101 protein-coding genes, 2 pseudogenes and 2 riboswitches (2 of these 105 running past the window's edge) are annotated in these 115,343 nt (G+C 72.2%); of the genes and pseudogenes, 31 read left to right on the top strand and 72 right to left on the bottom strand.

The window, feature by feature from the left end; all coding sequences use genetic code 11:
• The 4 genes in view from TU30_RS36435 to hisD are tightly spaced (at most 5 nt apart) and all read right to left on the bottom strand, a layout consistent with a single transcriptional unit that may run on beyond the window.
• Positions 1-126, bottom strand: partial view of a hypothetical protein gene (locus TU30_RS36435; RefSeq protein ID WP_042166022.1) — the 5' portion only. Its footprint begins 33 nt before the window's first position; the window shows 126 of its 159 coding nt (coding positions 1-126); it begins with the start codon at positions 124-126; its stop codon lies beyond the left edge, outside the window.
• A 2-nt stretch (positions 127-128) separates the two neighbouring features.
• Positions 129-722, bottom strand: coding sequence for an imidazoleglycerol-phosphate dehydratase HisB (gene hisB / locus TU30_RS07135; protein ID WP_042166021.1), 594 nt, complete (start codon positions 720-722; stop codon positions 129-131).
• Positions 719-1,876, bottom strand: a complete 1,158-nt coding sequence (locus TU30_RS07130; RefSeq protein WP_042166594.1) for a histidinol-phosphate transaminase — start codon at positions 1,874-1,876, stop codon at positions 719-721. The genes hisB and TU30_RS07130 overlap by 4 nt, the downstream gene beginning before the upstream one ends.
• Positions 1,877-1,881: 5 nt before the next feature.
• Positions 1,882-3,261 (bottom strand): histidinol dehydrogenase, encoded by a 1,380-nt coding sequence (hisD, locus tag TU30_RS07125; RefSeq protein ID WP_234307803.1) that lies wholly within the window; start codon positions 3,259-3,261, stop codon positions 1,882-1,884.
• 208 nt (positions 3,262-3,469) lie between these two features.
• Here hisD and TU30_RS07120 point away from each other — a divergent pair, with 208 nt between their 5' ends.
• From TU30_RS07120 to ybaK, 4 genes are all read left to right on the top strand, one after another.
• Positions 3,470-5,047, top strand: a complete 1,578-nt coding sequence (locus tag TU30_RS07120) for a hypothetical protein (RefSeq protein WP_042166019.1) — start codon at positions 3,470-3,472, stop codon at positions 5,045-5,047.
• Positions 5,048-5,363: 316 nt separating this feature from the next.
• The gene (locus tag TU30_RS07115; RefSeq protein WP_042166016.1) at positions 5,364-6,425 is read left to right on the top strand and encodes a hypothetical protein; all 1,062 of its coding nucleotides are present in this window, start codon (positions 5,364-5,366) and stop codon (positions 6,423-6,425) included.
• An 11-nt stretch (positions 6,426-6,436) separates the two neighbouring features.
• Positions 6,437-7,177 (top strand): LON peptidase substrate-binding domain-containing protein, encoded by a 741-nt coding sequence (locus TU30_RS07110; RefSeq protein ID WP_042166013.1) that lies wholly within the window; start codon positions 6,437-6,439, stop codon positions 7,175-7,177.
• A gap of 81 nt (positions 7,178-7,258) precedes the next feature.
• Entirely contained in the window at positions 7,259-7,762 is a 504-nt protein-coding gene (ybaK, locus tag TU30_RS07105; protein WP_042166011.1) for a Cys-tRNA(Pro) deacylase, read from the top strand.
• Positions 7,763-8,353: 591 nt separating this feature from the next.
• Here ybaK and TU30_RS07100 read toward each other — a convergent pair.
• The 4 genes from TU30_RS07100 to TU30_RS07085 all read right to left on the bottom strand — a co-directional run bounded on the left by TU30_RS07100 (position 8,354) and on the right by TU30_RS07085 (position 12,446).
• A complete protein-coding gene (locus TU30_RS07100) occupies positions 8,354-9,106 on the bottom strand; it encodes a hypothetical protein (RefSeq protein ID WP_042166009.1) in 753 nt (250 codons plus the stop codon).
• 69 nt (positions 9,107-9,175) lie between these two features.
• Positions 9,176-9,997, bottom strand: coding sequence for an ABC transporter permease (locus tag TU30_RS07095; protein WP_042166591.1), 822 nt, complete (start codon positions 9,995-9,997; stop codon positions 9,176-9,178).
• Positions 9,998-10,098: 101 nt separating this feature from the next.
• Positions 10,099-11,073 (bottom strand): ABC transporter ATP-binding protein, encoded by a 975-nt coding sequence (locus tag TU30_RS07090; RefSeq protein WP_042166007.1) that lies wholly within the window; start codon positions 11,071-11,073, stop codon positions 10,099-10,101.
• Between the two features lie 158 nt (positions 11,074-11,231).
• A complete protein-coding gene (locus tag TU30_RS07085; RefSeq protein WP_042166588.1) occupies positions 11,232-12,446 on the bottom strand; it encodes an NYN domain-containing protein in 1,215 nt (404 codons plus the stop codon).
• A 221-nt stretch (positions 12,447-12,667) separates the two neighbouring features.
• On the opposite strand from TU30_RS07085, the gene TU30_RS36430 reads away from it, so the two are divergent.
• Complete coding sequence (locus TU30_RS36430; protein WP_176726220.1) at positions 12,668-12,832, top strand: hypothetical protein; 165 nt, start codon at positions 12,668-12,670, stop codon at positions 12,830-12,832.
• Positions 12,833-12,954: 122 nt separating this feature from the next.
• On the opposite strand, the gene dnaE is transcribed toward TU30_RS36430, so the two are convergent.
• The gene (gene dnaE, locus TU30_RS07080; protein WP_042166005.1) at positions 12,955-16,494 is read right to left on the bottom strand and encodes a DNA polymerase III subunit alpha; all 3,540 of its coding nucleotides are present in this window, start codon (positions 16,492-16,494) and stop codon (positions 12,955-12,957) included.
• A gap of 216 nt (positions 16,495-16,710) precedes the next feature.
• On the opposite strand from dnaE, the gene TU30_RS07075 reads away from it, so the two are divergent.
• From TU30_RS07075 to TU30_RS07060, 4 genes are all read left to right on the top strand, one after another.
• A complete protein-coding gene (locus TU30_RS07075) occupies positions 16,711-18,060 on the top strand; it encodes a DUF2252 domain-containing protein (protein ID WP_042166003.1) in 1,350 nt (449 codons plus the stop codon).
• Between the two features lie 113 nt (positions 18,061-18,173).
• Positions 18,174-18,875 carry a hypothetical protein gene (locus tag TU30_RS07070; RefSeq protein WP_042166000.1) on the top strand — a complete coding sequence of 234 codons (702 nt, stop codon included), beginning with the start codon at positions 18,174-18,176 and terminating at the stop codon, positions 18,873-18,875.
• 116 nt (positions 18,876-18,991) lie between these two features.
• A complete protein-coding gene (locus tag TU30_RS07065; RefSeq protein ID WP_042165997.1) occupies positions 18,992-19,804 on the top strand; it encodes a thioredoxin domain-containing protein in 813 nt (270 codons plus the stop codon).
• A gap of 123 nt (positions 19,805-19,927) precedes the next feature.
• The gene (locus TU30_RS07060) at positions 19,928-21,640 is read left to right on the top strand and encodes an alkaline phosphatase (protein ID WP_042165995.1); all 1,713 of its coding nucleotides are present in this window, start codon (positions 19,928-19,930) and stop codon (positions 21,638-21,640) included.
• 19 nt (positions 21,641-21,659) lie between these two features.
• Here TU30_RS07060 and TU30_RS07055 read toward each other — a convergent pair whose 3' ends face one another.
• Positions 21,660-22,238 (bottom strand): dienelactone hydrolase family protein, encoded by a 579-nt coding sequence (locus TU30_RS07055; protein ID WP_042166585.1) that lies wholly within the window; start codon positions 22,236-22,238, stop codon positions 21,660-21,662.
• Positions 22,239-22,367: 129 nt separating this feature from the next.
• Here TU30_RS07055 and TU30_RS07050 point away from each other — a divergent pair, with 129 nt between their 5' ends.
• Positions 22,368-23,543 carry a mechanosensitive ion channel family protein gene (locus tag TU30_RS07050; protein WP_078878156.1) on the top strand — a complete coding sequence of 392 codons (1,176 nt, stop codon included), beginning with the start codon at positions 22,368-22,370 and terminating at the stop codon, positions 23,541-23,543.
• Between the two features lie 7 nt (positions 23,544-23,550).
• Here TU30_RS07050 and TU30_RS07045 read toward each other — a convergent pair whose 3' ends face one another.
• From TU30_RS07045 to TU30_RS33765, 5 genes are all read right to left on the bottom strand, one after another.
• Positions 23,551-24,297: an SDR family NAD(P)-dependent oxidoreductase gene (locus TU30_RS07045; protein WP_042165992.1), complete on the bottom strand. Its 747-nt coding sequence runs from the start codon at positions 24,295-24,297 to the stop codon at positions 23,551-23,553.
• 91 nt (positions 24,298-24,388) lie between these two features.
• Positions 24,389-24,856, bottom strand: a complete 468-nt coding sequence (locus tag TU30_RS07040; protein ID WP_042165989.1) for a GNAT family N-acetyltransferase — start codon at positions 24,854-24,856, stop codon at positions 24,389-24,391.
• Positions 24,853-25,797, bottom strand: coding sequence for an RluA family pseudouridine synthase (locus TU30_RS07035; RefSeq protein WP_042165986.1), 945 nt, complete (start codon positions 25,795-25,797; stop codon positions 24,853-24,855). Before TU30_RS07035 ends, TU30_RS07040 begins: the two co-directional genes overlap by 4 nt.
• Positions 25,798-25,852: 55 nt before the next feature.
• The gene (gene lspA / locus TU30_RS07030) at positions 25,853-26,485 is read right to left on the bottom strand and encodes a signal peptidase II (protein ID WP_042165983.1); all 633 of its coding nucleotides are present in this window, start codon (positions 26,483-26,485) and stop codon (positions 25,853-25,855) included.
• Between the two features lie 88 nt (positions 26,486-26,573).
• Complete coding sequence (locus TU30_RS33765) at positions 26,574-27,527, bottom strand: TraR/DksA family transcriptional regulator (protein ID WP_078878155.1); 954 nt, start codon at positions 27,525-27,527, stop codon at positions 26,574-26,576.
• Positions 27,528-28,177: 650 nt separating this feature from the next.
• Between TU30_RS33765 and ileS the strand changes: the two genes are divergently transcribed.
• Positions 28,178-31,369, top strand: a complete 3,192-nt coding sequence (gene ileS / locus TU30_RS07015; RefSeq protein WP_042165977.1) for an isoleucine--tRNA ligase — start codon at positions 28,178-28,180, stop codon at positions 31,367-31,369.
• A gap of 270 nt (positions 31,370-31,639) precedes the next feature.
• Here the strand turns inward: ileS and TU30_RS07010 are convergent, their stop codons facing one another.
• The 16 genes from TU30_RS07010 to rsmH form a co-directional block, all read right to left on the bottom strand.
• Positions 31,640-32,875 (bottom strand): DivIVA domain-containing protein, encoded by a 1,236-nt coding sequence (locus TU30_RS07010; RefSeq protein WP_042165975.1) that lies wholly within the window; start codon positions 32,873-32,875, stop codon positions 31,640-31,642.
• A 52-nt stretch (positions 32,876-32,927) separates the two neighbouring features.
• Positions 32,928-33,218, bottom strand: a complete 291-nt coding sequence (locus TU30_RS07005; RefSeq protein WP_042165973.1) for a YggT family protein — start codon at positions 33,216-33,218, stop codon at positions 32,928-32,930.
• 50 nt (positions 33,219-33,268) lie between these two features.
• Complete coding sequence (locus TU30_RS07000; protein ID WP_042166580.1) at positions 33,269-33,919, bottom strand: cell division protein SepF; 651 nt, start codon at positions 33,917-33,919, stop codon at positions 33,269-33,271.
• Positions 33,920-34,047: 128 nt separating this feature from the next.
• Entirely contained in the window at positions 34,048-34,779 is a 732-nt protein-coding gene (locus tag TU30_RS06995) for a YggS family pyridoxal phosphate-dependent enzyme (RefSeq protein ID WP_042165971.1), read from the bottom strand.
• A 6-nt stretch (positions 34,780-34,785) separates the two neighbouring features.
• Positions 34,786-35,514 (bottom strand): peptidoglycan editing factor PgeF, encoded by a 729-nt coding sequence (gene pgeF, locus TU30_RS06990; protein ID WP_042165969.1) that lies wholly within the window; start codon positions 35,512-35,514, stop codon positions 34,786-34,788.
• On the bottom strand, positions 35,511-36,704 hold the full coding sequence (ftsZ, locus tag TU30_RS06985; RefSeq protein WP_042165966.1) for a cell division protein FtsZ: 1,194 nt from the start codon (positions 36,702-36,704) through the stop codon (positions 35,511-35,513). The genes pgeF and ftsZ overlap by 4 nt, the downstream gene beginning before the upstream one ends.
• Positions 36,705-36,983: 279 nt before the next feature.
• A complete protein-coding gene (locus TU30_RS06980) occupies positions 36,984-37,781 on the bottom strand; it encodes a cell division protein FtsQ/DivIB (RefSeq protein WP_042165962.1) in 798 nt (265 codons plus the stop codon).
• Positions 37,782-37,836: 55 nt separating this feature from the next.
• On the bottom strand, positions 37,837-38,931 hold the full coding sequence (gene murG, locus TU30_RS06975; protein ID WP_042165959.1) for an undecaprenyldiphospho-muramoylpentapeptide beta-N-acetylglucosaminyltransferase: 1,095 nt from the start codon (positions 38,929-38,931) through the stop codon (positions 37,837-37,839).
• 6 nt (positions 38,932-38,937) lie between these two features.
• Positions 38,938-40,290: a putative lipid II flippase FtsW gene (gene ftsW, locus TU30_RS06970; protein ID WP_042165956.1), complete on the bottom strand. Its 1,353-nt coding sequence runs from the start codon at positions 40,288-40,290 to the stop codon at positions 38,938-38,940.
• Positions 40,291-40,370: 80 nt separating this feature from the next.
• Positions 40,371-41,837 (bottom strand): UDP-N-acetylmuramoyl-L-alanine--D-glutamate ligase, encoded by a 1,467-nt coding sequence (murD, locus tag TU30_RS06965; RefSeq protein WP_042165953.1) that lies wholly within the window; start codon positions 41,835-41,837, stop codon positions 40,371-40,373.
• The gene (mraY, locus tag TU30_RS06960) at positions 41,819-42,910 is read right to left on the bottom strand and encodes a phospho-N-acetylmuramoyl-pentapeptide-transferase (protein ID WP_042165950.1); all 1,092 of its coding nucleotides are present in this window, start codon (positions 42,908-42,910) and stop codon (positions 41,819-41,821) included. Before mraY ends, murD begins: the two co-directional genes overlap by 19 nt.
• Positions 42,910-44,316, bottom strand: coding sequence for a UDP-N-acetylmuramoyl-tripeptide--D-alanyl-D-alanine ligase (murF, locus tag TU30_RS06955; RefSeq protein ID WP_042165948.1), 1,407 nt, complete (start codon positions 44,314-44,316; stop codon positions 42,910-42,912). The genes mraY and murF overlap by 1 nt, the downstream gene beginning before the upstream one ends.
• Before the next feature lie 4 nt (positions 44,317-44,320).
• Positions 44,321-45,841, bottom strand: coding sequence for a UDP-N-acetylmuramoyl-L-alanyl-D-glutamate--2,6-diaminopimelate ligase (locus TU30_RS06950; RefSeq protein ID WP_042165945.1), 1,521 nt, complete (start codon positions 45,839-45,841; stop codon positions 44,321-44,323).
• Between the two features lie 254 nt (positions 45,842-46,095).
• Positions 46,096-48,072 (bottom strand): penicillin-binding protein 2, encoded by a 1,977-nt coding sequence (locus TU30_RS06945; protein WP_304951804.1) that lies wholly within the window; start codon positions 48,070-48,072, stop codon positions 46,096-46,098.
• Between the two features lie 5 nt (positions 48,073-48,077).
• A complete protein-coding gene (locus TU30_RS06940) occupies positions 48,078-48,566 on the bottom strand; it encodes a membrane protein (RefSeq protein WP_042165942.1) in 489 nt (162 codons plus the stop codon).
• A gap of 56 nt (positions 48,567-48,622) precedes the next feature.
• Entirely contained in the window at positions 48,623-49,606 is a 984-nt protein-coding gene (gene rsmH / locus TU30_RS06935) for a 16S rRNA (cytosine(1402)-N(4))-methyltransferase RsmH (RefSeq protein WP_042165939.1), read from the bottom strand.
• 435 nt (positions 49,607-50,041) lie between these two features.
• On the opposite strand from rsmH, the gene TU30_RS06930 reads away from it, so the two are divergent.
• The 4 genes from TU30_RS06930 to TU30_RS06915 all read left to right on the top strand — a co-directional run bounded on the left by TU30_RS06930 (position 50,042) and on the right by TU30_RS06915 (position 55,729).
• Positions 50,042-50,590, top strand: coding sequence for a carbonic anhydrase (locus tag TU30_RS06930; protein WP_042165936.1), 549 nt, complete (start codon positions 50,042-50,044; stop codon positions 50,588-50,590).
• Positions 50,591-50,928: 338 nt separating this feature from the next.
• The gene (locus TU30_RS06925; protein ID WP_042165933.1) at positions 50,929-51,966 is read left to right on the top strand and encodes a MoxR family ATPase; all 1,038 of its coding nucleotides are present in this window, start codon (positions 50,929-50,931) and stop codon (positions 51,964-51,966) included.
• Positions 51,966-53,330, top strand: coding sequence for a DUF58 domain-containing protein (locus TU30_RS06920; RefSeq protein WP_042165929.1), 1,365 nt, complete (start codon positions 51,966-51,968; stop codon positions 53,328-53,330). Before TU30_RS06925 ends, TU30_RS06920 begins: the two co-directional genes overlap by 1 nt.
• Complete coding sequence (locus TU30_RS06915) at positions 53,327-55,729, top strand: DUF3488 and transglutaminase-like domain-containing protein (protein ID WP_042165926.1); 2,403 nt, start codon at positions 53,327-53,329, stop codon at positions 55,727-55,729. Before TU30_RS06920 ends, TU30_RS06915 begins: the two co-directional genes overlap by 4 nt.
• 298 nt (positions 55,730-56,027) lie before the next feature.
• On the opposite strand, the gene TU30_RS06910 is transcribed toward TU30_RS06915, so the two are convergent.
• From TU30_RS06910 to TU30_RS06900, 3 genes are all read right to left on the bottom strand, one after another.
• Entirely contained in the window at positions 56,028-56,453 is a 426-nt protein-coding gene (locus TU30_RS06910; RefSeq protein WP_042165923.1) for a DUF3040 domain-containing protein, read from the bottom strand.
• Positions 56,454-56,744: 291 nt separating this feature from the next.
• Positions 56,745-57,515, bottom strand: coding sequence for a methyltransferase (locus tag TU30_RS06905; protein ID WP_042165921.1), 771 nt, complete (start codon positions 57,513-57,515; stop codon positions 56,745-56,747).
• Positions 57,516-57,728: 213 nt separating this feature from the next.
• A complete protein-coding gene (locus tag TU30_RS06900; protein ID WP_042165918.1) occupies positions 57,729-58,349 on the bottom strand; it encodes an SAV_6107 family HEPN domain-containing protein in 621 nt (206 codons plus the stop codon).
• A gap of 192 nt (positions 58,350-58,541) precedes the next feature.
• Here TU30_RS06900 and TU30_RS06895 point away from each other — a divergent pair, with 192 nt between their 5' ends.
• Both TU30_RS06895 and TU30_RS06885 read left to right on the top strand, forming a co-directional pair.
• Positions 58,542-59,171 (top strand): TetR/AcrR family transcriptional regulator, encoded by a 630-nt coding sequence (locus TU30_RS06895; protein ID WP_042165915.1) that lies wholly within the window; start codon positions 58,542-58,544, stop codon positions 59,169-59,171.
• 604 nt (positions 59,172-59,775) lie between these two features.
• Positions 59,776-61,323: an NAD(P)/FAD-dependent oxidoreductase gene (locus TU30_RS06885; RefSeq protein ID WP_042165911.1), complete on the top strand. Its 1,548-nt coding sequence runs from the start codon at positions 59,776-59,778 to the stop codon at positions 61,321-61,323.
• Between the two features lie 24 nt (positions 61,324-61,347).
• Here TU30_RS06885 and TU30_RS06880 read toward each other — a convergent pair whose 3' ends face one another.
• From TU30_RS06880 to TU30_RS06855, 6 genes are all read right to left on the bottom strand, one after another.
• Positions 61,348-62,379, bottom strand: a complete 1,032-nt coding sequence (locus TU30_RS06880) for a membrane protein (protein ID WP_042165909.1) — start codon at positions 62,377-62,379, stop codon at positions 61,348-61,350.
• Between the two features lie 56 nt (positions 62,380-62,435).
• The gene (gene metF, locus TU30_RS06875; RefSeq protein ID WP_042165908.1) at positions 62,436-63,359 is read right to left on the bottom strand and encodes a methylenetetrahydrofolate reductase [NAD(P)H]; all 924 of its coding nucleotides are present in this window, start codon (positions 63,357-63,359) and stop codon (positions 62,436-62,438) included.
• 92 nt (positions 63,360-63,451) lie between these two features.
• Positions 63,452-64,132: a thiamine phosphate synthase gene (thiE, locus tag TU30_RS06870; protein ID WP_042165906.1), complete on the bottom strand. Its 681-nt coding sequence runs from the start codon at positions 64,130-64,132 to the stop codon at positions 63,452-63,454.
• A 338-nt stretch (positions 64,133-64,470) separates the two neighbouring features.
• On the bottom strand, positions 64,471-64,836 hold the full coding sequence (locus TU30_RS06865; protein ID WP_042165905.1) for an Rv2175c family DNA-binding protein: 366 nt from the start codon (positions 64,834-64,836) through the stop codon (positions 64,471-64,473).
• A gap of 118 nt (positions 64,837-64,954) precedes the next feature.
• Complete coding sequence (locus TU30_RS06860) at positions 64,955-66,199, bottom strand: NAD(P)/FAD-dependent oxidoreductase (RefSeq protein ID WP_199816828.1); 1,245 nt, start codon at positions 66,197-66,199, stop codon at positions 64,955-64,957.
• Between the two features lie 32 nt (positions 66,200-66,231).
• On the bottom strand, positions 66,232-66,582 hold the full coding sequence (locus TU30_RS06855) for a hypothetical protein (protein WP_042165902.1): 351 nt from the start codon (positions 66,580-66,582) through the stop codon (positions 66,232-66,234).
• A gap of 59 nt (positions 66,583-66,641) precedes the next feature.
• Positions 66,642-66,753, top strand: a riboswitch (TPP riboswitch).
• Here TU30_RS06855 and thiO point away from each other — a divergent pair.
• The 5 genes from thiO (at position 66,751) to TU30_RS06830 (ending at position 72,076) form a co-directional block, all read left to right on the top strand.
• Positions 66,751-67,965 carry a glycine oxidase ThiO gene (gene thiO / locus TU30_RS06850; RefSeq protein ID WP_042165900.1) on the top strand — a complete coding sequence of 405 codons (1,215 nt, stop codon included), beginning with the start codon at positions 66,751-66,753 and terminating at the stop codon, positions 67,963-67,965. It overlaps the preceding riboswitch by 3 nt.
• On the top strand, positions 67,962-68,216 hold the full coding sequence (gene thiS / locus TU30_RS06845) for a sulfur carrier protein ThiS (protein WP_042165898.1): 255 nt from the start codon (positions 67,962-67,964) through the stop codon (positions 68,214-68,216). Before thiO ends, thiS begins: the two co-directional genes overlap by 4 nt.
• 2 nt (positions 68,217-68,218) lie before the next feature.
• Positions 68,219-69,013, top strand: a complete 795-nt coding sequence (locus TU30_RS06840; RefSeq protein ID WP_042165895.1) for a thiazole synthase — start codon at positions 68,219-68,221, stop codon at positions 69,011-69,013.
• Positions 69,014-69,233: 220 nt separating this feature from the next.
• The gene (gene pknB / locus TU30_RS06835) at positions 69,234-71,147 is read left to right on the top strand and encodes a Stk1 family PASTA domain-containing Ser/Thr kinase (RefSeq protein WP_042165893.1); all 1,914 of its coding nucleotides are present in this window, start codon (positions 69,234-69,236) and stop codon (positions 71,145-71,147) included.
• 50 nt (positions 71,148-71,197) lie between these two features.
• Positions 71,198-72,076 carry a deoxyribonuclease IV gene (locus TU30_RS06830; protein ID WP_042165891.1) on the top strand — a complete coding sequence of 293 codons (879 nt, stop codon included), beginning with the start codon at positions 71,198-71,200 and terminating at the stop codon, positions 72,074-72,076.
• A 58-nt stretch (positions 72,077-72,134) separates the two neighbouring features.
• On the opposite strand, the gene TU30_RS06825 is transcribed toward TU30_RS06830, so the two are convergent.
• Positions 72,135-72,782 carry a sulfite oxidase-like oxidoreductase gene (locus TU30_RS06825; protein ID WP_042165889.1) on the bottom strand — a complete coding sequence of 216 codons (648 nt, stop codon included), beginning with the start codon at positions 72,780-72,782 and terminating at the stop codon, positions 72,135-72,137.
• Between the two features lie 184 nt (positions 72,783-72,966).
• Between TU30_RS06825 and bfr the strand changes: the two genes are divergently transcribed.
• Positions 72,967-73,485: a bacterioferritin gene (gene bfr / locus TU30_RS06820; RefSeq protein ID WP_042165887.1), complete on the top strand. Its 519-nt coding sequence runs from the start codon at positions 72,967-72,969 to the stop codon at positions 73,483-73,485.
• Between the two features lie 18 nt (positions 73,486-73,503).
• On the opposite strand, the gene TU30_RS06815 is transcribed toward bfr, so the two are convergent.
• Together TU30_RS06815 and TU30_RS06810 are read right to left on the bottom strand one after the other, a co-directional pair.
• Positions 73,504-73,731, bottom strand: coding sequence for a bacterioferritin-associated ferredoxin (locus tag TU30_RS06815; protein ID WP_042165885.1), 228 nt, complete (start codon positions 73,729-73,731; stop codon positions 73,504-73,506).
• Positions 73,732-73,891: 160 nt separating this feature from the next.
• On the bottom strand, positions 73,892-75,244 hold the full coding sequence (locus TU30_RS06810) for a class II 3-deoxy-7-phosphoheptulonate synthase (RefSeq protein WP_042165882.1): 1,353 nt from the start codon (positions 75,242-75,244) through the stop codon (positions 73,892-73,894).
• 328 nt (positions 75,245-75,572) lie between these two features.
• On the opposite strand from TU30_RS06810, the gene TU30_RS06805 reads away from it, so the two are divergent.
• A complete protein-coding gene (locus tag TU30_RS06805) occupies positions 75,573-77,504 on the top strand; it encodes an anthranilate synthase family protein (RefSeq protein ID WP_370626571.1) in 1,932 nt (643 codons plus the stop codon).
• Here TU30_RS06805 and TU30_RS06800 read toward each other — a convergent pair.
• The 4 genes from TU30_RS06800 to TU30_RS06785 all read right to left on the bottom strand — a co-directional run bounded on the left by TU30_RS06800 (position 77,456) and on the right by TU30_RS06785 (position 81,440).
• Positions 77,456-78,451 (bottom strand): 2-hydroxyacid dehydrogenase, encoded by a 996-nt coding sequence (locus TU30_RS06800; protein ID WP_042165879.1) that lies wholly within the window; start codon positions 78,449-78,451, stop codon positions 77,456-77,458. The two genes, TU30_RS06805 and TU30_RS06800, sit on opposite strands and share 49 nt — an antisense overlap.
• A gap of 183 nt (positions 78,452-78,634) precedes the next feature.
• Complete coding sequence (locus TU30_RS06795; RefSeq protein ID WP_078878153.1) at positions 78,635-79,354, bottom strand: response regulator transcription factor; 720 nt, start codon at positions 79,352-79,354, stop codon at positions 78,635-78,637.
• The gene (gene macS, locus TU30_RS06790) at positions 79,351-80,601 is read right to left on the bottom strand and encodes a MacS family sensor histidine kinase (RefSeq protein ID WP_042165874.1); all 1,251 of its coding nucleotides are present in this window, start codon (positions 80,599-80,601) and stop codon (positions 79,351-79,353) included. Before macS ends, TU30_RS06795 begins: the two co-directional genes overlap by 4 nt.
• A 44-nt stretch (positions 80,602-80,645) precedes the next feature.
• On the bottom strand, positions 80,646-81,440 hold the full coding sequence (locus TU30_RS06785) for a 1-acyl-sn-glycerol-3-phosphate acyltransferase (protein WP_042165872.1): 795 nt from the start codon (positions 81,438-81,440) through the stop codon (positions 80,646-80,648).
• Positions 81,441-81,645: 205 nt separating this feature from the next.
• On the opposite strand from TU30_RS06785, the gene TU30_RS06780 reads away from it, so the two are divergent.
• Both TU30_RS06780 and TU30_RS06775 read left to right on the top strand, forming a co-directional pair.
• On the top strand, positions 81,646-82,443 hold the full coding sequence (locus tag TU30_RS06780) for a carboxylesterase (protein ID WP_042165870.1): 798 nt from the start codon (positions 81,646-81,648) through the stop codon (positions 82,441-82,443).
• A complete protein-coding gene (locus TU30_RS06775; RefSeq protein ID WP_042165869.1) occupies positions 82,436-83,113 on the top strand; it encodes a hypothetical protein in 678 nt (225 codons plus the stop codon). Before TU30_RS06780 ends, TU30_RS06775 begins: the two co-directional genes overlap by 8 nt.
• Positions 83,114-83,137: 24 nt before the next feature.
• On the opposite strand, the gene TU30_RS06770 is transcribed toward TU30_RS06775, so the two are convergent.
• The 6 genes from TU30_RS06770 to TU30_RS06745 all read right to left on the bottom strand — a co-directional run bounded on the left by TU30_RS06770 (position 83,138) and on the right by TU30_RS06745 (position 88,540).
• Positions 83,138-83,893 carry an endonuclease/exonuclease/phosphatase family protein gene (locus TU30_RS06770; protein ID WP_042166577.1) on the bottom strand — a complete coding sequence of 252 codons (756 nt, stop codon included), beginning with the start codon at positions 83,891-83,893 and terminating at the stop codon, positions 83,138-83,140.
• Between the two features lie 268 nt (positions 83,894-84,161).
• Positions 84,162-85,115, bottom strand: a complete 954-nt coding sequence (locus TU30_RS06765) for an ROK family glucokinase (protein WP_042165866.1) — start codon at positions 85,113-85,115, stop codon at positions 84,162-84,164.
• An 81-nt stretch (positions 85,116-85,196) separates the two neighbouring features.
• The gene (locus tag TU30_RS06760; RefSeq protein ID WP_042165864.1) at positions 85,197-85,847 is read right to left on the bottom strand and encodes a DUF5304 domain-containing protein; all 651 of its coding nucleotides are present in this window, start codon (positions 85,845-85,847) and stop codon (positions 85,197-85,199) included.
• Positions 85,848-85,904: 57 nt separating this feature from the next.
• Complete coding sequence (locus TU30_RS06755) at positions 85,905-87,101, bottom strand: ArsA family ATPase (protein WP_042165862.1); 1,197 nt, start codon at positions 87,099-87,101, stop codon at positions 85,905-85,907.
• Positions 87,102-87,165: 64 nt separating this feature from the next.
• The gene (locus tag TU30_RS06750; protein ID WP_042165859.1) at positions 87,166-87,621 is read right to left on the bottom strand and encodes an SRPBCC family protein; all 456 of its coding nucleotides are present in this window, start codon (positions 87,619-87,621) and stop codon (positions 87,166-87,168) included.
• A gap of 121 nt (positions 87,622-87,742) precedes the next feature.
• Positions 87,743-88,540: a metallophosphoesterase gene (locus tag TU30_RS06745; RefSeq protein ID WP_078878152.1), complete on the bottom strand. Its 798-nt coding sequence runs from the start codon at positions 88,538-88,540 to the stop codon at positions 87,743-87,745.
• A 311-nt stretch (positions 88,541-88,851) separates the two neighbouring features.
• Between TU30_RS06745 and TU30_RS06740 the strand changes: the two genes are divergently transcribed.
• Positions 88,852-90,672, top strand: coding sequence for a long-chain fatty acid--CoA ligase (locus tag TU30_RS06740; RefSeq protein ID WP_042165853.1), 1,821 nt, complete (start codon positions 88,852-88,854; stop codon positions 90,670-90,672).
• A gap of 98 nt (positions 90,673-90,770) precedes the next feature.
• Here the strand turns inward: TU30_RS06740 and TU30_RS06735 are convergent, their stop codons facing one another.
• A complete protein-coding gene (locus tag TU30_RS06735) occupies positions 90,771-91,940 on the bottom strand; it encodes a glycosyltransferase family 4 protein (RefSeq protein ID WP_042165851.1) in 1,170 nt (389 codons plus the stop codon).
• 142 nt (positions 91,941-92,082) lie between these two features.
• Here TU30_RS06735 and TU30_RS06730 point away from each other — a divergent pair, with 142 nt between their 5' ends.
• Entirely contained in the window at positions 92,083-93,354 is a 1,272-nt protein-coding gene (locus TU30_RS06730) for a glycosyltransferase family 87 protein (protein ID WP_042165850.1), read from the top strand.
• Between the two features lie 16 nt (positions 93,355-93,370).
• Here TU30_RS06730 and TU30_RS06725 read toward each other — a convergent pair whose 3' ends face one another.
• From TU30_RS06725 to TU30_RS06705, 5 genes are all read right to left on the bottom strand, one after another.
• On the bottom strand, positions 93,371-94,573 hold the full coding sequence (locus tag TU30_RS06725) for a lipoprotein (protein WP_042165849.1): 1,203 nt from the start codon (positions 94,571-94,573) through the stop codon (positions 93,371-93,373).
• A gap of 64 nt (positions 94,574-94,637) precedes the next feature.
• Positions 94,638-95,651 carry an NlpC/P60 family protein gene (locus tag TU30_RS06720; RefSeq protein ID WP_042165848.1) on the bottom strand — a complete coding sequence of 338 codons (1,014 nt, stop codon included), beginning with the start codon at positions 95,649-95,651 and terminating at the stop codon, positions 94,638-94,640.
• Positions 95,652-95,837: 186 nt separating this feature from the next.
• Positions 95,838-96,905 carry a C40 family peptidase gene (locus tag TU30_RS06715; protein ID WP_042166573.1) on the bottom strand — a complete coding sequence of 356 codons (1,068 nt, stop codon included), beginning with the start codon at positions 96,903-96,905 and terminating at the stop codon, positions 95,838-95,840.
• A 306-nt stretch (positions 96,906-97,211) separates the two neighbouring features.
• Complete coding sequence (locus TU30_RS06710; protein ID WP_042165847.1) at positions 97,212-98,561, bottom strand: NYN domain-containing protein; 1,350 nt, start codon at positions 98,559-98,561, stop codon at positions 97,212-97,214.
• Between the two features lie 65 nt (positions 98,562-98,626).
• Positions 98,627-98,866 (bottom strand): hypothetical protein, encoded by a 240-nt coding sequence (locus tag TU30_RS06705; protein WP_042165845.1) that lies wholly within the window; start codon positions 98,864-98,866, stop codon positions 98,627-98,629.
• A gap of 156 nt (positions 98,867-99,022) precedes the next feature.
• Here TU30_RS06705 and TU30_RS06700 point away from each other — a divergent pair, with 156 nt between their 5' ends.
• Together TU30_RS06700 and TU30_RS06695 are read left to right on the top strand one after the other, a co-directional pair.
• Positions 99,023-99,757, top strand: a complete 735-nt coding sequence (locus tag TU30_RS06700) for a rhomboid family intramembrane serine protease (RefSeq protein ID WP_042165843.1) — start codon at positions 99,023-99,025, stop codon at positions 99,755-99,757.
• Complete coding sequence (locus TU30_RS06695) at positions 99,754-100,035, top strand: Lrp/AsnC family transcriptional regulator (RefSeq protein WP_042165842.1); 282 nt, start codon at positions 99,754-99,756, stop codon at positions 100,033-100,035. The genes TU30_RS06700 and TU30_RS06695 overlap by 4 nt, the downstream gene beginning before the upstream one ends.
• 85 nt (positions 100,036-100,120) lie before the next feature.
• On the opposite strand, the gene TU30_RS06690 is transcribed toward TU30_RS06695, so the two are convergent.
• The 6 genes from TU30_RS06690 to TU30_RS06665 form a co-directional block, all read right to left on the bottom strand.
• The gene (locus TU30_RS06690) at positions 100,121-101,536 is read right to left on the bottom strand and encodes an aminotransferase class V-fold PLP-dependent enzyme (RefSeq protein ID WP_078878151.1); all 1,416 of its coding nucleotides are present in this window, start codon (positions 101,534-101,536) and stop codon (positions 100,121-100,123) included.
• Between the two features lie 203 nt (positions 101,537-101,739).
• Positions 101,740-101,856, bottom strand: a riboswitch (SAM riboswitch).
• A gap of 109 nt (positions 101,857-101,965) precedes the next feature.
• Positions 101,966-103,030 (bottom strand): anthranilate phosphoribosyltransferase, encoded by a 1,065-nt coding sequence (gene trpD, locus TU30_RS06685; protein WP_042165839.1) that lies wholly within the window; start codon positions 103,028-103,030, stop codon positions 101,966-101,968.
• 197 nt (positions 103,031-103,227) lie between these two features.
• A complete protein-coding gene (locus TU30_RS06680; protein ID WP_042165838.1) occupies positions 103,228-104,889 on the bottom strand; it encodes a ubiquinol-cytochrome c reductase cytochrome b subunit in 1,662 nt (553 codons plus the stop codon).
• Positions 104,886-105,944 carry a ubiquinol-cytochrome c reductase iron-sulfur subunit gene (locus TU30_RS06675; RefSeq protein ID WP_042165836.1) on the bottom strand — a complete coding sequence of 353 codons (1,059 nt, stop codon included), beginning with the start codon at positions 105,942-105,944 and terminating at the stop codon, positions 104,886-104,888. The genes TU30_RS06680 and TU30_RS06675 overlap by 4 nt, the downstream gene beginning before the upstream one ends.
• Positions 105,941-106,753 (bottom strand): c-type cytochrome, encoded by an 813-nt coding sequence (locus TU30_RS06670; RefSeq protein WP_042165833.1) that lies wholly within the window; start codon positions 106,751-106,753, stop codon positions 105,941-105,943. Before TU30_RS06670 ends, TU30_RS06675 begins: the two co-directional genes overlap by 4 nt.
• Before the next feature lie 79 nt (positions 106,754-106,832).
• The gene (locus tag TU30_RS06665; RefSeq protein WP_042165830.1) at positions 106,833-107,444 is read right to left on the bottom strand and encodes a heme-copper oxidase subunit III; all 612 of its coding nucleotides are present in this window, start codon (positions 107,442-107,444) and stop codon (positions 106,833-106,835) included.
• A 201-nt stretch (positions 107,445-107,645) separates the two neighbouring features.
• Between TU30_RS06665 and TU30_RS06660 the strand changes: the two genes are divergently transcribed.
• Complete coding sequence (locus TU30_RS06660; protein ID WP_042165827.1) at positions 107,646-108,047, top strand: hypothetical protein; 402 nt, start codon at positions 107,646-107,648, stop codon at positions 108,045-108,047.
• 29 nt (positions 108,048-108,076) lie between these two features.
• Here TU30_RS06660 and TU30_RS06655 read toward each other — a convergent pair whose 3' ends face one another.
• From TU30_RS06655 to TU30_RS06625, 7 genes and pseudogenes are all read right to left on the bottom strand, one after another.
• Complete coding sequence (locus TU30_RS06655) at positions 108,077-109,336, bottom strand: Ig-like domain-containing protein (RefSeq protein ID WP_042165825.1); 1,260 nt, start codon at positions 109,334-109,336, stop codon at positions 108,077-108,079.
• A gap of 173 nt (positions 109,337-109,509) precedes the next feature.
• Positions 109,510-109,908 (bottom strand): cytochrome c oxidase subunit 4, encoded by a 399-nt coding sequence (locus tag TU30_RS06650; protein WP_042165821.1) that lies wholly within the window; start codon positions 109,906-109,908, stop codon positions 109,510-109,512.
• On the bottom strand, positions 109,905-111,635 hold the full coding sequence (gene ctaD / locus TU30_RS06645) for a cytochrome c oxidase subunit I (protein WP_042165819.1): 1,731 nt from the start codon (positions 111,633-111,635) through the stop codon (positions 109,905-109,907). The genes TU30_RS06650 and ctaD overlap by 4 nt, the downstream gene beginning before the upstream one ends.
• Positions 111,636-111,885: 250 nt before the next feature.
• Positions 111,886-112,206, bottom strand: a pseudogene (locus TU30_RS33755) (hypothetical protein); the annotation flags it as partial.
• Between the two features lie 77 nt (positions 112,207-112,283).
• Complete coding sequence (locus tag TU30_RS06635; protein ID WP_042165815.1) at positions 112,284-114,185, bottom strand: DUF2264 domain-containing protein; 1,902 nt, start codon at positions 114,183-114,185, stop codon at positions 112,284-112,286.
• Positions 114,182-114,485 (bottom strand): annotated as a pseudogene (locus TU30_RS33750) (NAD(P)-dependent oxidoreductase); the annotation flags it as partial. The gene TU30_RS06635 and the pseudogene TU30_RS33750, both read right to left, overlap by 4 nt.
• Positions 114,486-114,623: 138 nt before the next feature.
• On the bottom strand, positions 114,624-115,343 hold the 3' portion of the coding sequence (locus TU30_RS06625) for a hypothetical protein (protein ID WP_042165811.1). Its footprint extends 99 nt past the window's final position; the window shows 720 of its 819 coding nt (coding positions 100-819); the start codon falls outside the window, past its right edge — the gene reads right to left on this strand; its stop codon occupies positions 114,624-114,626.

Here is a 115,343-nt window from a genome sequence, read left to right as displayed (position 1 = left end):
ACACAGCACGGCGCCGGCGGCGAGCACCGCGGTCACCCCCTTGGGCATCTTCTGCTTGGTGAACGAGACGACGCCGCCGACGAAGAACAGGCCGACGACGATCAGTGCGGTGGACAGGCCGTTCATGCCTACAGGGCGCCCTTCGTGGAGGGCAGGATGCCCGCCGCGCGCGGGTCGCGCTCGGACGCGTACCGCAGGGCTCGGGCGAGGGCCTTGAACTGGCACTCGACGATGTGGTGCGCGTTGCGCCCGTACGGCACGTGCACGTGCAGGGCGACCTGGGCCTGGGCGACGAAGGACTCCAGGATGTGCCGGGTCATCGTGGTGTCGTACTCGCCGATCATCGGCGCCATCTTCTCGGGCTCGGTGTGCACGAGATAGGGGCGGCCGGACAGGTCGACGGTGACCTGGGCGAGGGACTCGTCCAGCGGGACCGTGCAGTTGCCGAAGCGGTAGATGCCCACCTTGTCGCCGAGGGCCTGCTTGAAGGCGGCGCCGAGGGCCAGGGCGGTGTCCTCGATGGTGTGGTGCGAGTCGATGTGCAGGTCGCCCTCGGTCTTCACGGTCAGGTCGAACAGACCGTGCCGGCCGAGCTGGTCGAGCATGTGGTCGTAGAAGCCGACCCCGGTGGAGATCTCCGTCTTGCCCGTGCCGTCGAGATCGATCTCGACGAGGACCGACGTCTCCTTCGTGGTCCGCTGGACGCGTCCTACGCGGCTCATGCGCTCTGCTCCTTCGGGGGTGTGGGGGCGGCCCCCACGTAGCTGACCAGTTCACCGACCGCGTCGAGGAACGCGTCGTTCTCGGCCGGGGTGCCCGCGGAGACCCGCAGCCGTCCCGGCACGCCGTTGTCCCGGACCAGGACGCCCCGGTCGAGGATCTTCTGCCAGACCACGTGGGCGTCCGCGAACGTGCCGAACTGGACGAAGTTCGCGTCGGACTCGGTCACGTCGAAGCCGAGGGCGCGCAGTTCGGTGACCAGGCGGTCCCGCTCCCGCTTCAGCTGTTCGACGTACTTCAGCAGCGTGTCCGTGTGTTCCAGGGCGGCCAGCGCGGTCGCCTGGGTGACGGCGGACAGGTGGTAGGGCAGACGGACGAGCTGTACGGCCTCCACGACGGCGGGGTGCGCGGCGAGGTAGCCGAGGCGCAGGCCCGCCGCGCCGAACGCCTTCGACATGGTGCGGGAGACGACGAGGTTCGGGCGGCCCTCGAGCAGCGGCAGCAGCGAGTCGCCGTGGCTGAACTCGATGTACGCCTCGTCCACGACCACCATCGACGGCCTCGCCGCCTGCGCGGCCTCGTACAGGGCGCGGACGGTCCCGGCGGGGACCGCGGTGCCGGTGGGGTTGTTGGGGGTGGTGACGAAGACGACGTCCGGGCGGTGCTCGGCGATCGCCTTCTCGGCGGCGGGCAGGTCGATGGTGAAGTCCTCGCCCCGGGGGCCGGAGATCCAGCCGGTGCCGGTGCCCCGTGCGATGAGTCCGTGCATCGAGTACGAGGGCTCGAAGCCGATCGCGGTGCGGCCGGGGCCGCCGAAGGCCTGCAGCAGCTGCTGGATGACCTCGTTGGAGCCGTTGGCGGCCCAGACGTTCTCCACTGCGACGGGATGTCCGCCGGTCTTCGTCAGGTAGGCGGCCAGTCCGGTGCGCAGCTCGACCGCGTCCCGGTCGGGGTAGCGGTTGAGGTGGCGGGCGGCCTCCCGGACCCGCTCGGCGATCCGCTCGACCAGCGGTTCGGGCAGCGGGTAGGGGTTCTCGTTGGTGTTCAGCCGTACGGGGACGTCGAGCTGGGGCGCGCCGTAGGGGGACTTGCCGCGCAGTTCGTCGCGTACGGGGAGGTCGTCGACGGTGACGCCCGTGGGGTCGGTGGCGTTGATGGCGTTCACTTGCTCTCGGGTGCCTTCCAGCCGCGGTACTCGCCCTGTTCGCCTCCGGCGCGGTACTCGCCCTGTTCGCCTCCGGCGAAACGGACCTTGATCGCCGTGCCGTGCGCGGGCAGGTCCTCCGCCTCGGCGAGCGTGACCACGTGGTGCGCGACGTCGGCCAGCGCGTCCTCGGTGTAGTCGACGATGTGGATGCCGCGCAGGAAGGACTGGACGGACAGACCCGAGGAGTGGCAGGCGCAGCCGCCGGTGGGCAGGACGTGGTTGGAGCCGGCCGCGTAGTCGCCCAGGGAGACCGGGGACCAGGGGCCGACGAAGATCGCGCCGGCGTTGCGGACCCGGTCGGCGAGCGCGGCGGCGTCGGCGGTCTGGATCTCGAGGTGCTCGGCACCGTAGGCATCGACCACGCGCAGGCCCTCGTCGAGGCCGTCGACCAGGACGATCGCGGACTGGCGGCCGGCGAGGGCGGGGGCGATCCGGTCCTCGACGTGCCGGGCGGCGGCGACCTGGAGGGTCAGTTCCTTCTCCACGGCGTCCGCGAGATCGGCGGAGTCGGTGACGAGGACGGCGGCGGCCAGCGGGTCGTGCTCGGCCTGGCTGATCAGGTCGGAGGCGACGTGCACCGGGTCGGCCGTGTCGTCGGCGAGGATCGCGATCTCGGTCGGCCCCGCCTCGGCGTCGATGCCGATGCGGCCCGTGAAGTAGCGCTTCGCGGCGGCGACCCAGATGTTGCCGGGGCCGGTGACCATGGTGGCGGGCGGGCAGGACGCGGTGCCGTACGCGAACATGGCGACGGCGGTGGCGCCGCCCGCGGCGTACACCTCGTCGACGCCGAGCAGGGCGCACGCGGCGAGGATCGTCGGGTGCGGCAGTCCGCCGAACTCCTTCTGCGCCGGGGAGGCCAGGGCGATCGACTCGACGCCGGCCTCCTGGGCCGGGACCGCGTTCATGATCACGGAGGACGGGTAGACGGAGCGCCCGCCGGGCGCGTACAGGCCGACCCGGTCGACCGGCACCCATTTCTCGGTGACGGTGCCTCCGGGTACGACCTGGGTGGTGTGGGACTCACGGCGCTGCGCGCGGTGCACGAGCCGGGCGCGGCGGATGGACTCCTCCAGCGCCGCGCGGACGGCCGGGTCCAGTCGCTCCAGCGCGTCGGTGAACGCCTGGGCGGGGACCCGGACGGATTCCAGACGCACGCCGTCGAACCGCTCGGCGAAGTCGATCAGCGCAGCGTCGCCCCGATGGTGCACGTCCTCGCAGATGGGCCGCACCTTCTCGAGGGCGGCCGCGACGTCGAAGTCGGCTCGGGGCAGCAGGTCGCGCAGGGCGGGGCCCTCGGGGAGGGCGTCGCCGCGCAGATCGATTCGGGAGATCACGTGCTCAATTCTCTCAGACCCGCGCCGGGCACCGTGCGGGCGTTCCAATGGCTGATACGCACCCCCCTTGGTAACCCATTGTGCATACCGAAGAGATCCTTCTTACGTTCTGTGTTCGAAGGGTCACCCAGTGGGCATGAACCGTTGTACGCGTACGAGTTGTACGAAATGACGAACCCACGAGTACCTGGGGAGGGAGGGGAGGACCGTGACCGAAGAGGAGGGACGACGCGCCGGCGAGGTCCCGGACGACCTGACGGCGGCGGAGGCCGGCATGTGGCAGGCCTTCCGCAACGGCAGCGTGTACGACCTGAGCACCGGGGACGCCGCCGTCGACGATCCGCATGGAGGGCATCCGTGGGGGCCCGAGCGGACGGTCCGGGCCCGCATCGTGTGCTGGCTCCTGCTGGACGGCCCGCCGGCCCTGGCCGGCCGGGTCTCCTCGCTGAAGCTGGTCGGGGTGCTGATCAGCGGTGCGCTGGACCTCGCGGGCGGCACGGTGGCGCCGTACGTGGAGCTGCGCGACTGCCGTTTCGAACGGGACGTGCTGCTGCCGGAGGCCCGCTTCACGACGGTGCGGATGGTGGACTGCTCGGTGCCGCGGCTGGAGGCGGCCCGGCTGCAGACCGAGGGCGATCTGCATCTGCCCCGCTGCCGGTTCCTGGGAGGCATACGGCTGACCGACGCCCGGATCGGTACGGACCTGCTGCTCAACCAGGCGGTCGTGCACCGCGACCGCAACGGCCGGTCGATCGCCGCGGACGGTATGACCGTCGGCCAGGACCTCCAGGCGGAACTGCTGGAGTCGCACGGTGAGCTGAGCCTGCGCAGCGCGACGGTGGGCGTCTCGGTGAATCTGCGCGGGGCCCGGCTGCTGAACCCGTCCGCCCGGCTCGCGCTGAACGCACCGCAGCTGACCGTCGAGCGGTCGCTGTACCTGACGCCGGCCGGGGTCGGCGCGCAGGCGCGCAGCGGGATGACACCGGCGCGCGGGACGCGGATCCAGCGGTTCGAGTGCAAGGGCGGGGTGCGGCTGGACGACGGGCGGTTCGGGGACGCGGTCGACTTCGAGCGGGCCCGGTTCACCCTGACCGACGACCAGGAGCTGTCGCTGCGCCGGGTGCAGACACCGGAACTGCGGTTCCTCGGGGAGCGGCCGGCCCGCGGAAGAGTGACGCTGTCGGGGGCGCGGGTGGTCAACCTGATCGACCGGGCGGACAGCTGGCCGGGCCCCGGCCGGCTGCACATGGGCGGCTTCGTCTACGAGAACCTCGTGCCGCGCGGGCCGTTCCCGCTGGCCCGGCGGCTGGAGTGGGTGGCCGCGGCGAGCGCCGAGTACACCCCGGAGCCGTACGAGCGGCTGGCCGCGGTACTGCGGGCGGGCGGCGAGGAGGAGGAGGCCCGCGAGGTGCTGCTCGCCAAGCAGCGCCACCGCCGCGAGAGCCTGCCCCTGGCGGCCAAGCTGTGGGGTTACGCGCAGGACTTGACGGTCGCCTACGGCTACCGGCCGGGGCGGGCCGCGGTGTGGATGGCGGTGCTGTGGGCGGGCGGTTCGCTGGCGTTCGCGCACGCGCACCATCCACAGGTCAAGAGCGACGGGCATCCTGTGTGGAACCCGCCCCTCTTCGCCCTTGACCTGCTGCTGCCGGTGATCGACCTGGGCCAGGCGGGGTTCTGGCAGCTGCGCGGCGGCTGGCAGTGGCTCGCGGCCGCTCTGATCCTGCTCGGCTGGGTCCTCGCCACGACGGTGGCGGCGGGGGCGACCCGGACCCTGCGCCGCGGCTGACGGACCCACCGGGCCCCGTCCGGCCTCACGGACCCCGGCAGGCGACACGGCCGGACCCGGCCGGTCCCCACCCCGGCACACCACCGGGCCCGCCCCCGGCCGGATCCCGAAGCGGGCCTCCGCCGCCCCCGGCCCGTGCCCCGGCCGGCCTCTGCCCGGCCTCTGCCCGGCATGCGACCAGCCGTTCGGCCTGCTGCGACCGCCCCCGGCCCCCTGGAGGACCCTCCCCCTTTTTTACCCGGCCTTGACCGGATGGCGTACAACTTTCCGTCACTTCCGTGAAGGGTCTGGCGTCGCTGTGACCTGCGGTCTTTCAATGGTTGACACCATGGCTCTGCTGCAGGCGTTCACCCGCGCGTCCCGGGTGCGAGAGAAGACGGGCACCGCCCTTCCCGTCGCTCTCGTGCTGTCCCCGGACACCGAGGTACTGCTCGACGCCCCCGACGAGGTGCTGGGACCGGTCCTGGTCGGGGCCGCGGGCGGCGACCCCGCGCCCGCCGTCGGCCTGCTCGCCGCCACCCGGCACCGCGGGGCGTGGGAGCTCCGCGACCGGTACGTGCGGAAGCTGGCCGTCTTCGCCCGCTCGCGCCCCGAATGGCTGGACACCTGGCGCGCCCTCGACCCGGACAGCCCCGACGGACTGCTCGTGGAGGCCCAGCGGGCGGTGCACCGCGCCTGGGACTCACCGGTGCGCGTCGAACTGCTGCGCGAGGTGAGCCCGTTGATCACGGCCGCCGCGCGGGCCGACCACCGCGACCCGGTGCCGTGGCGGCTCGCTCTGGACCACGCCCGCGGTGCCCGTGCCGGGCACCGGTACTTCCAGGAGCTGTGGGAGGCCGCGGTCCGCCGGGCCCCGCACCACCACGGCTGTCATGTGGCGGCGCTGCGCTATCTGTCGTCCTCCTGGCAGGGCGCACACCTCGTGTGCTTCGACTTCGCCGACCGGGCCGCGCAGGACGCGCCGGACGGCTCGCTCACGCAGGCCCTGCCGCTGCGGGCGGCCTTCGGGTACCTCACCGACGGCGGCGGCCCCGCGGTGCCGCGCGAACGGCTCGACGCGGCGGCCGACCGCGCTCTGGCCCTGTCCGCCCGGCTTCCGGCAGCCCACCCCCGGCCGGCCGGCCTGCGCAACCTGCTGGCATACGTCCTGCTGCGTCTGGAGCGCGGGCCGGACGCCCTGGAGCAGCTGCGGCTCACCGGCCCGTACGCCACCTCCACCCCCTGGGACCGGGAAGCGGAGGATCCCCTCGGCCGGTTCCTGGAGGTGCGCCGGAGCCTGTCCGAGGCGATGGCCGCCGGCCCCGCCGGGGCCTCTTCGGCGGGCTCCTGGCATCCACGGAGTGAACGGGGCCGCCGGGTCCGGTTCGGCGACCATTAGGCTTTTGCGTCGTGACCACCGCCCGGCTCCCGCTCTTCCCCCTGAACTCGGTGCTGTTCCCCGGGCTCGTGCTTCCGCTGAACATCTTCGAGGAGCGTTATCGCGCCATGATGCGCGAGCTTCTGAAGAAACCGGAGGACGGGCCGCGCCGGTTCGCCGTCGTGACGATCCGCGACGGCCACGAGGTCGCCCCGAGCGCCCCCGGCCTGCCGGACCCCACGGCGGTGCCCGAGCGGGGTCCCGCGGCGGGTTTCGGCACCGACCCGCTCCGGTCCTTCCACAAGGTGGGCTGCGTGGCCGACGCGGCGACGATCCGGGAGCGGGCCGACGGCACCTTCGAGGTACTGGCGACCGGGACGACGCGGGCACGGCTGCTGTCGGTCGACGCCTCCGGGCCGTTCCTGACGGCCGAGCTGGAGCCGGTGCTCGAGGCTCCCGGCGAAGAGGCGGGGGCGCTCGCCGAAGGGGTGCTGCGGGCCTTCCGCCAGTACCAGAAGCGGCTGGCGGGGGCGCGGGAGCGGTCGCTGGCGACCGGCGCGGAACTGCCGGACGAACCGGGGGTGCTGTCCTACCTGGTCGCCGCCGCGATGATGCTCGACACGCCGACGAAGCAACGTCTGCTCCAGGCACCGGACACGGCCTCCCGGCTCCGCGACGAGCTGAAACTCCTTCGCACGGAGACGGCCGTCATCCGTAACCTGCCGTCGCTGCCGGCGGTGGAGCTGACCCGCGGGCCGACGTACCTGAACTGACGTACGGCCGTACGGCTTTCCGGAACGGGACGAAAGCCGGACGGAAAGAGGACCGAGCGAAGAGGCGGGAACAGGGCCGGGATGGCGAAGAAGCCGAGGAAACAGCAGCAGTCGGGCGGCACGCCCGCGACGGTGGCACTCACCGCGGCCGGGGTGCCGTTCACGGTCCACTCCTACGACCACGACCCCTCCCACCCGTCGTACGGCGAGGAGGCGGCCGAGGCGATGGGGGTCTCCCCCGAGCGGGTCTTCAAGACACTGGTGGCGGACGTCGACGGCGCGCTGACGGTGGCGGTGGTCCCGGTGGCGGGCCAGCTGGACCTGAAGGGCCTGGCGGCGGCGGTCGGCGGCAAACGGGCCGCGATCGCCGACCCCGCCCTCGCGGAACGCACCACGGGCTATGTCCGGGGCGGCATCTCACCCCTCGGCCAGCGCAGGAAGCTGCGTACGGTGCTGGACGACTCGGCCGGCCTGCACGAGACGATCTGCGTGTCGGCCGGCCGCCGCGGCCTGGAGGTCGAGCTCTCCCCCACCGATCTGGCCGGACTGACCTCAGCGGTCCTCGCCCCCATCGGGCGTACCTGACCGTTCCTCCGGACCGGGCAGGAAGGGATCCGCTCAGCCGCACGCCCCGAACGGCCCCGGACGCTCCCCCACCGCCCCCGGGGCGTGGGGAGGTGCCCCACAGGCCCCCGGCGTACTCGGCCCCGGGGTGGCGGCGCCACGCATCCTGTGCGCGGTCCGGGCCAGGGTGGCCGGCTGCCTGCGCGACCCGGCCACGTGAGTACGGCCGGAGGTGACGGAGAGGCCCTGAACCACTGCTCCGGTGGAGCAGGGGCCCGCTCGCCGACGTCCTGCCCGGGGGTCCCGGACCACACGGTCACGTTGACCCGGACGGCCCACGACGCCGCACGTCCGGGGGCCCGCAAGCCCGGAAGCCGGCCCTCGCACGATCGAGTTCGACCGACCTCGTGCACGCTCCCCGGCAGCGGCTGACGGCCCCTGGACGGGCCCCGCTTCTCCGGTGGACCGGATGAGGCGTACCGCAGGGAACACGCGAACGCAGGTGGCGCACCAGGAAGGGGCCGCGCGCACCACGGCAGACGCCCGGCCCGACACCGCGACCGGGCCGTAGGCCCTGTCCGCCGGGCAGGCGGGCAGGCGGGCAGGCGGGCCCTACGCCTTCGGGAATCCGTCGTGCGGCGGCTGCGGGACGTGTGGGTCGGCCGGTGGGCAGGGGGCGGGGTCGCGGGGGCCGAACAGCGCGATCAGGCCCAGATGGACGACCAGCCCGGCGAACGGCCAGGCCAGCAGCGCCCCCTTGGCGCTCAGCTTCAGCGGGGCGTCGAACGTCACGCCCTTGCCCACGTCCCTCGCGTGGGCGACGACGTCCTGCGCAGGCCCGAGCCACACTCCGAGCCGCCACGCGAGCAGCGACCCGAGCAGCCCGCCGACCCCGAGCGCCACCACCAGCGGCACTCCCCCGCTCCGGCGCACGAGGAACACGGCGAGCGCGCTCACCGCGCCGAAGGCCAGCGCGAGCAGTGTGAACGTCCCGTCCACGCCGATGGCCTGCTCGCCCTCGGTGTCCTTGAGGTAGACGACCCAGTTGTCGCCCGCGAGGTCGCCCACCAGCGGGACGCGCGGCGCCAGCCACCACCACAGCACCCCGAACAGCACCCCGCAGAGCGCCAACGCCACCATGACGACGGCGGCCTCGGTCAGCTCCCTCTTCATGCCGGGGCCGTCCTGCGCGTACCAGCCGTACCGCCCTGCCCGCCCCCCGTGCCCGACGGGCCCGGCGACCGTGTCGTCCGGGACGGCCCCGTCCGCGGAGGCGGCGGCCACCTGCCCGGCGGACGGCGGCTGCCACCCGCCGTGCGGGGAGTGTTCGTGCGGAGGCGGTGGTGGGGTCAGGGGTGCGCTCACCCTGACATCGTGCCAGGCCCGGCTGTGCGGCGTGGCACCGGACAGGAGACCGGAGGATCTCCCGGCGGGTCAGCGGACGGCGGCCCTGCGGTACGCCCAGGTCGCCACGGCCAGCGAGAGCACGCCGACCGCCCCGCACACCGCGAGATCGCCGAGGACCAGCGCCCAGTCGGGGTGCGGGGCGAAGGTCCGCGCGAGGGCCTCGACACCGTACGTCGACGGCAGCAGGTCCCGGACCACACGCACCGCCTCCGGCAGCCGCTCCGCCGGCAGCACGCCCAGCAGCAGCGCCGCCGACATGCCCAGCTGGCCGAGCAGCGTGGCGAACTCGGGCCGCGGCGCGAGCAGTCCCAGGGCGGCCCCCAGCCCGGCGAGCGCGGCACCCGAGAGCGGGATCACCGCGACCAGCACCCACAGATGCGCCATCGGCAGCCCGAACAGCACGCACCCGAAGGCCGCCGTCACCACGGTCCCCGGCACGGTGAACGAGGCGTAGGCACCGGCAGCGCCCAGCACCACCGCGGCCGGCGGCACCGGCAGCGTCGCGTAGTGGTCGAGTCCGCCGCCGGCCCGCAGCTGCCCGAAGTACTGCGCGAGGAGGTTGAGCGCGACGAAGGCGACGACCAGGACGGCCGACCCGGCCACCACCGCCCGCGCCTCGGCGCCGCCGTCCACGACCCCCCGCATCAGGATCATGATCCCGACGGACTGGAAGGTCGCCACGAACAGCAGCGGAATCCGTGCCACCCGCGCCCGGGAGAGCTGCGCCCGGTACACGGCCGCCAGCGACGGCCACAGCCGCGCCCGGGGCCCGAGCACGGCCGGTTCCGGCGCGGTCTCCTCCCCGGCCAGGACGGCGCCCGGCAGGACATCGGCGGGTACGACACTCACGTCGCGCTGCTCCCCTTCGCTCGGAGGTTCGCCCGGATCCACTCCGGCGGTCGTCCTGTTCCGTACGGATGCGGCGCCCGGTGTGCTCGGGGGCCCGTCACTCACGCCTTCACCAGCCCCTGCAGCACGGCACCGCCCAGCGCCAGGTACACGTCCTCCAGACTGGGCGTGGTGAGCGTGAAGTCGTCCAGGGCGGCGAAGGCGGCGCCGCCGGTGACGGTGGCGACGACGGCACGGGCCTCCTCCGGTCCGAGCCGCAGCGTCCAGCGGCGGCCGGACTCGACGGCCCGGTCCTGGAGCGCGGCGACCTCCGGCACGTGCAGCGGGGCCGCCTCGCGCCACACCAGGTCGACCCGGACCTCGCCCGCGACCCGCTCCTTCAGCCCGGACGGGCTGTCGCAGGCGATCACCCGGCCCCGGTCGAGGACGGCGACCCGGTCGAGGACGGTCTCGGCCTCGATGACGTTGTGGGTGACCAGCAGTACGGTGCTGCCCTGCTCGGCCCGGCGCCGGTCGACGGCGGCCCATACGGCGCGCCGCGCCACCGGGTCCATGCCGGCGGTGGGTTCGTCGAGCACCAGCAGGGGCCGCTCGCCGACCAGCGAGGTGGCGAAGCAGGCCAGTCGGCGCTGGCCGCCGGACAGCTTCTTGAGAGGGCGCGCGGCGATCGGGGTGAGCCCGAGTTCGTCGAGGACGTCGTCGCGCTCCACGCACGCCCGTTTCCCGTCGAGGCCGCGCAGCCGCGCGGTGGTCTCGACGGCGAGGGACACGGTCAGCTCGTCGAGGGCGGTGGACTCCTGCCCGAGGTAGGCGAGGATCCTCGCGGCCCGCTCGGGGTGGCGCACGATGTCGTGGCCGAGGATCCGGACGCTGCCGCGGTCGGGCCGCATCAGCCCGGTGATCTGGCGGACGAGGGTGGACTTGCCGGCACCGTTCGGCCCGAGCAGTCCGAAGATCTCGCCGCGCCGGACGTCGAGGGCGACGTCGTCGGTGGCCCGGACCTCGGGGGTCGCCGGCACGCCGCGGCGTCCGCGGGCCGCCGGATAGGTCTTGGTCAGCCCGCGCACCGCGCACACGATGTCACCATCGTGCCGGAATGCCTGTACCGCGCGCGTACTCACAAGGGACGAGCCTACGGGGTCCGCGCCCCCGCTTCGCTCCCGGGTCGACCGGCCGCCCCGCGTCCCCCGGCAGGACGACGAACCCGCCGCACGGCACCTGTCCGGGTGCCGGGTCACTCCCCGGCCGGGGCGCGTTCCGTCCCCGTGCGTACGTCCAGCTCGCGCCAGAAGCCCGCACGGATGGCGTACCGGTCGCGTTCGTCGATCTGGTCGTCCTTGTGGGCGAGCAGGCCGAAGCGGGCGGCGTAGCGCAGCAGCTCGCCGTCGACGCGGTGCGGGATGCGGGGGTACATGCCGGAGAGCTTCTGGACGCCGCCCGCCTCCCCCAGCCGCTCCACCCAGCGGCGGGCGAAGACCTGCCCCACCTCGAAGGGGTCTCCGCCGACCGTGGTGATGTCCTCCTCGCGGTCGGCCCACCGCTGCTCCGCCGTGGTCAGCTGGGCGAGCGTCGGCATCGAGGCGGCCTCGGGGGGCTCGGCGACGGACCGCTCGACCCAGCCCTTGTCGGAGGACCAGCGCAGGGTGGCGGAGGGCGGCGGGTGGGGCTGGGTGTGCGCGGCACCGGGGCCGCGCAGGGCCGCCAGGTCCTTGGGGGTGGGTACGCCCTTGGCGGCGGGGGCCCGGTCACCGGTGCCGTTGTGCCCGGTACCGGCCGGGTGCGGCGGCTCGTGCGCGTCCGGCTCCTCCTGCGGGGCGTGCGCGGATTCCGGCAGGGGGGCGGAGAGGATGGCGGCGATCTCGGGACGGGCCGTGGGAGGCGGGGCGCACGCCCCGGAGTAGTCCTTGGCCCGCACCGCCTGGGTGATCCAGGCACGGTCCAGCACCCGGCGTTCGTCGGCCTCGGCGACCAGGTCCTCGGACTGGTTGTAGTCGCCGTCGGCGGCCTGGACGGCCCACAGGTGGACGGCGACGCCGTGCTCCTTCGCCGCCATCATGCCGGGCAGCAGATCACCGTCGCCGGTGACCAGGACGATGTCGGAGCAGGCGCGGTTGCGGGCCAGCTCGGTCAACTCGGCGTGCATGGCGGCGTCGACGCCCTTCTGCGCCCAGCGCCCGTCACTGCGGGTCAGAGCACCCAGCCGGACGGTGACCCTGGGCATCACCCGCAGCCGGCGGTGTTCGGGCTGCGGCACCCGGTCGGGGGCGCCGTCGAACCAGTAGATGCGCAGCAGGGGCCGGCTCGTGTCGGACTCGGCGCGTTCGCGCAGCCCTTGGACGAGGGCGGCGTGATCGACGGTGATCCGGGACCGCGAGGGCTCCCCGGCGAGGAGACTGGCGGCGGCCCCCAGCAGATACCCGGCGTCCACCAGGACGATGCAGCGGTCCACGCGTTCCACCCTCTTTCCGGGAGGTTTGCTTCGGGCTTGCTTCGAGTCTGCCCGACCGCGCCGGGGTTAACGGCCCGAACTCGATCTTCGGCGTGGCGTTTCCACACTTCCTTCGCCGACCCACCTTGTCACACAGGGTAATTGTCCGACATGCGGAGGATGTTCCGCCATGTGAGTCTGATCCCGGTCCTGGCACCTAGCTCCCCTCAGGAGGCATCACCATGGCCAAGAACAAGAACCGCGAACGGAAGCAGCCGCAGACCGCACGCGCCCAGCAGACGGTGCGGCATCCCTCCGCCGAGCCGCAGGCCGAGCAGCACGGCCCGCAGATCACTCCCGGAGACGTCGCCCGCAAGGGCAGGGAAAAGCGTTTCGGCCACAACTGACGCCCACGCGGCGGGCTCTTGAGTCACCACACACGGCATATGCGCAGGGGTGTGCCCGTCACCGGGCACACCCCTCTTGGCCGTCGGTTCCGTCCGCACCGGCCGGCCGGGCCGGACGGGCCCTAGCCCGCCAGGCAGGACGGGCCGAGGAGGACCTTGAGGTCGCCGAACAGGGCGGGGTCCGGCTTCACCCGGTGCCGGTCCAGACGCAGCACCGTCGTCTTCGTGGGCCCCTGGAGCCTGATGCGGACCTCGCTGTCGCCCTTGTGGTGGCCGAGGATCTCGCCGAGGCGGCTGACCATCGGCGGGGTGACCCTGGTCGCCGGGATGGTGAGCACGACGGGCGCGTTGGTGCCCGCGTTGGACAGGTCGGGCACCTGGAGTTCCATGGCGACCAGGCGCGGCACGTCCTCACGCTTGTCGAGCCGCCCCTTGACGAAGACCACGGCGTCCTCGACGAGTTGGGTCGAGACGAGTTGGTAGGTCGCGGGGAAGAACATGCACTCGAGGGAACCGGCCAGGTCCTCCACAGTGGCGATCGCCCAGGCGTTGCCCTGCTTGGTCATCTTGCGCTGGAGGCCGGAGATGATGCCACCGATGGTGACGACCGCGCCGTCGCCGAAGTCGCCGCCGGTGAGCTGGGAGATGCCCGCGTCGGCCTTGTCCGACAGGACGTGCTCCAGCCCGAACAGCGGGTGGTCGGAGACGTAGAGCCCGAGCATCTCCCGTTCCTGCGCGAGCAAATAGGTCTTGTCCCACTCGTCGTCGGCGAAGGTGACGTCGAGGCCGAAGCCGGGCTCGGCGGTCTCCTGCTCGCCCATGCCGCCGAAGAGGTCGAACTGTCCCTCGGCCTCCTTGCGCTTGACCGCGACCACGTTGTCGATCATCGGCTCGTACTGGGCGGTGAGGCCCTTGCGGGTGTGCCCCATGGAGTCGAAGGCGCCCGCCTTGATCAGCGACTCCGTGGTGCGCTTGTTGCAGACGACGGCCTCGACCTTGTCGAGGTAGTCCGGGAAGGAGGCGTACTTCCCCTTGGCCTTGCGGGACTTGATGATCGACTCGACGACGTTGGTGCCGACGTTGCGGACCGCGGACAGGCCGAAGAGGATCACGTCGTCGCCCTGTGCGGCGAAGTTCGACTCGGACTCGTTGACGTTCGGCGGGAGCACCTTGATGCCCATGCGGCGGCACTCGTTGAGGTAGACGGCCGACTTGTCCTTGTCGTCCTTGACCGAGGTGAGCAGCGCGGCCATGTACTCGGCCGGGTAGTTCGCCTTCAGATATCCGGTCCAGTACGACACGAGTCCGTACGCGGCGGAGTGGGCCTTGTTGAAGGCGTAGCCGGCGAAGGGGACCAGCACGTCCCACAGGGCCTGGATCGCCTCGTCGCTGTAGCCGTTCTTGCGGGCGCCCTCCTGGAAGAGGACGAAGTTCTTCGCCAGTTCCTCGGGCTTCTTCTTGCCCATCACGCGGCGCAGGATGTCGGCCTCGCCCAGCGAGTAGCCGGCGATGATCTGGGCGGCCTTCTGCACCTGCTCCTGGTAGACGATCAGGCCGTAGGTGACCGACAGCACCTCCTGGAGCGGCTCCTCCAGCTCCTTGTGGATCGGGGTGATCTCCTGGCGGCCGTTCTTGCGCTCCGCGTAGTTGATGTGCGAGTTCATGCCCATCGGGCCCGGCCGGTAGAGGGCCGAGACGGCGGAGATGTCCTCGAAGTTGTCGGGCTGCATCTGGCGGAGCAGCGAGCGCATCGGGCCGCCGTCGAACTGGAAGACGCCGAGGGTGTCGCCGCGGCAGAGCAGTTCGAAGGTCTTGGGGTCGTCCAGCGGGAGGGCGAGCATCTCCAGGTCGATGCCCTTGTTGGCCTTCACCATCTTGATGGCGTCGTCCATGATCGTGAGGTTGCGCAGGCCCAGGAAGTCCATCTTCAGGAGGCCGAGCGACTCGCACTGCGGGTAGTCCCACTGCGTGATGGTCACGCCGTCGGTGTGCCGCACCCAGATCGGGGCGTGGTCGACGATGGGTTCGCTGGACATGATCACGCCGGCCGCGTGCACGCCCATCTGCCTCACGAGGCCCTCGACGCCCTTGGCGGTGTCGATGACCTTCTTCACGTCCGGCTCGTTCTCGTACATCGCGCGGATCTCGCCGGCCTCGTTGTAGCGCGGGTGCGAGGGGTTGGTGATGCCGTCGAGGTCGATGCCCTTGCCGAGGACGTCGGCGGGCATGGCCTTGGTGAGCCGGTCGCCCATGGCGTACGGGTAGCCCAGCACGCGCGCGGAGTCCTTGATGGCGTTCTTCGCCTTGATCTTGCCGTAGGTGCCGATCATGGCGACCTTGTCGGCGCCGTACTTCTCGGTGACGTACCGGATCACCTCGACGCGCCTGCGCTCGTCGAAGTCGATGTCGACGTCGGGCATGGAGACGCGCTCGGGGTTGAGGAACCGCTCGAAGATCAGACCGTGCGGGATCGGGTCGAGGTCGGTGATGCCCATCGCGTACGCGACGATCGAGCCGGCCGCGGAGCCCCGGCCGGGGCCGACCGCGATGCCCTGCTTCTTGGCCCACATGATGAAGTCGGCGACGACGAGGAAGTACCCGGGGAAGCCCATCGAGATGATGGTGTCCATCTCGTACTCGACCTGCTTCATGCGGTCGTCCGGGATGCCGTCCGGGAAGCGGCGGTGCATGCCGCGCAGGGTCTCCTCACGGAACCAGCTGACCTCGGTGTACCCCTCGGGGATGTCGAACTTGGGCATGAGGTCGCGCTTCTCGAACATGCCCGTGGTGTCGACCATCTCGGCGATCAGCCTGGTGTTGGCACAGCCCTGTTGCCAGGCGTCGGAGGAGTCGATGGCGTACATCTCGTCGGTGGACTTGAGGTAGTAGCCGGTGCCGTCGAACCGGAAACGGTCGGGGTCGGAGAGGTTCTTGCCGGTCTGGATGCACAGCAGCGCGTCGTGCGCGGTCGCCTCGTTCGCGTACGTGTAGTGCGAGTCGTTGGTGACCAGGGGCGGGATGCCGAGCTTCTTGCCGATCTCCAGCAGGCCGTCGCGGACCCGGTGCTCGATCTCGATGCCGTGGTCCATCAGCTCCAGGAAGTACCGGTCCTTGCCGAAGATGTCCTGGTAGTCGGCGGCCGCCTTGAGCGCCTCGTCGAAGTGGCCGAGGCGCAGCCGGGTCTGGACCTCGCCGGAGGGGCAGCCGGTGGAGGCGACCAGCCCGGTGGACCACTGGGCGATGGTCTCCTTGTCCATCCGCGGCCACTTCTGCAGCCAGCCCTCGGCGTACGCGTCGGAGGAGAGCCGGAAGAGGTTGTGCAGGCCCGTCCGGTCGACCGCCCAGATCGTCTTGTGGGTGTAACCGCCGGAACCGGAGACGTCGTCCCGCTTCTGGTGCGGCTGGCCCCACTGGATCTTGCGCTTGGTGCGCCGCGACTCGGGCGCGACATAGGCCTCGATCCCGATGATCGGGGTGACCCCCGCCTTCTGCGCGCTGTGGAAGAAGTCGTACGCGCCGTGCAGGTTGCCGTGGTCGGACATGGCGATGTGGCTCATGCCCATCTCGTTGCAGGCGTTGAACATGTCCTTGAGCCGCGCGGCACCGTCCAGCAGCGAGTACTGGGTGTGGACGTGCAGGTGCGTGAACGGCGTCTTCGACACGGTTCGGCCTCCAGGGAGAACGCTCGGCGACGGGCTTCGGACCGCCTGCCGACAGTCCGGGGACAGCGTCGAAGTCTATGCCCCGGCACTGACACCCTAGGGCTCCCCGGACGTACCTTCGGGCATGTGGTGCGGGCACTCACGTGACGCGTCGCGCGTTGGACGGAGGGCGGATCGGCCGTCCCCGGAACATCCCGTACCAGGAGGCACCCAGCGATGTCGGTCCCGCAGCTCGACGACGAGCACCGCGGCGAGGAGATCCTCGCCGTCCTCGACACCGCCTTCGGCGAGCTCCTGGCCGCCGACCCCGCCGCCTTCCGCGTGAAGTTCCGGAAGATGGCGGCCTCGGCGTTCGCGTTCTACCGGGGCACGGCGTGCCTCTTCTACCACGATCTGGACGCCGGGAACACCGGGCGGGACGACGGGAGGACGTACAGCGGCCCCTACCTGGACGAGCGGACGTCCCGGGTGTGGATCCACGGCGATCTGCACGCGGAGAACTTCGGCACGTACATGGACTCCCACGGCCGTCTGGTCTTCAACGTCAACGACTTCGACGAGGCCTACGTCGGCCCCTTCACCTGGGACCTCAAGCGCTTCGCCGCCTCCATGGCGCTGATCGGCCACGCGAAGGCGCTCAGCGACGAGCAGATCACCGAACTGGTGCGGATCTACACGGCCGCGTACCGGGAGCGGATCCACGCGCTGGCGACCGGCGCGAAGAGCGAGGAGGTGCCGCCGTTCACCCTGGACACCGCGCAGGGCCCGCTGCTCGACGCGCTGCGCGACGCCCGCTCGCTGACCCGGTTCGGGCTGCTGGACTCGATGACCGTCATCCGCGACTTCGAGCGCCGCTTCGCCCCGGGTGGCGGTGCGGTCGAGCTCGACGCCGCCACCCGCTACAAGGTCCTCGCCGCCTTCGACGGCTACCTGGAGACGCTGCCGGACGCCTCGCTGGCCCGTCCCGACTCCTACCGGGTGAAGGACGTCGTGGGCCGCCGGGGCATCGGCATCGGCTCGGCCGGCCTGCCGTCGTACAACATCCTGCTGGAGGGGCACAGCGACGCCCTCGAGAACGACGTGGTGATCTACATCAAGCAGGCGCAGCACCCGGCCGTCTCGCGGCACATCACCGACCCGGTGGTCCGGGACTACTTCCGGCACGAGGGCCACCGCACGGTGATCTCCCGGCGTGCCCTGCAGGCGCACGCGGACCCGTGGCTGGGCTGGACCGAGCTGGACGGCACGGGGCAGCTGGTCGCGGAGGTCTCGCCGTACGCGGTGGATCTCGACTGGGGCGACATCGACGAGCCCGACGAGATCGCCCAGGTCGTCGCCGACCTCGGCCGGGCCACGGCCACGATGCACGCGGCGGCGGACGACACCTCCGGCGAGTCTTTGGTGCCGTTCTCCACCGAGCGTGCCATCGACGCGGCGATCGCGGCCGACGAGGACGGGCTCGAGCCCCTGCTGGTCGACTTCGCGCACAGCTACGGCGCCCGTGCGCGTGGCGACCACCAGATCTTCCTGGACCTGTTCCGCAACGGCGGGATCCCCGGACTGTGACCTTCCCGCCGCCCGGGGAGCTCCCGACAGGGGAGGGCCCCGGCGGGGAAATCCCGCCAACCGGAACCCTTTAGGGATCCCTTACCGGAGCGCATGACAGACTCGGCCCCACCATGGACATATCCGGAACCCCGCTCAGAGCCGTACGCGCGGCGCTGTTCACGACCGTGGTCGTGTCCCTCAGCACCGCGTCGCACGTGCTGCTGTCCGGGGCTCCCCTGCCGTTGAGCACGGTGGCGGTGATCGGCGTCGCCGTGTTCGTCCTGGCGTACGCGCTCGCGGGCCGGCAGCGCTCCTTCGGGCGGATCGCCGCCCTGCTGATCCCCCTGGAGCTGGCCGCCGACACCGTCTTCACCACCGGCCAGCACGTCTGTTACGGCCGGATGGGCGGCCCGGTCGCGGGCCCGCTGCGCTCGGTCGGCTTCGACGTGCTGTGCGGCGACGGCATGGGCGTGGGCACCCCGCTGACACGGGTGGCCGGCACCGCGGCCCACGGGGGCGACCGGTTCGCCGGGGTGCTCGCCCAGGCCGACCCGGCCACCGCGTGGCTGCTGCTCGGCGCGCACATCGGCGTCGGGCTGTTCGCCGCCGCCTGGCTGCACCGCGGCGAGCGGGCGCTGGCTCAGCTGCTGGGCGCGGTGACGGCGACCACGTTCCGGCCGCTTCTGCTCGCGGTCTCCGCCGTGGCCGTGCGCCGCGCCCCGGAGGTCCGCCGGCCGGCCCGTCCGGGCCACCGGACCACCACGGCCGTGGACCGGATTCTCGTGCACTTCCTGGGACGGCGTGGACCGCCGTGCTCCACCGCCCTCGCCTGAGACGGCTGAGCCCTCCGGCCGAGCCCTCCGGCGTCGGCGCCGTGCCGAGCACCGGTAGTCCCCCCCCCGTACACATCCCGCACACCCTGTGCGCGTCCCCAGTGGAGAGCATCACCATGAGCAAGCGGAACAGCCAGGCGGCGAAGACGGCGGCCCGTGAGCGTCTGCGCGTCGAGCGCGAGCGTGAGGCCAAGAAGGCCAAGGTCAAGCGTCAGCTGATCGTCGCCGGTTCGGTCGTCGGCGTCCTCGCGATAGCCGCCGGCATCGGCTACGCCGTCGTCCAGGCCAACAAGCCCGGCGCGTGGGAGGCCGCCGCCGACGCGAAGCTCGTCAAGCCGGCCAACACCAGCGGTGAGAACGGCACCACCGTCGTCATCGGCAAGGACACCGCGAAGAAGACCCTGGAGCTGTACGAGGACCCGCGCTGCCCGATCTGCGCCTCGTTCGAGCAGACCGTCGGCGGGACGATCGACAAGGACGTCGCGGACGGCAAGTACAAGGTCCAGTTCATCGGCGCCTCGTTCCTCGACCGCAACCTGACCGGCGAGGGCTCCAGGAACGCCCTGAGCGCCCTGGGCGCCGCGCTGGACGTCGGCCCGGAGGCGTTCCTCCACTACAAGGCCGCGCTGTACTCGGCCGAGTTCCACCCCGAGGAGAGCGAGGACAAGTTCAAGGACGACTCCTACCTGATCGAGGTGGCGAACTCCGTCGAGGAGCTGAAGGGCAACAAGGAGTTCCGGGCGGCCGTGGAGGGCGGCACCTACGACAGGTGGGCGCTGGAGATGTCCGACAGGTTCGACAGCAGCGACGTCCAGGGCACGCCCACGCTGAAGATGGACGGCGAGAAGCTGACCGGTTCCGACGGGCAGAACGCGCCGATGACGGTCGCCGAGTTCACCGCGGCGATCGACAAGGCGCTCAAGGCCTGATCCCCGGATCCAGGGGCGCGCGGCCGGGGTGGGATCACGGCCGGCCGACCGCACGCCGAAGAGCGGGCGAACTTTGGCGAGTTCGCCCGCTCTGGCATGTACCGATCAGTAGCCTGATCGGCTGTGACCACTCGACACGGATCATCCGAGAGCACCGCACCCGCCCCGGCCGACGCCACCGCGGCCCCCGTCACCGCGGACACCGGCGTCCCGTCCCCCCGCCGCCGGTCGGTCGTCAAGGCGGCCGCCGCGAGCGCGGTCCTCGCCGCACCGCTCACCGCCGTGCCGCCCGCCCGCGCCGCCACCGCCGCGGCCCCCGTCTTCCTGCACGGTGTCGCCTCCGGCGACCCGCTGCCGGACGGCGTCCTGCTGTGGACACGCGTGACGCCGACGGCGGAGGCGATACCCGGCTCGGGAATCGGCCCCGACACCGAGGTCGTCTGGAGCGTCGCCCGGGACAAGGCGTTCACCACCGTCGTCGCGAAGGGCTCCGCCCGCGCCACCGCGGCCACCGACCACACCGTCAAGGCCGACATCCGCGGCCTCGCGCCGGCCACCGACTACTGGTTCCGCTTCTCCGCCGGCGGCACCGACTCCCCCGTCGGCCGCACCCGCACCGCCCCGGCCGCCGACGCCGCCGTGACCGGTCTGCGCTTCGGTGTGGTCTCCTGCTCCAACTACGAGGCCGGGCACTTCTCGGCGTACCGCCACCTCGCGGCCCGCGGCGACCTCGACGCCTGGCTGCACCTCGGCGACTACATCTACGAGTACGCCTCCGGCGCGTACGGCACGCGCGGCAGGACCGTCCGCGCGCACGCGCCCGCCCACGAGATCGTCTCCCTCGCCGACTACCGCGTCCGGCACGCCACGTACAGGACCGACCCCGACCTCCAGGCGCTGCACGCCGAGGCGCCGGTCATCGCGATCTGGGACGACCACGAGATCGCCAACGACACCTGGTCCGGCGGCGCCGAGAACCACACCGAGGGCGAGGAGGGCACCTGGTCCGCGCGTCAGGCCGCCGCCAAGCGCGCCTACTTCGAGTGGATGCCGGTACGTCCCGCGATCACCGGCACCACCTACCGGCGGCTGCGCTTCGGCAGGCTCGCCGACCTCTCGCTGCTGGACCTGCGTTCCTTCCGCTCCCAGCAGGTCTCCGTCGGCGACGGAGACGTCGACGACCCGGACCGTACGCTCACCGGCCGCGCCCAGCTCGACTGGCTGAAGTCGGGGCTGTCGGCGTCCGACACCACCTGGCGGCTGGTCGGCACCTCGGTGATGATCTCGCCGCTCGCGCTCGGCGCGCTCCCCGCCGGTCTGCTGAAGCCGGTCGCCAAGCTGCTCGGCCTGCCGCAGGAGGGCCTGGCCCTCAACACCGACCAGTGGGACGGCTACACCGACGACCGCCGGGAACTCCTCGCCCACCTGCGGACGCACGCGATCCGCAACACGGTCTTCCTCACCGGCGACATCCACATGGCGTGGGCCAACGACGTGCCGGTGAACGCGGGCACGTACCCGGCTTCCGGCTCGGCGGCCGCCGAGTTCGTCGTGACCTCGGTCACCTCGGACAACCTCGACGACGCCGTCGCCGTCCCCGAGGGCACCGTCACCACGATCGCCTCCCCGCTGATCAGGGCCACCAACCGGCACGTCCGGTGGGTCGACACCGACCGCCACGGCTACGGCGTGCTGGACATCACGTCCACGCGGGCGCAGATGGACTACTACGTGATCTCCAGCCGCACCGACCCGGCCGCCACGTCCCGGTGGGCGCGCTCCTACCGGACGCTCGACGGCACCCAGCAGGTCGAGCGCGCCGACGGCCCGGTCTGACCTCGGGCGGTCGTCCTCGTCAGTCGTTCTCCAGCGTCCCGAGGAAGCCGAGTGCCACCCGCCAGGTGGCCTCGGCGGCCTCCTCGTCGTGGTCCGGCAGGTCGGGGTCGGTGTAGAGGTGGCCCGCCCCGGCGTACCGGTACACCTCGACGTCGGCTCCGGCGCGGCCCATCTGCAGGTACCAGGCGCTCAGCCAGTCGTCGGTCTCGAACGGGTCCGGCTCGGCGACGTGGAGCTGCACCGGCAGGCCGTCCACCGTCGCGTTCGCCGCGATGTCCGAGGTGCCGTGCAGGAGCAGCAGCCCGCGGGCCCTGCCGTCGCCGAGGGCCAGCGTCTGGGCGACGGAGGCGCCGAAGGAGAACCCGGCGTACACCAGCCCCCGTTCCGAGTAGGGCGCGGCGGCGAGCACGGCCCGCCTGAGCAACTCGTCCCTGCCGATGGACTCCTGGTGGGCCATGCCCTCCTCGACCGTGTCGAACGTACGGCCCTCGAAGAGGTCGGGCGTCCACACCTCGTGTCCGGCGGCACGCAGCCGGTCCGCGGCCGCGGACACCGCGGGCCGCGGGCCGTAGGTCGAGTGAAACAGCATGATGTTCATGACGCCCATGGTGCCAGCCGGGTACGACGGCAGGTGTCCGCCGGTGTGCCGGACCGCGGCACGGGCCGTACCCACGACGCAGCGGATGTCACATGTTCACTCCGTCCGAGGCCGGTTAGGTTCGAGGACATGGAAGACGTGCTCCGCCCCTTGATCGTGTTCGGCGGCTCGGTCGTGCTCACCCTGATGCTCGGCTATGCCACCGACCGACTGCTGCGCAAGGCCGACGCCCGGCACCCCGAGACCCCCATGTGGGGGCTGCTCCGGCGCGGCCGCATCCCCTACCAGCTGCTCATCTGCGCGGCCCTGCTGAGAGGTTCGTTCAGCGAGGCGAAGCTGTTCGAGGACAACCGGGCCACCGTCGAGCGGGTGCTGACGCTGGTGCTGATCGGGTCGGTCGCCTGGCTGGTGATCCGGATCGCGGCGGCCGTCGTCGAGACCTCGTACACCCGGTACGCCAACGTCCACCGTGAACGCGACCCGGCCAGGGTCCGCCGGGTGCGCACCCAGGTGACGCTGATCCGGCGGGTCGTCTCGGCGATCGTCGGAGTGGTGGCGGCGGCCGCGATGCTGCTGACCTTCCCCGCCATGCGCGCGGCCGGTGCCTCACTGCTGGCCTCGGCGGGCATCCTCGGCATCGTCGCCGGTGTCGCCGCCCAGTCCACGCTCAGCAACCTCTTCGCCGGGCTGCAGATCGCCTTCGGCGACATGGTGCGCATCGGCGACACGGTCGTGGTGGACGGCGAGTGGGGCACGGTCGAGGAGATCACCCTGACCTTCCTCACCGTGAACACGTGGGACGAGCGCCGGATCACCATGCCGGTGTCGTACTTCACCTCCAAGCCGTTCGAGAACTGGTCCCGGGACAGCCCGCAGATGACCGGCACGGTCCACTGGCACCTCGACCACCGGGCCCCGCTGGACGCGATGCGCGAGCGACTGCGCGACATCCTGCGCGAGTGCCCGGCCTGGGACGGCCGCGCCTACAACCTGACCGTCACGGACACCACGCCCAGCAGCATGCACGTGCGGGCCCTCGTGACGGCCAAGGACGCGGGCGACATCTGGACGGTACGGGTGGAGGTCCGCGAGCAGATGATCCGCTGGCTGGCCGAGCAGCACCCCTACGCCCTGCCCCGGTTCAGCACCGCTCCGGCCGATCCGGCGCCGGTCCCCGACAGGAGCCACCACTCCCCCGGCGGTGCCGCCGGCATCACCCGTCCTCCCGGTCTGCCCGGCCCCTCCGGCCCCCCGGACGGCGAATCGGCCGCCCACAGCACCCAGGACACGGCGCAGGAGTACTGACGGCGCCTCAGTGGCCGCGTTCGGCGCCGCCGTTGACCTGGATGATCTGCGAGGTGACGTGTGCGGCGCCCGGGGAGGCCAGCCAGTGCAGGGTGGCGGCCACGTCCCCGGGCGTCCCGGCCCGCCCGTCGACGGTCTCGGCGACCAGCTCCGCCCGCCGTTCCCCGTCGATGCCGTCGCCGAAGAACGCGGTGTCCTCGATGTAGCCGGGTGCGACCACGTTCACCGTGATGCCGTGCGGCCCCAGCTTCCGGGCGAGGTCGTGGGCGTACGGATGCAGCCCGGCCTTGGCCGCCGCGTACGCGACCTGCCCGGAGCCCCGGTAGGCGGCGATGGAACTGAGGAACAGCACCCGCCCGCCGGGCTCGGCGAGCCGGTCCCTCAGTGCCTCCGTGAGCAGGACGGCGGTCATCAGGTTGAGCCGGACGTTGACCGTCCAGTGGCGGGCGAGTGCGTCGAGCGGGTCGTCCGCCCCGGCCCCGCGTTCGAGCAGACCGTTGCCCCCGGCGCTGTGGATCAGCACGTCGACGGCCCCGAACTCCCGGCCGACGTGACCGGCGACGCCCCGCACGGCGACCGGATCGGCGAGGTCGGCGGCGTACACCTCGGCGCCGCGCACCTCGGCCGCGGCCCGCTCCAGGACCTCCCTCCGGCGCCCGAGCAGCAGCACCCGGTCCCCGTCGGCGGCGAACACCCGTGCCGCCGCCAGCCCGATCCCCGTACCGCCCCCGCTGATCACCACGTTCCGCGTCATACCCCGACCTTACGAACAGAACGCCGCGCCGCCACCCGAACCCACCGCGCACATCGAGCCGGCGCGGCACCCGGCCACGGAACACGTCCGGTCACAGAGCGCGCCGCATGGCCCGGTGCGGCATCCCCGCGTCCGGGAACTCCGGGCCGTACGCCACGTATCCCAGCCGCTCGTAGAACCCCAGGGCATGGGTCTGCGCATGCAGGTCGACGGCGGTGAGACCGCGGGTGCGGGCCGCCTCCTCGATGCCCCGCACCAGGGCGGCCCCGACACCGAGCCCCCGCGCCCGACGCGTCACCGCGAGCCGACCGAGGGACCCGACCGAGGTGTCACCGCCGGTCTTCGCCGCGGCGGCTTCGCCGTGCAGCAGCCGTCCGGTGCCGAGCGCCGAGCCGTCCTCGTCGGCCGCGAGCACGTGCACGGCGCCGGCGTCGTACGCGTCGTACTCCAGGTCTTCGGGCACGCCCTGCTCGGCGACGAAGACCTCCTTGCGCACCGCGAAGCACGCCTGACGGTCGCCGGGCTCCACCGCCTCGCGGACCGCGTACGGGTGGCTCACGCGTAGGTCTCCTCCCGGACCAGGTCGAGCGCCTGACGCAGGTCCTCGGGGTAGTCACTGGTGAACTCCGCCCACAGGCCGTCGCCGGGGTGCTCGAAGCCGAGCCGTACGGCGTGCAGCCACTGGCGGGTGAGGCCGAGCCGCTTGGCGAGCGTGGGGTCGGCACCGTAGGTCAGGTCGCCGACGCAGGGGTGCCGGTGGGCGGCCATGTGCACGCGGATCTGGTGGGTGCGGCCGGTCTCCAGCTTGACGTCGAGGAGCGAGGCGGCGCGGAAGGCCTCGACGAGGTCGTAGTGCGTGACGGAGGGCTTGCCCTCGGCGGTGACCGCCCACTTGTAGTCGTGGTTCGGATGCCGCCCGATGGGGGCGTCGATGGTGCCGCTGGTCGGGTCGGGGTGGCCCTGGACCAGGGTGTGGTAGCGCTTGTCGACCGTGCGCTCCTTGAACTGGCGCTTCAGCGACGTGTACGCGTACTCCGACTTGGCGACCACCATGAGACCGGAGGTGCCGACGTCGAGGCGGTGCACGATGCCCTGGCGCTCTGCGGCGCCGGAGGTCGAGATGCGGTACCCGGCGGCGGCGAGGCCGCCGATCACGGTCGGTCCGGTCCAGCCCGGCGAGGGGTGGGCGGCGACGCCGACCGGTTTGGCGACCACGACCACGTCGTCGTCGTCGTGCACGATCTCCATGCCCTCGACGGGTTCGGCGACCACCCGCACCGGGGCGGGCGCCTGCGGCATCTCCACCTCGAGCCAGGCCCCCCCGCTCACCCGCTCCGACTTGCCGACCACCGATCCGTCGACCGTGACCTTCCCCGCGGCGGCGAGTTCGGCAGCCTTGGTCCGGGAAAAGCCGAACATGCGGGAGATGGCGGCGTCGACGCGCTCGCCCTCCAGTCCGTCGGGCACGGGCAGGGTTCGGATCTCGGGAATCGTGCTCACCCGTCGAGTATGCCGGACCGGTCCGGCGACTCCGTACGCGCGCTCCGGGTCCTGCTCAGCCCTTGTGGACGGTCCCGTCCGGGTCGAGGCCCCGGAAGGACAGCAGGACGATCAGGATGCCGCCGCAGACGATCGCCGAATCCGCCAGGTTGAAGACGGCGAAGTGCTTGGGCGCGATGAAGTCGACGACCGCGCCCTGGAAGACTCCCGGGGAGCGGAAGATCCTGTCCGTGAGGTTGCCGAGGGCACCGCCGAGCAGCAGGCCCAGCGCGATCGCCCAGGGCAGGCTGTACAGCTTGCGGGCCAGCCTGATGATCACCACGATCACCGCCGCCGCGATCAGCGTGAAGATCACGGTGAAGGCCTCGCCGAAGCCGAACGCCGCGCCCGCGTTGCGGATCGCCTCGAACCTCAGCCAGTCCCCGACGATCTCGATGGGCTCGTGGTGCTCCAGCTTGGCGACCACGATCATCTTGCTGATCAGGTCGAGGGCGTAGGCGACCACGGCGACGGCGAACAGCACGGCCACGCGCCGCTTGCCACGGGGCGCCCCGGCCGCCGGCTCCGCCTCCGCGCCCCGGGCACCGGTCCCGTCGAGCCCGGCCCGGTCCTGCTCGTCACGGTCCTGCCCGTCCCGGTCCGCGTCCGGGGTGTCCGGCGTACCGATGATGCGCTCCGCCTCTGCCACGTGAGTCCCTCAACCTAGGTGCCTGACTGAGGACGAGGGTACGGCACACCCCGTGCGTCCCTCGTGCTCAGGCGGCGTACGACGGCGCTCAGTACCGGCGCTCCTGCTTCTGCTTGCACTCGACGCACAGCGTGGCCCGGGGGAAGGCCTGCATCCTGGCCTTGCCGATCGGGTTGCCGCAGTTCTCGCACAGGCCGTAGGTACCGGCGTCCAGCCGCTGCAGGGCGCGCTCGTACTGGGTGAGCATCTCGCGCGCGTTGGCGGCGAGCGCCAGTTCGTGCTCACGCGTGATGTTCTTCGTGCCGGTGTCGGCCTGGTCGTCGCCCGCTCCGTCGCCGGAGTCCCGCATCAGGCCGGCCAGCGACCGTTCGGACGAGGTGATCTCCTCGCGCAGCCTCAGCACCTCGGCCATCAGTTCGGCCTGTGCGCCCTCGACCTCTTCCGGTGTCCAGGGGTCCTCGCCCGGACGCACCGCGAGGTCACCGGGCTCCACTGCCGCGATCCGCGCCTTGGGCACGGCGCTCTTCGCCGCCGTCGCCGTGCCAGGAGTCTTCTCAGCACCCACCGTCGTCGCTCCCGTCTGCGGCGCGGCCTCGGCCGCATCCGCGTCAGTGGCCGTGCCGTGCCCGGCCGTGTCCTGTGTGCCCCCGCTGGTCCTGGTGGTGCCCGTGTCCGTGCCGCCCTTGCGCGCGGCGGCCGTCTTCCTCCGGGGGTTCTTGCCCGCAGCGGTTTCGGGGCTGCCCTTCCGGGCCGCGGCCTTCCCCGCCTTCGCTTTCCCTGCCGTCGCCTTCCCGGCCCCGGTCTTTCCCGCCTTCGCTTTCCCTGCCGTCGCCTTCCCGGCCCCGGTCTTTCCCGCCGCGGCCTTCGCCGATCCGGCCTTCCCGGCCGACTGCTTCGTGGCCGTCTTCCCCGTCGTGCTCTTCCCCGTCGTGCTCTTCCCCGTCCGCGCCCTCGCCGCCGCCTTCGCGTCCTCCCGGGACTCCTCGGCGGACGCGGCCGTGCCGGACGCCGACTGCTGTACGGCGATCTTCTTCGCCACCATGGCCGGGGCCCCTTTTCACATGCTGTGATCTTGCGCGCGCATCGTGCTGGGACGATAAATCGGCTCGGGTCCCGCGGCAACGGGGCGCACCGCCCGGTCGTCCGCCCCACGGACGCCGCGCGGCGGACCTTCATGCGTTGTGCCCAGCTCCCCGCCGGGTATGCCGCCAAGTCGGACGTCACAGAATCCGAACACCCGTACCGCGCCATTCGGCGGTATGTCCCTCCATGGAGGATTCATCGGGCATGCGCACGGCACCCGCCGCGACCCCGCCCGGAGCCTCCGCCCGCCACCTTCAGAACAACCGGTCGGCCGTTGCCCGCCGCGCGCCGTACACTGGGCGGAGCGAAAAGCGTGGATGGGGACGAGTAGCGGCGTACGCAGCCCAGAGCGACCCGGGGACGGTGTGAGCCCGGGGGCGAGCGCGACGCGAAGATCACCCCGGAGCCGCCGGAGGAAAGCCGCAGCCCACAGCTACGGCGAGTAGAACCGGCATCGCGACCCCAATGAGGGGGCCGACCGGCGCACACGACGCACCGGGGAGCCAAGGAGGGTGGTACCGCGGGAGCGCGCCGACGGCGGCGCAGGGATCGACACAGCTCTCGTCCCTCCGGACGGAAGGCAGCAAGTCCGCCGGAGGAAGCCCGCTGATGACAACGCCGACGTACCGACAGGTGCCCGCCCAGGTCGACCTGCCCGCTCTCGAGCACGCGGTGCTCGACTTCTGGCAGGAACAGAAGATCTTCGCCAAGAGCCTGGAGCAGTCCGAGGGCCGCCCCGAGTGGGTGTTCTACGAGGGCCCGCCCACCGCCAACGGCATGCCGGGCGCCCACCACATCGAGGCGCGCGTCTTCAAGGACGTCTTCCCCCGCTTCCGCACCATGCGCGGCTACCACGTGGGCCGCAAGGCCGGCTGGGACTGCCACGGCCTCCCGGTGGAGCTGGCGGTGGAGAAGGAACTCGGCTTCTCCGGCAAGCAGGACATCGAGGCGTACGGCATCGCCGAGTTCAACGCCCGGTGCCGCGAGTCGGTGACCCGCCACACCGACGCCTTCGAGGAGCTCACGACCCGCATGGGTTACTGGGCCGACCTCAAGGACCCGTACCGCACGATGGACCCGGAGTACATCGAGTCCGTCTGGTGGTCGCTGAAGGAGATCTTCGACAAGGACCTGCTGGTCCAGGACCACCGCGTCGCCCCCTGGTGCCCCCGCTGCGGCACCGGCCTGTCCGACCACGAGCTGGCACAGGGGTACGAGACGGTCGTCGACCCGTCCGTCTACGTCCGCTTCCCCCTCACCTCCGGTCCCCTGGCCGGCGAGGCCGCGCTCCTGGTGTGGACGACCACGCCGTGGACGCTGGTGTCCAACACCGCGGTCGCCGCGCACCCCGAGGTCGTCTACGTCGTCGCGACGAACGGCGAGGAGAAGCTCGTCGTCGCCGAGCCGCTGGTCGCCAAGTCCCTCGGCGAGGACTGGGAGACCACCGGCGAGACCTTCACCGGCGCCGAGATGGAGCGCTGGACGTACCAGCGGCCCTTCGAGTTCGTGGAGTTCCCGGGCGCGGGCGGGGAAACCGACGGGCACGGCCCGCAGCCGGCGCACTACGTGGTCAACGCCGACTACGTGACCACCGAGGACGGTACGGGTCTGGTCCACCAGTCCCCCGCCTTCGGTGAGGACGACCTCAGGGTCTGCCGCTCCTACGGCCTGCCGGTGGTGAACCCGGTCCGCCCGGACGGCACCTTCGAGGAGGACGTCCCCCTGGTCGGCGGCGTCTTCTTCAAGAAGGCGGACGAGAAGCTGACCGAGGACCTGGCGGCCCGCGGCCTGCTGTTCCAGCACACCCCCTACGAGCACAGCTACCCGCACTGCTGGCGCTGCCACACCGCGCTGCTCTACTACGCGCAGCCCTCCTGGTACATCCGCACCACGGCCGTCAAGGACCGCCTGCTCGAGGAGAACGAGGGCACCAACTGGTTCCCGGACTCGGTCAAGCACGGCCGGTACGGCGACTGGCTGAACAACAACATCGACTGGGCGCTGTCCCGCAACCGCTACTGGGGCACCCCGCTGCCGATCTGGCGCTGCGAAAACGACCACCTCACCTGCGTCGGCTCGCTCGCCGAGCTGACCGGGCTCACCGGCACCGACCAGTCGGGGCTCGACCCGCACCGCCCGTTCATCGACGAGGTCACCTTCGCCTGCCCGCAGGACGGCTGTGGCAGGACGGCCACGCGCGTGCCGGAGGTCATCGACGCCTGGTACGACTCGGGCTCGATGCCGTTCGCGCAGTGGGGCTACCCGCACAAGAACAAGGAACTGTTCGAGAGCCGGTACCCGGCGCAGTTCATCTGCGAGGCCATCGACCAGACCCGCGGATGGTTCTACACGCTGATGGCGGTCGGCACCCTGGTCTTCGACAAGTCGTCGTACGAGAACGTCGTCTGCCTCGGCCACATCCTCGCCGAGGACGGCCGCAAGATGTCCAAGCACCTGGGCAACACCCTGGACCCGGTCCCGCTGATGGACCAGCACGGCGCGGACGCGGTCCGCTGGTTCATGGCGGCCGGCGGTTCCCCGTGGGCGGCCCGCAGGGTGGGCCACGGCACCATCCAGGAGGTCGTCCGCAAGACGCTCCTGACCTACTGGAACACCGTCGCCTTCCAGGCCCTGTACGCGCGCACGTCCGGCTGGGCACCGTCCGAGGCCGATCCGGCACCCGCCGACCGCCCGCTGCTGGACCGCTGGCTGCTCTCCGAACTGCACGCGCTCACCGACCAGGTGACCCGGGCGCTGGACGGCTACGACACCCAGCGCGCCGGCAAGCTGCTGTCCGCGTTCGTCGACGACCTGTCCAACTGGTACGTGCGCCGGTCCCGGCGCCGCTTCTGGCAGGGCGACAAGGCCGCGCTGCGCACCCTGCACGAGGTCGTCGGGACGGTCACCGGGCTCATGGCCCCGCTGACCCCGTTCATCACCGAGCGGGTCTGGCAGGACCTGGTCGTGCCGGTCACCCCGGACGCCCCGGAGTCGGTCCACCTGTCCTCCTGGCCCGAGGCAGACCTGACGGCGATCGACCCGGAGCTGTCGAAGCAGATGGTGCTGGTGCGCCGTCTGGTGGAGCTGGGACGGGCCACCCGCGCGGAGTCGGGCGTCAAGACCCGCCAGCCCCTCAGGCGCGCCCTGATCGCGGCGAGCGGTTTCGACGCCCTCCACCCCGACCTGCACACGCAGATCACCGAGGAGCTGAACGTCGAGTCCCTGGCGTTCCTGTCCGAGGTGGGCGGCTCGCTGGTGGACACGACGGCCAAGGCCAACTTCCGTGCCCTGGGAAAGCGGTTCGGCAAGCGCGTCCAGGACGTCGCCAGGGCCGTCGCGAACGCGGACGCCGCCGCGCTGTCCCTGGCGCTGCGCGAGGGCACCGCCTCGGTGGAGGTCGACGGTGAGACCATCGCCCTCGCCCCGGACGAGGTGATCATCACGGAGACCCCGCGCGAGGGCTGGTCGGTGGCGTCCGACACCGGTGCCACGGTCGCCCTGGACCTGGAGATCACCGAGGAGCTGCGCCGCGCCGGCCTGGCCCGGGACGCGATCCGGCTGATCCAGGAGGCCCGCAAGAACAGCGGCCTCGACGTGGCCGACCGGATCGCCCTGCGCTGGACGGCGACGGACGACGCCACGACCGCGGCCCTGACCGAACACTCCGGCCTGATCTCGGACGAGGTCCTGGCCACGGCCTTCGTGAACGAGGGCGGTGTCCAGGACGAGGCGGACGGCGCCTACGGGCAGCCGTTCACCGACGAGGGACTGTCCCTGACCTTCCGCCTCCGCAAGGCGTGAGACCCGGCGGGTAGCTCACACCGGCGCGCCCTGCGCGCCCCGCACCACCCGGTACGCCGAAGGGCCCGGGTCCGCCGAACGCCGGAACCCGGGCGCGGCGGCCCGGGCCCTTCGGTGTCGCGCCCTACGGACAACTGCCCCGCATCTCGAACAACCATCGCAAAGGGGCCCGAACGCGCGTAGCACAAGGGCGGGGCCCCGGGTTCTCGAACCCGGGGCCCCGCCCTGAACGCTGTCGGCCGCTACGCCGTACTCATGGCCATCAGGCCGTCAGTTGTCGTCCTCGTCGATCAGGAACCCGCGCATCGGCGAGGGCGCCTGGCCCATCGGCGACGGCCCCTGCGGACGCACCGGCGCCATGGGCTGGGTCATCGCCGGCTGCATCTGCTGCTGGCCACCGCCGTACGACGGACCGGACTGGCCGGGGCCGCCGCCCATCTGCTGGTTGCCGCCGTAGGACGGCGCACCGGCACCGGCCGGGGCCATGGAGGGCGCCGGGGACGGCGGCAGCGACGGGGCGGCGGGCTGACGCGGCGGGGCGAGCGAGTCGTCCGCCTGGGTCTCCAGCTGACGCAGCTGCGACTCCAGGTAGGACTTCAGCCGCGTGCGGTACTCGCGCTCGAAGCCGCGCAGGTCCTCGACCTTGCGCTCCAGCGTGGCGCGGGCGGACTCCAGGGAGCCCATCGCGACGCGGTGCTTCTCCTGCGCGTCCCGCTCCAGGGCGTCCGCCTTGGCACGGGCGTCCCGCTCGAGACCCTCGGCACGCGAACGCGCCTCGCCGACGATCTTGTTGGCTTCGGAACGGGCCTCGGCGATCGCCTGGTCGGCGGTCTGCTGGGCCAGCGAGAGCACGCGGGCCGCGCTGTCCCCGCCGGGTCCGCCCTGCTGTCCGGGAAGGCCGGGAGGGCCACCCATGGGGCCGCCGGGGCCACCCATCGGGCCGCCGTGACCCATCTGCCCCTGCATCTGGCCCTGCATCGGGCCGCCCTGGCCCATCTGCCCCTGCATCGGACCACCCTGGCCCATCGGACCACCCTGGCCCATCGGGCCGCCCTGACCCATGGGACCGGGACCCTGGCCCATCGGGCCGGGGCCCTGCGGACCGCCCTGACCGCCGGGGCCGGCGGGCAGTTGCGGCGCACCGCTCGGCAGCTGGGGCGGACCACCCATGGGGCCACCCATCTGCTGCTGCGGCGGGCCCGATATACCGGCGGGCACCGGACCGCCGGGACCTCGCATGCCCTGCTGGGGCATCCCCTGGGGCGGTCCCTGCTGTTGCTGCTGGTCCTGCTGTTCCGGAGGCTTGCGCATGTTCTGCTGGTTCTGGGCAGCAGCGCGCGTGGCCGCGGCCAGTTTGGCGCGCAGGTCCTCGTTCTCGCGGAGCAGGCGCGTCAGTTCGGCTTCGACCTCGTCGAGGAAGGCATCGACCTCGTCCTCGTCATAGCCTTCTCGGAGGCGGACGGTCGTGAACTGCTTGTTCCGCACGTCCTCGGGGGTCAACGGCATCTCTTCACCTCAACGTAGTCATCGGCAGTCGGCAGGCCCATGTCGTCCACAGTCACCTCAGCGCACTGCCCAGGAGGGAGATCAGGATGTAGACGATGATCATCAGTACGAAGAAGGACAGGTCGAGCGCCACGCCCCCGAGACGCAGCGGCGGGATGAACCGCCGCAGAAGCTTCAGCGGTGGATCGGTGACAGTGTAGGTGGCCTCCAGGACGACCACCATCGCCTTGCCGGGTTGCCACGAGCGGGCGAACTGGAAGACGTAGTCCATGACCAGACGGAAGATGAGCACGATGAGGAACACCATCAGCGCGATGTAGATCACCTGCGCGAACACGCTCATGGTCTGTTTGTCCCTCTCCCCTGTGTCCTGCGTCTGTCCGGTCCTGCGTCTCAGCTCTGGTTGAAGAACCCGCCCTCTGCGATACGGGCCTTGTCCTCAGCCGTGACATCGACGTTAGCAGGAGACAGGAGGAAGACCTTCTGCGTCACCCGCTCGATACTGCCGTGAAGACCAAACACCAAACCGGCCGCAAAGTCGACAAGTCGCTTGGCGTCCGTGTCGTCCATCTCGGTCAGATTCATGATCACCGGAGTGCCTTCGCGGAAGTGTTCCCCGATGGTACGGGCCTCGTTGTAGGTCCGCGGGTGAAGCGTGGTGATCCGGTAAGGCTCTCGTTCCGACACGACCTTGGGCATGATCACCGGTGCGTTCTTCTCCAGGCTGGCGCGTTCTTGTGTGATGGATGCCACGGGCGCGATGCGCGCCGGGCGTGCCGATTCAGCGGGAAGCGAAGCGGCCCGGGCGACCGGCTCACGAGGCGGGGGCGGTTGGGCGATCAGCACCTCTTCGCCCCTTTGGGACTGATGTGCCCCGTGTGCGCTGTGCGACTGGTGCGACGGCTCGTGCCGTCGGTGGTCCCGCTCGGGCTCCGGGTCGAGTTCGGGTTCGAAGTCGTCGTCTGGGTCAAATCCGCGGCCGTCGTACCCATCGTCCTCCACGAGGCCGAGGTAGACCGCCATCTTGCGCATCGCGCCGGCCATTCTCCGTGCCCTCCGCTCTGTGGTGGATCCGCTGACGACCGCCAAGTGCCCGCGATCCACAAGGTCCTCAGTCCGCCGATCAGCGGCAATGACCATATTTTCTACTGTGGTCCGACTTCCTGGCGACGTTACCCGAGCCTGGAGCGGACTCCGAGTACCGCACTGCCGACGCGCACATGTGTCGCTCCGGCCGCAACAGCCTGTTCGAGATCCGCACTCATCCCCGCGGAGACCATGTTCGCAGCAGGATGGGCCGCGCGCAGGTCGGTCGACAGAAGCATCAAGCGCTCGAACGCGGCCTGTTGGCGCCCGGCGTACTCCCCGGCGAGCGGGGCGACGGTCATCAGCCCGTCCAGCCGCAGCCCTTCGGCCCCGGCGACGAGACCGGCCAGCTCCGCGACGCCGCCCGGCGCCACGCCGCCGCGCTCCCCCCGGCCCCCTCCCGCCACGGGCTCATCGGCGTCGAGCGCGACCTGGATGAGGCAGCCCAGTTCGCGCCCGGTGCGCACGGCCTCCTTCGAGAGCGCCGTGACCAGTCGGGAACGGTCGACGGACTGCACGAAGTCGGCATAACCGACCACAGAACGCACCTTATTGGTCTGGAGCTGTCCGACGAAGTGCCACTCAAGGGGCAGGTCGGCACATTCCGCTGCTTTCGGGGCGGCGTCCTGGTCACGGTTCTCGGCGACATGACGCACACCGAGCTCCGACAGGATCCGCACATCGCTCGCGGGGAAGGTCTTGGTGACCACGATCAGGGTCACCTCCTCGCGTCCGCGCCCGGCGGCCGCGCACGCGGCGGCGATCCGTTCCTCCACGTCCGCGAGATTCGCGGCGATTTCTTCCTTACGGTCCGTCATGCCCCATCAGTCCAGCCACACATAGCCCGCGAGCCGCCCGGTGGTGCGGTCCCGCCGGTACGAGAAATGATCGTCCGACTCCAGCGTGCACACCGGCGACCGCTTCCGGTCGCCCACCCCGAGCCGTTCGAGCTGGGCGTGCACGCCCCCGGCCACATCGACCGCCGGTGTGCCCCAGCTCGTCTCGGCGTACGCGGCCGGCTCGACGGCTGCCACCTCGGCGCGCATCCGCTCCGGCACCTCGTAGCATCGGCCGCAGACGGCGGGGCCGGTGCGGGCGACGATCCGTGCCGGATCGGCGCCGAGCTCCGTCATGGCCCGTACGGCGTCGGGGACCACGCCCGCGACCAGTCCGGGCCGGCCCGCGTGGGCCGCCGCGACGACACCGGCGACGGGGTCGGCGAGCAGCACCGGGACGCAGTCGGCGGTGAGTACGGCGAGGGCGAGGCCCCGCCGCACGGTGACCACCGCGTCGGCCCCGGGGACGGGGCCCTCACCCCACGGCTCGTCCACCACGACCGCGTCGGCCCCGTGCACCTGGTTCATCCAGACCACCCGGGCCGGGTCCAGGCCAAGGGACTTCGCGGTCAGTTCACGGTTGGTGCGCACGGCGCCGGAGTCGTCACCGACCGCCCCGCCGAGATTGAGCTCCGCATACGGAGCGGCGCTCACCCCGCCCCACCGGTCGGTGAGGGCGAAGTGCGCGCCGCGCACGCAGTCACGCTGTCCTATCACTTCAGGAAGTCCGGTACGTCCAGCTCCTCGGCCGCACTGTCCGCGTAGGTACGGGACGGCGGGACGGGCGGCTGGGCGGCCGGGACGTCACTGACCGGCTCGGGGGCCTGCTCCGGCTCCTCCTTGGGCGTGACGCTGCCCAGGGAACCGAAGGACGGGCGGCTCTCGGGCTGCCGCGCGGGGGCGGGCTCCTCGCGCTTGGCCGAGGACGAGCCGAGGACGTTGTCCCGCTTCGAGGGCGGCTGGCCACCGTCGAAGCCGGCCGCGATCACCGTGACCCGGACCTCGTCGCCGAGGGCGTCGTCGATCACCGCGCCGAAGATGATGTTGGCCTCGGGGTGGGCCGCCTCGCTCACCAGCTGGGCAGCCTCGTTGATCTCGAACAGGCCGAGGTCGCTGCCGCCGGAGATGGAGAGCAGGACGCCCCTGGCACCGTCGATGGAGGCTTCCAGCAGCGGTGAGGAGATCGCCATCTCGGCAGCGGCCACCGCGCGGTCGTCGCCGCGGGCCGAGCCGATGCCCATGAGGGCCGACCCGGCCTCGGACATGACCGACTTGACGTCGGCGAAGTCGAGGTTGATCAGGCCGGGCGTGGTGATGAGGTCGGTGATGCCCTGGACACCGGAGAGCAGGACCTGGTCCGCCGACTTGAAGGCGTCCAGGACCGAGACCTGGCGGTCCGAGATGGACAGCAGCCGGTCGTTGGGGATGACGATGAGGGTGTCGACCTCTTCGCGGAGTTCGGCGATGCCGTCCTCCGCCTGGTTGGCGCGGCGCCGCCCCTCGAAGGTGAACGGGCGGGTGACCACGCCGATGGTGAGAGCGCCGAGCGAGCGGGCGATGTTGGCCACCACGGGGGCGCCGCCGGTGCCGGTGCCGCCCCCCTCACCGGCCGTCACGAAGACCATGTCGGCCCCCTTGAGGACCTCCTCGATCTCCTCGCGGTGGTCCTCGGCCGCCTTGCGGCCGACGGCCGGGTTGGCTCCGGCGCCGAGTCCGCGGGTGAGTTCACGGCCGACGTCGAGCTTGACGTCGGCGTCGCTCATCAACAGGGCTTGCGCGTCGGTGTTGATGGCGATGAACTCGACGCCCTTGAGACCGACCTCGATCATCCGGTTGATGGCGTTGACACCACCGCCGCCGACACCGATGACTTTGATGACTGCGAGGTAGTTCTGCGGTGCTGCCACGTCGAAGGCCTCTCGCCTCGAGTTACGTGTCGCCGCCTCACGGCCGTGCCGCGGTCCGACGACTGATGCCGATGGGGACGGTCCGTATCGCCGACCCGAACCCTAACGTTGAAGTTTAGGGTTACCAGTGTGCCTGTTCCCTGGAGTCTTCCGAACAGGACACTAAGTCGACAAGTGGCGCACGTTCAACGAACACGCCGAACCTCCCGTTTTTCTTTTCACCCTATGTGATCAGCCATGGCACCACCCAACCAGGGGGCCGACCTGCACTGATGTACGTCAACTCCCTGATGAGGCTGGGGCGGTGGGAACACTCACATCGAAGTGCCGTGCTTCGGGGGCCGCTTTCAGCAGGGCGGTGAGCGCGCGGCCCTTCGCGGCACCGTTCTCGCCGCTTCCCCAGTCGACCGTCCTGCCGCCCGTCAGTTCCAGCGAGATGTCGTCGTAGGAACGGACCTCGACGCTCCGCGTGGCAGGAGCGACGGCGTCCGGCACCTCCCGCGCGACCCGTACCGCCTCGCGCACCAGGCGGCTCTCGCCGAAGCGGCGCAGACTCGCGGCCGTGGTGCCGCTGCGGCGCACGTCCAATTCCAGCCGGGGAACGCCTCGGGGCGCCTTGGAAACCGTGGCGTACCGGACACCTCCATCGTCGATCTCGGTGAACTCGCCGCCCTTTTCGACCAGAAGAACCGGCACCCGCTCGGTGATTTTCAGCCCGATTTCGTGCGGCCAGGAACGGACCACGTCGACTGCGCCGATCCGGGGCAGCTTCTCGCGGAGCCGGGCGGCGATCGCGTCCGTGTCCACCGCGGCCAGCGGGTCCCCGACGGGGACATCGGCGGCCTCGCGCACCTCCCCGGGACTCAGGACCCGGGTGCCGGACACGGACACCCGCTCCACCCTGGCCAGATCGGACCCGTACAGCAGCCAGAACGTGCCACTGCCGAGGAAGACCAGGGCAATCGCCAGGACGACGAGCACACGAAGATGCCGCCGCCCCAACCGCCGCCGCACGGGCGGCGGGCCGGACGGCTTCCGCTGACGTTCACCGCGCTCGGCGGTCGTCGATCCGGCCACGAACCCTGCCTTCCGTCCTACACCCCTGCGGGCCTGCCCGGCGGATCGCGCCCCGCTACCGCTGTCCGCGGGCGGCGATCGCCTCGTACACCATGCCGACGAGGAGGTCGTCGGCGTCCCTGCGGCCGAACTCGGCGGCGGCGCGGGACATCTCGTACAGCCGGTGCGGATCGGCGAGCACCGGCAGCACGTTCCGCTGCACCCACTCCGGCGTCAGCTCCGCGTCGTCGACCAGGAGTCCGCCACCGGCCTTGACCACCGGCTGGGCGTTCAGCCGCTGTTCACCGTTGCCGATGGGCAGCGGGACGTAGGCGGCCGGGAGCCCGACGGCGGAGAGCTCGGCGACGGTCATCGCGCCCGCGCGGCAGAGCATCATGTCGGCCGCGGCGTACGCGAGGTCCATCCGGTCCAGGTAACCTACCGGGATGTAGGGGGGCATTCCCGGCATCTGCTGCACCTGGGGCAGTTCGTTCTTCGGGCCGACCGCGTGCAGGATCTGGATGCCCGACTGCTGCAGCCGCGGCGCGACCTGCTGGACGACCTCGTTCAGCCTGCGGGCGCCCTGGGAGCCGCCGGAGACCAGCAGCGTGGGCAGGTTGGGGTCGAGCCCGAACGCGGCGCGGGCCTCGGGCCGCACGGCGGCCCGGTCCAGGGTGGCGACGGAGCGGCGCAGCGGGATCCCGATGTAGCGGGCGTCGCGCAGTTTGCTGTCCGGGGTGGACACGGCGACGCGGACCGCGTACCGGGAACCGATCTTGTTGGCCAGGCCGGGGCGCGCGTTGGCCTCGTGGATGACGATCGGCACACCGAGCCGCTTGGCGGCGAGGTAGCCGGGCAGGGCGACATAGCCGCCGAAGCCGACCACGGCGTCCGCCTTGGTGCGCTCCAGGATCTGTTCGGTCGCCTTGATGGTGCCGCGCAGCCGGCCCGGGACGGTGATCAGCTCGGGGGTGGGCTTGCGTGGCAGCGGCACGGCGGGGATCAGCGCCAGTTCGTACCCGCGCTCGGGTACCAGACGTGTCTCGAGACCGCGTTCCGTGCCCAGGGCCGTGATGCCCACGGACGGATCCTGCCTGCGCAGGGCGTCCGCGAGGGCGAGCGCGGGCTCGATGTGGCCCGCGGTTCCTCCGCCGGCGAGTACGACATGCACCGAAATTCACCGCTCTCCGGACGAGCGTGCCGCCGTGGCGCGCCGTCGCATCGTGTTCCATCTGCGGGGCCGCTGGGGACCCCCGTCCCGCTTTCTACCAAAGCGGGGTTGCCGCATCGCAAGCGCCGCCCGCGCAGCGGGATCGTCACGCGCGAAGGCGATCAGCAACCCGATGGCGAACATGGTCGGCAGCAGGGCGGAACCCCCGTAGGAGAACAGCGGGAGGGGGACACCGGCGATCGGGAGCAGCCCGAGGACCGCACCCATGTTGATCACGGCCTGGGCCATGATCCAGGTGGTCACGCCTCCCGCGGCATACCTCACGAAGGGGTCCTCCGTGCGTCCGGCCACGCGGATACCCGCATAGCCTAGAGCCGCGAACAGGGCGAGTACCGACAGCGTCCCCGCCAGGCCCAGTTCCTCACCGGTGATGGCGAAGATGAAGTCGGTGTGGGCTTCTGGCAGTTGGCCCCATTTCTCCACACTCGCGCCCAGCCCCGAACCGAAGATCCCGCCGGAGGCGAGGGCGTAGATCCCGTGCACGGCCTGCCAGCAGTCGACAGGGCCGGTCCGGGGTTCGGTGGCGCCGAGACAGGCGAGCCGCGCCATGCGGTTCGGGCTGGTCCTGATGAGGAGCGCGCCGATCAGCGCGGCGGCGGTCAGTACGCCGGCGAACAGCCGGGTGGGCGCCCCGGCCAGCCAGAGCAGGCCGAAGAGGATCGCGGTGAGGATGATCGCCGTGCCCATGTCCCCGCCGAGCATGATCAGCCCGAGCAGCATGAAGGTGGCCGGCACGAGCGGCACCAGCATGTGCTTCCACTGGGACAGCAGCCGCCTCTCCTGCTTGCGGGCGAGCAGATCGGCCCCCCACAGCACCAGGGCGAGCTTGCCGAACTCGCTGGGCTGGAGCTGGAAGGAGCCGCCGAGGGCGATCCAGTTCTGGTTGCCGTTGACCGTCACCCCTATCCCCGGCACCTGCACCAGGACCATCAGGAAGACGGCGCCCGCGAGGACGGGGTAGGCCAGCGCCCGGTGCAGTCTCACCGGCATCCGGGAGGCCGCGAGCAGCAGCACGGCCCCGATGCCGGCGGCCAGAAGCTGTTTGCGGAAGAAGTACGAGCCCGGCAGTGACATCTGCAGCGCGGTGATCTGGGAGGCCGAGTAGACCATCACCAGGCCGAGCACGATGATCAGCGCGCTGCCGCCGAGGATCAGGTAGTAGGCGGTCAGCGGCCGGTCCCAGGCCTTGTACGCCCGTGCGTGCAGGGCCCGGAGGGGGTTCTCGCGGGCGGTCCGGGGCACGGCGGGGCGACGGGGCGCCCGCTGCACGGGAGGCCGTCCGGTGCGGCTAGCGGGCATGACGGCCTCCGTTGTGCGCCCCATGGTGCCTCGACGGTCCCACGCGTCCCTCCCAAGGTCGCCCGGCGCAGGCGGCCGGGTCAGGCACCGAGTTCGCGCACCGCCTGTGCGAACGCCTCACCGCGCCTGTTGTAGTTGGCGAACATGTCCATCGAGGCGCAGGCCGGGGCCAGCAGCACCGTGTCGCCGGGCCGGGCGAGCCGCTTCGCCTCCTGGACAGCCTGGAGCATCGCCCCAGTGTCGGTCCGGGCGAGGTCCACCACGGGTACTTCCGGTGCGTGTCGCGCCAGGGCTTCACGGATCAACGCGCGGTCCGCGCCGATCAGGACGACGCCGCGCAGCCGCTTCGCCGAGCCGGCGACCAGTTCGTCGAAGGCGGCGCCCTTGGCGAGTCCGCCGGCGATCCACACGATCGACTCGTAGGCCGCCAACGAGGCCTGTGCGGCATGGGTGTTGGTCGCCTTGGAGTCGTCGACCCAGGCGACCCCGTCCACGTCGGCGACATGCGCGATGCGGTGGGCGTCCGGGGTGAAGGCGCGCAGCCCGTCCCGTACGGCCGCGGCCGGCACCCCGTAGGCGCGCGCGAGGGCCGCGGCGGCAAGGGCGTTGGCGATGTTGTGCGGGGCGGGCGGGTCGACGTCGGCGACCTCGGCGAGCTCCTGTGCGCTGCCCTGCCGGTCCTCGACGAAGGCGCGGTCGACCAGGATCCCGTCGACGACGCCGAGTTGGGAGGGGCCGGGGGTGCCGAGGGTGAAACCGACGGCGCGGCAGCCCTCCTCGACGTCGGCCTCGCGGACCAGGTCCTCGGTGGACGGCTTGTCGGTGGCGTCGGCGTTGTAGACGCAGGCGATCCGGTTGCCCTCGTAGACGCGGCCCTTGTCGGCGGCGTACGCCTCCATGGAGCCGTGCCAGTCGAGGTGGTCGGGGGCGAGGTTGAGCACCGCCGCCGAGTGCGCGCGCACCGAGGAGGACCAGTGGAGCTGGTAGCTGGACAGTTCCACGGCGAGCACGTCGTAGGGCTCGTCGCCGAGCACCGCGTCGAGGAGCGAGACGCCGATGTTGCCGACGGCCGCGGTGCGCAGGCCGGCCGCCTCGAGGATGGAGGCGAGCATGCGGACGGTGGTGGTCTTGCCGTTGGTGCCGGTGACCGCGAGCCAGGGCGGGGCGCCCTGGCCGCGCAGCCGCCAGGCCAGTTCGACGTCGCCCCAGACGGGGACGCCGGCCTGTTCGGCGGCGGCGAACAGCGGCTTGCCGGGCTTCCAGCCGGGTGCGGTGACGACGAGCTCGGTGCCCTCGGGGAGGGTGCTCGCGGCCTGTTCACCGAGGCGGACGGTGATGCCGAGCTCTTCCAGTCCGGCCGCCTGGGTCCGGGCGCGGTCGTCGTCGCCGTCGTTGACGACCGTGACGTGCGCGCCGAGGCCGTGCAACGCCCTGGCCGCCGGGAGGCCGGAGACGCCGAGCCCGGCGACGGTGATGTGCCTGCCCCGGAACCGGTAGGGCTCCGGGGACTGCGAGGTACCTGGTGCGGTCACTTGTCCGCTGCCCATCCCGCGTAGAAGAGGCCGAGTCCGACGATCACGCAGATGCCCTGGATGATCCAGAAGCGGACCACGACAAGGACTTCGGACCACCCCTTGAGTTCGAAGTGGTGCTGGAGCGGTGCCATGCGGAAGACGCGTTTGCCGGTGAGCCGGAAGGAGCCGACCTGGATGACCACCGACATGGTGATGAGGACGAACAGGCCGCCCAGGATGGCGAGCAGCAGCTCGGTGCGCGAGCAGATCGCGAGGCCGGCGAGGACACCGCCGAGCGCGAGCGAACCGGTGTCTCCCATGAAGATCTTGGCCGGCGAGGTGTTCCACCACAGGAAGCCGAGGCAGGAGCCCATCAGCGCGGAGGCGACCACCGCCAGGTCGAGGGGGTCCCTCACCTCGTAACAGGCACCCGGGTTGGTCAGGGCCTGCGCGTTGGCGCAGGACTCCTGGAACTGCCAGACGCCGATGAACGTGTAGGCACCGAAGACCAGGACGGAGGCCCCGGTGGCCAGGCCGTCCAGACCGTCCGTCAGGTTCACGCCGTTCGACATGGCGAGGATCATGAACAGCGCCCAGACGACGAACAGCACCGGGCCGATGGTCCAGCCGAAGTCGGTGATGAACGACAGCTTGGTGGAGGCCGGGGTGTTGCCGCGGTTGTCCGCGAACTGCAGGGCGAGCACCGCGAAGGCGATACCGACGATCAGCTGGCCGGACATCTTCGCCTTGGCCCGCAGGCCCAGCGAACGCCGCTTGACGATCTTGATGTAGTCGTCCAGGAAGCCGACGATGCCCATGCCCACCATCAGGCCGAGCACCAGCAGGCCCGAGAAGGTCGGCGACGCGTCGGCCTCCGGGTCCAGGGAGACCGTGATCACCTTGGCCAGGAAGTACGCGGCGACCGTCGCCAGGATGAAGGCGATACCGCCCATCGTCGGCGTACCGCGCTTGCTGGCGTGCTCGCGCGGGCCGTCGTCCCGGATGTACTGCCCGTACCCCTTGCGCGCGAGCAGCTTGATCAGCAGCGGGGTGCCGACCAGCGTCAGGAAGAGGCCAATGACTCCTGCGAACAGGATCTGCTTCATCATCGGGCGACGACCTCGCCCTCGGTTGCGGTCGCGAGCAGCGCCTGCGCCACGCTCTCGAGACCGACCGAACGGGACGCCTTCACGAGAACGACGTCTCCCTGGCGCAATTCACTGCGCAACAGGTCGACCGCCGCCTGTGCGTCGGACACGTGCACCGACTCCTCACCCCACGAACCCTCGTTATATGCGCCCAGTTGCAGCCAGGCGGCTTCCCTGCCCCCGACCGCGACGAGCTTGCTGACGTTGAGCCGGACGGCGAGCCGTCCGACCGCGTCGTGCTCGGCGAGCGCCTCGTCCCCGAGCTCGGCCATCTTGCCGAGCACCGCCCACGTACGGCGTCCCGTGCCCATGGCCGCGAGCGCGCGCAGGGCGGCTCGCATGGACTCGGGGTTCGCGTTGTAGGCGTCGTTGACGACCGTCACGCCGTCCGGGCGCTCGGTGACCTCCATCCGCCAGCGGGAGAGGGAGCCCGCTTCGGAGAGCGCGAGTGCGATCTCGTCTGCGGACATGCCCAACTCGTGGGCGACGGCGGCCGCGGCGAGCGCGTTCGACACGTGGTGCTCACCGTACAGGCGCATGGTCACATCGCTTGCACCGGAGGGTGTGTGAAGCCTGAACGAGGGCTGTCCGCTGTCCGTGAGTCGCACGTTCTCGGCCCGAACGTCCGCTTCGTCACTCTCCCCGAAGAGGAGCACCCCCGCCTTCGTGCGGGACGCCATGGCCCGTACCAGCGGGTCGTCCGCGTTGAGGACCGCGGTGCCGTCCTCGGGGAGCGCCTCGACGAGTTCGCCCTTGGCCCGGGCGATCTGCTCCCGGCCGCCGAACTCGCCGATGTGCGCGCTGCCCACGTTGAGCACCAGGCCGATCTTCGGCGGGGTGAGGCCGGTGAGGTAGCGGATGTGCCCGATTCCGCGGGCGCCCATCTCCAGCACGAGGAACCGGGTTTCCCCGGTGGCGGTGAGCGCGGTCAGCGGCAGCCCGATCTCGTTGTTGAGGGAGCCGGGGGTGAAGACGGTCGGTGCCTTGCGCCGCAGCACCTGCGCGATGAGGTCCTTGGTGCTGGTCTTGCCGGCCGAGCCGGTCAGTGCGACGAGGGTGGCGCCCAGACTCCGTACGACGTGCCGGGCGAGGGCGCCCAGCGCGCTCTGGACGTCCTCGACGACGATCGCGGGCACCCCCACGGGCCGGGAGGCGAGCACGGCGGCCGCACCGGCCCGGGCGGCCGCGGCCGCGTAGTCGTGGCCGTCCACGCGCTCACCGGCGAAGGCGACGAACAGGCTGCCCGGCACCACCTCCCGTGAGTCCCGGACCACCGGCCCGGTGACCGGGGCGGACGGATCCGGTATGTCGTACGTCTGTCCGCCGACGACTTCTGCGATCTCGGCGAGGGAGAGGGCGATCACAAGTTCATCCCTGGGTCTGCTGGATAGCTTCGCGAAGTACCTGGCGGTCGTCGAAGGGACGCACCACCCCGGCGATGTCCTGCCCCTGCTCGTGGCCCTTGCCGGCGACCAGTACGGCGTCGCCGGGCTGCGCACGGGCGACGGCGGCGGCGATCGCCGCGGCCCGGTCCTCGAAGACCTGTACCTCGCCGCGCTCGTGGGCGGGCACGGAGGCCGCGCCCCGGAGCATGGTGGCGAGGATCGCGAGGGGGTCCTCGGAGCGGGGGTTGTCGGAGGTCAGTACGGCGGTGTCGGCGAGCCGGGCCGCCGCGGCGCCCATCGCCGGGCGCTTGGTGACGTCCCGGTCGCCGCCGCAGCCGAGCACCACGTGGACCTTGCCCTCGGTGACCCTGCGCAGGGCGCGCAGCACCGACTCGACGGCGTCGGTCTTGTGGGCGTAGTCGACCACCGCGAGGTACGGCTGGCCGGCGTCCACGCGTTCCAGGCGGCCGGGCACGCCGGGGACGGCGGCGACACCGTCCGCGGCGGCCTGCGGGTCCAGTCCGGCGGCGGCGAGGGCGACGATCGCGGCGAGGGTGTTGGCCACGTTGAAGGGGCCCGGCAGCGGCGACCGGGCGGTGATCCGCTCGTCCCCGGGACCGATCACGGTGAACGTGGAGTCGGTGGGGCCGACCTCGACGTCCTCGGCGCGCCAGTCGGCGTCGGGGTGCCCTTCGGCGGAGTAGGTGACGACGGGGACGCCGGCCTCCTTGGTGAGGCGGCGGCCGTACTCGTCGTCGGCGTTGACCACGGCGAGCCGGCTGCGCAGCGGGGTGAACAGCTGCGCCTTGGCCGCGAAGTAGTCCTCCATGTCGGAGTGGAACTCCATGTGCTCCGGGCTCAGGTTGGTGAAGACGGCGATGTCGAAGACGCAGCCGTCCACCCGGCCCAGGACGAGGGCGTGGCTGGAGACCTCCATGGCGACCGCGTCGGTGCCGCGTTCGCGCATGACGGCGAACAGGGCCTGGAGGTCGGTCGCCTCCGGCGTGGTGCGTTCGGACTTGATGCGCTCGTCGCCGATGCGCATCTCGACGGTGCCGATCAGCCCCGTGCTGCGGACGGTCTTCAGGCCGCCCTCGACGAGGTAGGCGGTGGTGGTCTTGCCGGAGGTACCGGTGATCCCGATCTGGAGCAGGTCGCGGCCCGGGTGGCCGTAGATCGTGGCCGCCAGTTCGCCCATGCCCGCGCGGGGGTCGTCGACCACCAGGGCGGGCAGTCCGGCCGCGGCGACGCGTTGGGCGCCGCTCGGGTCGGTGAGCACGGCGACCGCGCCGAGGCCCGCGGCCTGCTCGACGAACTCGGCGCCGTGCACGCGGGCGCCGGGAAGGGCGGCGTACAGGTCGCCGGGGCGCACCGCGCGCGAGTCGTGGGTGATGCCCGTGACGTCGGCGGTCCGCTGCGGCACGGTGGCACCCAGTTGACCGGCGAGTTCCGCGAGGGGTGTGGCGGTGACCCGCGCCGGCCGGGGCGGCCCGGGGAATGTCACGGGTTGGCCCTTCTGAGTGGTTTGGGACTGATCAGCGTGTGGCACGGCGGTGAGCGTACCGGGCTCACCCGCCGCGGAGCGAAAGAGGGGGCCGCGCGCGGTGCCGCCCGGTGGGGCCGGCGGGGAGGAATGCGGGGCGGCGGGTGCCGGTGCGGGGCGGGGGGTGTCCCGGTTCCCGGGTTCGGGGGAGGTCGTTGTCACGGGCTGTTCCTGGGTGGTTCCGTGCCGGCCGGACGCGAGGGGTTCGCGGCCGGTCAGCGTGTGAAGGTGACCGGGAGGTCGGCGGGTTCGGCGCCGGTCGGCGGCACCTGGAGGGTCTTGAGGGCGAACTCCATGACCTGCTTGTAGACGGGTCCGCAGATCTGGCCGCCGAAGTAACTGCCCTCGGTGGCGTTCTGGATGACGCAGGAGACGGTGACGCGGGGCTGGTCGGCGGGCGCGAATCCGGCGAAGGAGGAGGTGTAGCCGTGGTACTTGCCGGTGGCCGGATCCACACGGTTGGCCGTACCCGTCTTCCCCGCCACCCGGTAGCCGGGGATGCGCGCCTTGGTGCCGGTGCCCTCCTCGTCGTCGACCACCGACTCCAGCATCCGGGCAAGCGTCTTCGCCGTCTTCTGGCTGACGACCCGTGTCTTCTCGGGCTTCGGGACGGGGGTGAAGCTCCCGTCGGGCCCCCTGGTGCCGCGCACCAGTGAGGGTTCGACGCGTACGCCGCCGTTGGCGACGGTGGAGTAGACGGACGCGGCCTGCATGGCGTTGACGGACACGCCCTGGCCGAAAGGAATCGTGTACTGCTGGGAGGTCGACCATGCGTCGGGCGGGGCGAGGATGCCCTTGGTCTCGCCGGGGAAGCCGAGTCCGGTGTGGCTGCCGAGCCCGAACGCGCGCAGGTAGTCGTAGAGCACCTTGTTGGCGGCGGCCTGGGTCCTGCCGAGCTGGCCGGTGGCCAGGATGGTGCCGATGTTGCTGGACTTGGCGAGCACCCCGTTGAGGGTGAGGTACCAGGTCGGGTGGTCGACGTCGTCCTTGAACAGGCGGTCGCCGCGGTGCAGCCGGTTGGGTACGACGACATGCGTCTGCGGGGTGGCCGCCCCCTCTTCCAGTACGGCCGCCATGGACAGGACCTTGGCGGTGGATCCGGGCTCGAAGGCGTCCTGGAGGGCGGCGTTGCCGAGGGCCGCCGGATCGGCCTCGGAGAGGTCGTTCGGATCGAACCCGGGCGCGTTGGCCATGGCGAGGACCTCGCCGGTGCGGGTGTCCTGGACGATGACGTAGCCCCGGTCGGCCTTCGACTTCTCCACCTGCTCGCTGATGGCGTCCTGCGCGGCCCACTGGAGGTCGCGGTCGATGGTGAGTTCGATGTCGCTGCCGGGGACGGCCGGCGTCTCGGTGGAGCCCGCGGTCGGCACCAGACGGCCGCCGGACTGGGCGTAGCGGATCTTGCCGTCCTCGCCGGCGAGCCGCTTGTCCATCTGGAGTTCGATGCCGCCGCCGCCCTCGCCTTCGGCGTTGACCCAGCCCAGTATCCCGGCGGCGAGTTCGTTGTTGGGGTACACCCGCTTGCTGGTGGGCACGGACAGGACACCGGCGAGGACGTTGACGGAGGACGTGTCGGTCTCCGTCTTCTTGGCCAGCGCGGACTTCAGGTCCTTGATCTGCTGCCACACCTGGGGGGTCTGACGGCCGGCGAGCTTGACGTAGCGCAGGGCCTTGTTCTCCGGCCGCAGCTTGTCGACCAGCTGGTCCTGGTCCTGGCCGAGGATCGGGGCGAGGAGGGCGGCGGCCTGTTCGGGGCCGTCGGAGATCTCCAGCTGGTCCGGGGCGAACATCGTGGGGTCGGCGGTGATGTCGTAGGCGTCCTCGCTGGTCGCGAGGGCGATGCCGTTGCGGTCGGTGATCCGGCCGCGCTCGGCGTCCAGCACCTGGCCGACGTAGCGGTTCTGTCCGGCCTTGGCCGCATAGGTGTCGGCCTCGACGGCCTGCACCTGGAGCAGGCGGACCACGAAGACGCTCAGGACCAGTCCCAGCGCCAGGCCCACCAGGCGCAGCCGGGGACGGGGGCTGCCCAGCCTGATGGCCTTCGGGGGCACCGGGCGGGACGGCCGGGGGCGCGGGGCCGGGCGGGGGGTACGGGCCGGCCGGGCACCGGGCCCGGGGCGCCGTCCGGCGCCCGGGCGGGCGGGCCGGCCGGGGCCGGGCACGCGACGGCGGGGCGGTTCCCTGTCGGACACTTCCGTCACCTGCCGGGAGTCGATGCGGGGGTGGACGTGGGTGCGGCGGCCGCGCCCGGTGCCGTGTCCGGGAGCGGGGCCGTCACGGTGGCCAGCGCCTCGGGGGCGAGCACGAGGGGGGCACGGGAGGCGGCTGCGGGGCTGGGGACGCCCTTGACCTCGCCGTCGGGGTTCAGGAAGGCGGGGTCGCCGCCGGGCACCATGCCGAGCTCACGGGCCCGGCGCTGGAGGGCGTCGGGGGCGGAGTAGGCGTCGATGTCCCGCTGGAGGGCCTGTTCCTCGTCGGTGAGGCTCTTCGTCTCCCGCTCGAGGTCGTCGAGCCGGAACGCGCCCTCGCTGAGCGCCGAGTTCAGCACCAGGAGCCCGATCAGGCCGCCGCCCAGGAGAAGGACGACCAGCAGGACGAAGGGGGTGCGGGCCGCCTGGGCCCGTCCCGCGGGAAGGAGCCGCGCGAGACGGGCCGCCCTCCCCCTGAGTTCGGGTTTCCTGCTCACTCACGCTCCCCTGGGTTCGCCCGAAGCCTGCCTTCCGTACCCGCGTGCCCGGCACGTCATCCGAGGTGCTCCCTGATGCGCTCGGCGCCCCGCAGCCGCGCGGGTGCCGCCCGCCGGTTCTCGGCGATCTCCTCCTCGGTGGGAAGTTCGGCACCGCGCGTGAGCAGCTTGAGCCGGGGCTGGTAACGCTCGGGGACCACGGGCAGCCCGGGGGGCGCGGTGGTGGCGGCGCCCGCCGCGAGCACCTGCTTGACCAGCCGGTCCTCCAGGGAGTGGTACGACAGCACGGCGATCCGTCCGCCGACGTCGAGGGCCCCCACCGTGGCCGGGACGGCCCGCTCCAGCACGGAGAGTTCGCCGTTGACCTCGATGCGCAGGGCCTGGAAGGTGCGTTTGGCCGGGTTGCCGCCGGTGCGCTTGGCGGCCTGCGGCAGCGCGTCGCGGATCAGCTCGACCAGGCGCGCGCTGGTGGTGAACGGCTCCTTCTCCCGCTCGCGCACCACCGCGGCCACGATCCGCTTGGCCTGCTTCTCCTCGCCGTAGGCGCGCAGGATGCGGACGAGGTCGCCGGGCGGGTAGGTGTTGAGGACCTCGGCGGCGCCGATGCCGGCCGACTGGTCCATGCGCATGTCGAGCGGGGCGTCCTGGGCGTAGGCGAAGCCGCGGTCGGCCTCGTCGAGCTGCATGGAGGACACGCCCAGGTCGAACAGGACGCCCTGCACGCGCGGGACCCCGAGCCGGGCGAGCACGTCGGGGAGTTCGTCGTAGACGGCGTGGACCAGGGTGGCGCGCTCGCCGAAGGGGGCGAGCCGCTCGCCGGACAGGCGCAGCGCCTCCTTGTCCCGGTCCAGGGCGATCAGCCGGGCCTCGGGGAACCGCGTCAGCAGGGCCTCGCTGTGGCCGCCGAGGCCGAGGGTGCAGTCGACGACCACGGACCCCGGCCGCTCCAGGGCGGGCGCCAGCAGGTCCAGGCACCGCCGGAGCATCACCGGGACGTGCCGGGTCTGCCCGCCCGTGTTCGCATGCGCTTCGCGCCCCATGGGTTCTGGGCCCTCTTCTCACGGTCCGGCGCGGCCGTGACGCACCGCCGGGGCCCCCGCCCCTCCCCCGGTGTGGACGGGGCGGCCTGCCGGCGCCGGAGGCGACAGCCGGCCGGGAACGGGAGGAGGCCGAGCCGTACGTACGCGCAGCGCACGCGGGGAGATCTCCGGGACGCTGCCCGGTTCTCCGGGGAAATCAGTGCAGTGGGAGTCTCGCCTCCCGCTTCGCGTCACTTTAGTCCACGGTGTGGCCCGGTCAATCAACCGGCCTGCGCGGCGCGGCCCTCGGCGCGAGGACAACCGCGTCCCGGGGAAACCACCCGTACGAGGGGCCTCACACCCCCCTTGTGGGTCATCTCACACAAGAGGCGGATGGCATTCTTTGTCCTGTCTCACAGCGAGCCCGGAGGGCGGGTGACCAGTACCGTCATGGTTATGACGACTTCTGCATCGGTTCCCACGGGCTCAGGAAGCGCGACAGCCGGCCAGGGCACGGTCACCGACCGTCTGGTGGGCGCGAACGAGCAGTACGCCAGCGCCTTCACCGATCCCGGAATGGACGCCCGGCCCGTTCTCCGTGTCGCCGTGGTGGCCTGTATGGACGCCCGGCTCGACCTGCACGCCGCGCTCGGTCTCGAGCTCGGCGACTGCCACACCGTCCGCAACGCCGGAGGTGTCGTCACCGACGACGTGATCCGGTCGCTGACCATCAGCCAGCGGGCGCTCGGTACCCGCAGCGTGGTCCTCATCCACCACACCAACTGCGGTCTGGAGTCCCTCACCGAGGAGTTCCGGCACGACCTGGAGATGGAGGTCGGCCAGCGTCCCGCCTGGGCCGTGGAGTCCTTCCGGGACGTGGACCAGGACGTACGGCAGTCGATGCAGCGGGTGCGCACCTCTCCGTTCCTGCTGCACACCGACGACGTGCGCGGGTTCGTCTTCGACGTGAAGACCGGTCTGCTGCGCGAGATCGACCCCGCCTGACCTGCCGGCCCGCTCCGAGGGGGTCCGTGTTCTCGGGTTCTCGGGTTCTCGGGTTCTCGGGTTCTCGGGTTCTCGGGGTTCGCGCGCCCGTTCTCCGGATGTCACGAGGCCGAACGACACTCCATGAAAGTCGTACGACCCGACACATCACCGTCAGTTGTCCACAGGCGAGTGACACGAATCGGTAACGGCGGCAAGAATGCGGAAGTGGTGCCGCGCGGAACTTTTCACGCGCGGTGTCCGTGATTCGGGGTGGGCCGGTCCACACAGCAAGGCGTCGGCCCGGACATTTGGGCCCTCGTTCCTTCGGAGCGGGGGGAAAGGCCGAGGAGGGCCGGGTGACGACCTATGACGATCGAGCGAGCCTCACTGATCTGACCGCCGTGGTCGAGCGCGTGCGGGGTTCGGTGGAGGACGTGATCGAGGGCAAGCCCGAGGTCGTGCGGCTCTCACTGACCGTGCTGCTCGCCGAGGGGCACCTGCTCATCGAGGATGTCCCGGGCGTCGGCAAGACGATGCTGGCCAAGGCGCTGGCGCGGTCCATCGACTGCTCGGTGCAGCGCATCCAGTTCACACCGGACCTGCTGCCGTCGGACATCACCGGTGTGTCCATCTGGGACCAGCAGCGCCGCGACTTCGAGTTCAAGCCGGGTGCCATCTTCGCGCAGGTGGTGATCGGCGACGAGATCAACCGCGCGTCGCCGAAGACGCAGTCCGCGCTGCTGGAGTCGATGGAGGAGCGCCAGGTCACGATCGACGGCACGACCTACGAACTGCCCAGCCCCTTCATGGTCGTGGCGACGCAGAACCCGGTCGAGATGGAGGGCACCTATCCGCTGCCGGAGGCCCAGCGCGACCGGTTCATGGCCCGCGTATCGGTCGGCTACCCGAGCGCCGAGGCCGAACTGCAGATGCTGGACGTGCACGGCGGCGTCTCCCCGCTGGAGGACCTCCAGCCGGTGGCGCACGCGCACGAGATCCTGAAGCTGATCGAAGCGGTGCGTGCCGTCCATGTGGCCGAGCCGGTCCGCCGGTACGTGGTGGAGCTGGTCGCCGCCACCCGCACGCACCCCGAGCTCAGACTCGGCGCCTCCCCGCGCGCGACGCTGCACCTGCTGCGCGCCGCGAAGGCGTCGGCCGCGCTGAACGGCAGGGAGTACGCGCTGCCGGACGACGTGCAGGCGCTCGCCGTGGCCGTCCTGGCGCACCGGCTGCTGCCCACCGCCCAGGCCCAGCTCAACCGCCGCACGGCGGAGCAGGTGGTGCAGGAGATCCTGCAGCGCACGCCGGTGCCGGCCGCCGCCCCCCGGCAGAACGGCATCGGCGTGGGCCGTGGCGGTCCGAGGTACGGCCAGCAGCCGCCACGGAGGCTGTGATGACGACCGCGGGTTCGGTCCGCGCGGAGGGCGACCACGGTGACCGGGGCGGCCTGCGCACCGCTCTGGCCGGGCTGACCACCCGCGGGCGTTCCTTCCTGGCCGCCGGTGCGGCGGCCGCGGTCTGCGCCTATGTGCTCGGGCAGAGCGATCTGCTGCGGGTCGGGCTGCTGCTGGCGGTGCTGCCGCCGGTGTGCGCGGGCGTGCTCTACCGGACCCGCTACCGGGTCGCGGGCAGCCGCCGGCTCTCCCCTTCCCGGGTACCGGCCGGCTCCGAGGCACGGGTGCATCTGCGGATGGACAACGTCTCCCGGATGCCCACGGGCCTGCTCATGCTCCAGGACCGGGTGCCCTACGTGCTCGGGCCGCGGCCCCGGTTCGTGCTGGACCGGGTGGAGGCGGGCGGGCGCCGCGAGGTGTCCTACCGGGTCCGCTCCGACCTGCGCGGCCGCTATCCGCTGGGACCGCTGCAGCTGCGGCTCTCCGACCCGTTCGGGATGTGCGAGCTGACCCGGGCCTTCTCCACGTACGACACGCTGACGGTGATCCCGCGCGTGGAGCCGTTGCCGCCGGTGCGGCTGAGTGGTGAGGCCAAGGGGCACGGTGACGGACGGCAGCGTTCGCTGGCGCTGGCCGGCGAGGACGACCTGATCCCGCGCGGCTACCGCTACGGCGACGATCTGCGCCGGGTGCACTGGCGTTCCACCGCGCGCTACGGCGAGCTGATGGTGCGCCGCGAGGAGCAGCCGCAGCGGGCCCGCTGTTCGGTGCTGCTGGACACCCGTGCCGTCGCCTACGCGGGCGCGGGCCCGGACTCGGCGTTCGAGTGGGCGGTGTCGGGTGCGGCGTCCGTGCTGACGCACATGCTGGAGCGGGGTTTCTCGGTGCGGCTGCTGACCGACACCGGCGCCTCGGTGCCGGGTGAGGGCTCCGACGGGTTCGCGGGCGCGAGCCAGGGGTCGGCCGACACGGCCGGGCTGATGATGGACACCCTCGCGGTGGTCGACCACTCCGACGGGGCGGGCCTGTCCCGGGCGTACGACGTGGTCCGCGGCGGGAGCGAGGGACTGCTCGTGGCCTTCCTCGGTGATCTCGACGAGGAGCAGGCGGCGGTGCTCGCCCGGATGCGGCAGCGCAGCGGGGGCGCGGTCGCCTTCCTTCTGGACAGCGGGACCTGGATGCGGGAACCGGCAAACGCGTCCGGTCCGCCGGACGATGGCGGGAAGTGGTCGCGGATGCTGCGCGAAGCGGGCTGGACGGTGGTGGGTGTGCCGCGGGGCGCCTCCCTGGAGGAACAGTGGCGGCTGGCGGACCGGGAGCGTTCCGGTCTGGCGGCGGCGAGCGGTGGGGAGGGAGCGGGATGAGCGGACGACTGCGGCTGACGCCGGCCGCGTGGGCGGCCACGCTGCTGGCCGCGTGCGCGCTGCTGCCGCTGGTCGAGCCGCCTTCCTGGCTCCTGCAGGCGGCCCTCCTGCTGGCGGTGCAGTCGGGCGTGGGCTCGGTGGCCCGGCGGGTGCCGCTGGCGCGCCCGTTGACGGTGGCGGTCCAGGCGCTTGCCGCGCTGGTGCTGCTGACGCTGGCCTTCGCGCGTGAGCACGCCTTCGTCGGCCTGGTGCCGGGACCGGACGCGTTCCGCTTCTTCGCCGACCTGCTCGACCAGGGCGCCACGGACGTCGGCCGTTACGCGATACCGGCGCCGCTGTCCGAGGGCATCCGGCTGATGCTGATCGGCGGTGTCCTGGTGATCGGGCTGCTGGTGGACACCCTCGCAGTGACCTTCCGCAGTGCGGCACCGGCCGGGCTTCCGCTGCTCGCGCTGTACTCCGTCGCCGCGGGTCTGTCCGACGGCGGGGCCGACTGGCTGTGGTTCCTGCTGGCGGCGGCCGGCTATCTGATGCTGCTGCTGGTGGAGGGCCGTGACCGGCTCTCCCAGTGGGGGCGGGTCTTCGGCGGGGCGTCGCAGGACTCGCCCGGTGAGCCGGGCGGGACCCGCGTGCCGGTGCGCACCGGGCGGCGGATCGGGGTGCTTGTGGTGGGCATAGCCCTGGTGGCGCCGCTCGGTCTGCCCACGATGAACGGCGGCCTGCTGGACCCGACGGGTTCGGGTGTCGGCCCGGGCTCCGGCGGAGGTGGCACGATCTCCGCGGTGAATCCGCTGGTGTCCCTGCGCGACTCGTTGAACATGGACGAGGACCGCCAGGTGATGTCGGTGCGCTCCGAGGCGGAGAACGTCTCGGACCTGTATCTGCGGATCGTGTCCCTGGACGACTTCGACGGCACCACCTGGAAGCCGTCCAAGAGGTCCATCACCACGGTGCCCGACGGCGCCTTCCCGACCCCGGCCGGCCTCGGCCCGGACGTCGAGCGCGAGGAGATCGGCACGACGATCTCGACCGCCGACTGGTACGGGCAGGACTGGCTGCCGATGCCGTATCCGCCGAGCGGCGTGGACATCAGGGGCAACTGGCGCTACGAGCCGGTGGGGATGACGCTGGTCGGCGACCACGGCCAGAACACCCGGGGGCTGACCTACCAGGTGCGCAGCCTGGACGTGCGGCCCACGGCGGAGCAGCTGGCCGACGCGTCGGCGCCGCCGGCCGCCCTGCAGCGGGACTACACGGAGCTGCCCGACTCGCTGCCCGCGGTGGTGTCCCGGACCGCCCGTGACGTCACCGAGGGGGCGACGAACGCGTACGACCGTGCGGTCCTGCTCCAGGAGTACTTCACCCTGACCGGGGGCTTCGAGTACGACACGGAGGTCGACGTCGGCAGCGACTCGGAGGCGATCGCCCGCTTCCTGAGGGACAAGGAGGGCTTCTGCGTCCACTTCTCCTTCGCCATGGCGTCGATGGCCCGGTCCCTGGACATACCCGCCCGGGTCGCGGTGGGCTTCGCGCCGGGCACCCCGCAGGCGGACGGCACGGTGGCGGTGGGGCTGCGGGACGCGCACGCCTGGCCCGAGCTGTACTTCGAGGGCGTGGGCTGGACCCGCTTCGAACCGACCCCCACCCGTGGTTCGGTGCCGGAGTACACCGTGCCGGAGACACCGGACAGCGCGCTGCCCGACCCGGCCCGGCCGTCCGAGGCGGAGCCCTCGGAGCCCTCGGCCGCCCCGTCGGAGAGCGAGAGCTGCTCGGTGCAGCAGCAGCGGCTGGACGACTGCGCGCGCGAGGCGCCCCTGGCGACGCCGCCCACGGGCGGCGACGGACCGAAGTGGTACGTGGTGCCGGCGTGGGTGCTGGGCGCTCTCGCCCTCCTGGTGCTGCCGCTGGCGCCGATGCTGTGGCGGCTGCGGACCCGTTCGGTGCGCCTGGGCGCGCACGGCCGGTCCGGGGCGGGCACGGCGTCGCCCGTCCTGGCCGTCTGGGACGAGCTGACGGACACGGCGTGGGACGTCGGTGTCTCCCCCGACGAGTCGCTGACTCCGCGCAGGGCGGCGGCCCGGATCATCCGGCTCGGCCGACTCGACCCGGATGCCGCGGCCTCGGTGCACCGGGTGGCGGATGCGGTGGAACAGGTCCTCTACGCACCGCGGCCGCGCCCGACGGCGGGCCTCACCGACGAGGCGCGCCGGGCGGCGGCCGGGCTGCGGTCCGGGGCCGGCCGGGGCACACGGCTGCGCGCGCTGTTCCTGCCGCGTTCCACGGTGCGGGTGGTGTGGGAGGTGGCGGCCCGGTGGACCGCCGTCCGGGACCGCGTCCTGGCCCTGCGGCCGGCATGGCGCAGGCCGACGTGGCGCAGGGCCTCGCGGCAGCAGGGGTGACGGGGCGGGCCCGGCCGGGCAGGTGACCGCGGTCGGACGGGTGGACGACGAAAAGGGTGTACGACGAGGGGTGAGGGGCAGGACGACCGAAAATCGTCCTGCCCCTCACCCCTCGTGCGCTGTCCGTCCTGCCTTCCGCCTGCCCCTGCCTGCACCCGGTCGGTGCACGGGCGTGCGCCGAACCGGTGTGCGGCCGTGCGCCGCCCGGGGGCGGAGATGCGTCAGGGGGTGACCACCGGGCCGGTGGTCACCCCCTGTACCCATGTCTTCGCGCAGGTCCTGGAGTGGTGTGGGAAAGCTACTGCCCGCCGCCCTGTTCGTCGCGGCGGCGCTGCCAGCGCTCCTCGATGCGGTTCATCACGGAGCGCCGCTGCCTGGCCTGACGGCCGGACTGCGGCGCGCCGGTGGAACCAGCGGTACCGGCGACGGCATCGGCCGCCTGTTCACCGGGCTTGGGCGCTTTGCGCCAGCCGGTCACGGCGAGAACCGCGCAGCCCAGCATGACGAGGAACCCCACCACACTGAGCCAGACCTGCTGGGCGACCATTCCGGCCATGAGGAGCGCAATACCTACGAGGAAACCCGCGATCGCCTGGTAGACCCGCCGACGGGTGTACGTGCGCAGGCCACTTCCCTCGAGCGCCGACGCGAACTTGGGATCTTCGGCGTACAGCGCTCGCTCCATTTGCTCGAGCATGCGCTGCTCGTGCTCCGAGAGCGGCACGGCGTCCTCCTCATCGTGCAGTCGCCGGGGCGACCCGGGGGGTCCCTTCAGGATAGGCAGGGATTCGCCCCCATGAAACCCGCCCCTCTGCGCCAATCGGTCAACCGGCACCCGTCATGGGCGTCCCGGTCCGCTCGAGGCTTCTCATTCCCCGGCGGCCAGGCCGTCATGCCGGACGGTCTCCCTCGATCATACGGTGCCCAGCCGCCATTCGGGGGGCCTGTGGCGGACTCCCCACGGAGTGCGGCCGACGGCCCGCTCCGCTGATCAGCGACGCGGCGCAGGCGGCTCTCAGACCCCTTCGGCCCCCGGGGCCTCACCGAGCACATGGAGCTGGGTGGCCACGGAGTGGAAGGCGGCGAGTTCGGCTGCCGCGGCCTCCAGCTTCAGCAGCTCGTCCAGGGCTCCGGGCTCGGTGTCCACGAGCACGCCGGGGACGAGGTCGGCGAAGACCCGCACGCCGTGCACGGCGCCGACCCGCAGACCCGCCCCCTCGACCAGACCGGTGAGCTGATCGGCGGTGAAGCGGCGCGGTACGGGGTCGCCCGTGCCCCATCGGCCGTTCGGGTCGTCGAGCGCCTGCCGGGCCTCCTTGAAGTGACCGGCGAGGGCACGGGAGAGCACGGCGCCGCCGAGGCCGGCCGCGAGCAGGCTGAGGACGCCGTCGGGGCGCAGGGCGGCCACCGTGTTGCGCACGCCCTCGGCGGGGTCGTCGACGTACTCCAGCACTCCGTGGCACAGCACCACGTCGTAGCCGCCGCGCTCGGCGACGTCGAAGAGGCCGTGCGCGTCGCCCTGGACGCCGCGGACCCGGTCGGCCACGTCGGCCTCGGCGGCGCGGCGCTCCAGGGCGAACAGCGCGTTGGGGCTGGGGTCGACGACGGTGACCCGGTGGCCGAGGCGGGCCACGGGCACGGCGAAGTTGCCGCTGCCGCCGCCGGTGTCGAGGACGTCCAGCGCGGGCCGTCCCGTGGCCTTGGCCCGGCGCTCCAGGACGTCCTGGAGGACATCCCAGACCACGGCGGTACGGAGAGCGGCGCGGGGGCGCAGGGTGTCCGACACGGCAGTTGACTCCTCGGCGGGCACCGCCTCGTTCACGGCGGAGCGATCGGGCTGCCTCCCCGGCCCGGACAGGGAACGCGGAGGCTTCAGGCGTCTTCCACCCTATGGCCTGCGCCGTACTGCCCGCGCCGCGCTGTCCCGGCCCGCCCCGCTGCCGCCCCACCGGGCGGTGGCGGCAGCGGGGCGGGCCGGTCCGGGGCCGAGGAGGAGTGCTCAGCCCGCGTCGGGCAGCTCGCGGGCCATGCCACCGCCCGGGTCCCGGCCTCCCGGTCTGTGACCGCCCGGGTCGTGCCCGTCCGGGTGGTCGGAGCGGTCGGAGCGGTCGTCCGCGCGGGGCTGCGGGAGAACGGGCTGGAGGACGAGCATCCGCTCGACCAGGCGCAGGAACATCGCGACGTCCCGTATCAGGTCGTCGGCGTCCCGGCCGCTGGCCGCGTCCCGGATGCCCGCCTCGGCACGGGCCCGGCGCCGGGCGCCCGAGGCAAACAGGGCGCTCCATTCGGTGAGCTCGGGCGCGATCTCGGGGAGCACTTCCCAGGCGCTCCGGATCCTGCTCCGGGCCCGGGGCGAGGCCTCGGGCCGTCCCCGCGCGGCGAGCACGGCGGCGGCGGTGCGCAGGGCGGCGAGGTGGGCCGTCGCATAGCGCTCGTTGGGGGTGTCGAGGACGGTGGCCTCGTCGAGTCCGGCACGGGCCTGGGCGAGCAGGTCGAGGGCGGCGGGCGGTGCGGTGGCGCGGCGCAGCACGGGGTGGACGTCGCTCGGCGGTCCGGTCAGTGAGGGGGCAGGGCCGGTGGCGCGGCGCCGACGGGCGGCGGCTGCGGACGAGTGGGCCATGACGAACCTCCTGTCGTCTTCGTGACGGCATCCCCTGCTACGAGGCGCCGTATGCGCTCATCGTGCGGTATACCACTGACAATCCGTTCCGACCTGCGGTTTCATCTCGATCGACTGTTCGATGCCGGGCGGGCCGCTCCCGGGGCCGAGCCTGTGGAGAGGCAGGCCGGCGGTGCTGTGAGAATCAGGGGCATGGAACGCAGCAGCACCACGTCGGCCGGCAGCACCCGCCGCGAGGCCACCCGGCAGAAGCTCTACGAGGCGGCCGTCACGCTCATCGCGGAGCAGGGCTTCTCCGCCACCACCGTGGACGAGATCGCCGAGCGGGCGGGGGTCGCGAAGGGCACGGTCTACTACAACTTCGCGAGCAAGTCGGTCCTCTTCGAGGAACTGCTGCGGCACGGGGTCGGGCTCCTCACCGCCTCTCTGCGGGAGGCGGCGGAGCGGACGGCCGGGGCGGGCGGCAGCAAGGTCGACGCCCTGGACGCGATGGTCCGCGCGGGGCTCGTGTTCATCGACCGCTACCCGGCCTTCACCCAGCTGTACGTGGCCGAGCTGTGGCGTACCAACCGGGCCTGGCAGTCCACACTGCTGGTGGTCCGGCGGCAGGCCGTGGCGGTGGTCGAGGACGTGCTGCGCGAAGGCGTGGACAACGAGGAGTTCAGTGCGGAGATCGACATTCCGCTGACGGCGGCGGCGCTGGTCGGCATGGTGCTGGTGGCCGCGCTGGACTGGCAGGCCTTCCAGCCGGAGCGTTCCCTGGACGACGTGCACGCGGCGCTGTCCCGGCTGCTGCAGGGACGCGTGAGCGGCCACCACTGAGACGGCGGGCGGACGACGACGACGGCGACGACGGTCCTCGACCGGTCCGGGACACGGAGAAGTGCCGGTCCGGCGGTGGCTGCGTCCCCCGCGAGCCACCGCCGGACCGGCGCCTTCCGTGCTCCCCCGTACGTCCCCCCGCACGCCCCCGTTGCGGTCGTCCCCCGGGGCTCCCCCGTACCTCGCTCCCGCCGACGACGCCGGCGGAAGGAGCGGAGCGCGGGCCCCGGCCGTTCCGGCGCCCCGTGTCGCCGGCTCCGGAGCCGTGCCCCTCTCCGTGGTCTCCACTCTCTCGTTTCCGCAGGTCGTGGCGTATCCGTGCGCGTACTCATCCCGGAGGCTGGGTACGGGTACTCAGCCCTGCGCGCCCGCCCCCACCGCGCCGTGCCGCCGGCTGCTCACCACGACGGCGAGCCGGCCGGCGCCCTCGCCGTCGGCCGGGCCCGGCAGCTCGCCGCCCGCCGTCCCTCCTGGCCGTGGCCGCGGGCCGCCGCGGCACCGCACTCGCGGCGGGACGACGGATGCCGGCCGGCGTTCCCGGGCCACCGGCCCCGCCCGACAGCCCCGGAACGCCTGTCGGTGACCGGCGGGTAATGTCTCCGGCATGGCACGGATTGCGGTGATCGGCGCCGGCCTGGGCGCGATGGCGGCCGCCGCCCGGCTGGCCGTCGCGGGCCACCGGGTGGCGGTGTACGAGCGGACGGACACGTACGGCGGCGCGCTGCGCCGGCTGGAGCGGGAGGGCTTCGTCTTCGACACCGGCCCCGGGCTGCTTCCGCTGCCCGCGGTCTACCGCGATCTGTTCCTGAAGACGGGCAAGGAGCCACTGGAGTCCTGCGTCGAGCTGGTCCAGGTCGACCCGTCGTCGGAGCACGTGTTCGCGGACGGGACGCGTGTCCCGCTGCCGAACGCGTCCCGCGCGGGTGTCGTCTCCGCCCTGGACGCGGCCCTCGGGCCTGCCGCCGCCAGACGCTGGGGCGATTTCCTGGTGCGGGCCCGCGAGGCCTGGGACAGGACCCGCAGGCCGCTCCTGGAGGAGCCGCTGTGGCCCAACTGGCAGGTGCTGGCCGAGCGTGAGCCCTACCCGGCCGTCCCCCACAGGAAGCTGCTGCGCACGCGCACGGCGGGCACGCTCGCCGAGGTCGCCGCCTGGGAGCTGCGCGATCCCCGGCTGGCCTCCCTGCTGGAGGGCCACGCGATCGAGCACGGTCTGGATCCCCGGTCCACACCGGCGAGCGCGGCGGTGCTGCCGTACATGGAGCACGCCTTCGGCACCTGGTACGTCCGCGGCGGCATGCGGGAGCTGGCCCGCGCGGTGTACGAGCGGTGCCTGGCCCGCGGGGTGGAGTTCCGTTTCGGCGCCGAGGTCACCGGGGTGCTGGAGAAGGACGGCCGGGCGGGGGGCGTGGAGTTCACCGAGGGCGTCTCCCGGGTCTCCGGCGCCACTGCCGGTGACGGCGGCCGGGGCGGGGCGGTGGCCGAGGCGGACCATGTGATCGCCGGGGTGACCCCCGGCGTGCTGGACCGGCTGACGCGGGAGGCGCGGGTGCGGGGTGACGGGGAGGTTCCGGGCCGCTCCGGAGCGGCGAGCCGTCTGACGGTGCTGCTGGCGCTGCGCGGCGGACGTCCCGAGGGGACGGCGCACCGGACGGTCGTGCACACCCGGGACCGGGGGGCCGAGCTGGCGTCCCTGTTCGGCTCCCCCGCGGGCCTGCCCGCGCACCCCACGGTCACGGTCCTGCGGCCCGACGACCCCGCCCTGGTCCCCGACGCGGACCACGAGGCGGTCACCCTCACCTCCGCGGTGCCCGCGGGATCCGCGGGACCGGCGCTGGACGAGCACGCGCGGAACATGATCGCCGCCGCCGAGCGGGCCGTACCCGGCCTGCGCGACCGTCTCCTGTACAGCGAGGTCCGCACCCCGGACGACGTCGCGCGGGCGACCGGCGCGGAGGGCGGAGCGGTACCGGTCCCGGCGCTGGCCGCGGCGGGCGGGCGGCTGCTGCACCCGTCCAACAGCACCGGCGTACCGGGGCTGCTGACGGTGGGCGGCTGGTCGCACCCCGGCGGGGGCCTCCCGCACGCCGGGATGTCGGGCGCGCTGGTCGCGGGACTGATCGTGGAGGGACCGGAGTTCCGCGGATCCCGGTGAGCGGCCGCGACGGGCCGGGCCGGGTCAGTAGCGGTACTGCTGCTCGTCGTACCCGCTGTCGTTCCCGTTGCCGGGGGTCTGGTCCTGCCGGCCGTTGTCCTGGTACGGGTACGGCTGTTCCTGCGGGAGTTCACCGCCGTACAGGTCGTCGGTACTGCGCTGCTGCGGGACCCACAGGCCGCCCGCCGAGGTCTCGCCGCCGTAGTCGCCGCCGTACTGGTCCTGGCCGCCGTAGCCCTGCTGGCCGTACTGCTGCTGCGGGTCGGCGTATCCGGTGTCGTACGAGGTCCCCTCGTAGGTCGGACTGCCGATGTACGGGTCGGAGTAGGCGGCGTACTGCTGCCGGCCCGTGTCGTAGGCCTGCTGCCGGCCCGTGTCGTAGGCCGGCTGCCGGCCGTAACCGGAGTAGTCGTACGCGTGGTTCTGGCCGGTGTCGTAGCCCTGGTCGGCGCTCTGCGCGGTGGCCCCGTACGGGTCCTGGGCGCTCGCCGCGTACGGGTCGTCCTGGGCCGGGGTGCCGTACCCGCTGTCGTGGTGGACGCCGTACGAGCCGGTGTCGTCGGGCAGGGGCTGCGGCTCGTGGACGGCGGTGGTCCCGGCGGCCGCCTGCTGCTCGCCGCGCACGGGCGTGAACACGTCGTCGCGGTCGTAGTCGTCGTCGGCTCCGTAGGAGCCCCGGTCGCGGCGCCGGCCGGGGTCCTCGTCCCCGTACCCGTCGCCGGCGGCCTCCGGGCCGGAGACCTCCGGTGCCTGATCCTGGTGCCCGCGGTCGCCGCGGCCCCCCTTGACGGCGGACAGCAGCGGGGCGTTGACCGCCCAGCCTTCCGCGAAGCCGCGGCGGAACGACAGCGTGACGTAGGTCTGGCCGATCGCGAAGGCGATCGCGCCCAGTCCGATGACGGGAACGGACGGGATCAGCACGCCGAGCACGACGCCCAGGAAGCCCGCGAAGGCGAGCAGCCGCCAGCGCAGGCGTGCCTTGTACTGCAGCAGCACCTCGCCGAGCAGCCACAACGCGACCACGCCGAACGCGATGTAGAGGACCGTCCAGCCCATGTACGCCCCTCTCCCAGTGGCCGCTACGCAGTGTGTCGTATGTCGGAGCGACCGGTCTAGGCCCGCAGCGGGTGGTGCAGGCCCAGGTTCTCGTAGATTTCCAGCGTCGCCGTGGAGTTGTTGAGCGTGATGAAGTGCAGTCCGGGCACTCCCTCGGCCAGCAGCCGTGCGCAGAACTCCGTGGCGAACTCGATACCGATGGAGCGTACCGCCGCCGGATCGTCCGCCGCTGTGAGGATCCGCTCTTTCAGGGCATCCGGGAACGACGCGTTACTGAGCTTCGGCAACCTCTCCAACATCTTCACACTGGTCACCGGCATGACCTCGGGGATCACCGGTGTCCCGCAACCCGCCGCGTCGACCCGGTCACGCAGACGCAGGTAGGACTCGGGGTGGAAGAACATCTGGGTGATCGCGTAGTCGGCGCCGGCCCGGCACTTGTCGACGAAGTTCGCGACGTCCGTGTCCCAGTCGGACGACCTCGGGTGCATCTCCGGGAAGGCGGCGACACCGACGCAGAAGTCGCCCGACTCCTTGATGAGCCGGACGAGGTCGGCGGCGTAGGTCAGGCCCTGCGGATGCGGGATCCAGTCGGCCATCGGGTCGCCGGGCGGGTCGCCCCGCACGGCGAGCATGTTGCGGATCCCGGCGTCGGCGTACTGGCCGATGATGTTGCGCAGTTCGGCGACGGAGTGGTCGACCGCGGTGAGGTGGGCCACCGGGGTGAGGGTGGTGTCGGCGACGATCTGCTCGGTCTCGTGGACCGTGCCCGCGCGGGTCGATCCTCCGGCCCCGTAGGTGACGGAGACGAAGTCCGGGGCGACCGCCTCGACCCTGCGCAGCGCGCTCCAGAGGTTCCGCTGACCCTTGGGCGTCTTGGGCGCCGAGAACTCGAACGAGTACGTCGTCTTCCCGGCAGCGAGCATGTCACGCACGGTGCGCGCGTGATCAGTCCTGACGGAGGGGGTTCCGAGGGCCATACCGGCAGGTTAGCCAGGGGGCGCCGGTCCCCCCAACAGAACGTGGGGTATGTACCGGAATTGCCGACTTGTCGTCCACTCCTTGGACACCGTCAGGGACGGACGCCCGATGCCGCCTGCCGCGTCCGCCTCGCGAACTCGGCCGCCGCCGCGCCCGGGTCGTCCGCCTCGGTGACGGCCCGTACGACGACGACCCGGCGGGCGCCGGCGTCCAGCACCTGGTCGAGGTTGCCGAGGTCGATGCCGCCGATCGCGAACCAGGGGCGGTCGGTGCCGAGGGCTGCCGCGTACCGGACCAGGCCGAGGCCGGGTGCGTGCCGGCCGGGCTTGGTGGGGGTGGGCCAGCAGGGGCCGGTGCAGAAGTAGTCCACGCCGTCCTGCACGGCGGCCGCGGCGGCCTCGGACTCGGCGTGCGTGGAGCGGCCGATCAGGATGTCCTCGCCGAGGACGGCCCGGGCCGCGGGGACGGGGAGGTCGCCCTGTCCGAGGTGCAGTACGTCGGCGCCGGCGGCGTGGGCGACGTCCGCGCGGTCGTTCACCGCGAGCAGCGTGCCGTGCCGTGCGCAGGCGTCCGCGAGGACCGCCAGGTGCTCCAGCTCCTCGGCGGCCTCCATGCCCTTGTCCCTGAGCTGGACGATGTCGACGCCGCCGGCCAGGACCGCGTCCAGGAACTCCGGGAGGTCCCCCTGCCGCTTGCGGGCGTCGGTGCAGAGGTAGACCAGGGAGTCGGCGAGGCGGGCGCGCGGGGCGGTGCCTGCGGCGGTGTCGGGCATGCGGGAGTCCCCCGTGTGTCGGTGGCGGCCGGGCCCGGCCGGCGCGGGGCGGGCCCGGTGGGTCGTCGGCGGATGCCGCCGGCCCACCCGGGGCCGGCGGCGCACACGCCGCAACGGACCCTATGCCGCCGCCCCGGCGACCGGGAGACCCGGCCGCGGTCGGGCCCCGTCCGGCGCCGCCGCGCCCCCGGTCCCGGCTCCCCGGGCGAGCGGCGCCGGGGGGTGGTCGAGGCGGTGGCGGTTCGCGTCCGGCCACGGGTGCGGGGACGGGCACAGGCCGGGTACGGGCACCGATGTGCGTACCGGCGCACGTGCGGGCCCCGCGTCCCGCCCCGGGGTCAGACGGCGAGCGCCTGGGCCCGGCGCTTCACCTCCGTGCCACGGTTCTCGCTCAGTGCCTGTGCGGGCGTGCCCGGCAGGCTCTCGTCGGGGGTGAAGAGCCAGTCCAGCATCTCTTCGTCCGTGAAGCCGTCGTCCCGCAGGAGCGTCAGGGTCCCGGAGAGGCCCTTGACGACCTTGTCCCCGTCGATGAAGGCCGCGGGGACGTGCAGTGCGCGGTTCTCACCCCGGCGTACGGCGATGAGCTGGCCGTCCTTGACCAGCTGCCGGACACGCGTCACCTCGACGCCGAACATCTCGGCGATGTCGGGCAGGGTGAGCCAGGCGGGGACGAGAGCATCGGTCTTTGCGTCAATCTCGGTCACGGGACAAGCGTGCCACCTGCCACCGACAGCCGGAAGCCGGGCCCCTCCACCTGGGCGGATGTTTCAGCCCGGACGGACGTCCGGGCACCGGGACACGAGGGCGCCGGGGACCCGGCGCTCACGCCGCCCTCGCCGACTTCAGCGGCCTCGTCGGGTCGGCCAGCAGCGTCCCGTCCATCGCCGTGCCCGCCTCGATCAGCCGGCGGCCCTGGGCCAGGTCGCGGGGGCGGCCCACGGCCAGCAGCGCGACCAGTCGGGACCCGCGGAGCCAGCAGACCGTCCACGCCGGGCCCTCCGCCTCCCCGCGCCAGACCGTCCGGTCGGCGTCCGCGTGGTGTCCGGCGTACTGGACGAAGCGTCCGAACTGCTCGGACCAGAAGTACGGCACCGGGTCGTACACCGCCGGGGGCTCACCGGTGGCCGCCCCGACGATGTTCGCCGCGACCGTGCGCGGGCCCTGCAGGGCGTTGTCCCAGTGGTGCACCAGCAGGCGTTCGCCGTACCGCTGCGAGGGGAAGGACGCGCAGTCGCCGACCGCGTACACGTCCGGTACGGAGGTCGTCAGGCCGGCGTCGGCGGCCACCTCGCCGTACCGGCCCAGCTCGATGCCGGAGCCGGCCAGCCAGGCGGTGGCGGGACGGGCGCCGATCCCGACGAGGACGGCGTCCGCGGGCAGCCGTGAGCCGTCGTCCAGCACCACCGCGCCCGGCTCGACGCGCTCCACGCGCGCGTGCGTGCGCAGCTCCACTCCCGCGTCGCCGTACCAGGCGGTCATCGGGGCGGCCACCTCGGCGGGCAGCGCCTCGGCCAGCGGGCGGCCGGCGGCCTCCACGACGGTGACCGCGCAGCCCGCCTCGCGCGCCGCCGTGGCGAACTCCGCGCCGATCCAGCCGGCGCCGACGACCACGACGTCCTGCCGGCGCGCGAGCACGGGCCGCAGCCGTTCGGCGTCGTCCAGGGTGCGCAGCAGGTGGACGCCGGGGACACCTCCGGCGCCCGGCAGCCGGACCGGTTCGGCGCCGGTCGCGACGACCAGGACGTCGTAGGGGACCGGCCCGGTTTCCGTGTCCAGCTCGTGGTCGGCGGGGCGCAGCCCGGACACCTCGCAGCCGAGCCGCAGTTCGATGCCGAGTGCCGCGAAGTCCACGTCGAGGGCGGAGTCCTCCGCCGTGCCGAGCAGGACGGCCTTGGACAACGGCGGCCTGTCGTACGGCTGGTGGGGCTCGGCGCCGATGAGGGTCACGGTGCCGGTGAAGCCCTGCTCGCGGAGGGCGACGGCGGTCTGCACGCCGGCCATCCCGGCTCCCGCCACCACCACGCGCCGCGGCCCGGACCGCTCCCGTTCCTGTGTCTGCTCGCTCACCTGATCACCATAGACACCTGCCCTGCGGCCGGTCAGGACTCGGGGGCCGTGAGCTGCTCCACCACGCTGGTACCGCTGCCCGGCTGCGACTCCCACTCCCAGGTCTCCTCCAGCCGCAGCCGCCCGTCGGGCAGTTCCACGACCGTCGACCGGCAGTGTCCGCCCGAGGTGGTGCCGTCCTGTGTGAGCTGCACGTACCGGAAGTCCAGCCGATCCCCCTCCCTGGTGCCCACCAGGTGTCCGCGGACGACGTCACCGCCCGCGTACTCGGCCCAGATCAGGCCGCCCTGCTCGTGGTAGACGAACCGGGTGCGGGTACCGACCTGCCCCGGCGCCTGGTCGGCGACCGGGGAAAGGACCAGGCCGTCGAGCGAACCGGCCATGTGAGGGCTCCTTGCGCGTTCGTTGTTCCGGCATTGTTCCGGGGCTAGGCTGGCCACCGTAGAACACGCGCGGGAGTCCGGACGCACCGGGCTGAGAGGGAGGCTGGCGGCCTCCGACCGTATGAACCTGATCCGGGTCATGCCGGCGAAGGGAGGGGCTGGACGCCCATGCCGCCCACACGCACCCCGGGTACCCCGGACGCCTCAGGCACCCCGCACCCCCCGGGACGTTCTCCGGACGTCCTCGTCGTCGGGGGCGGGATCATCGGTCTGGTCACGGCCTGGCGGGCCGCGCAGCGCGGGCTGGCCACGACCGTGCTGGACCCCGAGCCGGGCGCCGGCGCCGCCCGGGTGGCCGCCGGGATGCTGGCCGCCGTCACGGAGCTGCACTACGGCGAGCAGACCCTGCTCGGTCTGAATCTCGCCTCCGCGCGCCGCTACCCCGACTTCGCCGCCGAACTCACCGAGGCCACCGGCCACGACCTCGGCTACCGCCGCTGCGGCACGCTCGCGGTCGCGCTGGACGCCGACGACCGCGCGCATCTGCGCGAACTGCACGCCCTGCAGCAGCAGTCGGGACTCGACGCACAGTGGCTGTCCGGGCGGGACTGCCGGCGCCTGGAACCGATGCTCGCACCGGGAGTGCGCGGCGGGCTGCGGGTGGACGGCGACCACCAGATCGACCCCCGGCGCCTGGCGGCCGCGCTGGTGACGGCCTGCGAGCGGGCGGGCGTGGTCCTGCACCGCGCGTGGGCGGAGCGGCTCACCGTCACCGGGGAACGGGCCACGGGTGTGGTCACCGCCGAGGGCACCGGGCTGAGCGCCGGTCAGGTGGTGCTCGCCGGGGGCAGCCTGAGCGGACGGCTCGCGGGGATCCCGCCGGAGGTACTGCCTCCGGTGCGCCCCGTGAAGGGGCAGGTGGTCCGGCTGGCGATGCCCGGCCGGTTCGGTCCTTTCCTGAACCGGACGGTGCGCGCGGTGGTGCGCGGCAGCCATGTGTATCTGGTGCCGCGCGAGAACGGCGAACTGGTGATCGGGGCGACCAGTGAGGAACAGGGCTGGGACACGACCGTCACCGCGGGCGGGGTGTACGAACTGCTGCGCGACGCCCACGAACTCGTCCCCGGGATCACCGAACTGCCGCTCACCGAGACCCGGGCCGGGCTGCGCCCCGGCTCACCCGACAACGCGCCGCTGCTCGGTCCGTCCGCGCTGGCGGGGCTGGTGCTCGCGACCGGGCACCACCGCAACGGCGTGCTGCTCACGCCGGTCACCGGCGACGCCCTGGCCGAGGTCCTGACCACCGGTGACCTCCCGGCGGAGGCCCGCCCCTTCACCCCCCGGCGGTTCACCGCCACCGCACTCACGGAGCAACCCGCATGAACGATCCGGCGAAGGCCGCGGCCGGCCGAACCGACACCGTACCCGTCTCCGTCTCCGTCTCCGTCAACGGGGAGCCGCGCGAGGTGGCTCCGGGTACCGCGCTCGACGCACTGGTCGCCGCCCTGACCTCTGCTCCCTCCGGAGTCGCCGCCGCCCTCAACGAGACCGTCGTCCCGCGCGCGCAGTGGCCGCTCACGTCCCTCTCCGAGGGGGACCGGGTGGAAGTCCTGACCGCCGTCCAAGGAGGCTGACCGTGGCCGACGATCCGTTCGTTCTCGGCGGTACGTCCTTCACGTCCCGGCTGATCATGGGGACCGGCGGGGCGCCCAGCCTCGAGGTGCTGGAGCGGGCGCTGGTGGCGTCGGGGACGGAGCTGACGACCGTCGCGATGCGGCGGGTGAACGCCTCGGTGCACGGCTCGGTCCTGTCGGTGCTGGACAGGCTGGGCATCCGGGTGCTGCCGAACACGGCGGGCTGCTACACCGCCGGTGAAGCGGTGCTCACCGCGCGTCTCGCGCGGGAGGCGCTCGGCACCGATCTGGTCAAACTGGAGGTCATCGCCGACGAGCGCACCCTCCTGCCGGACCCGATCGAGCTGCTGGAGGCGGCGGAGACCCTGGTCGACGACGGGTTCACGGTGCTGCCGTACACCAATGACGATCCGGTGCTGGCACGGAAACTGGAGGACGTCGGCTGTGCGGCGGTCATGCCGCTCGGGTCGCCGATCGGGTCGGGGCTCGGCATCCGCAACCCGCACAACTTCGAGCTGATCACGCAGCACGCGTGCGTGCCGGTGATCCTGGACGCGGGCGCCGGTACGGCCTCGGACGCGGCGCTGGCGATGGAGCTGGGGTGCGCGGGGGTGATGCTCGCCTCGGCGGTGACGCGGGCGCAGGAGCCGGTGCTGATGGCTGCCGCCATGCGGGGCGCGGTCGAGGCGGGGCGGCTGGCGCGGCGGGCGGGGCGGATTCCGCGGCGGCACTTCGCCGAGGCGTCGTCTCCTGCGGAGGGCCTCGCCGCGCTGGATCCGGAGCGGCCGGCGTTCTGAGTGTCCTCCCGCCCGTGCACCACCCGTTTCCGGTCGGTCGCGAGGTGCGCGTTCCCCCGTGGGAGTCGCCGCCGTCGGCGGCCCCCGCCCCGTGGTCCGGGCCGGGCACGCGTCCGTCCCGGGCCGTGTGCGTGGGTTGCGTCACAGGTCCGCTGCAGTCGCGGTGCGATCCGCGACGAAGCGGTGGGGGGTGTCGGCGGCTGCTCGTAGACTCACCTGCGTGGACACGACCCTTCAGGACCCTCTGGTCGGGCAGGTGCTCGACGGCCGGTACCGCGTCGAGGCGCGTATCGCGGTCGGCGGGATGGCCACGGTCTACCGGGCCGTGGACACCCGTCTCGACCGCGTGCTCGCGCTCAAGGTGATGCACCCGGCGCTCGCCGCCGACGGCTCCTTCGTCGACCGGTTCATCCGCGAGGCGAAGTCGGTGGCCCGTCTGGCCCATCCGAACGTGGTGCAGGTCTTCGACCAGGGCACCGACCGGGGGTACGTGTATCTGGCGATGGAGTACATCGCCGGCTGCACCCTGCGGGACGTGCTGCGCGAGCGCGGGGCGCTGCAGCCGCGGGCCGCGCTGGACATCCTGGAGCCGATGCTGGCCGCGCTCGGCGCCGCCCACCGCGCCGGTTTCGTGCACCGGGACATGAAGCCGGAGAACGTGCTGATAGGGGACGACGGCCGGGTCAAGGTCGCCGACTTCGGTCTGGTCCGGGGCGTGGACACGGTGACGAACACCACCGGAACCGTGCTGGGCACGGTCTCGTACCTGGCGCCGGAGCAGATCGAGAACGGTGCCGCCGATCCCCGCGTGGACGTCTACGCGTGCGGCATCCTGCTCTACGAGATGCTCACGGGTGAGCGGCCGCACGAGGGGGACTCCCCCGCGATCGTGCTCTACAAGCACCTGCACGACGACGTGCCGCCGCCGTCGGCCGCCGTGCCCGGCATGGCGTACGCGCTGGACGAGCTGGTCGCGTCGGCGACCGCGCGCAATCCACAGGTCCGCCCGCACGACGCGGTGGCGCTGCTCGCGCAGGTCCGCGAGGCCCGCGGCGGCCTCGACGCGGCGCAGCTGGACGCGACCCCGCCGCAGGCGCTGTCGTCGGAGCACCACAACGCCGAGGACCGTACGAGCGTCATCCCGCGCGCGCTGACGGTGCCCCGCCCGCTGCCCGTCAACGAGGACACGGACCACCGCACCAGCCGGCTCCGGTCCCCGGCTCCGCTGCCGCCCCGGCGCGGTCCGGGGCTGCGGCGCGGCCCGATGGCGGTCGTCGTCGTGGTGCTGCTGGTCCTCGGGGCCGGAGCGGGCGTCTGGTACATCAACTCGGGCCAGTTCACCAAGGTCCCGCCGCTGCTGGCGAAGACCGAGAAGCAGGCCCGGGACCGGCTGGCCCGGGCCGGGCTGGACGTCGGGCAGGTCGGGGAGGCGTACAGCGACTCCGTGCAGCGGGGCACGGTGATCCGTACGGACCCGAAGGCGGGCGAGCGTATCCGCACCACCGACTCGGTCTCGCTGACCCTCTCCAAGGGGCCGGAGACCGTGCAGGTGCCCGATGTGGACGGCGTTGCGCTGGACGAGGCGCGGTCCGCGCTGAGGGACGTGGGCCTGGAGCCCGGCATGGTCACCCGGGAGTTCAGCGAGGACGTGGCCAAGGGCTCCGTGATCTCCACCGGACCGGCCGGGGGCACCGAGGTCCGTACGGGCTCGGCGGTGTCACTCACCGTGAGCAAGGGCAACCCGGTGGACATCCCCGAGGTGACCGGCGAGGACCTCCAGGACGCGCGCGCCGAGCTGGAGGAGGCCGGCCTCGAGGTGGAGATCGCCACCGGGCGGATCACCTCCGAACACGACGCGGGCCGGGTGGCCCGGCAGAGTCCGGGGGCGGGCAGCGAGGCCGTCGAGGGGGACACCGTGACGCTGACGCTGTCCAAGGGCCCCGAGATGATCGAGGTTCCCGACGTGGTCGGTGACGGCGTGGACGAGGCCACCAGGACGCTGGAGGCGGCCGGGTTCCGGGTCGAGGAGGACCGCGGACTGCTCGGCCTGTTCGGCGACACCGTCGACGAGCAGTCCGTGGCGGGCGGGGAGACCGCGCCCGAGGGCTCGACGATCACCCTCAAGATCCGCTGACCCGCTGGTCCGCCGACGGGCCCCGGGCGCACGCATGACACCCTGGAGGGGTGAAGAGTCACCTGTCCGGCCCTGCCCGCAACCCGGTCGGCGGCCATGTCCCCGTGGCCGGCGGTCTGCATTCCGTCGGTCTGTCCTACGCCCGTGAGCTGCGCGCGGAGGCCGTGCAGGTCTTCGTCGCCAACCCGCGCGGCTGGGCGACGCCGGCCGGCAGCCCGAAGCAGGACGAGGCCTTCCGCGAGACGTGCGCGGCCGAGGCGATCCCGGCGTACGTGCACGCCCCGTACCTGATCAACTTCGGGTCCCACACCCGGGCGACCGCCGAACGGTCCGCCGAGTCGCTGCGGCACTCGCTGCGGCGCGGGCGCGAGATCGGGGCGCTGGGCGTGGTGGTCCACACCGGCAGCGCGACCGGCGGACGCGAGCGGCCGGTGGCGCTGGCACAGGTACGGGAGTACCTGCTGCCGCTGCTCGACGAGCTCACCCATGACGACGACCCGTTCCTGCTGCTGGAGTCGACGGCCGGCCAGGGCTCCTCCCTCTGCTCGCGGACCTGGGACTTCGGGCCGTACTTCGAGGTGCTGGACGCCCATCCGAAGCTGGGCGTCTGCCTGGACACCTGCCATGTCTTCGCGGCCGGTCACGATCTGACCGGGCCGGACGGCATGCACCGGACCCTGGATCTGCTGGTGGACACGGTCGGTGAGGGGCGGCTGAAACTGATCCACGCCAATGACTCGATGGACGTGGTCGGTGCACACAAGGACCGTCACGCGAACATCGGCGACGGCCATATCGGCGAGGAGCCGTTCCGCGCGCTGATGACGCACCCCGCGACCGAGGGCGTACCGCTGGTCATCGAGACGCCCGGCGGCAAGGAGGGCCACGCCGCGGACATGGAGCGGCTGAAGAAGCTCCGGGAGCCGTAGTCCCGCCCGGTCCGCCCGTTGTGCGCCCGCGGTCCTGGCGGACGTACGCCGGACCGGTTCAGAGTTCGGGGCCGTCCCCGGGCTCCTCCTGGTACGAGTAGCGCTGTTCCTTCCAGGGGTCTCCGACGTTGTGATAGCCGCGCTCCTCCCAGAAACCGCGGCGGTCGTCGGTCATGTACTCCACTCCGCGGACCCATTTGGGCCCCTTCCAGGCGTACAGGTGGGGAACGACCAGACGGAGCGGGAATCCGTGCTCGGCGGTCAGCAGTTCGCCGTCCTTGTGGGTGGCGAAGAGGGTCCGTTCGGACGAGAAGTCGGCCAGGCGCAGGTTGGAGCTGAATCCGTACTCGGCCCACACCATCACATGGGTGACGTCGGGCGCGGGCGGGGCGAGCTCCAGGAGGGTGCGCGCCGGGATGCCGCCCCATTCGGCGCCGAGCATGCTGAACTTGGTGACGCAGTGCAGGTCGGCCACGACGCTGCGGTACGGCAGGGCCGTGAACTCCTCGTGGTTCCAGCAGTACTTGTCACCCTCGGCGGTGGCGCCGAACACCCTGAAGTCCCAGCGCTCGGACCGGAACCTGGGGACCGGCCCGTAGTGCGTGACCGGCCAGCCCTTCTGCAGTCGCTGTCCCGGCGGAAGCTCGAACCGTGCCCCTTCCTGCGCCGGGCGCTCCTCCGATTCGCGTTCCGCCGGCTGACCCATGCTTCCATCCTGACAGACCCCGCGTGACCCATCGGACCGGGGCCTCATGAAGCCGGGCAATCCGCACCAAAAAGCCGCAAGCATGCCCTTGCTTACTAAGTCGATACTTACTGGACGATCTTCTCCACCGGTGGAATCATGCGGCGCACCTGGCCCGTACATCCGCGTGGAAGGAGCCTCTGCGATGCAGGGCGACCCCGAGGTCATCGAATTCCTCAACGAGCAGCTGACCGCCGAGCTGACCGCGATCAACCAGTACTTCCTGCACTCGAAGCTGCAGGACCACAAGGGCTGGACCAGACTCGCCGAGTACACGCGCGCCGAGTCCTTCGACGAGATGCGGCACGCGGAGGTCCTGACCGACCGCATCCTGCTGCTCGACGGCCTGCCCAACTACCAGCGGCTCTTCCACGTGCGGGTCGGGCAGACGGTGACGGAGATGTTCCAGGCCGACCGGGAGGTCGAGGTCGAGGCCATCGACCGCCTGCGCCGGGGTGTGGAGGTCATGCGCCGCAAGAACGACATCACGTCCGCCAACATCTTCGAGGCGATCCTCGCCGACGAGGAGCACCACATCGACTACCTGGACACCCAGCTGGAACTCATCGAGAAGCTGGGTGAGGCGCTGTACCTGTCGACGGTGATCGAGCAGTCCCAGCCGGATCCCTCGGGCCCGGGGACGGGCGGGTTCTCGACCCGCTGAGCCGACGGCCGACGGGCCTTACGCGGCTTCGGGCAGCTCCGTGGCGAGGGGCGGCCGGCCCTGGTCGGCCACCTGCCGGCGAGAGCAGGCGCCGCGGCCGAGCAGCGCCTGGATGCGCCGCACGCAGCCGCCGCAGTCCGTGCCGGCCTTGCAGGCGGAGGCGATCTGCCGAGGAGTGCAGGCCCCGGCGTCCGCGTGACTCCTCACCTGTTCCTCGGTCACCCCGAAGCAGCTGCAGACGAACACGCGGTGCACCTCCCGACGTAGTACTGAGCCGTGCCGTCCCGACCTCTGATCGGTGAGGCTAACCTAACCTTACCTGTCATCCGGAGGGCAAAAAGCGGGGTGGAGTGCGGATCCTGTGTGATCCGCGCCCCACCCCAGCCGTTTTCGCGGGTGGGCGGTGTTACTGGTCCCGGTACATCTCGGCGACGAGGAACGCCAGGTCCAGCGACTGGCTGCGGTTGAGCCGCGGGTCGCAGGCGGTCTCGTAGCGCTGGTGCAGATCGTCGACGAAGATCTCGTCGCCGCCGCCCACGCACTCGGTGACGTCGTCGCCGGTGAGTTCCACGTGGATGCCGCCGGGGTGGGTGCCCAGCTCCTTGTGGACCTCGAAGAAGCCCTTCACCTCGTCGAGCACGTCGTCGAAGCGGCGGGTCTTGTGGCCGGAGGCCGCCTCGAAGGTGTTGCCGTGCATCGGGTCGGTCACCCAGGCGACGGTGGCACCGGAGGCGGTGACCTTCTCGACCAGCTCGGGCAGCTTGTCGCGGATCCTGTCCGCGCCCATGCGGACGATGAAGGTCAGCCGGCCGGGCTCGCGGTCCGGGTCGAGACGCTCGATGTACTGCAGCGCCTCCTCGGCCGTCGTCGTCGGGCCGAGCTTGACGCCGACGGGGTTGCGGATCCGCGAGGCGAACTCGATGTGCGCGTGGTCCAGCTGCCGGGTGCGCTCGCCGATCCACACCATGTGCGCGGAGACGTCGTACAGCTGCCCGGTGCGCGAGTCGACACGGGTCAGCGCCGACTCGTAGTCCATCAGCAGCGCCTCGTGCGAGGAGAAGAACTCGACGGTCTTGAACTCCTCCGGCTCGACCCCGCAGGCCTGCATGAAGTTCAGCGCGTTGTCGATCTCGCGGGCGAGTTGCTCGTAGCGCTGGCCCGACGGGGACGACCTCACGAAGTCCTGGTTCCAGGCGTGCACCTGGCGCAGGTCGGCGTAACCGCCGGTGGTGAAGGCGCGCACCAGGTTCAGCGTGGAGGCCGAGGCCTGGTACATCCGCTTCAGCCGCTCGGGGTCCGGGACGCGGGCGGCCTCGGTGAAGTCGAAGCCGTTGACGGAGTCGCCCCGGTAGGTGGGCAGCGTCACGCCGTCGCGGGTCTCGGTCGGCTTGGAGCGCGGCTTGGAGTACTGGCCGGCGATCCGGCCCACCTTCACCACGGGCACGGACGCGGCGTACGTCAGTACGGCACCCATCTGGAGCAGGGTCTGGAGTTTGGCCCGGATGTGCTCGGCGGACACCGCGTCGAAGGACTCGGCGCAGTCGCCGCCCTGGAGGAGGAACGCCTCTCCCTTGGCGACGGCCGCCATCCGGGCGCGCAGCTGGTCGCACTCGCCCGCGAAGACGAGCGGCGGATACGACTCGAGGTCCGCGATCACTGCGCGCAGAGCCTCGGTGTCGGGGTACTCGGGCTGCTGCGCCGCGGGCAGGTCTCGCCAGGTGTTGCCAGCGCTCCGGCTGGTCTTAGCGTTCACGGTCACGCCTCAACATTACGGGGTGGGATGGTGCCTTCCGGGCCATGCCCAGCAAGTGAGACGGGGGATACGTTCCGTGGACGGGCGGCGCACCCACCAGGGCCGGGCGCCGAGCATGCGCTAGGGTGCGTCCCATGTCCGCGCTTTCGACCCGGAACGGTTCGGCTCAGAACCCTTCCGCACCGAACTGGTGGTGGCCCGCTTCTCCGGCGGCCCACTGATCCTGTAGCGCGTACGCAAGACTTCGCGAAGGCCGCCCGAGGGGCGGCCTTCGGCGTTCGCGGACAGCGCGGCGCCCGCGGGCCGGCCCTCCCGTCCCGAGGGACCACGACCGATGAACCGATCGATGAACCGCCCGGTGAACCTGCTCGACCTGCTGGACGACTCCCGTCCGTTCGCCCTGCTGCGCCGCCGCACACCCGGCCGCGACGACACCGTGGTGGAGCTGCTGCTCGGCCCCGTCACCTCCCGTGACCGCCTGGCGGACCTGCCCGACGAGGGGCTGGCGCTCATCCCCTTCCGGCAGATCCGGGAGCGCGGTTTCGACGTGCGTGACGACGGCACCCCGCTGCTGGTGCTGACCCCCGAGGAGCGCCACGAGCTCCCGCTCGCCGAGGCCCTGGCGCAGTTGCCCACGCACGACGTGCGGGTGGAGAGCGGCGGCTTCGACGTCGGCGACGAGGAGTACGCCGGGATCGTCGGGCGGGTGCTGCGGGAGGAGATCGGGCGGGGCGAGGGCGCCAACTTCGTGATCCGGCGGACGTACGAGGGGGAGATCCCCGGGTTCGGGCGGGCCGACGCGCTGGCGCTGTTCCGGCGGCTGCTGGCGGGTGAGCGGGGCGCGTACTGGACGTTCGTGGTGCACACCGGACAGGCGGCGGGAGGGCGGACGCTGGTCGGGGCGAGCCCCGAGGTGCATGTGCGCGCGTCCGGCGGGACGGTCGTGATGAACCCGATCAGCGGCACCTACCGCTACCCGGCCGGCGGGCCGGCCCTTGGGCATCTGCTGGAGTTCCTCGCCGACGGCAAGGAGATCGAGGAGCTGTCGATGGTCGTCGACGAGGAACTCAAGATGATGTGCACCGTCGGCGACGGGGGCGGGGTCGTGGTCGGGCCCCGGCTGAAGGAGATGGCGCACCTCGCGCACACCGAGTACGAGCTGCGCGGCCGGTCCTCGCTGGATGTGCGGGAGGTGCTGAAGGAGACCATGTTCGCCGCGACCGTCACGGGGTCGCCGGTGCAGAACGCCTGCCGGGTGATCGAGCGGTACGAGCCCCTCGGGCGGGACGGCGCCGGGCGCGGTTACTACGCGGGCGCGCTGGCGCTGCTCGGCCGGGACGCGGGCGGGGCCCAGACCCTCGACTCCCCCATCCTCATCCGCACCGCCGACATCGACGCGGCCGGGCGGCTGCGGGTACCGGTCGGCGCCACGCTGGTGCGGGGCTCGGACCCGGCGGGCGAGGTCGCCGAGACCCACGCGAAGGCGGCCGGGGTACTGGCCGCGCTGGGGGTGCGTCCCGGGCGCCCGCGCGAGGAGTCCGTACGGCCGCGGCTGGCGGACGACCCCCGGGTGCGGGCGGCGCTGGACGGGCGGCGGGCCTCGCTGGCCCCGTTCTGGCTGCGGATGCGGGAGCCGTCGGCCGCGCTGGAGGGGCATGCCCTGGTCGTCGACGGGGAGGACACCTTCACGGCGATGCTCGCGCATGTGCTGCGCTCGTCGGGGCTCGCGGTCACCGTCCGGCGGTACGACGAACCGGGGCTGCGGGAGGCGGTGCTCGGGCACGAGGGGCCCGTGGTGCTGGGTCCCGGCCCCGGTGACCCGTCCGACACGGCGGACCCGAAGATGCGGTTCCTGCGCGGCCTGACCGCCGCGGTGCTCGGGGACGACCGGCACGGCGTCCTCGGTGTCTGCCTCGGCCACGAGCTGGTCGCGGCCGAGCTGGGCCTGGACACCGTCCGCAAGGAGGTGCCGTACCAGGGGGCGCAGACGGAGATCGACCTGTTCGGGCGGCCGGAGACGGTCGGCTTCTACAACAGCTTCGTCGCGCGCTGCGACGACGGGACGGCGGCGGAGCTGGCGGCGCACGGCGTCGAGGTGAGCCGCGCGGCGGACGGGGAGGTGCACGCGCTGCGCGGACCCCGGTTCGCGTCGCTGCAGTTCCACCCCGAGTCGGTGCTCACCCTGAACGGCGCGGCGATCGTCGCCGAGCTGATGGGTCAGCTGCGCGGGACCAGGACGTTCTCCGAGCGGCGGCCCTCGGTGTAGTCGAGGACGTTGCGCACCGTGGTGTCGATGATCTGGCCGACGGCGTCCACGGTGTAGTACGCCTGGTGGGACGTGACCAGCACGTTCGGGAAGGTGACGAGGCGGGCCAGGGTGTCGTCCTCGATGGCCTCCAGGGACTTGTCGAGGAAGAACAGGCCCGCCTCCGCCTCGTAGACGTCCAGTCCGACCCCGGTGAAGCGGCCCGCCCGCAGTTCGGCGACGAGGGCGGCGGTGTCGACGAGTCCGCCGCGGCTGGAGTTCACCAGGACGGCGTCGTCCCGCATCGTCCGCAGGGCGGCCCCGTCGATCAGGTGGAGGGTCTCCGGCACCAGCGGAACGTGCAGGCTGACCAGGTCGGACTCGGCGAGCAGCTGGTCCTTGGGGACGTAGGTCATGCCGAGGTCCCGGCAGGCGGGGTTCTCGGCGACGTCCCAGCCGAGCAGCCGCATGCCGAAGCCGTGGGCGATCCGGGCGAAGGCCTCGCCGATCCTGCCGGTGCCGATGACGCCGGCGGTGCGGCCGTGCATGTCACGGCCCATCAGCCCGTCGAGCCGGAAGTCGAAGTCGCGGGTGCGGGTGGAGGCGCGGACGATACGCCGGTTGACGGCCATGGCGAGGGCCCAGGCGAACTCGGCGACCGAGTGGGGCGAGTAGGACGACACCCGGGCGACCGTCAGGCCGAGCCGTTCGGCCGTCTTCAGGTCGACGTTGTTGAAGCCGGTGGACCGCTGGGCGATCATCCGGGTGCCGCCGGCCGCCAGGCTCTCCAGGACACCCGCGCCGAGGTCGCAGTTGACGCTGGTGGAGATCGCCTCGTGGCCCGCCGCGATGGGCGCGGTGTCCTCGTTGAGGAAGACGTGCAGGCCGCGCACCTCGTGGTGCCCTTGGAAGGCCCGCTCGATCAGGGGCTTCTCGTCGGCCTGCACACCGAACGCGAGGATCTCCACGGGTCCCTCCGGGGGTCTTGCCTGAAACGCTTCCGTACGCGACGGCTGCCGCACGCGCGAATATACGGGCCCGGGCACGGACGGGCCCGGGCCGGACGGGGCGGGAGCGGCGCGTTTCGGCCCCGGGCACCGGCTCTGGCGGAAAAGGGCCGCCGCTGGACGGTCCAGGGTGTCCGGCCGGTGCTACGCGTCGTCGAGGCCGCGCTCGATGGCGTAGCGGACGAGTTCCACACGGTTGTGCAGCTGGAGCTTGCCGAGGGTGTTCTGGACGTGGTTCTGCACCGTGCGGTGGGAGATGACGAGCCGTTCGGCGATCTGCTTGTAGCTGAGGCCCTTGGCGACCAGGCGCAGCACCTCGGTCTCCCGGTCGGTCAGCCGGGGCGACCCGGACGCGCCGCTCTCCGGGGCGGGTGCCGGGTCGGAGGCCAGCCTGCGGTACTCGCCGAGGACCAGTCCGGCCAGGCCCGGGGTGAACACCGGGTCGCCGACGGCCGTACGGCGCACCGCGTCCTGCAGGTCCTCGGTGGAGGCGGACTTCAGCAGATAGCCGGTGGCCCCGGACTTCACCGCCTCCAGGACGTCGGCGTGTTCGCCGCTCGCCGAGAGCACCAGCACCCGCAGCGCCGGGTTGTCGGCGACGACCTCCTTGCAGACCTGGACGCCGGGCTTGCCGGGCAGGTTCAGGTCGAGGACGAGGACGTCGGGGGCTGCGGCCCTGGCACGGCGCACGGCCTGGTCGCCGTCGCCCGCGGTGGCGACCACCTCGAAGCCGGACTCGGACAGGTCCCGGGCGACGGCGTCGCGCCACATGGGGTGGTCGTCGACCACCATGACCCTCACCGGGCCCTGCCCGCCTCCGGGCTCCCCGCCTGCCGTCGCTCCACCCGCGGTGTCCGTCGTCATCGCTGCTCCGCCTTCCCCCGTGCATCCCGTTCGCCGTCGCTGTCCTTCGGTACCTTCAGCTCGACCTCCGTGCCCTGGCCGGGCACCGAGAGCAGTTCCGCGCTGCCGCCGAGGTCGCGCAGCCGCCCCCGGATCGACAGGGCCACCCCGAGCCGTCCCTCGCCCTCGGCCTGGGCGAGCCGGCCCTCGGGGATGCCGGGCCCGTCGTCACGGACGGTCACGACCACCTCGTCCGGTTCGTCCTCCACCAGGATCCAGGCGCGCGCGTCCGGCCCCGCGTGCCTGCGTACGTTGTCCAGGGCGGCCCCGACGGCTGCGGTGAGTTCCCGCGCGGCGGCCGGGGCGAGCGGCACCGGCGCCCCGGGTTCGGCGAAGCTGACCAGGGCGCCGGCGTACGGGGCGAGCAGGGCACGCAGGTCGACGGGGGCGCCGCCGGTGCCGTCCTGGTCGTCCCGCACCTGGTCCGCGGCCCGTGCCGCCGCTCCCCCCGCCGCGTCCTGCGGCGCCCTGGGGACGGGGACCAGGCCGCCGGAGACCAGGGTGCGCAGCGCCACCTCCTGCTCGCCGGCCATCCGGCCCAGCTCGGCCGCCTCGCCGCCGATCACCGCGCCGCGCCGCTGCACCATCGCGAGCACCTGGAGCACGCCGTCGTGGATGTCCCGCGCGAGCCGCTCCCGCTCCCTGGTCGCGGCCTCGATCTCCAGGGCGCGGGCGAGGGTGCGCTCGGAGGCGCGGGCGACCTCGACGACGTAGCCGATGGCGATGGACGCGACCCAGACGAGGATCACGTTGTGCACGGTGTCGCGGGCGGGGCCGCCGCGTTCGATCAGGTTGGCGACGGCGACCAGGGTGGAGGCGAGGGCGGCCCAGCGCCAGCCGCCCTTGATGGCGAAGGCGAGCACCGCGCCCGCGGTCCATATCGACGGCATGGTCGGACCGCCGGCCGCGACCCGCTCCGGGTCGTCGGCGACGGGGGTGAGCAGGATGCCGGTGAGTGCGACGGTCAGGTCGGCGGCGAGGAAGCGTTTGGTGCAGCCGTCGGCGTTCGCGACCCGGGGCAGGGTGGCCGGCGTCCACACGGCCAGCAGGGCGAAGTAGGCGACGGCGAGCCAGGGGCGCTCGAAGTGCTCGTAGGCGGTGGCGAACAGGCCGACCGCGTACACCATGGCGAGGACCCGGTACCCGGCGAGCGCGCGCCACAGCGGCTGCTCGACCGACATCCTCATGACTCTCTCCTGCCTGGGCATGTCGTCCCCCGTCCTCGCCCCGGGCCCGCCCCCGTCCACACGCCCTAGGGGTCGGACCGCCGCCGCCCGGCAGCCTGTTCCCGCTGTGCTTCCTTCTCCGCCTTCTCCGCGCGGGCGAGTTCGGCCTTCGCGGCCTTCTCCGCGTCCCTCCCGGCCTTCGCGGCCTTCGCGGCCTCCGCGAGCTGCCGCTTCATGGCGGTCGCGTACATGTCCACGTACTCCTGGCCGGAGAGCTTCATGATCTCGTACATGACCTCGTCGGTCAGCGCGCGGAGGACGAAACGGTCGTGTTCCATGCCCTCGTAGCGGCTGAACTCCAGCGGCTTGCCGATGCGTATGCCGGGCCGGACCAGTTTCGGGACGACCTTTCCCGGCGGCTGGACCTTCTCCGTGTCGATCATGGCGACCGGGATCACGGGCGCGCCGCTGGCGAGCGCCACGCGTGCGAGGCCGCCCGGCTTGCCGCGGTAGAGACGTCCGTCGGGCGAGCGCGTGCCCTCGGGGTAGAGGCCGAACAGCTCGCCGCGTTCGAGGACCTCCATGCCGCTCCTGATCGCCGCCTCACCGGCTCCACGCGCGCCGGAGCGGTCCACCGGGAGCTGGCCCGCGCCCCTGAAGAAGGCGGCCGTCAGCCGGCCCTTCACTCCCGGTGTGGTGAAGTACTCGGCCTTGGCTATGAAGGTGATCTTGCGGTCGAGGACGGCCGGCAGGAAGAAGGAGTCGGAGAACGACAGGTGGTTGCTGGCCAGGATGGCGGGACCTTCCGCGGGGACGTGCTCCAGGCCCTCCACCCAGGGTCTGAAGGCAAGCTTCAGCGACCCTCCGACGGTGACCTTCATCGCGCCGTACAACAACCGAGTGCCTTCCTGTGCGTGTGGCACAGACCCTAACCCGGAGCACCGTCAATGGCTCCGACGGCCCTGGTCGGTGTCAGTACGGTCGCGTACGGTGAAGTTCCTGCAACCCGTGTGCGGCCCGTGGACCTCCTCGACCCTCTCCACGACGTCCACGCCCTTGACGACTCTTACGACCGGGAGGCCGAAAGTGCCGCTCCTGACCGGAGCCGAGCCGTATCGCCACGAGGGCGGGGAGGCCGCTGTCCTCCTCTGCCACGGCTTCACCGGTTCGCCTCAGTCACTGCGCCCGTGGGCGGAGCATTTCGCCGCGCACGGCCTGACCGTCTCGCTGCCGCTGCTCCCGGGGCACGGCACCCGCTGGGAGGACCTGCGGGCCACCGGCTGGCAGGACTGGTACGCAGAGGTGGACCGCGCGCTGCGACTGCTGCGGGACCGCTGCTCGCGCGTGTTCGTGGCCGGTCTGTCCATGGGCGGCGCGCTGGCCCTGCGCCTGGCCGCGCGGCACGGCGACGCGGTGAGCGGGGTCGTGGTCGTCAACCCGGCGAACCGGGTGCACGGTGTGGCCGCGCACGCCCTCCCGGTGCTCCGTCATCTCGTTCCGGCGACGAAGGGCATCGCGAGCGACATCGCCAAGCCGTCGGTCGAGGAGTTGGGCTACGACCGGGTGCCGCTGCACGCGGCCCACTCCCTGCGCACCTTCCTGCGCATGCTCGACGGCGAGCTTCCCCAGGTCACCCAGCCGCTGCTGCTGCTGCGCAGTCCGCGGGACCACGTGGTGCCGCCCGCCGACTCGGCCCGGATCCTCGGCCGCGTCTCGTCGCTCGACGTGACGGAGGTCCTGCTGGAACAGAGCTACCACGTGGCGACGTTGGACTACGACGCGGAGCGGATCTTCCGGGAGAGCACCGCGTTCATCGGCCGGCTCGCACCCGGCGCCGTCAAGGAGCCCGGTCTCGGCAAGGAAGGGACGACCACAGGTGGCTGAGCATGACTCGGACCGCGAGGACCGCGAAAGGCGTGAGGACCAGGAGGGGCGCGAGGCGGGCGAGGCACGTGCGGGCCAGGGGCGTGACGGCAGCAGCCCGGCCCGTCGGGACCAGGGCGTTCCCTTGGACGAGGATGCCGCGTGGGAGGCGATCGTCGCCGGGTACGGTGACGAGCCGCCGGACCCGGCGGGTGCCAAGCCGTTCAAGTCGGTCGAGGATCTGGCGCTGCTGGAGTCCGACACCAACACCGACACCCGTACCGGGGCCGCCGACGACGGGGCACCGGCCGAGGCTCCGACGCGGGCCGGGGACGAACCGGTCAAGCCGCTGGGCGGTTCGGTCGCCTTCGCCCCGGGCGTGGGCGGTCCGCGCGACTACAGCGTGTCCGAGCCGTCGGAGGAGGACGTCGACGACGGCGACGAGGGCCACTTCGTCCCGCCGGAGCCCCCGCCGCTGCCCGAGGCCGACGTGACGTCCAGGTTCGCGTGGCTGGGAGTGCTGGGCGGCCCGGTGCTGCTCCTGCTGGCGATCCTGCTCGGCTGGGAGATGACCTGGTGGCTGACCACGCTCTGCATCGGCGGCTTCCTGGGCGGTTTCGCCACGCTGGTGACGCGGATGCGCACCGGCGACGAGGAGGACGACGATCCGGGCCGGGGCGCGGTGGTCTGAGAGCGGACCGCTCGCCCGCGCGCACTACGCGGCCGGTACTCTGAGCGCGGCCAGGACCGGCAGGTGGTCGGTGGCCGCCCTCAGGTCGGCCTCGGTCACCCCCGGCTGGTCGAGCGGGACGCCGCAGCCCAGGACCTCGACGCCCCTGGTGGCGAACAGGGCGTCGATGCGCTGGTGCGGCTCGGCGGGCGTCGAGGTGTACTCGCCGCCCCAGGGCTCGGCGGCCCAGCAGTCCGTGAGGGAGTCGCCCAGCCGCCGGAAGGTGCGGCCGTCCGGCCGCTCGTTGACGTCGCCGCCCGCGACCGCGTGGTCGACGCCCATCCCGGCGAGCCGGTCGAGGAGCATGCCGCCCTGCGCGTACCGCTCGTCCCTCGCCAGCGACAGATGGCAGCTCAGTACCCCGAGCCGGACCCCGCCGAACCGTACGACGGCGGTGGCGAAGCCGCGCCGGTGCAGTCCCGGGGTGCGCGGCAGCAGGAGGTCCTCGGTGCGCTCGACGGTCGCCCGCAGCGAGCACAGGATCGCGGGACCCGCGGCCGTGGCTCCCCCGGAGAGGGTCACCAGTCCGGAGGCGCGGGCCAGCCGGGCCAGTTTCTTGCGCCAGCGGAAGAACCGCGGCGCCTCCTGGACCAGGACCAGGTCGGGGGCGCAGGCGGTGATCACCCGGGCAAGGGCGTCCGTGTCGTCGTACATCGACCGGATGTTGTAGCTCAGGACACGGACCACGGCCGAACCGTCGGGCTCTGTCCGGGAGTCGGGCAGCAGCGGAGTCGTCGCCATGCGGATCAAGATACGCCGACCCGCACGCGCGAAAGCGCCGTACGGGCCGACGCGTACGGGCCGGTCCGGGTGCTCGGCCCGGGCCACCGCCTCCGGGTCCCGCCCCGGGCACGCGCACGGGCGGCCGGCATCACCCGACGGAGCCACCCGGCCGGCGGTGCGAACGTGCCGGACGGTCCGGCTCCGGAGCGGAGCCGGGCGCGGGAACGACGACGCCCGCCGTGGCCCCGGGAGGGGAGCGGGCGGGCGGCGTCGCAGACGGGGGGTGTCACATGATGGGGTCGGGTTCCCGGGCCAGGTCGGCCGCCCCCACCAGGCCGGCCTTGTTCCCGAGCTCGGCGGCCCGGACGTCGGCGACCGGGCGCCAGTTCCCGCCCACCAGCCAGCGCTTGTACGACTTGCGGATCGGGTCGAGGAGCAGTTCCCCCTCGTCGGAGAGACCGCCGCCGACGATGAAGGCGGAGGGGTCGAAGAGGGAGGCCAGGTCGGCGAGGCCGGCGCCGACCCACCGGGCGAGCTCCCGGTAGGAGTCGACGGCCACCGGGTCGCCCTGGCGGGCGGCCATGGAGACGTGCTTGCCCTCGATGCCGTCGGGGGTGCCGTCGCCGAGGGCGAGCAGCGTCTCCGCGTTCTCCGGGGTCGCGTTGGCGCGCTGGGTGGCGTACCGGACGAGGGCGCGGCCGGAGGCGTACTGCTCCCAGCAGCCCTGCGAGCCGCAGCCGCACAGCAGGCCGTCCGGCACCATGCGGATGTGCCCGAACTCGGCGGCCACGCCGAAGTGGCCCCGGCGCAGCTTGTTGCCGATGATGACGCCGCCGCCGAGACCGGTGCCGAGCGTGATGCAGATGACGTTGCGGTGGCCCTTGCCGGCGCCGAACTTGTACTCGCCCCAGGCCGCCGCGTTCGCGTCGTTCTCCACGACGACCGGGAGACCCACGCGGGCCTCGACCTTGTCCTTCAGCGGCTCCTGGCGCCAGTCGATGTTGGGGGCGAAGTACACCGTCGAGCGCTGGCGGTTGACGTATCCGGCCGCACCGATTCCCACGCCGACGATCTCGTTGCCCGTGCGTGCTCCGTCCACCGCGGAGGCGATGGCGTCCACGATGCCGTCGGGCGTGCCCGGGGTCGGCACCTTGTGGACCGAGAGGATGTTGCCGTCCTCATCGACCACGCCGGCCGCGATCTTGGTGCCGCCGATGTCGACGCCGATGGTGAGTCCCATGAATCCCTCAGTTCCGGTCGAGCCCCGCTACCGCCCACGGTACCCGAGGCCCTGGCGCCGGCTTCCCGATATCGGACACCCTCAGTCCAGGTCGATGCGTTCCCCGCCGGGGCCGGGCTCGTCGCCACGGTTGCGGCGGCGGTCGTCGCCCGCGTCGCCGCCGTTGCCGCGGTCGTCTTTCCCGCTCCCGCCTCCGGCGTCCTCGGCGCCGGGGGCGTCCTCGGCCTCGTCCGGGTCCCAGGGGCGGGGGTCGCGGGTGGTCCAGCGGCGTTCCTGGTCCTGGACCGCGGAGCGGTAGGCGGCGAGGAGCTCGTTGCCGGCGGCGGCGAGGTGGTCGAAGACGTCGGGGTTGCGTTCGACGACCGGTTCCACGGCCGCCTTGGCCTGCTGGACGACCTGGCGCACCGCCTGCTGCGCGGCCGGTCCGGCGACCGCGCCGAACAGCGGTGACCGGCCCCCGGTGAGCTGGTCGAACTTCTCGGCGACCACGTCGACGAGCTTGCGCAGCTCCTCGGCGGCCGAGGCGGGCGGCGGTCCGTACCGGGCGCGGCGGCGGGCGCTCTCCGCCTCGAGGTCCTCGGCGCACGCCGTCGCCCAGGCGTCCGCGTCGACGGCCCGTGGGCCGGCGTCCCCGGGCCGTGCGTCGCCGACGGCGGCCGTGCGCGCGTCGGACGCGGAGCCGCCCACGGGCGCGTCCCCGGTGTCGTCGGGCGGGGGGAGCTGTTCGCTCATGACGGACTCCTGACTACGGTCGGCCTCTCCGACGGTACCCGAACGGGCGTACCGGCTTCACGGGGTGCGCGGCCACAGGCGCGGATCAGGCCGGAACCGGATGCGCAGTTCCTCCTCGCGCAGGGCCGCGCCGTCGACGGTGCAGCGGCGCAGCACGGAGGGCAGCGGGACCGTCCGGCGGAACGGTCCCGCGGTGACGGCGAGTGCGTCGCCGTGCCGGATCAGGTCCAGTTCCTCGCGCCGGGCGCCGGGCAGCGGGATGTGCCAGACCAGGACGCCCTCGTCGGCGAGCCGGTCGGTGACGGGCCACCCGGCCGTGGCGGGTCCCGCCTCGACGCCGGGTGCGCGGGGCACCCGGGGCACGCCCGGGACGGCGAGCGCGGTCAGGTCGTCCGGGCCGCGCGGGTCGCGGCCGAGGTGGGCGACGGAGTGGACGTCGTACGTCTGGCGCCACTCGTCCAGCGTCTTGCGCTGCTGGGCGGCCGGGCCGGCGAGCCAGCTGTCGTCGACGCTCTCGGGCAGTACCCGGCCGGCGACCAGCACGTCGGTGCGCAGTCCGCGCAGGGCGAGGCCGAGACCCGCGGTGCGTACGGCGTCGGCGCCCGCGGGACCGGGTTCGGCGACCAGCCGCACGGCGGTGTCCCGGTCGGCGAGGACGGCTTCGACGGCGGCCAGTTCGGTGTCCCACCGGGCGGCCGTGCCGTACAGCCAGTCCGCGGGCATCGGGACCCCGGCGAGGCGGCCGAGCACGGGGCGCAGGGCGCGGGCGGCCTGGCGTTCGGGCGGGAGCAGCCTGCGCATGCCGCGGCGGAGGTCCTCGGGGAGGGCGAACAGGGCGAGGGCCCGCTCGGCGGGCGGCAGGTCGACGACGAGCAGGTCGTACACGTCCGGCAGCGCGGCGTCCCGCAGGGCGCGCAGTACGGCGAGTTCCTCGGCGCCGGGCAGCGGGCCGAACTCCTCGGGGTCGAGCCGGGACGCGCCGAGCAGGTCGAGCGCCGAGGCGGCCCGGTCCTGCAGTGCGGCCAGGTCGGCGCGGAAGTCCTCGCCGGCGTCGACCCGCCGTGCGGTGAGGCCCGGGAGGACCTCGGCGGGCGCGGCGGTGACGGGCGTGCCCAGCACCGTTCCCAACGTGTCCGTCCGGTCGGTGCCGAGCAGCAGGACACGGGCGCCCGCACGGGCGGCGGCGAGCGCGGTGGCCGCCGCGACGGTGGTACGTCCGTTGCCGCCGGGGCCCGTGATCAGGAGGGTGCGCATGGGGATGAACGGTACCGGTGCACGCACCCGCGTCCGGCCGGCGCCGTCGCCCCCGCGGCCGGTGCTACGCGGCGCCCGGCTCCTCGCCGGACTCCACCCGCTTCTTCAGTCCCGCCAGGGCCCGGTCGATGATGACCTTCTCGGCCTTGCGCTTGATCATTCCGAGCATCGGGATCTTGACGTCGACGGTGAGCCGGTAGGTGACCTCGGTGGTGCCCGCACCGGCCGGCCTCAGCAGGTAGGAGCCGTCGAGGGAGCGCAGCATCTGGGACTTCACCAGCGTCCAGGACACCTCGTGCTCGCCGGTCCAGGTGTACCCGAGGGTCTGGTCGTCCTTGATCGCGCCGGCGTCCATGACGAGGCGTACCTGCTCGGCACGGCCCTGGCCGTCGGTCGCGAGGACTTCCGCCTCCTTCACCTCGCCGGTCCAGTCCGGATAGCGGGCGAAGTCGGCGATCACCTCCATGACCTCGGCCGGTTCCGCCTCGATCGTGATGCTCGAGCTGGTGTGTTCCGCCATCGCCGTGGCTCCTCCAGATGCGGGCCGTAGTCGGATCGCCGTGCGCGGCCCACGCGCACGCCCGTGCAGCGGAAGGCTATCGCGCACCCCGCCGGAGCACGTCACCCGACCTGGGGCATCCTCACCATTCGAGCACCCAGGGCCGGCCCCGGCTCGCGAAGTGCCCCACGTTCACGCATTCGGTGGCCCCGACCCGCATGCGCCGCACCAGCGGCTGGTGCACGTGCCCGAACAGCGCGTACCGGGGCCGGGTGCGGTGGATGGCGTCCAGCAGGGCGCGGCTGCCGCGCTCGAAACGGCGCGCGACGGTGTCGTACACCAGCTCCGGAACCTCCGGCGGAATGTGCGTGCACAGCACGTCGACCTCGCCGACGGCCTCGACCTTCGCCGCGTACTCCTCGTCGCCGATCTCGTACGGCGTGCGCATGGGCGTGCGCAGTCCGCCGCCGACGAAGCCGAAGACCCGGCCGCCGATCTCCACCCGCTCGCCGTCGAGGACGGTGGTGCCCGGCCCCGCGTACTCCGGCCACAGGGCCGGGATGTCGACATTGCCGTACGTGGCGTACGTGGGGGCGGGGAAGGCGGCGAACATCTCGGCGTACTGCCCCCGCACCGCCTTGTGGATCGCCGCGGCGCGGTCCGCGCCGATGCCCGCCCACAGCCGGGCCTGGAAGGCGCGCGCCTCCTCGAAGCGCCGCGCGGTGCGCAGTTCCACGATGCGGTCGGCGTTCTCGGTGCCGAACAGGTCGGGGAAGATGCCGCGCGAGTGGTCGGCGTAGTCCAGGAAGAGCACCAGGTCGCCCAGGCAGATCAGGGCGTCGGCGCCCTCGCCGGCCGTGGCCAGGTCGCGGGCGTTGCCGTGGACGTCGCTGACCACGTGAACGCGCGTACGGCGGTTTCCGGCCGGTGTGGATGCCATGGCGATCAAGCGTAGCCAGAGGGCGGCCCCTGTGAACAGTGGCGGCCGGACCTGCGCGTACTGGCTCCCCCTCAGGGGCGTGGACTACTGTGCGCGATGGCAATCAACCCGTTCACCAACTTGTGTGACGCAGCGAACATCTCGTCGGACCCCCCTGTCGTTCCGGCCATACCGGCGGGTAACGTCCGGGCGGTCCAGTCGTGCTCAGGATTTCAACAGGTGAATCTTCGAGCACCCGCCCGAGCCTTGGACCGCACTGTCGTCGCATCGCACACCGTCGTGGCGCCGGCGCCCTAAGAGGAGCAGCAGTCTTGCGCGAGTTCAGCCTTCCGGCTTTGTACGAGGTCCCTGCGGACGGCAATCTGACCGACATAGTCCGCAGAAACGCCGCGCAGCACCCCGAGGTGGCCGTCATCGCCCGCAAGGTCGGTGGCGTGTGGCAGGACGTGACGGCCACCGCCTTCCTCGCCGAGGTAAGGACGGCCGCCAAGGGACTCATCGCCTCCGGGGTCCGGCCCGGAGAGCGGGTCGCCCTGATGTCGCGCACCCGCTACGAGTGGACGCTGCTCGACTTCGCGATCTGGAGCGCCGGCGCGGTCACGGTGCCGGTGTACGAGACGAGCTCACCGGAGCAGGTGGCCTGGATCCTCGGCGACTCCGGCGCCACCGCCTGTGTGGTGGAGTCGGACTCCCACGCGGCCACGGTCGACGCGGTGCGCGACCGGCTGCCGGCGCTGAAGCACGTGTGGCGGATCGACCGCGGCACGGGCGAGGACGGCGAGGGCGGTGCGGTCGAGGAGCTGCGCCGCCTCGGACGGGACGTCACCGACGAGACGGTCGAGGAACGCAGCTCCGTCGCCGGGGCCGACGACCCGGCGACCATCATCTACACCTCCGGCACCACCGGCCGTCCCAAGGGCTGTGTGCTCACCCACCGCAGCTTCTTCGCCGAGTGCGGCAACGTCGTGGAGCGGCTGCGTCCCCTGTTCCGGACCGGCGAATGCTCGGTCCTGCTCTTCCTCCCGCTCGCGCACGTCTTCGGCCGGCTGGTGCAGATCGCGCCGATGATCGCGCCGATCAAGCTGGGCTGCGTCCCCGACATCAAGCAGCTCACCGACGAACTGGCCGCGTTCCGGCCGACGTTGATCCTGGGCGTGCCGCGGGTCTTCGAGAAGGTCTACAACTCGGCGCGCGCCAAGGCCCGGGCCGACGGCAAGGGCCAGATCTTCGACAAGGCGGCGGACACCGCGATCGCGTACAGCAAGGCGCTGGACACGCCGTCGGGGCCGTCCCTCGGCCTGAGGATCAAGCACAAGGTGTTCGACAAACTCGTGTACGGCAAGCTGCGCGCGGTACTCGGCGGGCGCGGCGAGGCCGCCATCTCCGGCGGCGCCCCGCTGGGCGAGCGCCTCGGCCACTTCTTCCGCGGCATCGGTTTCACGGTGCTGGAGGGCTACGGGCTCACCGAGTCGTGTGCGGCCACCACGTTCAACCCCTGGGACCGGCAGAAGATCGGCACGGTCGGGCAGCCGCTGCCCGGGTCGGTGGTCCGCATCGCCGACGACGGCGAGGTGCTGCTGCACGGCGAGCACCTGTTCAAGGAGTACTGGAACAACCCGGCCGCGACCGCGGAGGCGCTCACCGACGGATGGTTCCACACCGGTGACATCGGCACCCTCGACGAGGACGGGTATCTGCGGATCACCGGCCGCAAGAAGGAGATACTCGTCACGGCGGGCGGCAAGAACGTCGCCCCGGCGGTGATCGAGGACCGGATCCGCGCGCACGCGCTGATCGCGGAGTGCATGGTCGTCGGCGACGGACGGCCGTTCGTGGGCGCGCTGGTCACGCTCGACGAGGAGTTCCTGGGGCGCTGGGCGGCGGAGCACGGGAAGCCGGAGGGATCGACGGCGGCGTCGCTGTGCGAGGACCCCGAGCTGCTGGCGGTGATCCAGAATGCCGTCGACGACGGGAACGCGGCGGTTTCCAAGGCCGAGTCGGTGCGGAAGTTCCGGGTGCTGCCCTCGCAGTTCACGGAGGAGTCGGGGCATCTGACTCCGTCGTTGAAGCTGAAGCGGAACGTGGTGGCGAAGGACTTCGCCCACGAGGTCGAGGCGATCTACTCGGCGTAGGGCTCTCCGCACCCACCGCCCCTTCCCCTGCCGAGCCCCGAGGGCTCTGCCCCCGGGCCCCTGCTCCTCCCCCTGGTCCTCCCCGCTCCGCCGCCCCCTCAGACGCCGGAGGGGCCGGTTCCGGGCCGGAGCAGGGTTCTCAGGGTTTCCGCCAGAAGGTCCCAGCGCCATTTCTCCTCGACCCAGGCCCGGCCCCGTTCGCCCATGCGGTGGCGGAGCCCGGGGTCGGCGAGGAGGGCGATGACGCGGTCGGCGGACTCGGCGGGGGTGTCGCCTCGGACGACCCAGCCGGTCTCACCGTCGAGGACCGCGTCGGGGGCACCGCCCGAGTCGCCGGCAACGACGGGCAGGCCGGTCGCGGAGGCCTCCAGGTAGACGATCCCGAGCCCTTCGACGTCCAGTCCCCCGCGCCGGGTCCTGCACGGCATCGCGAAGACGTCGCCGGCGCCGTAGTGGGCGGGCAGTTCGGACCAGGGCACGGCGCCGGTGAAGCGCACGGAGCCGGCCACCCCGGTGTCGTGCGCGAGCCGGCGCAGGTCCTTCCCGTAGGGCCCGCCGCCGACGATCAGCAGAACGGCGTCCGGCTCGGCGGCGAGGATCGCGGGCATCGCCCGGATCAGCGTGTCCTGTCCCTTGCGCGGCACCAGCCGGGAGACGCAGACGACCACCGGACGGTCCGTCAGGCCGAGCCGGGCCCGGACCTCGTCGCCGCCGGAGCCGGGGTGGAAGGTCTTCTCGTCGACCCCGGGCGGCAGCTGCGCCATCCGCGCGGCGGCCTCGGGCGTGAGCGCGCCGGCGATCCGCGCACGCGTGTACTCGCCGAGGTAGGTGATCGTGTCCGTGGACTGCCCGATTCGGCGCAGCAGTTGCCGGGCCGCGGGCAGCTGTGCCCAGCCCGCCTCGTGGCCGTGGGTGGTGGCCACGATCCGCTCGGCGCCCGCCCGGCGCAGCGCCGGTGCCATCAGCCCGAGCGGCGCGGCCGCCCCGAACCAGACCGAGGTGCAGCCGTGTTCACGCAGCAGCCCGGCGGCCTGCCGGGTCGCCTGCGGGGTCGGCAGCAGCAACGGCGTACGGGCGCGTACGACGGCGAAGGGCTGCTCGGCGTCGAAGTCGGCCGTCGCCCGGACGCCCTCCCGGGAGCGTTTCCAGGTCGAGGCGTACACGACGACCTGTGCGGGATCCAGGCGCAGCGCCATGTTGTGCAGGAACGCCTGGATACCGCCCGGCCTGGGCGGGAAGTCGTTGGTCACGATCAACGTCTTGTGCATCGGGGCAGACCTTACCGAACCGGTGCGCCCGGTCCGCGGGCGCGGCGGGCCGCTGTGGCACTCTCACAGGGGCGCGGGACATCATGGCCCCTCAGGACCTCACAGGGACGCGCAGGGACGGGCAGGGACGGGCAGGGATTACGTGGACACGACAGGATGGCGCGGGTCCCCGGCCCGGCCTCCGGTACGCCGGCAGGCCCTGTTGCGGCCTCTGCTGGTGTGGGGACTGACGAGGGCGCTGCTGCTGCTGTTCGTCCTGAAGGTGGTCGTCTTCCCCGGCCCGGACGTCACCAGCGACGTGTCCGTGATCTACCGGGAGTGGTACGACGTCCTGCGCGCCGGAACGTTCCCGCTGGACGACGTCACCTGGCAGTACCCGCCCGCGGCGGCCCTGGCGGTCCTCTCTCCCGGTCTGCTGCCGTTCCTGCAGTACGCGACCGCGTTCTTCGTCCTGGTGTTCCTCGCCGACCTGGCCACCCTGGCCCTGCTGCTGTACGCGGGCGGAAGGCCGGGCCGAACCCGGCTCGGTGCCTGGGTGTGGGTGGCGGGTGTGCCGCTGCTCGGGCCGACGGTCTACGCCCGCTACGACATGATGGTGACCGCGGTGGCGGTGGCCACGCTGCTGGCCGGGACGCGGCGTCCCCGGCTGCTGGGGGCGCTGGCGGCGTTCGGCGCGCTGCTGAAGGTGTGGCCGGCGATGCTGCTGCTCGGTGTGCGCCGGCGTTCCGCGTGGGTGACGGCCGTGGTGACCGGGGCCGGCACGGCGGCCGTGTTCGCGGTGCTGATGCCGGGCGCGTTCGCGTTCCTGGGGTTCCAGCGCGACCGGGGCACGGAGGTGGAGTCGCTGGGCGCGCTGGTCTTCCACGTCGCCCGGCACCACGGCTGGGACGGTGAGGTGCTGCTGAACTACGGCTCGGTGGAGTTCCTCGGCCCGTACGTGGAGTGGGTCAGCGCGGGCGCGATGTTCCTGAGCGGGGCGGCACTGGCCTGGCTGCTGCTGTGGCGGCTGCTGGCCCGGCGTTTCGAGGCGCACACCTTCGTCGACGCCGCGTTCGTGGCGGTGCTGATGTTCACCACCACCAGCCGGGTGATCAGCCCGCAGTACATGGTGTGGCTGGTCGGGCTCGCCGCGGTCTGCCTGTGCCGTCGCGGGAGCCGGATGCGGCCGCCGGTGGCCCTGGTGCTGGTCGCGTCGTTCGTGACGATGCTCGAGTTCCCGTTGTGGTTCGCGCACGTCGTGGCCAGTGACGCGCTCGGCGTCACCCTGCTGTTCGTGCGCAACGGCCTGCTGGTGGCGGCCACGTTCCTCGCCGCCCGCACCCTGTGGCGCTCGACGGTCACCCATGGCCTCCCGGCCGCCCCGGCCTCCACCACGGCGGCGACCCGCACCGCGAAGAACCCGGTCTCTCCCTGACCCCGGTCCCCGCGCCTCAGTCGAACTGCTCGCGCAGGTACTCCTGCCACTGCGCGGTGAACTCCTCCGGCGTGGTGCCGAGGACGCGCCGCGTCGCGTCCTGGACCGCGCCGTCCCGCTGCCCGTGCGCGCCCACCGCCCGGTAGAACGCGCCGAGGCGTTCCTCGCCCCAGCGCTCGGCGACGAGGCGGCAGGCCATCCAGCCGCTCTCGTAGGCGCGGGCGAGGCCGTCGGCGTCGTCGGTGAAGCCGAAGTCGTCGTCGGCCGGCAGTCCGGCGGGCACCTCGCCGCGGCTCACCGCGCGGGCGAGTTCCGGCGCCGCCTCGGCCGGGAGGCGGTCGCCGCCCCGGTGGCCGACCCAGTCGGCGAAGCCCTCCGAGAGCCACAGCGGGGTCGCGGCGGTGGTGTGGGCGCGGGTGGCGACATGGGTGGTCTCGTGGGTGACGACGACCTGCCGGCCCGGGTCACCCAGCATCCCGAAGGCGTCCGGGTTGACGATGACGCGGTCCGCGGGCGCCTGCGCGTCGCTGCCGGTCTCGCCGGTGGTCACGGCCGCGATCCCCCGGTAGGAGGAGGCGGGCGAGCCCAGCAGTCCCGCCATGTCCTCCAGGGACCCCGGGACCAGGACGACGACGCGCCGCGGCCAGTCGGTTCCCCACGCGTCCGACACGGCGGGCACCGCGTGGTCGGCCAGTGCGGCGTGGTCGCGCAGCTCGGCGTCGGGCCGGCCGACACCGAGTACCAGGCTCCGTTCGCCGTGCACGGCGCGCACCGCGCCCTGGTCCCACAGCTGGCGGCCGGACTTCCCGGCGGGCCGGTCGGAGTCGACGGACCACCGGCCGTCCTCGTCCCGGCTCAGTCGGAGGGTGCGGGCGGTGGTGACGGGGGCCCGGTCGTAGCCTTCGACGCGGTACCCGAGGTCGGCGGTGGCGGTGGCGGTGGCGCCGGTGCGGTGCACGTCGGTGACCCGGTAGCTCCAGTCGGCCAGGGGCACCTCGCTCAGGCTGTCGTACCCGGCCCGGGTGCCGGTACGGGCGTAGGCGGCGGCGTCACGGCCGAGGACGGCGTCGGCCCGCCGGTCGAGCAGCGCCTGCACCTCGGCGCGGACGCCGTCGGCGGTCGGCCCCCGGCCGCACGCGACCAGGGCGACGAGCAGGGAGACGAGCAGCAGACACTGCGCCGCCACCGGCACCCCGGGCACCCGCCTTCGACCAGCCACCCTTGTGAGGGTACGGCCGCCGGGCCGCCCGGGGCAGCCCGCCCCGGCCCCCGCCCGTCCCGCTTCAGACCCGCGTGACCGACGAGACGGGCATCATGCCGACCGGGTCGTAGCGCACGGGGGCGCCGGGGTAGGGGGCGTGGATCACTTGGCCGTTGCCCGTGTACATGCCGACGTGGCTGCCGTCGGGCCGGTAGACGACCAGGTCGCCGGGCCGGGCCTGGTCGAGCGGGACCTGTGTGCCGGCGTGGCGCTGGGCCTGCGAGGTGCGCGGGAGGGCGATCCCCGCCTGCGCGTACGACCACTGCATCAGGCCGGAGCAGTCGAAGCCGGAGGGTCCGTTGGCGCCCCAGACGTAGGGCTTGCCGAGAGCGGAGCGGGCGGCGGCGACGGCGGCTGCCGCGCGGCCGGAGGCGGCGGCGCCGTCCGGGACGGGCGGGCCGCCGCGGCCGGAGCGGGCGCTCCGCCCGTGCGCGGCGCGTTCGTCGTCGGGGAGGGTGTCGAGCAGCCGCCGGGCCTGGGCGAGTTTGCGTTCGACGGTCTTCTTGTGGGCGGCGACCGCCTTGCGGCTGCGGTCCAGCTCGCCGAGCTTGCGGGAAGCCTCCGCGCGGTCCTGGTCCAGGGAGCGCACCGCCTCCCGGAGTGCCCTCAGCTCACCGGCCTGGCGGGCGGTGAGACGGTCGAGCACCGAGGCCCGCTCGAGGTAGTCCTCGGGGTCGTCGGAGAACAGCAGCGCGAGGGACGGGTCGAGCCCGCCGGAGCGGTACTGGGCGCCGGCCAGCGAACCGAGCGACTCCCGCATGGTGTTGACGCGCTCCTGCTGCCGGGCGATCTCGTCCCGGACCGCGTTGACCTGACCCCGCAGGGTGTCCGCGCGCTCGTCGGCCTTGTTGTACGCCTCGGTCGCCCGCTCTGCCTCCTCGTAGAGGCGGTCCACCGCGGCCCTCGGGTCTTCGTGCGGGGCGGCCGTGGCCGGTACGGCTCCGAGGGCGGCTGCCGCCGCGGACAGGAGACCGACGGTGACGGTGGTGCCCCGGCCGGGGCCGGGGGACGGTTCAAGGCGGCGATGGGACCCCACGGGGAACCGCGCTCCTTCCGCTGGCGGACAAGAAACGCGGGAGACAGTAGCCGTGGGACGGGCGGGCGACCAACGCCCTCGGCGGCCACGCACGGTGACGCCCCGCCTCCGACGCAGGTCGCAGGCGGGGCGTGGGGCCGGTCGGCGGTGCCGCGATTCCCCCGAACGGGGGCACGCGGCACCGCGTCAGACGCGGACGCCGAACATGAACGGGCCGCCGATGGTGTTCATCGACTCGTAGCGGACGACGGTGCCGCTGCGCGGAGCGTGGATGATCTGGCCGTTGCCCGCGTAGAGACCCACGTGGTGCAGGTCGTTGAAGAAGAAGACCAGGTCGCCGACCTGGAGCTGGCTCTCCGAGTAGATCTTGGTGCCCGCGCCGGTCTGCGCCTCGGAGGTGCGCGGGATGGCGACGCCGGCCTGGGCGTAGGCCCAGGAGGTCAGACCCGAGCAGTCGTAGGAGGACGGGCCGGTGGCGCCGTAGACGTACGGGGAGCCGAGCTTGCTCTGGGCGGCGGCGAAGGCGGCGCCGGCGCGGCCGGATCCGCTGCCGACCGGGGCGGAGCTGCCGGTGTCGGTGCTGGTGGCCTTGAGGACCTCCCGCTCGCTGGCGCGGGTGGCGCGCTCCTCCTCCTCGGCGAGCTGCGCCTTCTCCTCGGCGGTGAGGGTGTTGAGCAGCTTCTGCGCGGCGCCGAGCTTGCTCTGGACCTCGGTCTTCTTCTTGCCCAGTTCGGTGCGGGTGGAGGCGAGGTCCTCGAGCTTCCCGGAGGCTTCGGAGCGCTGCTGGGCGAGCTCGCGCTGCTTCTCCTGGATCTCCTTCAGCGCGTCGACCTGCTGGGTGCTCAACTGGTCGAGGGCGGACGCCTTGTCGAGGTAGTCGTCCGGGTCGGCGGAGAGGAAGAGCTGGATCGAGGGGTCCATGCCGCCGCTGCGGTACTGGGCGCTGGCCATCGAACCGAGCCCGTCACGCAGCTCGTTGAGCTCCTGCTGGCCCTTGGCGACGTTGTCCTGGATCGTGGAGATCTCCTTCTGGAGCTTCTCCTGCTTCTCCTTGGCGCCGTTGTACTTCTCGGTGGCCTGCTCAGCCTGCTCGTAGAGCTTGTCGACCTTGGCCTTCACCTCGTCCTTGCTCGGCTTCTCGCTGGGGGCCGCGTTGGCGGCCTGCGAGCTCAGGACGACGGCAGCTGCGGCAGCGGTGGTGAGCACAGTGACACGTGCCCGGTTCGGCTGCTTGGGACGACGGTGGGACGCCACGGAGGCGAGCTCCTTCTTCCTCCAGCCGCCTACCGACACGCCGGTGGGCGGGGCCTCCGCCGTCGCCACCCCATGTGAACGATCAACCGAGCGGAGGTTCGAGGACTGACCCTAGTGATTCTCTTGTGATCACTTCAAATCCCCGGACGTGAATTCTCGGCCACATCGGGTTTCTTTGCCATCAACTCACCTGCGGTGATGCCGCACTGACGCTGCGTTGCGCCGTTATCGCGCCAATCCGGGCAATCGACAGGTACGTTGCGGTTGGGGTATACGTTCCCGATGGGGCGTACCGCGCTTTGCGGCCTACGCCCGGGAGAAGCGCCTCAGCAGGACCGCGGACGCGACCGGGCGGGCGCCCGCCCTGGCCACTCCGTCGGCGACCTCGCGGTCGGTGGAGACGACGATGACGGGCCGCCCCGGCGGCTCGGCGCGGACCAGCTGGCGGATCAGCTCGTCGGCGGTGACCCCCGGCTTGGAGAACAGCACGCGCACCCCGCGCGGCGGCGCGAGTAGGACGGGGGCGGCCAGTTCGGCCCCGTCGAAGACGCAGGTGACCTCGGCACCGGTCTGCGCGGCGAGCTGGGCGAGCTGGCCCAGGAGCCGCAGGCGCTGCTTCTCCAGGGGCATCTGGGGATAGCCGGTCTTGGTGACGTTGTAGCCGTCGACGACGAGATGCGCCTGCGGCAGCGCCAGCAGCTGGTCGAGGACGGCCGGGTCGTCCTCGGACAGCGCGCGGGCGGCGATGTCCTTGGGCGTCATGCTGCCGGGCTCGACGGCGTCCACGGTCTCGGCGGGCCGGACGGACACCGGGGGCAGCGCGAGCTCGCGGCGGAGCCCCTGGGCGGCGTCCAGCACGGTGTCCAGGAGCAGCCGCACCCGCATGTCCTCGACGCTGCGGCCCTCACGGGCGGCCCGGCGGGCGGCCTCGAGGGCGGCCTCGGACTCGCCGAGGCGCGCCTTGAGCCGCCGGGACTCGCTCTCGGCGGCGGACAGCTGGACCTGCCCGTCGGCGCGGACGGCGTCCATCTCGCCCTGCAGTTTGCGCAGTGCCGCCGCACCGCGCTTGACGTCGCTGAGCGCGGACCGCAGCTTGCGGTGCAGGGAGTCCGCTTCCTTCCTGGCCGCTTCCAGGTCGGTGCGCAGCCGCTCGGTCTCGGCCCTGGTGTGCTCGCGGGCGCGGGCGAGTTCGCCGCGCAGCCGCTCCAGCTCGGCGCGGGTCTCGTCGTCGGCGCGCTCGGCGTCGGCACGCTGGGCCTCCTCGCCGGCGGCGGTCACCAGTTTCGCCCAGCCGGGCGGCCGCATGACGTAGGCCGCGGCCGCCACGTCCAGCGGGTCCGCGGCCGGGGGCGGGGAGCCTGATTCGAGGACGCCGGCCAGTTCCGGCTGGGCCTCTCTCAGCTGCTCCCCGATGCGCCGGCGGAACAGCGGGTCGGTCTCCAGGGCGGCCGCCATCGCGTTGCCGGCGAACTTGGCGCGGCGGCTCGGGGTGAACCGGACGTACTGCCTGAGCTGGGCGGGCAGCTCGGAGACGGTCAGTCGACCGAAGCCGTCGGAGACGATCCGGACCACCCGGCGGCGCACGCCCTCGGGCAGCGGACGGTCGAACACCTCGGCGGTGCCGTCCTCCGGCCCTCCGCCCGCGGTCTCCACCATCCGTCACACCCCCATGCCTGTGTCCGACCCCGCGCACGGGGTCCCCTGGGCGGGGCCCGCTCCCCTCAGGAGCCGGCGCCCGGCCTGTCGACGAGTTCCACCTGGTCCACGGCGTTGCACCAGCGGCAGCGCACCGACTCGATCGTCTCACCGAGGACCTCGCGCTCCTCCACCTTCGGCTCCCCGGCGAGATCGAGGTGGACGTACTCCACGACCTTGGACGAGCGGGTCACGTCGAAACGGGTGAGGTTGCCGCAGAGGGTGCAGCGCCACCGTGTCGAGGCAGTCGGCAGGGGAACCGTCATCGTGGCTGTTCGCCTTCCTTCCAGTGTCCGTGACGCGCCGGGCACCCGGCGCGTGTGGCACGTAACCCTACGGCCTGGCAGGTCTTCGCCGCCCGCCCGTCCACGGCGGCGAGGCGGTCTGTATGGTTGCGTCCGGTTACGCCATGCTCTGTGTCCATGATCCGCAACTGGGGCGCGACGGTTTCCGGGGCACTGAAACGCCCCTCGGCGCCGGTGACCCACACCCTCATCGCCGCATGCTGCCTGGTCTTCCTGATCGGTCCGGCCTCGGGGCTCGATCCGGGGTACGGGACCGGGGACGAGCTGCTCGCCGCGCAGCGCGGCTACTTCCGCCACTGGGGCGTGATCCCCGCAGACGTGTTCGAGGGATCCCTCTGGAGCGTTCTCACTCCCGCCACGGCCCTGTTCGTCCACGGCAGCTGGGTACATCTGCTCGGCAACATGCTCTTCCTCCACGTCTTCGGGACGATGACCGAGGCACGGATGGGCCACCTGCGGTTCTTCCTGTTCTACGCCGGCTGCGGCTACCTCGCCCTGCTCGGGTACGCCGCCGCCAACGCGGACGCGACGCAGTCCCTGGTCGGCGCCTCGGGGGCGATCTCGGGGGTCCTCGGCGCGTTCCTCTTCCTGTTCCCCCGGGCGCGGGTGACCAGTCTGCTGCCGTTCCTGTTCTTCCTGCCGGTGCGCTTCCCCGCCTGGGTGGTGCTGCCGTTCTGGGCGGCACTGCAGTGGCTGGCGGCGGGACGGGCCTCCGACGGGCCGGGGGTGGCGTACCTGGCCCACCTGGTGGGCTTCGTGCTGGGCTTCTGCTGGGCGTGGGTGCGGTCCACGGCGGCGACTACAGTGAGGACGACCCCAGCTCCGGCCCCCGAGGGAGAGAACCAGCAGTGATCACCGCGATCGTCCTCATCAAGACCAGCGTGGACCGGATCCCCGAGATCGCGGAGCGGATCGCCGCGCTGGACAGTGTCAGCGAGGTCTTCTCCGTCACCGGCACCTACGACCTGATCGCCATGGTCCGGGTCAGGGAGCACGAGGACCTGGCGGAGGTCATCCCGGGCCGGATCAACAAGATCCCGGGCGTGGAGGGCACGGACACGCACGTGGCGTTCCGTACGTACTCGCAGCACGACCTGCAGGCCGCGTTCGCGATCGGTCTGGACAGCTGAGCGGGCCGGCCCGAGGCGCCCGGGCCGCCCGGTACGGCAGAGGGGGCCGCGGGGGGACGCACGGACCGGGGCGGGCGGCCGGGGCTCAGGCGGAGGTGTCCGGCACGCGGCGGCCGTCGGCCTCGCGGTAGCTCCAGCGGGCGCCGCCGCGCACGAGCTCGCGGACGGCGCGGACGAAGCGCTCCACGTGTTCGTCCGGTGTGCCCGCGCCGAAGCTGACGCGGACCGCGTGGAGAGACGTCTCGCCGGGCGCCGTCCCGGGGGCGCCGCACTCGCCCTGGTCCTGCGGATCGCCGCCGAGCAGGACGCGCAGCAGCGGGTGGGCGCAGAACAGTCCGTCCCGTACGCCGATGCCGTACTCGGCGGAGAGGGCCTCGGCGAAGTGGGAGCTGTTCCAGCCGTCGACGACGAAGGAGAGCACGCCGACGCGCGGCGCGCCGTCCCCGAACAGCGAAAGGAACCGCACCTCGGGCACGTCCGCGAGCCCGTCCCGTACGGTGCGGATCAGCCGCTCCTCGTGGGCGGCCAGCGCGCCGAACCCGGCCTCGCCGAGCGCCTTGCAGGCCGAGGCGACGGCGTGGGCGCCGATGACGTTGGGCGAGCCGGCCTCGTGGCGGGCGGCGCCGTCGTGCCACTGGACGTCCACTCCCCCGTCAGCGCGCCGGGCCACCCTGCGGCTGGCGCCGCCGCCCGCGAGGTAGGGCTCGGCCCGGCGCAGCCAGTCGGCGCGGCCGGCCAGGACGCCGGTGCCGAACGGGGCGTACAGCTTGTGCCCGGAGAAGGCGACCCAGTCGACGTCCAGCTCGCGCAGGCTCACCGCGCGGTGCGGGGCGAGCTGGGCGGCGTCCAGGACGATCCGGGCGCCGTGCGCGTGGGCGGCGGCGGCCAGTTCCCGTACGGGCCACAGCTCGCCGGTGACGTTGGAGGCGCCGGTGACGCAGACCAGGGCGGGGCCGTGGGGGTCACGGGCGGCGAGGGCGTGCTCCAGGGTCCTTACGGCCTGCTGCGGGCTGCCCGGGGCGTCGAGGAGGGTGACGCGGGCGCCGCGCCAGGGCAGCAGGGCGGCGTGGTGCTCGGTCTCGAAGACGAAGACCCGGCAGTCGTCGGGGAGCGCGGCGGCGAGCAGGTTGAGCGAGTCGGTGGTGGACCGGGTGAAGACCACCTGGTCCTGCTCGCGGCAGTCGAGGAATCCGGCGACGGTCCTGCGGGCGTTCTCGAACAGCTCGGTGGAGAGCTGGGAGAGGTGGCCGGCGCCGCGGTGGACGCTGCCGTAGTACGGCGCGTACGCGGCCACGTCGTCCCACACGCGCTGGAGCGCCGGGGCGCTGGCGGCGTAGTCGAGCGCGGCGTAGGTGACCTCCCCGCCGGTGACGAGCGGAACGGTGACGTCCCGGCCGAGCACGGGCAGCGGGGCACAGCCGGACGGGGCGTCGGCGTCGGCGTCGGCGTCGGCGTCGGCGTCGGGAACGGCGGAGAGGGGGGAAAGCGTGGAAACAGACATGGCTGGACTCCCGTGGCAGCAGGCGGAATCACCACGCGGGCACACACGGCTCGAGCGTGGGAGAAGACGAGGAGGAATCTGCGGAGGCGGGGCTCTGCGGCCTGGAAAGGCCCGTCAGAAGCGCCCTAACGCATTCGCTTGCTCAACGGAAGGCTCCCTCGAACGACCAGGACCCCTGGTGTCTCACTCGATCGAGTGCGAGGGGTCCGCGCTTGCCGCGAGCCCTGCTGCTCACGGCCTGGTCCTCACCCGGGGCACCCCGCCACGGACGGAGGGTTGCCGGACAGCCGGCCGGGGCCTGATGGCTGTCGCTCATGACCTGGTCCCACATCTTGCCACACGGGCCTGCGGCACGCGCAAGGCGCGGTCCGGCTCCTGGACGGACCGGACCGCGCCCTCACACCTGCCGTACCGCTCGTACGCGGCTCGTCACGCGTTGCTGGCCAGCACCCAGCGCTCCAGAACCCGCCGGGCGGCGCCCGAGTCGACCGATGCGGCGGCCTTGGCCATCCCGGCCCGGATCTGCTCCGCCAGCGTCCCCGTGCCCGGCTCGAGCGCCACCAGCGCCGCCGCCGAGTTCAGCAGCACCGCGTCCCGCACCGGGCCGCGCTCGCCGTCCAGGACCCGCCGGGCGACCTCCGCGTTGTACGAGGCGTCGGCGCCGCGCAGGGCCTCCAGGGGCACGGGCTCGATGCCGACGTCGCGCGGGTCGAAGCGCTCCTCGGTCACCTCGCCGTCCCGGACCACCCACACGGTCGAGGGGCCGGTGGTGGTCAGCTCGTCGAGGCCGTCGTCGCCGCGGAACACCAGCGAGGAGTGGCCGCGCCCGGCGAACACGCCGGCCATGATCGGAGCCATCCTCCGGTCGGCGACCCCGACGGCCTGGGCCCTGACCCGGGCCGGGTTGGCCAGCGGGCCGAGGAAGTTGAACACCGTCCGGATGCCCAGCTGTCCTCGCGCGGCGGCCACATGGCGCAGCGCCGGGTGGAACTTCACCGCGAAGCAGAAGGTGATCCCGGCCTCCTCGGCGACCTCGGCGACCCGCTGCGGGGTCAGCTCCAGGTTGACGCCGAGCTTCTCGAGGACATCGGAGGCGCCGGACGCGGAGGAGGCGGCCCGGTTGCCGTGCTTGACGACCTTCGCCCCGGTGCCGGCGACGACGACGGAGGACATCGTGGAGATGTTCACCGTCCTGGCGCCGTCGCCGCCGGTGCCGACGATGTCGACGGTCTCGCCGGGCACCTCGATGCCGATGGCGTGGTCGTACATCGCCCGGACGCAGCCGGTGATCTCCTCGACCGTCTCGCCCTTGGCCCGCAGGGAGACGGCGAACCCGGCGATCTGCGCGTCGGTGGCCTCACCACGCATGATCAGGTCCATCGCCCAGGCGGTGTCGTCGGCGGACAGGTCGTGGCCGTCGAGCAGACCGTTCAGCAGGGCGGGCCAGGAGCGGCCCGCCGCGGTGTTGCCTCCTGCGGGGGTCACAGCGCTCATCGGCCGCTCCTGGGTCCTCGACGTCCTCGGCAGACAGATGGGTCTTCGACGGACGGATGGCTGGGGTTCCGCCACCACCCTATCGACCCCGGGGCACGGCGAAGGGCCCCCGTCCGGTCCTCGGACGGGGGCCCTTCGCAGTCGTGTGGCGACTTGGCCGCCTGCCGCCTGGGAAGGCGGTTGAGGCGGTGAGGGGATCAGTGGTGGCCGTGGCCGCTCGTGATCTCCTTGTACTCCTCGACGGTCGGCTTCGGGATCTGGGACTCCTCGCCGTAGTAGCCCTTGCTGAGCTTGGCGCGCAGCTTCTCCAGCGGCTTCACCTTGCGCTCGACTCCGTTCTCGTCGACGAGCGGGCCGAGCTCGGCCGGCTGGTACTGCTCGTGCGCCGTGAGGGTGTGCAGCTGCTCCTGGCTGAGCGGCTCGTGGACCTCGATGAACTCACCGTGCGGCAGGCGCTTGATGATGCCCGACTCGCGGCCGTGCAGCACCTTGTCCCGGTCCCGGCGCTGGAGGCCGAGGCAGATCCGCTTGGTGACGATGAACGCGACGACCGGCGCGACGAAGAAGGCGATACGCACGAACCAGGTGATCGCGTTGATCGACAGGTTGAAGTGCGTGGCCCACAGGTCGTTGCCACCACCGACGAGGAGCACGAAATACCAGGTGATCCACGCGACACCGAAGGCGGTGCGCGTCGGGGCGTTGCGCGGGCGGTCCAGGATGTGGTGCTCGCGCTTGTCGCCGGTGACCCAGGACTCGATGAACGGGTAGACCGCGATGGCCACCAGCACCAGCGGGAAGATCATCAGCGGGACGAACACACCCAGGACGAGCGTGTGACCCCAGAAGTTGATCTCCCAGCCCGGCATCACACGGATCAGGCCCTCGGAGAAGCCCATGTACCAGTCGGGCTGGGCTCCGGTGGAGACCATGTCCGGCCGGTAGGGGCCGATGTTCCAGATCGGGTTGATCGTCGCGATCGCCGAGACGGCGGCCAGCACGCCGAAGACCAGGAAGAAGAAGCCTCCGGCCTTCGCCATGTACACCGGCAGCAGCGGCATGCCGACGACGTTGTTGTTGGTCTTGCCGGGACCCGCGAACTGCGTGTGCTTGTGGTAGAAGACCAGGATCAGGTGCGCCACCACGAGGCCGAGCATGATGCCCGGCAGCAGCAGGATGTGGACCGAGTAGAACCGGGCGATGAAGTCGTCCCCCGGGAACTCCCCGCCGAACAGGAAGAACGCGATGTACGTGCCGACGATCGGCACGGACAGGATCGCGCCCTCCATGAAGCGGATGCCGGTGCCGGAGAGCAGGTCGTCCGGCAGGGAGTAGCCGGTGAAGCCGGTGAACATGCCGAGGACGAACAGCAGGAAGCCGAACAGCCAGTTGATCTCACGCGGCTTGCGGAACGCTCCGGTGAAGAAGACGCGCATCATGTGCACGAACATGCCGGCCAGGAACACCAGCGCGGCCCAGTGGTGGATCTGCCGGATCAGCAGACCGCCGCGGACGTCGAAGCTGATGTCGAGCGTCGACTTGTAGGCCTCGCTCATCAGCTGGCCCTGCATCGGGATGTAGCTGCCGTGGTACTCCACCTCGTTCATCGACGGGTGGAAGAACAGCGTCAGGTACACACCCGTGAGGATGATGACGAGGAAGCTGTAGAGGCAGATCTCACCCAGCATGAACGACCAGTGGTCGGGGAAGATCTTGCGCATGTTGGCCTTGGCCAGGGAATAGATCCCCAGCCGGCCGTCGGCCCAGTCGGCGACCCGTTCGCCGGCCGGGGCCTTCCCGCGGGAGCGGCCCGGCCCGTCGGCGCCGGACGGATTCGTGGTGCTGGTCGTGGTACTCATCCGCGCTCCCAGAATGCAGGACCGACGGGCTCCTCGAAGTCGCCGAGCGCCTCGAGATAGCCCTCGTCGTTCACACCGATGCGCAGCTGCGGCAGGGCGTGACCGGCGGGACCGAAGATGACCCGGGCCCCGTCGGAGAGGTCGAAGGTGGACTGGTGGCAGGGGCACAGCGCGTGGTGCGTCTGCTGCTCGTACAGGGAGATCGGGCAGCCGACGTGGGTGCAGATCTTCGAGTACGCGACGATGCCCTCGTGCGACCACTCGAGCTCGCGCTTGTCCTTGATGTCCTCCGGCTGGATACGGACGATCATCAGGGCGGCCTTGGCGATCTCGTTCAGGAACCCGTGCTCGTGCTCGTCCAGGCCCTCGGGCTTGGCGAAGGTCAGCGAGCCCACGATGATGTCGGACGGCCGCATGGGCTCGTTCGTGTTCATGTTGATGAGCAGCTTGCCCTTGGCCCACAGGGTGTGACGGAGCGAGGTGCCGGGCAGCGGCCCGAGGTCGCGCAGCAGGACCACTCCGGAGAGCGGGAACAGGGCCAGCGCGCCGAACATCGTGTTGCGGATCAGCTTGCGCCGTCCGAGCACCGACTCCTTCGCGCCCTGGCGGAAGTCGTCCATGACCTGCTCACGGACCTCCGGCGACGCGGAGACCGGGTGCCGCTCGTCGGCGATCTCGTGGTCCGACATCAGCGTGCGGGCCCAGTGGACCGCGCCGGCGCCGATGGCGAACAGGGCGACGCCGAGGGTCATGCCGAGCGCGAAGTTCAGCGCGCTGATGTGACCGAGCGGGAAGATGTAGACGGACGCGTCGACCGGGATCGTCACGAACGAGGCGATGAAGCCGACGGTGGCCAGCATCGACAGCGTGAACAGGAGGGCGACCGTACGCTCGGACCGCTTGGCGGCCCGCTCGTCGATGTCCTGGACACGCGGCTCGTGGGGCGGCAGCCCCGGGTCGGCGAACGGGTTCTTCTCGTCCGCGACGCGCACCGCGCCGTACGCGGTGTCCTGCCCTGCGGGCAGCTTCTCTTCGGGAGTCTCTTGGCTACTCATGACTTCCTGGCCTTTGCGGTCCGAGCTGCGACCCAGACGGCGACCGCGATCAGCGCGCCGAGGCCGAAGACCCACGCGAACAGGCCCTCGGAGACAGGACCGAGCCCGCCCAGCGACAGCCCGCCGGGGTTCACGCTGTCATCGCTGTTGACCGTCTTGACGTAGGCGATGACGTCCTTCTTGTTCTGCTCCGACAGCGAACCGTCGGGGAAGGAAGGCATGTTCTGCGGGCCGGTCAGCATGGCCTGGTAGATGTGCTTGGGGTCCACGTCCTCGAGGTTCGGGGCGTACTTCCCGTGCGTGAGCGCACCGCCCTTGCCGGTGAAGTTGTGGCACTGCGCGCAGTTGTTGCGGAACAGCTCACCGCCCTTGGCGATGTCGGCGCCCTCGGGGCCGTACTGCTCCTCGGTGGGGACGGCCGGGCCTGCGCCCAGGGAGGCGATGTACGCCGCCAGCTGGTCGATCTCGGCCTGGGTGTAGACGGCCTTCTTCTTCGGAAGCTGCGCGGCCTGCGAGGTGGCGGCCGGCATACGGCCGGTGGCCACCTGGAAGTCGACGGCCGCCGCGCCCACGCCCACCAGGCTGGGGCCGTCGCTGGTGCCCTGCCCACCGGTGCCGTGGCAGCTGGCACAGCCGACCGCGTAGAGCTTCTTGCCCTCCTCGATGGTGAGGGATTGGGCGGTTTCGTCGGCCTGCGCCTTGCTCGCGGGTGCGAACACGGCGTACAGCCCCCCGGTACATGCCAGCGCGAGGAGCAGAACGACGAGCGCCGCCAACGGGTGGCGTCGTCGTGCGGAGAGCTTTTTCACGGATTACCCCGGTGTCAGGATCTTCTGCGTCGATGCTTCTGGTGGGTGCGCTTCTTCGAGCGCGCGGATTCGGGTCCGCCTACTTGATCATGTAGATCGTGGCGAAGAGGCCGATCCAGACGACATCGACGAAATGCCAGTAGTAGGACACGACGATGGCCGCCGTCGCCTGGTCATGGGTGAACCTCCGAGCCGCGTAGGTCCGGCCCAGGACGAGCAGGAAGGCGAAGAGACCGCCCAGCACGTGCAGGCCGTGGAAGCCGGTGGTCAGGTAGAAGACCGAGCCGTAGGGGTCGGAGGAGAGGGACAGGCCCTCGTGCTTGACCAGCTCGGTGTACTCGATGACCTGACCGCCGATGAAGACCGCGCCCATGATGAACGTGACGATGAACCACGCCCGGAGCTTCTTCACGTCACCGCGCTCGGCGGCGAAGACGCCGAGCTGGCAGGTGAGGGAGGAGAGCACCAGGATCGTGGTGTTCGTCAACGCGAACGGGAAGTTCAGCGTGTCGGCCTTCTCCGACCAGAAGTCGGGGCCGGTCACCGATCGCAGGGTGAAGTACATCGCGAAGAGGGCCGCGAAGAACATCAGCTCGGAACTCAGCCAGATGATGGTTCCGACGCTGGTGAGGTTCGGTCGATTGACCGACGGGTGCGCGTGCCCGGTGTCTACTGTCGTTGCTGTCGCCACGCCGACATTATGTCGGTCGCTTATCCCGCCCTCACCCCGGGGGGTGCTGTTCGGAGTGTCCGCCCCTCCTGTACTGCCCGGATGGCCCATCGAAGCGGTGTCCGAACCAGTGTTGACAAGCTGCCGGAAGGGGTAGCATCCGCGCCATCGGCACCACTGGTGCCCGACGATGCCGTGCCCCCTCACAAGCGTGGAGGAACAATGCAGGCGACCGCCACGGTGCTGGTCTACAGCGACAATTCCGGCACCCGGGAGCAGGTGCGGCTCGCCACCGGCCGGCGGCCCGCCCCGGACGTGCCCGTCGTGGAGTTCGTGGAGTGCGCGACCCTCCCGGCCGTCCTCAAGGAGCTGGAGCGGGGCGGGATCGACGTCTGCGTCCTGGACGGCGAGTCGACTCCCGTGGGCGGCATGGGCGTGTGCCGGCAGATCAAGGACGAGATCTTCCGGTGCCCGCCGGTGCTGCTGCTCATCGGCCGTCCCCAGGACGCCTGGCTGGCCACCTGGAGCCGCGCGGAGGCCGCCGTGACGCTGCCGGTGGAGCCGGTGGAGTTCGCCTCGGCCCTCGCCTCCCTGCTGCGCGAGAAGCACGCCCTGAACGCTTAGGGCCTGTCCTGGAGCCTGCCGGCCGGTGCTCACACCGACTGGGGGCGCAGGCGTGCCTTCTCCTCGGAGGTGGAAGCGGTCCCGGTGCCGCCCGTCAGGGCGCTGCCCTCGCGCCACTGGTCCCAGCTGAGGTTCCAGTCGCCGAAGCCGTTGCCGAACGGTTCCATGGTGTCGCCGTCCGAGTTGACGACCTCGACGAGGTCGCCCTGGCCGAACGTGTCGAAGAACCACTCGGCGTCGCCGGTGCTCATGCCCACGCAGCCGTGGCTGACGTTGGCGTAGCCCTGGGAGCCGACGGACCAGGGGGCGGCGTGCACGTACTCGCCGCTCCAGGTCACCCTGGTGGCGAAGTGGACCGGCATGTCGTACGACTCGGAGGAGCCCTCGGCGATGCCTATGCTGGTGCTGCGCATCCGTACGAGGCGTTCCTTGGCGAGGACGACCTTGACGCCGTTGCGGGTCTCGAAGCCGGGCTTGCCGGCGGTGACGGGGATCGTCCTGATCTCCTCGCCGCTCTTGTAGACCTTCAGCCGGTGTGCCGCGACGTCGGCGACGGCTATGACCCGGTCGCCGGTTCTGAGGGTCAGTGACGCGGTCCTGGTGCCCCTCAGCCGGTCGCCGATCCGGATGCCCTCCAGGTTGCTGCGCATCCTGACGGTGGCGTTCTCGGGCCAGTAGTCCTTCGGGCGGAAGTGGAGCAGCTTGTCGTCCACCCAGTGCCAGGCGCCGTCCGCCGCGGGCGTGGAGGACACCTTCAGGCCGCGTTCCACGACGGCGCGCTGGGCGGGGTCCCGGACCGGCGCGGTCAGCTCGGCGGTGAGCGGCTGGCCGACGCCGTAGGTGCCCCTTCCGGGGCCGAAGGTGACCCCGAGGCTCTTGGCGGCGGCGGGCTTGCCGGTGGTGAAGGTGAGGACCTTGCGGCCCCGCGCCCCGTCCTCGTCCTCGGTGCTGACCCGGACCGTGTAGTCGGCGTCGGCGGCGAGCGGGGAGGTGCTGTGCCAGCGGCTGCCGTCGGCGGCGAGTTCGCCCGCCACGTGGCGGCCCGCGGCGTCCACGGCCGTGACGTCGGTGATGTGCTCGTCGGAGTCCTCGGCGCCGAGCTCCAGGGGCTTGTCGGGGTCGGCCTTCTTCCCTTCGGAGGGGCCGCTGAAGCTGATCCGGTCCGTCGCGTCATAGGGCTCGGCGGACAGCGGATCGCCGCCGGAGGAGCAGCCGGTGGCGCCCGCGCCCAGGGCGATCACCAGCAGCGCGCAGCCGACGGCAGTGCGGTTTCGCGGATCACGTCTCATGAGCTCACGCTAGGAAGACTCGTCAACTGCGGCGCGCTGGAGGACTCGAACGAGTGACACGTATTGCGGCAGACGCGGCAGACACGACGCAGGGCCCGGACCCTCCTGAAGGAGGGTCCGGGCCCTGCGTCGTGTCTGCCCCACGTCCTGCGGGTGCGTACCGCCGGCGCGTACTACTGGGTGCGGTTCTCACCGCGGTAGTACTCGAAGACCCAGCCCCAGAGGCCGAGCAGGATCAGCGGTGCCGCGAAGTACATCAGCCACCAGCCGACGGCGACGGACAGGAAGGCGATCGCGCCGCCCAGGCCGAGACCGAGCGGCTGCCAGCTGTGCGGGCTGAAGAACCCGACCTCGCCGGCGTCGTCGGCGACGTCCGCCTCCTTGTCGTCCTGGGGGCCCACGTCGACCCGCCGGGCGGTGAAGCCCAGGTAGAAGCCGATCATGATGCTCAGGCCGAAGGCCAGGAAGAGGGCCGTGGTGCCGACCGGCTCCTTCGCCCACACGCCGTAGACGACTGCCACGGCGAGCAGGAAAGCGCTCAGCCAGATGAACATCTTGCCCTGGATCTTCACTTGCCGGCCTCCTTGCCACCGGAGAGGACCTTCTCACCGTGACCGGTGTTCTCGAGCTGGTCGAGCGCGGCGATCTCCGGGTGGTGCAGGTCGAACGCCGGGGATTCGCTGCGGATCCGCGGCAGAGAGGTGAAGTTGTGCCGCGGCGGCGGGCACGACGTCGCCCATTCGAGCGAACGGCCGTAGCCCCACGGGTCGTCGACCTCGACCTTCCTGCCGTACTTGGCCGTCTTCCAGATGTTGTAGAGGAACGGCAGCATCGACATGCCGAGCAGGAACGAGGCGATGGTGGAGACCGTGTTCAGCGCGGTGAAGCCGTCGGCGGCCAGGTAGTCCGAGTAGCGGCGCGGCATGCCCTCGGCACCCAGCCAGTGCTGGACCAGGAACGTGCCGTGGAAGCCGGCGAACAGCGTCCAGAAGGTGATCTTGCCGAGCCGTTCGTCGAGCATCTTGCCGGTGAACTTCGGCCACCAGAAGTGGAAGCCGGCGAACATCGCGAAGACGACCGTGCCGAACACCACGTAGTGGAAGTGCGCCACCACGAAGTACGAGTCGGTGACGTGGAAGTCCAGCGGCGGCGAGGCCAGGATGACACCCGTCAGACCGCCGAAGAGGAAGGTCACCAGAAATCCGGCGACCCAGAGCATCGGTGTCTCGAAGCTCAGCGACCCCTTCCACATGGTGCCGATCCAGTTGAAGAACTTCACCCCGGTCGGGATCGCGATCAGGAAGGTCATGAACGAGAAGAACGGCAGCAGCACACCCCCGGTGGCGTACATGTGGTGCGCCCACACCGTCACCGACAGGCCCGCGATCGCGATGGTCGCGCCGATCAGACCCAGGTAGCCGAAGATCGGCTTGCGGGAGAAGACCGGGATGATCTCGGAGACGATGCCGAAGAACGGCAGCGCGATGATGTACACCTCGGGGTGGCCGAAGAACCAGAACAGGTGCTGCCAGAGCAGCGGACCGCCGTTGGCCGCGTCGAAGACGTGCGCCCCGAACTTGCGGTCCGCCTCCAGGGCCAGCAGCGCCGCGGCGAGCACCGGGAAGGCGAGCAGTACCAGCACACCGGTCAGCAGCACGTTCCAGGTGAAGATCGGCATGCGGAACATCGTCATGCCGGGAGCGCGCATGCAGATGATCGTGGTGATGAAGTTGACCGAACCGAGAATGGTGCCGAACCCCTGGAAGGTCAGACCCATGATCCACAGGTCACCGCCCAGCCCGGGCGTGCGCGCCGAGTCCGTCAGCGGGCTGTAGGCGGTCCAGCCGAAGCTGGCCGCGCCGTTCGGGGTGAGGAAACCACTGAGCGCGATCAGTGAGCCGAACAGGAACAGCCAGTAGGAGAACATGTTCAGCCGCGGGAAGGCGACGTCGGGCGCGCCGATCTGGAGCGGCATGATCCAGTTCGCGAAGCCGATGAACAGCGGGGTCGCGAACATCAGCAGCATGAGCGTGCCGTGCATGGTGAACGCCTGGTTGTACTGCTCGTTCGACACGATCTGTGTACCGGGACGGGCCAGTTCGGCGCGCATGACCAGCGCGAGGATGCCGCCGAAAATGAAGAACGCGAACGACGTCACCAGATACAGCGTGCCGATGGTCTTGTGATCGGTCGTGGTCAGCCATGCGACGACGACCTTGCCGGGGCGCCTGCGCCGGACCGGCAGCTCGTCCTCGTAGGAGCCCGACTCGACCGAGTCCGACGCGCTGTGAACCGCCACTGTTCCGCTCTCCTTCTGTGGGGCCGGATCTCTACCCTCGGGGAGGATCTCGTAAATGCGCCCGCCCGTGTGAGACCCGGACCCGCCCGGCGTGTCACGCTAAGCATTCACTTCATCGCACATTGTGGCGCGGTGGGCGGGGGACTCGCGCGTCCCGGTGGGGCCCTCCGGACGCACCGGGGCCCGTACCCGAGCGGTACGGGCCCGTCGCCCGGCGCGGTGGCCCAGGGGCGGTGGCGCGGTGGGACCACCGGTTGATCGCGAACGGGGAGCCGGGTTCGATCAGCACCTTGCCCTCGGCCGAACCGGTGACGGTGACGTCCGTCGGGGTGGCGCTGCCGCGGGCGCCGCCCATGGCGAGGACGCCGGACCCGTTGGTGGACCTGTCGACCGTGACGTTGCCGATCCGGACGTCCGGCACGGCGCCGCCGGTCTCGAACTGGATGCCGTCGTACGTGGAGCCGTGGATGCCGGTGTCGCGGATCATCACCCCCGGAGTGTCCGGCGCCTGTGCGAACAGGGGGACGGCGCCGAACTCCTGGTCCTCGTCCCGGAAAACCCCACCGGTACGGGCGGCGGGGGCGCCGCCCTCCCGGACGGCGCCCCCGCCCTGCACCGATTCGACGCGGACCCGAAGCCCGCACCCGGTCACCGGTCCGTGTGGCCGACCCCCACCGGGTCGAACGAGATCCGGGTGCGGGATCCGTTGCCGTCCCACACGACCTCGACCGTGTCCCCCTCGTCCACCCGGACTTCCCGGACCGCCTCCGACAAGGGCCGCGGGCCGGGCTCGGCGGTCAGACTCGCCAGGCTGACGTGCACGGACGTGCCGTCGGACCGGCCCGTGAGCCGGGGCACCAGGGCCCAGCGGGTGAAGGCCGTCCCCTGAGGAGCGCGGACCGGGTCCGCGGCGGAAGCGTCCCAGCCGTGCAGACCGTGCAGGGACGAGGACAGCGGCTCGTCGGGGCCGGTGGCCCAGCCTGTGTGCGTGACGAGGGAGTCCGCCGGCGCCCCCACCACCCGGTGCACCCGCAGTTCGTGCCGGCCGAGGGCCACCGTGACGCTCTCCACCCGCAGACCCGGCACCATCGGCGGGCCGTCGGCGAACACCGGCCGGTGCCAGGAGGCCGCCCAGCCCCACCCGTCTCCCTGCCCGGCGCCCAGCGGGTGGACTCGGCAGCGCACACTGGGCCGGCCGCCGACCACCACGGACAGGTGGTTGTCGGCGATGTTCCCGGTCGCGGTCGGGCCGGTGCGGGTCGAGTAGGCCTGGCGCCCGTAGTGCGGGTCGTCCTCGGCCGCCGTCTCCGCCCGGTGCGGGCCCACATGGTGGCTGCCGTGGTTGTGCAGGCGGGCGATTCCGTCGGCACGGGTCGTCTGGAGAAGCAGTCCTGGTGCGGGGAGGGCGAGCACCCGGTCGCCCTCCTCCACCGGCGCGGGCTCCTCGCGGTCCGTCCAGAGGGCGTGGCCGGCGGGAGCGAGCAGCGCGACGAACGCCTTCGACGCCCAGTACGGGGACGCCGGGCCCGAGTAGGTCTGCAGCACGGCGTCGTGCGGACCGTGCCAGCCGGGGCTCAGCAGCCCGTCGCCGGTCAGCGCACCCCGGTCCAGGAAGTGGCGCAGGCTGCCGTCGGCGATACGGCGCGAGGCTCCCGGTGTCAGCGGGCTGTGTCCGGTCACCGCGCCCAGTGCGACGGCCGAGGCGGCCGCGAACCGGTAGGTGAGCGACCGCCCGTAGTGCATCGGAGCCCCGTCCGCTCCGAACATCAGGGCGAATCCCTCGAGATGGGTGCGCAGCCGGGAGCCGTAGTGGGCCAGGGCGTCGGCGTCGCCGCAGAGATGGGCGTCGAGGACCGGGTAGAGGTGCAGGGCCCAGCCGTTGTAGTGGTCGAAGGCCCGCACGTCCCCGTCGGTGTACCAGCCGTCCCCCTGGTACCAGCTCTCGAGGAGGTCCACCGCGCGCCGCCGGGCCGCGGCCGTCTCGCTGTCGCCGCGGCCGACGGACTCCAGGAACCCTGCGACGGTGTACGGGAAGAGGTACCAGTTGTTGGGCGCGGGGGTGCGCCGCAGAGCACCCCGCAGCCACTCCTCGGCGCGGTCCTGCACACCGGGGTCGAGGCTGTTCCACAGCCAGGGAGCGGTCAGGCGCAGCCCGAGGGCGACCGACGCCGACTCGACCATGGGCTGGCCCTGCACCGTGAAGTCGAGGATCAGCGGCCAGGACTCGGTGTCGTCACGGCCCGGGGTGCGGGTGCCGGCGGCGAGTCCGCTCGCGTAGCGCTCGAGCCACCCGTGGGGGTCGTCCCCGTCCGCACCGGCCACACGGAAGGCGGCGGCGAGGAACGTCCTCGCGTACCCCTCGAGGCCGTCGGAGCGCACGCCCGAGCGGGAGGGCCGTCCCGGCAGGTCCAGCAGGGCGTGGCCGGGGGTGCTCCAGCGCCAGGCCGCGGTGAGGAGGCCGTCCGCGGCGGCCTCCCAGTGGGCGCGGGTGTAACCGGTGTACGGGCTCAGGTCGCGGTTCTCCGGGAGCGGTTCGAAGGGGGTGCTCATGCGAGGAAGGCCAGCCTTTCGCGTCGTACGGGATGGAGGAAGCCGTCGCCGGCGGCCCAGCGGGCGATCTCCGCGAGTGCGAGATCGGCCAGGCGGCGCAGCTCGTTGCCCTGGGAGCCGGCGAGGTGGGGGGGTGAGCAGGACGTTCTCGCAACTCCACAAGGGGTGTTCGGGCGGCAGGACTTCGGGTTCGGTGACGTCGAGCACGGCACGGATACGCCCGGCGAGCGCCGCGTCGGTGAGCGCGTCCTGGTCGACGACGGCGCCACGGGCCGTGTTGACGAGCACGGCGCCGGGCCGGTCGGTGAGGTGGTGCACCACGGAGTGGGACAAGTTGCCCGCCCCGCGTAGCCGCCGCCGACGACTGGGATCTCCCGCGTGGGACCTCTGCTCCTCGTCCGTCACCGCCTGGACGGACGAAGGTGGACGGTGGCCGGTTCAGTGCACGGCGGTCACCTCGACGGCGAGGTCGTTGTCGACGGTGTAGTACGGGCGCACGGCGGCTTCGCCGACGGTGAGCGCCGGGTACACGCACACCGTCTTGCGGTCGGCCACGTCGTCGAGGAATCGGCCGATCCGGACCAGTGGGGCGTCGGCCGCGGGCCGCAGGAAGACGTCCCAGACCTGGTCGCGGGGCACCCCGCCGGACAGTTCCCCCAAAGGTGCGGTGAAGGAGAAGGCGCCGCCCTCGGTCCGCAGCGGGAAGGAGCGCGTGGTGCCCCTGTCACTGCGCAGCCGGAGCAACACGGTGGCCCCGTCGGAGAGTTCGGCGCCGTGCAGGCGCGCGTGGACCGTCATCGCGCCGTCCGCGAGGTCGAGGCGGCCTGCCTCGGCGTGGGCGGTGCGCAGCCAGGCCCGCACCGCGAGGAACCCGTCCTTCGTGGCGTAGGGCACCCGGACGGCCACCGGGGACGGCCACACGCGCAGGTTTCCGTCGACGAGGGCGCGCAGGTCCCGCAGGCCGGGGCGCAGCCGTTCCCGCACGGCGTCCGTTTCCCTCATCAGGTACGCGTCCCAGCGGCCCTCGGCGAGGGCGGGCAGCGGTTCGAGCACCGCGCCCAGGTCGCCGTCGTCGCCGTGGGGTTCGAGGTCGAGGAGGTGGGTCGGCTGTTCCGGCGCGTTCTTCTTCGGTCTCGGCACCAGGGCCAGCCGGGGGCG

It is taken from the genome of Streptomyces sp. NBRC 110035 (genome assembly GCF_000829695.1).
In the GTDB taxonomy this organism is placed as follows: Bacteria; Actinomycetota; Actinomycetes; order Streptomycetales; family Streptomycetaceae; genus Streptomyces.
This window is presented reverse-complemented; position numbering and strand designations above follow the sequence as displayed.

Excerpts from the sequence above, each read along its gene's own strand:
- mraY (WP_042165950.1), bottom strand. The coding sequence starts at position 42,910 with ATGAAGCAGATCCTGTTCGCAGGAGTCATTGGCCTCTTCCTGACGCTG.
- TU30_RS06690 (WP_078878151.1), bottom strand. The coding sequence starts at position 101,536 with ATGTCTGTTTCCACGCTTTCCCCCCTCTCCGCCGTTCCCGACGCCGAC.
- TU30_RS07005 (WP_042165973.1), bottom strand. The coding sequence starts at position 33,218 with ATGAGCGTGTTCGCGCAGGTGATCTACATCGCGCTGATGGTGTTCCTC.
- TU30_RS07050 (WP_078878156.1), top strand. The coding sequence starts at position 22,368 with ATGGAAGACGTGCTCCGCCCCTTGATCGTGTTCGGCGGCTCGGTCGTG.
- TU30_RS07075 (WP_042166003.1), top strand. The coding sequence starts at position 16,711 with ATGTCGGTCCCGCAGCTCGACGACGAGCACCGCGGCGAGGAGATCCTC.
- ftsW (WP_042165956.1), bottom strand. The coding sequence starts at position 40,290 with ATGCCCGCTAGCCGCACCGGACGGCCTCCCGTGCAGCGGGCGCCCCGT.
- TU30_RS06660 (WP_042165827.1), top strand. The coding sequence starts at position 107,646 with ATGCAGGCGACCGCCACGGTGCTGGTCTACAGCGACAATTCCGGCACC.
- TU30_RS06825 (WP_042165889.1), bottom strand. The coding sequence starts at position 72,782 with ATGGGTCAGCCGGCGGAACGCGAATCGGAGGAGCGCCCGGCGCAGGAA.
- TU30_RS07055 (WP_042166585.1), bottom strand. The coding sequence starts at position 22,238 with ATGAACATCATGCTGTTTCACTCGACCTACGGCCCGCGGCCCGCGGTG.
- TU30_RS06880 (WP_042165909.1), bottom strand. The coding sequence starts at position 62,379 with ATGGGCTGGACGGTCCTCTACATCGCGTTCGGCGTGGTCGCGTTGTGG.
- ileS (WP_042165977.1), top strand. The coding sequence starts at position 28,178 with ATGACAACGCCGACGTACCGACAGGTGCCCGCCCAGGTCGACCTGCCC.
- thiE (WP_042165906.1), bottom strand. The coding sequence starts at position 64,132 with ATGCCCGACACCGCCGCAGGCACCGCCCCGCGCGCCCGCCTCGCCGAC.
- TU30_RS06745 (WP_078878152.1), bottom strand. The coding sequence starts at position 88,540 with ATGGCATCCACACCGGCCGGAAACCGCCGTACGCGCGTTCACGTGGTC.
- TU30_RS06655 (WP_042165825.1), bottom strand. The coding sequence starts at position 109,336 with ATGAGACGTGATCCGCGAAACCGCACTGCCGTCGGCTGCGCGCTGCTG.
- macS (WP_042165874.1), bottom strand. The coding sequence starts at position 80,601 with ATGCCCAGGCAGGAGAGAGTCATGAGGATGTCGGTCGAGCAGCCGCTG.
- TU30_RS06915 (WP_042165926.1), top strand. The coding sequence starts at position 53,327 with ATGAGCGGACGACTGCGGCTGACGCCGGCCGCGTGGGCGGCCACGCTG.
- TU30_RS06735 (WP_042165851.1), bottom strand. The coding sequence starts at position 91,940 with ATGCACAAGACGTTGATCGTGACCAACGACTTCCCGCCCAGGCCGGGC.
- bfr (WP_042165887.1), top strand. The coding sequence starts at position 72,967 with ATGCAGGGCGACCCCGAGGTCATCGAATTCCTCAACGAGCAGCTGACC.
- TU30_RS06895 (WP_042165915.1), top strand. The coding sequence starts at position 58,542 with ATGGAACGCAGCAGCACCACGTCGGCCGGCAGCACCCGCCGCGAGGCC.
- thiS (WP_042165898.1), top strand. The coding sequence starts at position 67,962 with ATGAACGATCCGGCGAAGGCCGCGGCCGGCCGAACCGACACCGTACCC.
- TU30_RS07010 (WP_042165975.1), bottom strand. The coding sequence starts at position 32,875 with ATGCCGTTGACCCCCGAGGACGTGCGGAACAAGCAGTTCACGACCGTC.
- TU30_RS06930 (WP_042165936.1), top strand. The coding sequence starts at position 50,042 with ATGACGACTTCTGCATCGGTTCCCACGGGCTCAGGAAGCGCGACAGCC.
- TU30_RS06900 (WP_042165918.1), bottom strand. The coding sequence starts at position 58,349 with ATGGCCCACTCGTCCGCAGCCGCCGCCCGTCGGCGCCGCGCCACCGGC.
- TU30_RS06750 (WP_042165859.1), bottom strand. The coding sequence starts at position 87,621 with ATGGCGGAACACACCAGCTCGAGCATCACGATCGAGGCGGAACCGGCC.
- TU30_RS06765 (WP_042165866.1), bottom strand. The coding sequence starts at position 85,115 with ATGGGACTCACCATCGGCGTCGACATCGGCGGCACCAAGATCGCGGCC.
- TU30_RS07115 (WP_042166016.1), top strand. The coding sequence starts at position 5,364 with ATGGTTGACACCATGGCTCTGCTGCAGGCGTTCACCCGCGCGTCCCGG.
- TU30_RS06710 (WP_042165847.1), bottom strand. The coding sequence starts at position 98,561 with ATGGTGGAGACCGCGGGCGGAGGGCCGGAGGACGGCACCGCCGAGGTG.
- TU30_RS06700 (WP_042165843.1), top strand. The coding sequence starts at position 99,023 with ATGATCCGCAACTGGGGCGCGACGGTTTCCGGGGCACTGAAACGCCCC.
- TU30_RS06770 (WP_042166577.1), bottom strand. The coding sequence starts at position 83,893 with ATGGCGACGACTCCGCTGCTGCCCGACTCCCGGACAGAGCCCGACGGT.
- TU30_RS33765 (WP_078878155.1), bottom strand. The coding sequence starts at position 27,527 with ATGGTGGCGAAGAAGATCGCCGTACAGCAGTCGGCGTCCGGCACGGCC.
- TU30_RS06760 (WP_042165864.1), bottom strand. The coding sequence starts at position 85,847 with ATGAGCGAACAGCTCCCCCCGCCCGACGACACCGGGGACGCGCCCGTG.
- trpD (WP_042165839.1), bottom strand. The coding sequence starts at position 103,030 with ATGAGCGCTGTGACCCCCGCAGGAGGCAACACCGCGGCGGGCCGCTCC.
- hisB (WP_042166021.1), bottom strand. The coding sequence starts at position 722 with ATGAGCCGCGTAGGACGCGTCCAGCGGACCACGAAGGAGACGTCGGTC.
- TU30_RS06785 (WP_042165872.1), bottom strand. The coding sequence starts at position 81,440 with ATGAAGGTCACCGTCGGAGGGTCGCTGAAGCTTGCCTTCAGACCCTGG.
- TU30_RS06755 (WP_042165862.1), bottom strand. The coding sequence starts at position 87,101 with ATGCGCACCCTCCTGATCACGGGCCCCGGCGGCAACGGACGTACCACC.
- rsmH (WP_042165939.1), bottom strand. The coding sequence starts at position 49,606 with ATGGGGCGCGAAGCGCATGCGAACACGGGCGGGCAGACCCGGCACGTC.
- TU30_RS06635 (WP_042165815.1), bottom strand. The coding sequence starts at position 114,185 with ATGAGCACCCCCTTCGAACCGCTCCCGGAGAACCGCGACCTGAGCCCG.
- TU30_RS06855 (WP_042165902.1), bottom strand. The coding sequence starts at position 66,582 with ATGGCCGGTTCGCTCGACGGCCTGGTCCTTTCCCCGGTCGCCGACCAG.
- TU30_RS06680 (WP_042165838.1), bottom strand. The coding sequence starts at position 104,889 with ATGAGTACCACGACCAGCACCACGAATCCGTCCGGCGCCGACGGGCCG.
- TU30_RS06920 (WP_042165929.1), top strand. The coding sequence starts at position 51,966 with ATGACGACCGCGGGTTCGGTCCGCGCGGAGGGCGACCACGGTGACCGG.
- TU30_RS06995 (WP_042165971.1), bottom strand. The coding sequence starts at position 34,779 with ATGACGGACCGTAAGGAAGAAATCGCCGCGAATCTCGCGGACGTGGAG.
- TU30_RS07045 (WP_042165992.1), bottom strand. The coding sequence starts at position 24,297 with ATGACGCGGAACGTGGTGATCAGCGGGGGCGGTACGGGGATCGGGCTG.
- TU30_RS06805 (WP_370626571.1), top strand. The coding sequence starts at position 75,573 with ATGAACCGATCGATGAACCGCCCGGTGAACCTGCTCGACCTGCTGGAC.
- TU30_RS07070 (WP_042166000.1), top strand. The coding sequence starts at position 18,174 with ATGGACATATCCGGAACCCCGCTCAGAGCCGTACGCGCGGCGCTGTTC.
- thiO (WP_042165900.1), top strand. The coding sequence starts at position 66,751 with ATGCCGCCCACACGCACCCCGGGTACCCCGGACGCCTCAGGCACCCCG.
- TU30_RS06795 (WP_078878153.1), bottom strand. The coding sequence starts at position 79,354 with ATGACGACGGACACCGCGGGTGGAGCGACGGCAGGCGGGGAGCCCGGA.
- TU30_RS06705 (WP_042165845.1), bottom strand. The coding sequence starts at position 98,866 with ATGACGGTTCCCCTGCCGACTGCCTCGACACGGTGGCGCTGCACCCTC.
- TU30_RS07065 (WP_042165997.1), top strand. The coding sequence starts at position 18,992 with ATGAGCAAGCGGAACAGCCAGGCGGCGAAGACGGCGGCCCGTGAGCGT.
- TU30_RS06885 (WP_042165911.1), top strand. The coding sequence starts at position 59,776 with ATGGCACGGATTGCGGTGATCGGCGCCGGCCTGGGCGCGATGGCGGCC.
- TU30_RS07000 (WP_042166580.1), bottom strand. The coding sequence starts at position 33,919 with ATGGCCGGCGCGATGCGCAAGATGGCGGTCTACCTCGGCCTCGTGGAG.
- metF (WP_042165908.1), bottom strand. The coding sequence starts at position 63,359 with ATGGCCCTCGGAACCCCCTCCGTCAGGACTGATCACGCGCGCACCGTG.
- ybaK (WP_042166011.1), top strand. The coding sequence starts at position 7,259 with ATGGCGAAGAAGCCGAGGAAACAGCAGCAGTCGGGCGGCACGCCCGCG.
- murD (WP_042165953.1), bottom strand. The coding sequence starts at position 41,837 with ATGGGCAGCGGACAAGTGACCGCACCAGGTACCTCGCAGTCCCCGGAG.
- TU30_RS36430 (WP_176726220.1), top strand. The coding sequence starts at position 12,668 with ATGGCCAAGAACAAGAACCGCGAACGGAAGCAGCCGCAGACCGCACGC.
- TU30_RS06675 (WP_042165836.1), bottom strand. The coding sequence starts at position 105,944 with ATGAGTAGCCAAGAGACTCCCGAAGAGAAGCTGCCCGCAGGGCAGGAC.